This is a genomic window from Lentzea sp. HUAS12, from assembly GCF_024125735.1.
Lineage (GTDB): Bacteria > Actinomycetota > Actinomycetes > Mycobacteriales > Pseudonocardiaceae > Lentzea > Lentzea albida.
The window spans coordinates 8,053,439-8,168,532 of the sequence record NZ_CP099738.1 but is presented as its reverse complement, the minus strand read 5'-3'; the positions used below and the strand labels follow the sequence as shown (position 1 = coordinate 8,168,532).

At 69.6% G+C, this 115,094-nt stretch carries 95 protein-coding genes, 2 pseudogenes and 1 riboswitch (1 of these 98 cut by a window edge); of the genes and pseudogenes, 52 read left to right on the top strand and 45 right to left on the bottom strand.

Translation table 11 applies throughout. The features are described 5' to 3' along the window. Positions 1 to 189: 189 nt before the first annotated feature. On the top strand, positions 190 to 2,862 hold the full coding sequence (locus ND450_RS38290) for a BTAD domain-containing putative transcriptional regulator (RefSeq protein ID WP_253322994.1): 2,673 nt from the start codon (positions 190 to 192) through the stop codon (positions 2,860 to 2,862). A gap of 13 nt (positions 2,863 to 2,875) precedes the next feature. Here ND450_RS38290 and ND450_RS38285 read toward each other — a convergent pair whose 3' ends face one another. Then, positions 2,876 to 3,730, bottom strand: coding sequence for a M23 family metallopeptidase (locus ND450_RS38285; RefSeq protein WP_253322993.1), 855 nt, complete (start codon positions 3,728 to 3,730; stop codon positions 2,876 to 2,878). Between the two features lie 55 nt (positions 3,731 to 3,785). On the opposite strand from ND450_RS38285, the gene ND450_RS45800 reads away from it, so the two are divergent. Next, positions 3,786 to 3,920 (top strand): hypothetical protein, encoded by a 135-nt coding sequence (locus ND450_RS45800; protein ID WP_256557373.1) that lies wholly within the window; start codon positions 3,786 to 3,788, stop codon positions 3,918 to 3,920. A gap of 94 nt (positions 3,921 to 4,014) precedes the next feature. On the opposite strand, the gene ND450_RS38280 is transcribed toward ND450_RS45800, so the two are convergent. Both ND450_RS38280 and ND450_RS38275 read right to left on the bottom strand, forming a co-directional pair. Further along, positions 4,015 to 4,446: a hypothetical protein gene (locus tag ND450_RS38280; RefSeq protein ID WP_089921709.1), complete on the bottom strand. Its 432-nt coding sequence runs from the start codon at positions 4,444 to 4,446 to the stop codon at positions 4,015 to 4,017. 77 nt (positions 4,447 to 4,523) lie between these two features. Continuing rightward, entirely contained in the window at positions 4,524 to 4,943 is a 420-nt protein-coding gene (locus ND450_RS38275) for a DUF2690 domain-containing protein (protein ID WP_143091742.1), read from the bottom strand. A 130-nt stretch (positions 4,944 to 5,073) separates the two neighbouring features. Between ND450_RS38275 and ND450_RS38270 the strand changes: the two genes are divergently transcribed. The 3 genes from ND450_RS38270 to cobF are packed head-to-tail and all read left to right on the top strand — an operon-like array spanning position 5,074 to position 7,152. Then, positions 5,074 to 5,730: a DUF2306 domain-containing protein gene (locus ND450_RS38270; RefSeq protein WP_253322992.1), complete on the top strand. Its 657-nt coding sequence runs from the start codon at positions 5,074 to 5,076 to the stop codon at positions 5,728 to 5,730. Between the two features lie 26 nt (positions 5,731 to 5,756). Next, positions 5,757 to 6,398, top strand: coding sequence for a peptidylprolyl isomerase (locus tag ND450_RS38265; RefSeq protein WP_089921712.1), 642 nt, complete (start codon positions 5,757 to 5,759; stop codon positions 6,396 to 6,398). 10 nt (positions 6,399 to 6,408) lie between these two features. Beyond that, positions 6,409 to 7,152: a precorrin-6A synthase (deacetylating) gene (cobF, locus tag ND450_RS38260; RefSeq protein WP_253322991.1), complete on the top strand. Its 744-nt coding sequence runs from the start codon at positions 6,409 to 6,411 to the stop codon at positions 7,150 to 7,152. A 6-nt stretch (positions 7,153 to 7,158) separates the two neighbouring features. Here cobF and ND450_RS38255 read toward each other — a convergent pair whose 3' ends face one another. After that, positions 7,159 to 7,686 (bottom strand): TetR family transcriptional regulator, encoded by a 528-nt coding sequence (locus ND450_RS38255; protein WP_089921768.1) that lies wholly within the window; start codon positions 7,684 to 7,686, stop codon positions 7,159 to 7,161. A gap of 134 nt (positions 7,687 to 7,820) precedes the next feature. Between ND450_RS38255 and ND450_RS38250 the strand changes: the two genes are divergently transcribed. The 3 genes from ND450_RS38250 (at position 7,821) to ND450_RS38240 (ending at position 11,530) form a co-directional block, all read left to right on the top strand. Further along, entirely contained in the window at positions 7,821 to 8,642 is an 822-nt protein-coding gene (locus ND450_RS38250; RefSeq protein WP_253322990.1) for an oxidoreductase, read from the top strand. Between the two features lie 38 nt (positions 8,643 to 8,680). Next, positions 8,681 to 9,574 carry a helix-turn-helix transcriptional regulator gene (locus ND450_RS38245; RefSeq protein ID WP_253322989.1) on the top strand — a complete coding sequence of 298 codons (894 nt, stop codon included), beginning with the start codon at positions 8,681 to 8,683 and terminating at the stop codon, positions 9,572 to 9,574. A gap of 177 nt (positions 9,575 to 9,751) precedes the next feature. After that, positions 9,752 to 11,530 carry an alpha/beta hydrolase gene (locus tag ND450_RS38240; RefSeq protein ID WP_253322988.1) on the top strand — a complete coding sequence of 593 codons (1,779 nt, stop codon included), beginning with the start codon at positions 9,752 to 9,754 and terminating at the stop codon, positions 11,528 to 11,530. 334 nt (positions 11,531 to 11,864) lie between these two features. Here the strand turns inward: ND450_RS38240 and ND450_RS38235 are convergent, their stop codons facing one another. Beyond that, the gene (locus ND450_RS38235) at positions 11,865 to 12,560 is read right to left on the bottom strand and encodes a PP2C family serine/threonine-protein phosphatase (RefSeq protein ID WP_253322987.1); all 696 of its coding nucleotides are present in this window, start codon (positions 12,558 to 12,560) and stop codon (positions 11,865 to 11,867) included. Positions 12,561 to 12,613: 53 nt separating this feature from the next. Between ND450_RS38235 and ND450_RS38230 the strand changes: the two genes are divergently transcribed. Together ND450_RS38230 and ND450_RS38225 are read left to right on the top strand one after the other, a co-directional pair. After that, entirely contained in the window at positions 12,614 to 13,996 is a 1,383-nt protein-coding gene (locus tag ND450_RS38230; protein WP_253322986.1) for an N-6 DNA methylase, read from the top strand. 16 nt (positions 13,997 to 14,012) lie between these two features. Beyond that, positions 14,013 to 14,960: a serine/threonine-protein kinase gene (locus ND450_RS38225; RefSeq protein ID WP_253322985.1), complete on the top strand. Its 948-nt coding sequence runs from the start codon at positions 14,013 to 14,015 to the stop codon at positions 14,958 to 14,960. On the opposite strand, the gene ND450_RS38220 is transcribed toward ND450_RS38225, so the two are convergent. Together ND450_RS38220 and ND450_RS38215 are read right to left on the bottom strand one after the other, a co-directional pair. After that, positions 14,866 to 15,726: a DNA-3-methyladenine glycosylase gene (locus tag ND450_RS38220; protein WP_305885190.1), complete on the bottom strand. Its 861-nt coding sequence runs from the start codon at positions 15,724 to 15,726 to the stop codon at positions 14,866 to 14,868. The genes ND450_RS38225 and ND450_RS38220 overlap by 95 nt on opposite strands. A gap of 143 nt (positions 15,727 to 15,869) precedes the next feature. After that, positions 15,870 to 16,583 carry a response regulator transcription factor gene (locus ND450_RS38215; protein WP_253322984.1) on the bottom strand — a complete coding sequence of 238 codons (714 nt, stop codon included), beginning with the start codon at positions 16,581 to 16,583 and terminating at the stop codon, positions 15,870 to 15,872. A gap of 204 nt (positions 16,584 to 16,787) precedes the next feature. Between ND450_RS38215 and ND450_RS38210 the strand changes: the two genes are divergently transcribed. Continuing rightward, on the top strand, positions 16,788 to 19,193 hold the full coding sequence (locus tag ND450_RS38210) for a LuxR C-terminal-related transcriptional regulator (RefSeq protein ID WP_253322983.1): 2,406 nt from the start codon (positions 16,788 to 16,790) through the stop codon (positions 19,191 to 19,193). Here the strand turns inward: ND450_RS38210 and ND450_RS38205 are convergent. The 3 genes from ND450_RS38205 to ND450_RS38195 are packed head-to-tail and all read right to left on the bottom strand — an operon-like array spanning position 19,183 to position 20,892. After that, complete coding sequence (locus ND450_RS38205) at positions 19,183 to 19,830, bottom strand: HAD family phosphatase (RefSeq protein WP_253322982.1); 648 nt, start codon at positions 19,828 to 19,830, stop codon at positions 19,183 to 19,185. The two genes, ND450_RS38210 and ND450_RS38205, sit on opposite strands and share 11 nt — an antisense overlap. 42 nt (positions 19,831 to 19,872) lie before the next feature. Next, positions 19,873 to 20,052: a DUF397 domain-containing protein gene (locus ND450_RS38200; RefSeq protein ID WP_253322981.1), complete on the bottom strand. Its 180-nt coding sequence runs from the start codon at positions 20,050 to 20,052 to the stop codon at positions 19,873 to 19,875. A gap of 9 nt (positions 20,053 to 20,061) precedes the next feature. Next, positions 20,062 to 20,892: a helix-turn-helix transcriptional regulator gene (locus ND450_RS38195; protein WP_253322980.1), complete on the bottom strand. Its 831-nt coding sequence runs from the start codon at positions 20,890 to 20,892 to the stop codon at positions 20,062 to 20,064. 236 nt (positions 20,893 to 21,128) lie between these two features. On the opposite strand from ND450_RS38195, the gene ND450_RS38190 reads away from it, so the two are divergent. Next, positions 21,129 to 22,748, top strand: a complete 1,620-nt coding sequence (locus ND450_RS38190; RefSeq protein ID WP_253322979.1) for a glycosyl hydrolase family 18 protein — start codon at positions 21,129 to 21,131, stop codon at positions 22,746 to 22,748. Positions 22,749 to 22,810: 62 nt separating this feature from the next. Here ND450_RS38190 and ND450_RS38185 read toward each other — a convergent pair whose 3' ends face one another. From ND450_RS38185 to ND450_RS38170, 4 genes are all read right to left on the bottom strand, one after another. Continuing rightward, positions 22,811 to 23,908, bottom strand: a complete 1,098-nt coding sequence (locus ND450_RS38185) for a serine hydrolase (RefSeq protein WP_253322978.1) — start codon at positions 23,906 to 23,908, stop codon at positions 22,811 to 22,813. Between the two features lie 114 nt (positions 23,909 to 24,022). After that, positions 24,023 to 25,111: a serine hydrolase gene (locus ND450_RS38180; protein ID WP_253322977.1), complete on the bottom strand. Its 1,089-nt coding sequence runs from the start codon at positions 25,109 to 25,111 to the stop codon at positions 24,023 to 24,025. A 6-nt stretch (positions 25,112 to 25,117) separates the two neighbouring features. Further along, on the bottom strand, positions 25,118 to 26,398 hold the full coding sequence (locus ND450_RS38175; protein WP_253322976.1) for a M14 family zinc carboxypeptidase: 1,281 nt from the start codon (positions 26,396 to 26,398) through the stop codon (positions 25,118 to 25,120). Positions 26,399 to 26,744: 346 nt separating this feature from the next. Beyond that, a complete protein-coding gene (locus ND450_RS38170; protein WP_253322975.1) occupies positions 26,745 to 28,916 on the bottom strand; it encodes an ATP-dependent RecD-like DNA helicase in 2,172 nt (723 codons plus the stop codon). An 84-nt stretch (positions 28,917 to 29,000) separates the two neighbouring features. Between ND450_RS38170 and ND450_RS38165 the strand changes: the two genes are divergently transcribed. The 5 genes from ND450_RS38165 to ND450_RS38145 all read left to right on the top strand — a co-directional run bounded on the left by ND450_RS38165 (position 29,001) and on the right by ND450_RS38145 (position 37,688). After that, on the top strand, positions 29,001 to 29,675 hold the full coding sequence (locus ND450_RS38165) for a response regulator transcription factor (protein ID WP_253322974.1): 675 nt from the start codon (positions 29,001 to 29,003) through the stop codon (positions 29,673 to 29,675). Then, entirely contained in the window at positions 29,672 to 30,670 is a 999-nt protein-coding gene (locus ND450_RS38160; protein ID WP_253322973.1) for a HAMP domain-containing sensor histidine kinase, read from the top strand. The genes ND450_RS38165 and ND450_RS38160 overlap by 4 nt, the downstream gene beginning before the upstream one ends. Before the next feature lie 250 nt (positions 30,671 to 30,920). After that, positions 30,921 to 32,654 carry a DUF4153 domain-containing protein gene (locus tag ND450_RS38155; RefSeq protein WP_256557371.1) on the top strand — a complete coding sequence of 578 codons (1,734 nt, stop codon included), beginning with the start codon at positions 30,921 to 30,923 and terminating at the stop codon, positions 32,652 to 32,654. A gap of 100 nt (positions 32,655 to 32,754) precedes the next feature. Then, entirely contained in the window at positions 32,755 to 36,492 is a 3,738-nt protein-coding gene (locus ND450_RS38150) for a Pls/PosA family non-ribosomal peptide synthetase (protein WP_253322972.1), read from the top strand. Further along, positions 36,489 to 37,688 carry a M1 family metallopeptidase gene (locus tag ND450_RS38145; RefSeq protein ID WP_253322971.1) on the top strand — a complete coding sequence of 400 codons (1,200 nt, stop codon included), beginning with the start codon at positions 36,489 to 36,491 and terminating at the stop codon, positions 37,686 to 37,688. The genes ND450_RS38150 and ND450_RS38145 overlap by 4 nt, the downstream gene beginning before the upstream one ends. Here ND450_RS38145 and ND450_RS38140 read toward each other — a convergent pair. Genes ND450_RS38140 through ND450_RS38125 form a run of 4 tightly spaced genes read right to left on the bottom strand, consistent with a single transcriptional unit; the run spans position 37,666 to position 41,459 of the window. Then, positions 37,666 to 38,310: an NUDIX hydrolase gene (locus ND450_RS38140; RefSeq protein WP_253322970.1), complete on the bottom strand. Its 645-nt coding sequence runs from the start codon at positions 38,308 to 38,310 to the stop codon at positions 37,666 to 37,668. The genes ND450_RS38145 and ND450_RS38140 overlap by 23 nt on opposite strands. Then, complete coding sequence (locus tag ND450_RS38135; protein WP_253322969.1) at positions 38,261 to 39,475, bottom strand: adenylosuccinate synthetase; 1,215 nt, start codon at positions 39,473 to 39,475, stop codon at positions 38,261 to 38,263. Before ND450_RS38135 ends, ND450_RS38140 begins: the two co-directional genes overlap by 50 nt. After that, complete coding sequence (locus tag ND450_RS38130) at positions 39,475 to 40,455, bottom strand: hypothetical protein (RefSeq protein WP_253322968.1); 981 nt, start codon at positions 40,453 to 40,455, stop codon at positions 39,475 to 39,477. The genes ND450_RS38135 and ND450_RS38130 overlap by 1 nt, the downstream gene beginning before the upstream one ends. 2 nt (positions 40,456 to 40,457) lie before the next feature. Next, positions 40,458 to 41,459 (bottom strand): adenylate cyclase, encoded by a 1,002-nt coding sequence (locus tag ND450_RS38125; protein WP_253322967.1) that lies wholly within the window; start codon positions 41,457 to 41,459, stop codon positions 40,458 to 40,460. Between the two features lie 147 nt (positions 41,460 to 41,606). Here ND450_RS38125 and ND450_RS38120 point away from each other — a divergent pair, with 147 nt between their 5' ends. Both ND450_RS38120 and ND450_RS38115 read left to right on the top strand, forming a co-directional pair. Next, positions 41,607 to 42,689 carry a mechanosensitive ion channel family protein gene (locus ND450_RS38120; RefSeq protein WP_253322966.1) on the top strand — a complete coding sequence of 361 codons (1,083 nt, stop codon included), beginning with the start codon at positions 41,607 to 41,609 and terminating at the stop codon, positions 42,687 to 42,689. A 149-nt stretch (positions 42,690 to 42,838) separates the two neighbouring features. After that, on the top strand, positions 42,839 to 43,114 hold the full coding sequence (locus ND450_RS38115) for a hypothetical protein (RefSeq protein WP_253322965.1): 276 nt from the start codon (positions 42,839 to 42,841) through the stop codon (positions 43,112 to 43,114). 51 nt (positions 43,115 to 43,165) lie between these two features. Here ND450_RS38115 and ND450_RS38110 read toward each other — a convergent pair whose 3' ends face one another. Both ND450_RS38110 and ND450_RS38105 read right to left on the bottom strand, forming a co-directional pair. Next, the gene (locus tag ND450_RS38110) at positions 43,166 to 46,402 is read right to left on the bottom strand and encodes a S8 family serine peptidase (RefSeq protein ID WP_253322964.1); all 3,237 of its coding nucleotides are present in this window, start codon (positions 46,400 to 46,402) and stop codon (positions 43,166 to 43,168) included. A gap of 250 nt (positions 46,403 to 46,652) precedes the next feature. Beyond that, on the bottom strand, positions 46,653 to 47,195 hold the full coding sequence (locus ND450_RS38105; protein ID WP_253322963.1) for a hypothetical protein: 543 nt from the start codon (positions 47,193 to 47,195) through the stop codon (positions 46,653 to 46,655). A gap of 214 nt (positions 47,196 to 47,409) precedes the next feature. Here ND450_RS38105 and ND450_RS38100 point away from each other — a divergent pair, with 214 nt between their 5' ends. Continuing rightward, complete coding sequence (locus ND450_RS38100) at positions 47,410 to 48,786, top strand: hypothetical protein (protein ID WP_253322962.1); 1,377 nt, start codon at positions 47,410 to 47,412, stop codon at positions 48,784 to 48,786. A gap of 27 nt (positions 48,787 to 48,813) precedes the next feature. After that, a complete protein-coding gene (locus tag ND450_RS38095) occupies positions 48,814 to 49,500 on the top strand; it encodes a hypothetical protein (protein ID WP_253322961.1) in 687 nt (228 codons plus the stop codon). Here ND450_RS38095 and ND450_RS38090 read toward each other — a convergent pair. Continuing rightward, positions 49,484 to 49,927: a DUF6098 family protein gene (locus ND450_RS38090; protein WP_253322960.1), complete on the bottom strand. Its 444-nt coding sequence runs from the start codon at positions 49,925 to 49,927 to the stop codon at positions 49,484 to 49,486. The two genes, ND450_RS38095 and ND450_RS38090, sit on opposite strands and share 17 nt — an antisense overlap. A gap of 343 nt (positions 49,928 to 50,270) precedes the next feature. Here ND450_RS38090 and ND450_RS38085 point away from each other — a divergent pair, with 343 nt between their 5' ends. From ND450_RS38085 to ND450_RS38075, 3 genes are read left to right on the top strand one after another with little or no spacing between them, the layout of a single operon-like run. After that, positions 50,271 to 51,926, top strand: coding sequence for an FAD-binding dehydrogenase (locus tag ND450_RS38085; RefSeq protein ID WP_253322959.1), 1,656 nt, complete (start codon positions 50,271 to 50,273; stop codon positions 51,924 to 51,926). 21 nt (positions 51,927 to 51,947) lie between these two features. After that, positions 51,948 to 52,463 carry an NADPH-dependent FMN reductase gene (locus ND450_RS38080; protein ID WP_253322958.1) on the top strand — a complete coding sequence of 172 codons (516 nt, stop codon included), beginning with the start codon at positions 51,948 to 51,950 and terminating at the stop codon, positions 52,461 to 52,463. Further along, a complete protein-coding gene (locus tag ND450_RS38075) occupies positions 52,460 to 52,927 on the top strand; it encodes a flavin reductase family protein (RefSeq protein ID WP_253322957.1) in 468 nt (155 codons plus the stop codon). The genes ND450_RS38080 and ND450_RS38075 overlap by 4 nt, the downstream gene beginning before the upstream one ends. Here ND450_RS38075 and ND450_RS38070 read toward each other — a convergent pair. Next, positions 52,916 to 54,610, bottom strand: a complete 1,695-nt coding sequence (locus ND450_RS38070; RefSeq protein WP_253322956.1) for an FAD/NAD(P)-binding domain-containing protein — start codon at positions 54,608 to 54,610, stop codon at positions 52,916 to 52,918. The two genes, ND450_RS38075 and ND450_RS38070, sit on opposite strands and share 12 nt — an antisense overlap. A gap of 192 nt (positions 54,611 to 54,802) precedes the next feature. On the opposite strand from ND450_RS38070, the gene ND450_RS38065 reads away from it, so the two are divergent. The 4 genes from ND450_RS38065 (at position 54,803) to ND450_RS38050 (ending at position 59,462) form a co-directional block, all read left to right on the top strand. Continuing rightward, positions 54,803 to 55,903, top strand: coding sequence for an LLM class flavin-dependent oxidoreductase (locus ND450_RS38065; protein ID WP_253322955.1), 1,101 nt, complete (start codon positions 54,803 to 54,805; stop codon positions 55,901 to 55,903). Beyond that, a complete protein-coding gene (locus ND450_RS38060) occupies positions 55,900 to 56,367 on the top strand; it encodes a GNAT family N-acetyltransferase (protein ID WP_253322954.1) in 468 nt (155 codons plus the stop codon). The genes ND450_RS38065 and ND450_RS38060 overlap by 4 nt, the downstream gene beginning before the upstream one ends. 150 nt (positions 56,368 to 56,517) lie before the next feature. Continuing rightward, the gene (locus ND450_RS38055) at positions 56,518 to 58,551 is read left to right on the top strand and encodes an EAL domain-containing protein (RefSeq protein WP_253322953.1); all 2,034 of its coding nucleotides are present in this window, start codon (positions 56,518 to 56,520) and stop codon (positions 58,549 to 58,551) included. A gap of 80 nt (positions 58,552 to 58,631) precedes the next feature. Then, positions 58,632 to 59,462 (top strand): S1C family serine protease, encoded by an 831-nt coding sequence (locus ND450_RS38050; RefSeq protein WP_253322952.1) that lies wholly within the window; start codon positions 58,632 to 58,634, stop codon positions 59,460 to 59,462. Here ND450_RS38050 and ND450_RS38045 read toward each other — a convergent pair. The 3 genes from ND450_RS38045 to ND450_RS38035 form a co-directional block, all read right to left on the bottom strand. After that, complete coding sequence (locus ND450_RS38045; RefSeq protein WP_253322951.1) at positions 59,459 to 60,676, bottom strand: ATP-binding protein; 1,218 nt, start codon at positions 60,674 to 60,676, stop codon at positions 59,459 to 59,461. The genes ND450_RS38050 and ND450_RS38045 overlap by 4 nt on opposite strands. A gap of 82 nt (positions 60,677 to 60,758) precedes the next feature. Continuing rightward, entirely contained in the window at positions 60,759 to 61,991 is a 1,233-nt protein-coding gene (locus tag ND450_RS38040; protein ID WP_089921748.1) for a cyclopropane-fatty-acyl-phospholipid synthase family protein, read from the bottom strand. Beyond that, positions 61,992 to 63,341 (bottom strand): FAD-binding oxidoreductase, encoded by a 1,350-nt coding sequence (locus tag ND450_RS38035; RefSeq protein WP_371927804.1) that lies wholly within the window; start codon positions 63,339 to 63,341, stop codon positions 61,992 to 61,994. It lies immediately after the preceding gene. A gap of 71 nt (positions 63,342 to 63,412) precedes the next feature. On the opposite strand from ND450_RS38035, the gene ND450_RS38030 reads away from it, so the two are divergent. Continuing rightward, positions 63,413 to 64,948 carry an acyl-CoA dehydrogenase family protein gene (locus tag ND450_RS38030; RefSeq protein WP_253322950.1) on the top strand — a complete coding sequence of 512 codons (1,536 nt, stop codon included), beginning with the start codon at positions 63,413 to 63,415 and terminating at the stop codon, positions 64,946 to 64,948. On the opposite strand, the gene ND450_RS38025 is transcribed toward ND450_RS38030, so the two are convergent. The 6 genes from ND450_RS38025 to ND450_RS38000 all read right to left on the bottom strand — a co-directional run bounded on the left by ND450_RS38025 (position 64,945) and on the right by ND450_RS38000 (position 74,102). Next, positions 64,945 to 67,707 carry a hypothetical protein gene (locus ND450_RS38025; protein ID WP_253322949.1) on the bottom strand — a complete coding sequence of 921 codons (2,763 nt, stop codon included), beginning with the start codon at positions 67,705 to 67,707 and terminating at the stop codon, positions 64,945 to 64,947. The two genes, ND450_RS38030 and ND450_RS38025, sit on opposite strands and share 4 nt — an antisense overlap. Positions 67,708 to 67,807: 100 nt before the next feature. Beyond that, a complete protein-coding gene (locus ND450_RS38020; RefSeq protein WP_089927191.1) occupies positions 67,808 to 68,959 on the bottom strand; it encodes an acyl-CoA dehydrogenase family protein in 1,152 nt (383 codons plus the stop codon). Positions 68,960 to 68,964: 5 nt separating this feature from the next. Continuing rightward, positions 68,965 to 70,878 (bottom strand): acetyl/propionyl/methylcrotonyl-CoA carboxylase subunit alpha, encoded by a 1,914-nt coding sequence (locus ND450_RS38015; protein WP_305885189.1) that lies wholly within the window; start codon positions 70,876 to 70,878, stop codon positions 68,965 to 68,967. 2 nt (positions 70,879 to 70,880) lie between these two features. Then, the gene (locus ND450_RS38010) at positions 70,881 to 72,473 is read right to left on the bottom strand and encodes a carboxyl transferase domain-containing protein (RefSeq protein ID WP_253322947.1); all 1,593 of its coding nucleotides are present in this window, start codon (positions 72,471 to 72,473) and stop codon (positions 70,881 to 70,883) included. A 138-nt stretch (positions 72,474 to 72,611) separates the two neighbouring features. Further along, the gene (locus tag ND450_RS38005; protein WP_089927196.1) at positions 72,612 to 73,397 is read right to left on the bottom strand and encodes an SGNH/GDSL hydrolase family protein; all 786 of its coding nucleotides are present in this window, start codon (positions 73,395 to 73,397) and stop codon (positions 72,612 to 72,614) included. Between the two features lie 219 nt (positions 73,398 to 73,616). Beyond that, complete coding sequence (locus tag ND450_RS38000; RefSeq protein WP_253322946.1) at positions 73,617 to 74,102, bottom strand: hypothetical protein; 486 nt, start codon at positions 74,100 to 74,102, stop codon at positions 73,617 to 73,619. A gap of 121 nt (positions 74,103 to 74,223) precedes the next feature. Here ND450_RS38000 and ND450_RS37995 point away from each other — a divergent pair, with 121 nt between their 5' ends. After that, positions 74,224 to 74,796: a TetR/AcrR family transcriptional regulator gene (locus ND450_RS37995; protein WP_089927202.1), complete on the top strand. Its 573-nt coding sequence runs from the start codon at positions 74,224 to 74,226 to the stop codon at positions 74,794 to 74,796. An 80-nt stretch (positions 74,797 to 74,876) separates the two neighbouring features. Continuing rightward, positions 74,877 to 75,338: pseudogene (locus tag ND450_RS46160) on the top strand (hypothetical protein); the annotation flags it as partial. 1,360 nt (positions 75,339 to 76,698) lie between these two features. On the opposite strand, the gene ND450_RS46155 reads toward ND450_RS46160, so the two are convergent. Genes ND450_RS46155 through ND450_RS37970 form a run of 4 tightly spaced genes read right to left on the bottom strand, consistent with a single transcriptional unit; the run spans position 76,699 to position 80,240 of the window. Then, on the bottom strand, positions 76,699 to 77,721 hold the full coding sequence (locus ND450_RS46155) for an acyltransferase (RefSeq protein WP_371927522.1): 1,023 nt from the start codon (positions 77,719 to 77,721) through the stop codon (positions 76,699 to 76,701). Beyond that, the gene (locus ND450_RS37980; protein WP_253322944.1) at positions 77,718 to 78,419 is read right to left on the bottom strand and encodes an alpha/beta hydrolase; all 702 of its coding nucleotides are present in this window, start codon (positions 78,417 to 78,419) and stop codon (positions 77,718 to 77,720) included. Before ND450_RS37980 ends, ND450_RS46155 begins: the two co-directional genes overlap by 4 nt. Before the next feature lie 52 nt (positions 78,420 to 78,471). Beyond that, positions 78,472 to 79,125 carry a response regulator transcription factor gene (locus tag ND450_RS37975; RefSeq protein WP_089927212.1) on the bottom strand — a complete coding sequence of 218 codons (654 nt, stop codon included), beginning with the start codon at positions 79,123 to 79,125 and terminating at the stop codon, positions 78,472 to 78,474. Then, on the bottom strand, positions 79,122 to 80,240 hold the full coding sequence (locus ND450_RS37970; protein ID WP_253322943.1) for a sensor histidine kinase: 1,119 nt from the start codon (positions 80,238 to 80,240) through the stop codon (positions 79,122 to 79,124). The genes ND450_RS37975 and ND450_RS37970 overlap by 4 nt, the downstream gene beginning before the upstream one ends. 120 nt (positions 80,241 to 80,360) lie before the next feature. Between ND450_RS37970 and ND450_RS37965 the strand changes: the two genes are divergently transcribed. Then, positions 80,361 to 80,867, top strand: a complete 507-nt coding sequence (locus tag ND450_RS37965) for a hypothetical protein (RefSeq protein ID WP_089927217.1) — start codon at positions 80,361 to 80,363, stop codon at positions 80,865 to 80,867. On the opposite strand, the gene ND450_RS37960 is transcribed toward ND450_RS37965, so the two are convergent. Next, entirely contained in the window at positions 80,839 to 81,954 is a 1,116-nt protein-coding gene (locus tag ND450_RS37960) for an erythromycin esterase family protein (RefSeq protein WP_305885188.1), read from the bottom strand. The genes ND450_RS37965 and ND450_RS37960 overlap by 29 nt on opposite strands. A gap of 79 nt (positions 81,955 to 82,033) precedes the next feature. On the opposite strand from ND450_RS37960, the gene ND450_RS37955 reads away from it, so the two are divergent. After that, positions 82,034 to 82,720 carry a MerR family DNA-binding transcriptional regulator gene (locus ND450_RS37955; protein WP_253322941.1) on the top strand — a complete coding sequence of 229 codons (687 nt, stop codon included), beginning with the start codon at positions 82,034 to 82,036 and terminating at the stop codon, positions 82,718 to 82,720. On the opposite strand, the gene ND450_RS37950 is transcribed toward ND450_RS37955, so the two are convergent. Continuing rightward, on the bottom strand, positions 82,683 to 83,696 hold the full coding sequence (locus ND450_RS37950; protein WP_253322940.1) for a homoserine O-acetyltransferase: 1,014 nt from the start codon (positions 83,694 to 83,696) through the stop codon (positions 82,683 to 82,685). The two genes, ND450_RS37955 and ND450_RS37950, sit on opposite strands and share 38 nt — an antisense overlap. Beyond that, positions 83,696 to 84,982, bottom strand: coding sequence for a bifunctional o-acetylhomoserine/o-acetylserine sulfhydrylase (locus ND450_RS37945; RefSeq protein WP_253322939.1), 1,287 nt, complete (start codon positions 84,980 to 84,982; stop codon positions 83,696 to 83,698). Before ND450_RS37945 ends, ND450_RS37950 begins: the two co-directional genes overlap by 1 nt. A gap of 196 nt (positions 84,983 to 85,178) precedes the next feature. Here ND450_RS37945 and ND450_RS37940 point away from each other — a divergent pair, with 196 nt between their 5' ends. Continuing rightward, positions 85,179 to 86,186 carry a Gfo/Idh/MocA family oxidoreductase gene (locus tag ND450_RS37940; protein ID WP_253322938.1) on the top strand — a complete coding sequence of 336 codons (1,008 nt, stop codon included), beginning with the start codon at positions 85,179 to 85,181 and terminating at the stop codon, positions 86,184 to 86,186. Positions 86,187 to 86,397: 211 nt separating this feature from the next. Here the strand turns inward: ND450_RS37940 and ND450_RS37935 are convergent, their stop codons facing one another. After that, entirely contained in the window at positions 86,398 to 87,075 is a 678-nt protein-coding gene (locus ND450_RS37935; RefSeq protein ID WP_371927519.1) for an NUDIX domain-containing protein, read from the bottom strand. A gap of 58 nt (positions 87,076 to 87,133) precedes the next feature. Here ND450_RS37935 and ND450_RS37930 point away from each other — a divergent pair, with 58 nt between their 5' ends. Together ND450_RS37930 and ND450_RS37925 are read left to right on the top strand one after the other, a co-directional pair. Next, complete coding sequence (locus ND450_RS37930) at positions 87,134 to 88,081, top strand: SPFH domain-containing protein (RefSeq protein ID WP_253322936.1); 948 nt, start codon at positions 87,134 to 87,136, stop codon at positions 88,079 to 88,081. A gap of 50 nt (positions 88,082 to 88,131) precedes the next feature. Further along, a complete protein-coding gene (locus ND450_RS37925) occupies positions 88,132 to 88,929 on the top strand; it encodes a hypothetical protein (protein WP_253322935.1) in 798 nt (265 codons plus the stop codon). On the opposite strand, the gene ND450_RS37920 is transcribed toward ND450_RS37925, so the two are convergent. Then, the gene (locus tag ND450_RS37920) at positions 88,861 to 90,138 is read right to left on the bottom strand and encodes an MFS transporter (protein WP_256557368.1); all 1,278 of its coding nucleotides are present in this window, start codon (positions 90,136 to 90,138) and stop codon (positions 88,861 to 88,863) included. The two genes, ND450_RS37925 and ND450_RS37920, sit on opposite strands and share 69 nt — an antisense overlap. Before the next feature lie 99 nt (positions 90,139 to 90,237). Here ND450_RS37920 and ND450_RS37915 point away from each other — a divergent pair, with 99 nt between their 5' ends. The 3 genes from ND450_RS37915 (at position 90,238) to ND450_RS37905 (ending at position 93,547) form a co-directional block, all read left to right on the top strand. Further along, positions 90,238 to 91,095, top strand: a complete 858-nt coding sequence (locus ND450_RS37915; RefSeq protein ID WP_253322933.1) for an SGNH/GDSL hydrolase family protein — start codon at positions 90,238 to 90,240, stop codon at positions 91,093 to 91,095. A gap of 87 nt (positions 91,096 to 91,182) precedes the next feature. After that, positions 91,183 to 91,578 (top strand): SSI family serine proteinase inhibitor, encoded by a 396-nt coding sequence (locus tag ND450_RS37910; RefSeq protein WP_253322932.1) that lies wholly within the window; start codon positions 91,183 to 91,185, stop codon positions 91,576 to 91,578. Positions 91,579 to 91,669: 91 nt separating this feature from the next. Further along, positions 91,670 to 93,547, top strand: coding sequence for an AarF/ABC1/UbiB kinase family protein (locus tag ND450_RS37905; protein ID WP_253322931.1), 1,878 nt, complete (start codon positions 91,670 to 91,672; stop codon positions 93,545 to 93,547). On the opposite strand, the gene ND450_RS37900 is transcribed toward ND450_RS37905, so the two are convergent. After that, a complete protein-coding gene (locus ND450_RS37900; RefSeq protein ID WP_191305218.1) occupies positions 93,544 to 93,948 on the bottom strand; it encodes a hypothetical protein in 405 nt (134 codons plus the stop codon). The genes ND450_RS37905 and ND450_RS37900 overlap by 4 nt on opposite strands. 70 nt (positions 93,949 to 94,018) lie before the next feature. Between ND450_RS37900 and ND450_RS37895 the strand changes: the two genes are divergently transcribed. The 5 genes and pseudogenes from ND450_RS37895 to ND450_RS37875 all read left to right on the top strand — a co-directional run bounded on the left by ND450_RS37895 (position 94,019) and on the right by ND450_RS37875 (position 98,376). Continuing rightward, positions 94,019 to 94,669 carry a TVP38/TMEM64 family protein gene (locus ND450_RS37895; RefSeq protein ID WP_253322930.1) on the top strand — a complete coding sequence of 217 codons (651 nt, stop codon included), beginning with the start codon at positions 94,019 to 94,021 and terminating at the stop codon, positions 94,667 to 94,669. Positions 94,670 to 95,155: 486 nt separating this feature from the next. Then, positions 95,156 to 96,751 carry a TROVE domain-containing protein gene (locus ND450_RS37890; protein WP_253322929.1) on the top strand — a complete coding sequence of 532 codons (1,596 nt, stop codon included), beginning with the start codon at positions 95,156 to 95,158 and terminating at the stop codon, positions 96,749 to 96,751. 28 nt (positions 96,752 to 96,779) lie between these two features. Next, a pseudogene (locus tag ND450_RS45795) lies at positions 96,780 to 97,190 on the top strand (hypothetical protein); the annotation flags it as partial. Positions 97,191 to 97,364: 174 nt separating this feature from the next. Next, positions 97,365 to 97,718 (top strand): helix-turn-helix domain-containing protein, encoded by a 354-nt coding sequence (locus ND450_RS37880; protein ID WP_253328102.1) that lies wholly within the window; start codon positions 97,365 to 97,367, stop codon positions 97,716 to 97,718. A 40-nt stretch (positions 97,719 to 97,758) separates the two neighbouring features. Further along, the gene (locus ND450_RS37875; RefSeq protein ID WP_253322928.1) at positions 97,759 to 98,376 is read left to right on the top strand and encodes a hypothetical protein; all 618 of its coding nucleotides are present in this window, start codon (positions 97,759 to 97,761) and stop codon (positions 98,374 to 98,376) included. Here the strand turns inward: ND450_RS37875 and ND450_RS37870 are convergent. Both ND450_RS37870 and gcvH read right to left on the bottom strand, forming a co-directional pair. Next, a complete protein-coding gene (locus ND450_RS37870; RefSeq protein WP_089927263.1) occupies positions 98,363 to 99,727 on the bottom strand; it encodes an L-serine ammonia-lyase in 1,365 nt (454 codons plus the stop codon). The two genes, ND450_RS37875 and ND450_RS37870, sit on opposite strands and share 14 nt — an antisense overlap. Positions 99,728 to 99,770: 43 nt before the next feature. Beyond that, a complete protein-coding gene (gene gcvH, locus ND450_RS37865; RefSeq protein WP_253322927.1) occupies positions 99,771 to 100,154 on the bottom strand; it encodes a glycine cleavage system protein GcvH in 384 nt (127 codons plus the stop codon). A 64-nt stretch (positions 100,155 to 100,218) separates the two neighbouring features. Continuing rightward, positions 100,219 to 100,311, bottom strand: a riboswitch (glycine riboswitch). Positions 100,312 to 100,535: 224 nt separating this feature from the next. Between gcvH and ald the strand changes: the two genes are divergently transcribed. After that, entirely contained in the window at positions 100,536 to 101,648 is a 1,113-nt protein-coding gene (gene ald / locus ND450_RS37860; protein ID WP_089927269.1) for an alanine dehydrogenase, read from the top strand. A 55-nt stretch (positions 101,649 to 101,703) separates the two neighbouring features. On the opposite strand, the gene ND450_RS37855 is transcribed toward ald, so the two are convergent. After that, positions 101,704 to 102,384 (bottom strand): TetR/AcrR family transcriptional regulator, encoded by a 681-nt coding sequence (locus ND450_RS37855; protein ID WP_253322926.1) that lies wholly within the window; start codon positions 102,382 to 102,384, stop codon positions 101,704 to 101,706. Between the two features lie 10 nt (positions 102,385 to 102,394). Continuing rightward, positions 102,395 to 103,843: an MFS transporter gene (locus ND450_RS37850; protein WP_253322925.1), complete on the bottom strand. Its 1,449-nt coding sequence runs from the start codon at positions 103,841 to 103,843 to the stop codon at positions 102,395 to 102,397. 428 nt (positions 103,844 to 104,271) lie between these two features. Here ND450_RS37850 and ND450_RS37845 point away from each other — a divergent pair, with 428 nt between their 5' ends. The 7 genes from ND450_RS37845 to ND450_RS37815 all read left to right on the top strand — a co-directional run. Next, entirely contained in the window at positions 104,272 to 104,454 is a 183-nt protein-coding gene (locus ND450_RS37845; RefSeq protein WP_045312139.1) for a hypothetical protein, read from the top strand. Next, on the top strand, positions 104,454 to 104,891 hold the full coding sequence (locus ND450_RS37840) for a hypothetical protein (protein WP_253322924.1): 438 nt from the start codon (positions 104,454 to 104,456) through the stop codon (positions 104,889 to 104,891). Before ND450_RS37845 ends, ND450_RS37840 begins: the two co-directional genes overlap by 1 nt. Positions 104,892 to 104,913: 22 nt before the next feature. Beyond that, a complete protein-coding gene (locus ND450_RS37835) occupies positions 104,914 to 105,870 on the top strand; it encodes an ABC transporter ATP-binding protein (RefSeq protein WP_089927279.1) in 957 nt (318 codons plus the stop codon). Then, positions 105,870 to 106,742 carry an ABC transporter permease subunit gene (locus ND450_RS37830; protein ID WP_089927355.1) on the top strand — a complete coding sequence of 291 codons (873 nt, stop codon included), beginning with the start codon at positions 105,870 to 105,872 and terminating at the stop codon, positions 106,740 to 106,742. Before ND450_RS37835 ends, ND450_RS37830 begins: the two co-directional genes overlap by 1 nt. A gap of 119 nt (positions 106,743 to 106,861) precedes the next feature. Continuing rightward, entirely contained in the window at positions 106,862 to 110,602 is a 3,741-nt protein-coding gene (locus tag ND450_RS37825; RefSeq protein ID WP_253322923.1) for an ABC transporter ATP-binding protein, read from the top strand. 130 nt (positions 110,603 to 110,732) lie between these two features. Further along, positions 110,733 to 111,563 (top strand): hypothetical protein, encoded by an 831-nt coding sequence (locus ND450_RS37820; RefSeq protein WP_253322922.1) that lies wholly within the window; start codon positions 110,733 to 110,735, stop codon positions 111,561 to 111,563. 293 nt (positions 111,564 to 111,856) lie between these two features. Continuing rightward, positions 111,857 to 115,094: the 5' portion of a multifunctional oxoglutarate decarboxylase/oxoglutarate dehydrogenase thiamine pyrophosphate-binding subunit/dihydrolipoyllysine-residue succinyltransferase subunit gene (locus ND450_RS37815; protein WP_253322921.1), read on the top strand. Its footprint extends 458 nt past the window's final position; only the first 3,238 of its 3,696 coding nucleotides appear in the window; it begins with the start codon at positions 111,857 to 111,859; its stop codon lies off the right edge, out of view.

Genomic DNA, 115,094 nt, shown 5'->3' with positions numbered 1-115,094 from the left:
GGCGGTGCTCCCCGAACGATTTTGGCACGACTTTTCGCTGCTCGACGGTGATTCGCCCACCTGGCGTGCCGGACAATTCCGATCCGCCGGTCGGTAAGCGGCATCCGTGCGACCTTCGTCGTTGACAGTTGCTGGTTCACAACTTCTCGCGGGCGGTGCACGCGGTGATCAACGGACTATCGTGAGGCCGTGGACGGCGTTCGGTTCGGGGTGCTTGGGCCGCTGCTCGTCACGCACGAGGGGCGGGCCGTCCGGGTTCCCGCAGGCCAGCCGCGCCAGGTGCTCGTGCTGCTGCTCCTGCACGCCGGTCAGGCCGTCAGCGTCGACCACCTCATGTCGGTCCTGTGGGACGGTGATCCGCCCGCCAGCGCGCGCAAGGCCGTGCAGGTGCACGTCTCGCAGCTCAGGAGGGCTCTCAGGGGCCTTCCCGGGGTGTCGCTCGAGTGGTCGGGGCACGGCTACCGGCTCGACGTCCCCGACCGGTCGCTCGACCTCCAGCTCTTCCGCGAGGCGCGGGACCCCGACGAGGCGCTCGGGCACTGGCGCGGACCGGCGCTCGCCGAGCTGACGACGAACACCCAGCTCGCGCACCAGCTGGAGGAGGAACGCCTCGCGGCGATCGAGAGGCGTGCCGAGAAGGCCGTCGCGGACGGCCGGCACCACGAGGTCATCGGCGAACTGACCGGGTACGTCACCGAACACCCGACCAGGGAGCGGCTGCGGGGCGCGCTGATGGTGGCGCTGCACCGCAGCGGGCGGCAGGCGGACGCGCTGCGGACGTACGACGAGGGCCGCCGGCGGCTGGCGGAGGAGCTCGGGCTCGACCCCGGCCAGGAGCTGCGGGACCTGCACGCCGCGATCCTGCGGGGCGAGGTCCCCGCCGTGCCGCGCGAGCTGCCCGCGAGACCCGACCCGTTCGTCGGGCGCCGGGCGGAGATCGCGCTGATCAGCGGGGCTTCCGAGAGCGTGATCGCCGTGCACGGACCCGGTGGGCAGGGCAAGAGCGCGCTCGCCACCGCCGCCGCGCACGAGATGGCGGAACTCTTCCCGGACGGACAGCTGTACGTGGACCTGCACGGCGCCACGCCGGGTCGTTCGCCGCTGTCCCCCGCCGAGGTGATCAGGCGGTTCCTGCGCGCGCTCGGCACGCCGCCGCTGGCCGTTCCGACCGACGTCTCCGAGGCCGCCGCGCTCTACCGGTCGACGCTCGCGAGGCGGAAGGTGCTGGTGCTGCTGGACAACGCGGTGGACGCGGCGCAGGTCGGCCCGCTGCTGCCCGGTGAACCCGGCTCCACCGTGCTGATCACCAGCCGCCGGATGCTCGCGACGCTGAGCGCCCGGCACGTGCGGCTCGACCCGCTGCCCGAGGCCGACGCGCTGCGGTTGCTGGGCGACGACGGCGAGGCGGCCCGCGAGGTCGCGCGGGCGTGCGACCACCTGCCGCTGGCGCTGACGATCGCGGCGGCGCGACTGCGCTCGCGGCCGGACTGGACGACGGCGACGCTCGCCCGGCGGCTCGCGGACCGGCGGCACCGGCTGGACGAGCTGGACTTCGACGACCTCGGCGTCCGGTCGAGCTTCCAGCTGGGCTTCGAGGGGCTGGGGGCCGCCTCGACGCGGGCGTTCACGCTGGTGTGCAGCCTGAACGTGCCTTCGGTCAGCGAGCCCGTGGTGCGCGCGTTGCTCGGGCAGGAGGACGTGGACCGCGCGCTGGACCCGTTGGTGGACGCGAAGCTCGTGGAGCCGTGCGGCCCGGAGCGGTACCGCGTGCACGACCTGCTGCGGCTCTTCGGCGCCGAGCAGGTGACCGACGAGAGGCAGGAAGCACTCTCGCGCGCGCTCACGCACTACCGCTCGACGCTAGCCGCGGCGCTGAAAGCGTTGCGACCGCACGCTTACGGCGCGCTCACCTACTCCGCCGCCGGGCAGGCCGTCGACGAGCCGCTGCGATGGCTGACCGACGAGGCCGAGAACCTGTTGGCGGCGGCGCGTTCCACCGTGGCCGACCCGGCGCTGGCCGAACAAGGCCTCGCGATCGCGCACATGCTCTACCCGCACCTGTTCAAGCAGGACAGGGTCGCGGACCTGGTGGAACTGGGGCAGATCGCGGACCAGGCGGCGCGCACGACCGGGACGTCGGCCGCGGTGCAGACCGCGCTCCTGGTGCAGTCGGCGGCCAACCGCCGGATCGGCTCGTTCGACACCGCGCGCAGGCAGCTGGAGGAAGTGCTCGAAGCGCGCGCCGACGACCCGTTCGGGCAGGGGCGCGCGCTCGCCGGCATCGGGACGATCCAGCGCGAGCTCGGCGAACTGGAGCAGGCCGCCGCGACCCTGACGCGGGCGGTCGAACTCATGTCGGAGCACGGACCCGCTGGTGCGCAACGGGTTCCGTTGTCCGCGCTGGCGCAGGTGCACCAGGTCGCCGGGCGGTACGAGGAGGCGCTCGACGCGGCATCGGAGAGTCTCGCGCTCGCCCGTGAACACGGGGACGAGGCCGGGACGGCGTATGCGCTGGCGTCGCAGGGCCAGGCGCTGTTCAAGCTCGGCCGGCTGGACGAGGCCGAGGCGGCGTTGGGCGAGTGCATCGCGCTGTGCCGGGTGACGGGCGAGCACAACGACGAGTGGCAGGCGTTGCTGTGCCGCGCGAAGGTGTTGCTGGCAGCGGGAAAGCCCTCACCGGCCACGGAGGACGCGCAGCGCTGCCTGGAGATCACGAACGCCCGCGGCGACCGCTACGGCGAGGGCGTGGCGCACCTCGTGCTCGCCGAGGCGGGCCTGGAAACGCACGCGGACCGGGCGGCCGAACTGCTTGGCACACCCGGTCTGCGCAGGGACAACCTGTTGGACGGTCTGATCGGCTAGCTCAGCGCCAGGATCAGCCGCAGTGCTCGAAACCGCTGGTGTAGCTGGAGGAACCGACCATGCCGCCCCACTTGACGCACTTGCCGGGAGCCTTCTTCTTCACGGGACCGGCGTAGTAGCCGTACTCGTCGCGGTCGGTCGTGCGGGCCTCGCCCTGGACCTCGAGGAACGCGCCGACGTCGGAGGCCGTGCCGATCTTGGTGGTCTTGATCGCGACGACGCAGTTGTAGCCGTTGGAGGCGTTGTACAGCAGGGAGACGCGGGCACCGGTGACGTTGGCGCCGTCGATCACCTTGTAGCCGTCGCCGCAGGCCTCTTCGGGGGTGTACGGGTTGGTGGTGCCACCGCCGCCGCACTTGTTGTTCGACTTGTAGTTCTTGGTGCCGTAGTACAGGATCGTCGTCCCGGAGAACTTGATCTTCTGCGGGGTGCCGTTCAGCAGCTGCTCGAAGTGCAGGTGCGCACCGGTCGAACCGCCGGTGTTGCCGACGTTGCCGATGGTCTGGCCCTGCGAGACGCTCTGGCCGACCGACACCTTCTGCGCGGAGAGGTGGGCGTAGCGCGTGGTCCAGCCGCTGCCGTGGTCGATCTCGATCCAGCGGCCGTAGCTCGTGCTGCCCTCGTTGCGGACCTTGCTGACCGTGCCGGACGCGGACGCGACGACCGCGTCACCCTCGTCCGCGCTGCGGTTGAGGTCGATCGCGAGCTGCGGGCTGTGGTTGGTCCTGGTCTGCCCCGACCACGTCTGCCCGCACGGGAACGGCAGCTCGAAGTTGGTGGCGGCGCTGGCCTGCGGGCCGCCGAGCACCAGCACGCCCAGTCCGATCGCGAGTCCGGCGACCCCCGAGACCACTCTCTTGAAGTTCATGGTTTTCCCCTCAGTCATCCGAAGACCCGTCGGACCTTCGTGTATGGCGCTTTCCGTGGCTTTTTTGAGCTCGCTGATCTGGGTGCTGTCGCCGTCACGTGACGGCGACAGCACCCAGGTTCTTGTTGTCACCCAGATGAAGGGCGACGTGCGGGTGGGGTCGTTGTCCGGGCAGTGGTGCACGCCTTAGGACGCGCCCACCTCGCCGCCGGCTCCCCGGGAGCAGAGATGACCGTTGCCAGTTGGCGCTTGGCGCTGACAGGCAGGTCCGGGTCTACCTCAGGTCAGCAACGGATGCTGGTGCGCCCGGTGGGCGTGTTGCCGCCCCACTTGATGTTGCCGACGGCGTGGGTGCACACGCTCAGGGTGTTGGTGCCGGACGACCAGTTGTCCGCCTTGTTGCTCGCGCACTTCAGGCCCTCGAGCGAGTAGGGCGCGCTCGAGCCGGTGGCGACCGAGACGCAGACCTCCCAGTTGGAGTGCGAGGAGCGGAAGCCCTCCCACACGTAGGTGTAAGCCCAGTTCTTGTTGCAGCCCTTGAACTGCTTGACCGAACCGATGGTGGTGCCGCCGCTCGTGATGTACGCGGTGGAACCGATCTGCGTCACCGGCCCGCAGCCCGGCGCCGACTCGGCCTGCGCGGGCGCGGACAGCCCGAGCATCGCGCCGCCGACGATCACGGCCGCACCGAGCGCGCTGGCGATCTTGCTGAACATGCTTCTCCCTCAACGGTTCTACTGTGGTGCAGGTGCAGGTGGTCAGTCGGTGATGTAGCCGGTCACGGCGCGCCCCCTCAGCAAGCGCTCGACGCGAGGCGGGCGGTGCGGTGCACGCCGTTGGAGTCGACGTAGAGCACCTCGCCGCGGGCGCAGCCGGGCGCGTGGACCATGTTTCCCCAGTGGTTGCCGGGCGTTCCCGCCGCGACGAAGCCGACGTGGTCGCTGCCCGACCACACCGTGATGCGCAGAGCCGAGTCGCCGCCCGAGTAGTTCGAGACGCGCACCCAGTTCGTCCTGCAACCGGGCGACCACCGCAGCTCCGCCGTGCCGCCCGTGTACATGGGCGCGGTGTCGGCGGTGGTGGAACCACCGCTGCACCCGGCGGACACCGGGTCCTTGTCGTTGCACCCGCGCCCGCTGCAGGACGCGGCCTGTGCGTCCGGCGCCATCAGGAGCGTGAACGCGGCCGCGGCGATCAGGGCTGTCGACTTCATGACGCAGACACTGCCGACCGGCACTCACAGCGACCTGACAGCTGCACCCGGTCAGATGTCAGCGCGGTGTCAGAAGCCCATGTCAGCGATCGGTGCGCGAGCGGTCAGCGGGTTCGGTGAAGGTGTTGGCATGACGTGGTTGCGCAAGCCCTGGGTGGGCCCGTTGGCGTTCGTGGTGGTGGCTTTCGTGGCGTTCTCGCTGCCGCCGTACCTGACCGGTGATCGGCTGCAGTCGCGCGTGCAGTCGGACTGGGGACCGCACTACCCCCTGCTCGTCGTGCACGTCGTCTGTGCGTCGATCGCCATCCTCACGTGCGTGGTGCAGATCTGGCCGTGGTTCCGCGCCCGCTTCCCTTCGTGGCACCGCCGCGTCGGCCGCGTCTACGTGCTCGCGGGCGTGCTGCCCGCCGGTCTGTCGGGCCTCGTCATCGGCTGGATGACGCCGTTCGGCCCGGTCGCCCAGGTCAGCAACGTCCTGCTCGCCGTGCTGTGGCTGGCCTTCACGTGGCTGGCGTGGCGCGCGGCCCGGCAGCGGCGGTTCCGCGACCACCGCAAGTGGATGATCCGCAGCTTCGTGCTCACCGTCTCGATCATCACGAACCGCATCTGGGGCGTGCTCGCGTTCCTGGCGTTCGCCGACCGCGTGCCGGAGGCGGAACTGCCCGCGACGATCTCCGGGATCTCGACGTGGGCGGGGTGGACGATCCCGTTGCTGATCTCGCAGTGGTGGCTCGAGCGCAAGCCGCAGCGGGCTCCCGCCGAGCGGCGTGAGGCCGTTCCCGTGTGACGGCCGGGCGACTACGGTCGGCGTTCATGAGGCTACTGCTCGCTGTGCTGATGATGGTCGTGCTCGCCCCGGTCGCGTCCGCCGCACCGGCGGCCCCGCCGACCGCGAGGTGCGAGTTCATCCCGACGCCGGAGAACCCGGCCGCCCGCCCGGTCCAGCCGCCGCGCGCCGTCGTGCCCGCGCGCGGCACCGTGAAGGTCACCATCGTGACGAACTACGGCGTCGTCATCGCCGCTCTCGACCGAGCCAACGCGCCGTGCGGCGTCGAGAACTTCGCCCACCTGGCGCGGAGCTGGTTCTACACGATGACGCAGTGCTGGCGCCTGACCGACACCACGCGCCTGGGCGTGCTGCAGTGCGGTGACATCTACCGCGCCGAGGAGGGCGGCCCCGGCTACCGGTTCGCCGACGAGGTGACGGGCAAGGAGACCTACGGCCGCGGCACCATCGCGTACGGCAACCAGGGGCCGGGGACGAACGGCAGCGAGTTCTTCATCGTGCACTCGTTCGCCAACATCCAGCCCGTCTACACGGTGATGGGGCACGTCACCCACGGCATGGACACGCTGGACCGGATCGTCGCCGCGGGCATCGTGCCGCAGCCGGACGGCCTGCTCGACGGCGCTCCGAAGAAGCCGGTGAGGATCCTGCACGTCGTCGCTGGTTAGGGTGTGGCCCGTGCGGAAGATCCTGGTCATCGGTATCGGCGCGGGCAACCCAGACCACCTGACGGTGCAGGCCGTCAAGGCGTTGCAGACGGTCGACGTGTACTTCGTGCTGGACAAGGGGTCCGTGAAGCAGGAGCTCGTCGACCTGCGCGCGTCCATCCTGGCGGCGCACGTGACGCGCCCGTACCGCTGGGTCGAGGGCCGCGACCCGGACCGCGACCGCACCCCCGCCGACTACGCCGCCACCATCGAGAAGTGGCGCCGCGACCGCGCCGACGTGGTGCTGTCGCTGCTGTCGGAGCTGGGCGAGGACGAGGTCGGCGCGTTCCTGGTGTGGGGCGACCCGTCCCTGTACGACTCGACGCTGGCGATCCTCGACGACCTGCTGGGCCGCGGCTCGGAGTTCTCCGTGGAGGTGATCCCGGGCGTCACGTCGGTGGCGGCGCTGACGGCCGGCCACCGCGTGGCGCTGAACCAGGTCGGCAGGCCGGTGCAGATCACGACCGGCCGCCGCCTGGCCGAGGGGTGGCCGTCCGATGTGGACGACGTGGCCGTGATGCTGGACGCGTCGTACTCGTTCGAGGGCGTGGACCCCGACACGTGGATCTACTGGGGCGCCTATCTGGGGATGCCGGACGAGATCCTGGTGTCGGGGCGGGTCGGGGACGTGGCGGCGGAGATCCGTTCGGTGCGGTCCGCTGCTCGTGAGCGCAAGGGCTGGATCATGGACACCTACCTGCTGCGCCGGCCCTGACTTCTCCTACTCGGCGACCAGCCGCTCGACGGAGCGGACGACGAGGTCCCTGTTCGCGTTCGGCGTGCTGAACGCGAGGATCGACATGTGCACGACCAGGTCCAGCAGGTCCGTGGCGTCGAACGCGGCGGTGATCCTGCCGTCCGCCTGGGCCTGGGCGACGGCCTCGACCTTGTGCCGGTACGCCTCGGCCTCCGGCTCCGGAACGGACTCGAACCCGTTCTCGAGCCGGTGGTACGCCGCGAGCCTGAGCAGGCGCGGCTCCTCCTGGTAGGCGTCGAACAGCCTGCCCGCGTAGCCGGGGAGGTCGTCGGGCGTGATCGGCACGTCGCGGACGACCCGGTCGATCTGGATCTTCAACAGCTCGGTGAACAGCCCCTCCTTGCTGCCGAAGTAGGCGTAGATCATCGCCTTGTTGCACCCGGCCTTGGCCGCGATGCGGTCGACGCGCGCGCCGGCGATGCCGTACTCGGCGAACTCGTCGAGAGCCGCTTCGAGCAGGTTCGCCTTGGTCGCTTCCTTGTCCCTCGCCACGTCGTCCATCTTAACCAACCGGTTGGTCGAGACAACTAACCGTTTAGTTGACTGGCCGACGCGGACGTGCTTACCTAGCTCTATCAACCAAACGGTTAGTTAACTCATCCAACCGGTCAGTCAGGGAGCGGGTCATGAAGGTCGCACTGGTCACGGGCGCATCGTCCGGCATCGGCGAAGCCACGGCGGTTGAGCTGCACAAAGCCGGCTACACGGTGTACGCCGCGGCGCGGCGGGTGCAGCGGATGGAAGGGCTGGCGGCGCAGGGCGTCAAGGTGCTCGAGATGGACGTGACCGACGACGAGTCGATGGTCACGGGCGTCAAGAAGGTCATCGCGGAGTCCGGGCGGATCGACCTGCTGGTCAACAACGCCGGCTACGGGTCGTACGGGGCGTTCGAGGACGTGCCGCTGTCCGAGGGCAAGTACCAGTTCGAGGTGAACGTGTTCGGGCTCGCCCGGCTGGTGCAGCTGGTGGTCCCGCACATGCGGGCGCAGCGGAGCGGGCGGATCGTGAACGTCTCGTCCATCGGCGGCAAGATCTACGAACCGCTTGGCGGCTGGTACCACTCCACGAAGTTCGCGGTGGAGGGGCTGAGCGACTCGCTGCGGCTCGAGCTGAAGCCGTTCGGGATCGACGTCGTGGTGATCCAGCCCGGCGCGATCAAGACCGAGTGGGGCGGGATCGCCGTCGAGAACCTGCGCAAGCGGTCCGGCGAGGGCGCCTACAAGGAGCAGGTGCGGCAGCTGTCGGCGTTCTTCGGGCAGGTCGAACGCGGTTCGGAGCCCAAGGTGATCGCGGACGTGATCGTGAAGGCGGCCGAGGCGAGGAGGCCGCGCACGAGGTACGCGGCGGGGTTCGGTGCGGGGCCGATCCTGTTCGCGCGCAGGGTGTTGCCGGACCGAGGGTTCGACGCGCTGTTCCTCGGCGCGATGCGCCGCGCGGGGCGTGTCTGAGCAGGTACCTTCGGTTCAGAACCACCGAGGGGAGTCGTGTGCACGAGGGGCTGTCGCCGGAAGCCGAGAAGCTCTACCTGGCGATGCTGCGCGGGGACGCCGACGCCGGGCTCGACCCAGCACGCGAGGAGCTCGAACGGCTGGGGCTGATCAGGAACAACGACGTGCGCCCGCCCCGGTCTGCATTGGCGGCGATCGCCTCCGGCCACGAGGCCGCGGCCGCGCGGGCGCGTGAGACCGCCGAGGTCCTGGCCGCCGCCTATGCCGAGCGCGGTGCGAAGGAGGTCGACTTCGTCGAGGTGCTCAAGGGCGCGGACGAGGTGATCAGCACGTTCGAGGAGATGCAGAGCCAGGCCAAGTCGGCGATCCGGGCGCTCGACCCCGGTTCGTACCTGAGCCCGCAGCCGGAGGCGAGTCCCGCGCAGCCTCCGGCGCTGGCCCGCGGCATCGCGTACCGGGTCGTGTACGAGTCGGCGCTGCTGCAGACCGAACGCGGGCTCGCGTCGGTGCAGGAGAGCATCGCGGTGGGTGAGCAGGCGCGGACGTTCCCCGGCGTGCCGCTCAAGCTCGTGATCGCCGACTCGGACCGGGCGTTGATCGCGGTGCCGACCGTCACGGGCGGGAACGTCGTGGCACTTCTCATTCACCCGTCCGTGCTACTGAGCGCGTTGATCGAGTTGTTCGAGGCGTTCTGGCGGATGGCCGTGTCGATCACGCCCGGCAGCCAGGAGGACACGAACGCGGAGCCGACGACGGCCACCCGGCAGCTGATGGCGCTGCTCAGCGCCGGTCTGACGGACGAGTCGATCGCGCGGGAGCTCGGCATCAGCGAGCGCACGCTGCACCGCCGGGTGAGCCGGCTGCAGCAGTTGCTGGGAGCGCAGACCCGGTTCCAGCTCGGCGTGCAGGCGTCACGGCAAGGTTGGCTCTAGTCACGAATGGTAATCGAAACGCTGATCTTCATCACTCTGTGAACACGATCGGTGACGGTTTCCAGACATGGCGACTTTCTGCCATCACCCAGGAGTGTTAAACGCGGGCTTCACCCCTTCTCCTCTGATGCAAGCGCGGCCTCACCCGGCCGTGCGGGGGCAGGAAGGGATCCACCAGTGAGGAAGTACTTCAGAGGCGGCATCGCCGCGGTCACAGGGGCGTTGATCGCGACGAGCATCGTGCTCACGCCGACGGCGGGCGCGGCCGCCAAGCAGGACCCGGACACGCAGAAGCTCGCGGGCGCGCTCGCCACCCAGAAGGTCACCTGGGAGGAGTGCACCTTCCCCGGCGTCGCACCCGAGACCGTCGCGAAGTTCAAGACCGTCAAGGGCCTCGCCTGCGCGACCATCCAGGTCCCGCGCGACTGGCACAACCCCGCTGACGGCAACACGATCGGCATCCGCGTCTCCAAGACCGAGACCGCCTACAAGGGCACCAGCCGTCAGGGCATCGCGCTGGTCAACCCCGGTGGCCCCGGCGGCTCCGGCCTGCCGTGGGGCGCCGCGATGGCCCTGCGCGCGCCGGTCCTCGCCGGCCAGTACGACTTCATCGGCTTCGACCCGCGCGGTGTCGGCCTCTCCACGCCGCTCACCTGCAGCTACACCGTCCCGAACAGCACCGACGTCAACGTGCTGAACAAGGCGAAGGTCGACGGCTGCCTCGAGAACCCGCTGACGCAGTTCATCAACACCGAGCAGACCACCTACGACATGGACTTCATCCGCGTCGTGCTCGGCGAGAAGAAGATGAGCTACATCGGCTACTCCTACGGCACGTGGCTCGGCACCTGGTACGCCGCCACGTTCCCGAGCAAGGCGCACCGCTTCCTGCTCGACTCGGCCGTCGACGCCTCGCAGTCGACCCTCGAGAACACCTGGGACCTGCAGCCGCGCACCCGCGACCGCCAGTTCCAGGAGGCGCTGCTGCCGTTCATGGCGCGCAGCGACGCCAAGTACGGCCAGGGCACCGACCCGATGGAGATCCGCCGCAACTGGGAGAAGGCCGGCGGCACCCGTGAGTTCGTCGGGCAGCTGTTCGTCGCGTGGTTCGTGATCCCGGCCATGTACGACACCTCGCAGTACCACGTGGCCGCGTCCGCCGTCGCGTCCGTGATCGACGCCGCCGCCACCGAGGGCACCGCCTCGTCGTCGGAGAAGGTCGAGCAGATCGTCGCGAAGATGCTGACGATCCCGGGCCTCACCGACGAGAACAAGGCGTTCATCGCGAAGGCCAAGAACAACGCGCTCGCCGCCATCGCCAAGAAGGAGCGCGTCGCGGTGAAGACCACGACCGCCGCCGCCGAGGTCGAGACCTGGGACGCGTCGTTCGAGGCGATCCGCTGCCAGGACGGCCAGTGGAACCAGAACCTGCACTACTGGAACTACTGGCTCGCGGACCTGACCGTGAACGCGCCGTTCATCGCGCCGTTCATGAGCACGCCGCTCTGCGCCTACTGGCCGGCCAAGACCTCGATGCCGAAGCCGGACAAGAAGACGTTCCCGCGCCTGCTGATCGCGCAGTCCGAGCTCGACGCCGCCACCGCGTACGAGGGCGGCCTCGCCACCGCGAAGGCGCTGCCGGGCGCCAAGTTGATCAGCGTCGACAACGAGGGCTCGCACGGCCTGTTCCCGTACAACACGGACTGCGTCGACGACCCGATCGTCGCCTACTTCCAGACGGGCATCACCCCGCGCAAGCAGTTCACGGGCTGTCAGGCGCTGCCGCTGCCGAACGAGGACAAGACGTACGACGTCGGCGGCAAGCTCACCAACGGCAAGGTGAAGATCAAGATGATCACGCCGGCCGTCAAGGAGGCCAACAAGATCGTCAAGGACCTGCTGAGCGGGTCTTCGACGGCGGCGGCCGACGAGTCGGGCATGCCGGCCAACCTGTAGTGCTGCTGTAGAGCTGCGGCCCCCGGCGCGATGCGCCGGGGGCCGTTTCCATGCTCGGGGTGGTGGGGCGGCGGTTGTGGTGGGGGCGGGTGGTGCGGCGGACGGGCCGGCGGGGTGGTGAGGACACTGCAGAGCGGCGACGCAGGGGCATCGAAGCTGGGGCAGGCAGGGCACGGGGCAGCACGGAGCACGGCGGGACGGCGGCAGCGCGGCGGGGATGCGCGGAGCGCGGCGGCAGCGCGGCGGCACGGTGGCGCGGCGAGGCGAGGGCAGCGCGGCGGAGCAGTGCGGTGGCGCGGAGGCCGGTGGCGGGTCACGACACCCGTGCGGGCCTCTAGCGCTGCCACCACTTCTTGCGCACCACGTCCACGATCACGCACGTGATGTTGTCCGGGCCCCCGTTGCCGTTCGCCAGAGCGACCAGCTGCCAAGCCGCCTCCGTCGCGTCCTCAGTGGACAGCAGGATCTCGTGCACGTCACCGAGGTCCGTGTAGTCGGTGAGGCCGTCGCTGCACAGGAGGTACCGGTCCTCGACCTTGGCCTGGTGCCACGTCAGGTCCGGGTCGTGCGAGTTGCCGGACTGCAGGGCCCGCAGGACGTAGGCGCGGCGCGGGTGGACTAGGGCCTCCTCCGGCGTCATGCGGCCTGCGTCCACGAGGGCCTGGACCATGGTGTGGTCGTGGGAGAGCTGGCGGAGTTCGCCTTCCCGCAGCACGTACGCGCGGGAGTCGCCGATGTGGGCCAGCTGGAAGGCGAGGCCCTCCCAGCGGATGGCGGTCAAGGTTGTTCCCGCGCCGGCCGGGGTTTCGGCGTCGAGTCTGCGGGCGATCTCCGTGACCGCCGGGCCCAGGTCGCCCTGCCAGTCCGCCAGGACGTTGACCGCGAGTGCGCTCGCCACTTCGCCGTGCTCGTGGCCGCCCATGCCGTCCGCCACGGCCTGCAGGTCCTGGCGGACGTAGACCGAGTCCTCGTTGTGCTCGCGGACGAGCCCCGGATCGGTCGCCACGGCGATGCGCAGCTCGTGTGTCATGTCTTCAGTAGATCAGTTGTGAAGTGAGTTCACAAGCAATACGGTTGTGAACCATGGATGAGACTGTCAGCGCCGGGGACATCGCTCGCCTCGCCGAGGTGGGGCGGGCGGCCGTGTCGAACTGGCGGCGGCGGTTCGAGGACTTCCCCGCGCCGGTCGGCGGGACGGCCTCCAGTCCGTTGTACCTGTTGCGGGACGTCGAGTCGTGGTTGCAGCGCAACGGGAAGTCGTTCCGGGTGTCGCCGGCCGAGAGGCTGTGGACCCAGCTGCGGACCCACGACGACCTGAAGCTCGGTGAGGCGCTCGCCGCCTTGGACGCGGACGCGGAGACGTTCGAGTTCCTCCACGAGCGCTACCTCGAAGCTCATTCGCGGCTGCTGAACCCCACTCCGCCCGAGGTCGTCGATGTCGTGCTGAGCACCACCGACGGCGACACGGTGATCGACCCGGCCTGCGGCACCGGCAGTCTCCTCAAGGCCTCCAGGGCGCGGAACAAGATCGGGCAGGAGCTCGACCCGGTGTCCGCGGTCATCGCGCGCAGGAGGATGCCGAACGCGCAGATCTTCACCGGCGACTCGTTGCGGCACAACGGCGTCCAGGAGAAGGCCGACGCGGTCGTCTGCGACCCGCCGTGGCACGACCGGGCGTGGGGGCACGAGGAACTGGTCGGCGACGCCCGCTGGACCTACGGGCTTCCGCCGCGGGGCGAACCCGAGCTGGCCTGGTTGCAGCACTGCCTGTCGCTCACCAAACCGGGCGGGCTCGCCGCCGTCCTGATGCCGTCCGCGGCGGCGTCCAGGAGGCCCGGCAAGCGCATCCGCGGCAACCTCCTGCGCGCCGGCGCGGTCCGGGCGGTCGTCACCGTGCAGCCGGGACGCGACCTGTGGCTGCTGCGCAACCCGGTCGGCCGCGCGCCCGAACACATCGCGCTGCTCGAAGCACCGGGTCCGCTCGACCCCAACACGAGGGTCATCGACCTGCTGGACGACGACGTCGACCTCAGCCCGGCACGCCGCAGCGGCACCGACGCGTCCGCCTACCTCGCGGCCCAGCCGGCGTTCGCCCTCACACCGCTGCCCGAACTGCGAGAACAAGAAGCTCCGCCGCTGACGACGATCGGCGAACTGGTCAAAGCCGCCCCGGGCAGGCACGTCGTCACCTCCCCCACCGGCGCGACGTACGAGATCAACCCGCGCAGGCTCGACCCCGACTTCCTCGAAGGCGTGCTCCGTGCCGCGTTCGCCCGCACCCCCACCGGGTCGACCCGGCTCGACGTCAAGAGGACGCAGGTCCCCTCGCTGCCGATCGACGAGCAACGCCGCTACGGCCGGACGTTCAGGCAGCTCAAGGCACTGGAGGACGGGCTGGCGGAGGCCGCGCACCTGGTCGGGCTCGGGTACGCGGGCCTGCTGGGCGGACGGATCGGGCCGGCGTGAGAGTTAGGCTTCCCGCGTGCTGATCGCCGACCGCTACGAGATCGACGACCTGCCGCTGGGGCGGGGTGGCATGGGTGCCGTGCACGAGGGCCGGGACCTGCGCCTGGATCGGCGTGTCGCGGTCAAGCTGCTGCGCCTGCCCGGCAGTGATGACGAGGTGGCGGAACGGTTCGCGCGCGAGGCGCGGATCGTCGCGAAGCTCGAGCACCCCGGAGTGCCCGTCCTGTACGACTTCGGGACGTTCGAGCAGCGCCTGTTCCAGGTCATGCAGTTCGTCGACGGCGTCACGGTGGCCGACCTGGTCGGCGAGTTCGGCCCGCTGCCGGAGGCCTGGGCCGCGAACATCGCCGCGCAGACCGCCGCGGTCCTGGCCGCCGCGCACGAAGAGGGCATCTGCCACCGCGATCTCAAGCCCACCAACCTGATGCTGTGCCCGGACGGCGCGGTGAAGGTGCTCGACTTCGGCCTCGCGCTGCTCAAGGAGAGCGACGTGGCCCCGTTCAGCCGGGCTGGCCAGATCCTCGGCACACCGAGCTACATGGCGCCCGAGCAGATCCAGCGCGGGATCGCCGAACCGCGCAGCGACCTGTACGCGCTGGGGTGCGTGCTGCACGAGATGATCACAGGTGAACAGCTGTTCACCGGCCCGACGGCCTACGCGGTGTTCGACAAGCACGTCAAGGAAGCGCCACCGAGGACCGGGAGCGCGCTCGACCCCGTCGTCCAACGGCTGCTGGCCAAGGACCCCGGGGACCGCCCGGCCACGGCGCTCGACGTTTTCGGGGACCTGCAAGGGTTTGCGCAGGACCCACCGCCGTTGCCCGGCTTCGTGCGGGACGGCTCGACGGCGATGTACTCGAGCGTGCAGGTCAGGCCGGGATTCGGTTCACCTCGTGATCACCGGTCGCCCACAGGTGCTGCACCGCGTACGCCCGCCACGGCCGCCACGCCTCCGAACGCCTGAGCAGCGCGGCTGGCGTCGTCGGCAGGCCCAGCGCCTCCGCGGCCAGCCGGATGCCGAGGTCGGTCGGCAGGAACGCGTCGTCGTCCCCCAAAGCGCGCATCAGGATCGTCTCGACGGTCCACGGGCCGAAGCCGGGCAGCGACAGGAGCCACTCGCGCGCCACGGCCCGATCGGCGCCGGGAGACAGGTCCAAACCGGACTGCAATGCGCCGAGCAGGGCCGCCATCGTGCGGCGGCGCGACTCCGGCACCGCCAGCTCGCCCACGTCGAACGCCAGCGGGAACGAGAACAGATCCCCCACCGGCGTGCCGTAGGCGGCCACGAGCCGTGCGGCGTGCGTGCGCGCGGCCTTCGTCGAGACCTGCTGGCCCAGCACGGCGCGGATCGCGAACTCCGCGCCGTCCACCGTGCGCGGCACACGGCGGCCAGGTGCGGCGGAAACCAGCGGCGCCAAAAGGGGATCCGCGGACAACGCGGCATCCACCACCAATGGATCGGCGTCGAGGTCCAGCAGAAACCGGCAAAGGTCCAGAGCTGTGGCCGAATCGCGAGGATCGGACAGTTCCAGCGTGCAGGCGACGTGATCCGGGAACGGCTTCAGAGAGGCGATGCCGAAACCGCAAGGAAGTCGCAAGGTCCGCCGGTAGACACCGTCGCGCCACTCCTCCACCCCGGGAACGGCGGTGGCGATGAGGTGGCCGAACAGGTTGTCGGGACACAGAGGTGATTGAAAGGACAACCGTTCCGAGAACGTGCTCAGCCGCATACCGACCAGCATGACCGGATTCCCGCTGAGACGCTGGCGGGAAAGCGACATCATTCCGGACGGGGCCAACCGGGTGGACCTGCTTCGCCGCGTGAAAATCCGTGGCTAGGCTGGCCGCAGCGCCGTTGCAGCAGTTGTCGGTTTCAGCAGGGAAGGGCGGCGTCGCGTGCGATGAGAGCGGCCTGTACGCGGTTGTCGCACCGGAGTTTCGTCAGCAGTCGGCTGACGTGGGCCTTGATGGCCCCTTCCGAGAGGTACATGAGCCGTGCGATGCGTGCGTTCGCCATGCCCTGCGCCAGGTACACGAGCACTTCCTGCTCGCGTCGGGTCAGCAGGCTGATGCGGCTGCGTGCGGCGTCACGGCGTTCCGAGTCGGCACCGGTGAAGTGGTCGATCAACGCGCGCGTGGCGGACGGCGAGAGCATCGCCTCTCCGGCGGCGACGGCGCGCACGGCGTTCACCAGCGCGGCGGGTTCGCCGTTCTTGAAGAGGAATCCGGCCGCGCCGGCCCGCAGCGCGGGGAAGAGCAACTCCTCCGTCTCGGGCGTGCACAACATGATCACCTGTGTGCCGGGCACGTGCCTGCGCACCATCCGCACGGCCGCGAGGCCTTCCATGCCGGGCATGGACGCGTCCATCAGCAGCACCTGCGGGCGTTGCCGCCGCGCCATTTCGAGCGCGCCACCGCCGTCACCGGCTTCACCGACGACCACGACGCCGCCGGACCGTTCCAGCACACCGCGGACGCCGGTGCGGATCAGCACCTGGCCGTCGGCGATGCCCACGGTGATCGTGCGCGGTTTGTCCACCAGTTGCAGACCTGCGCTCGTCCACGAAGTGCTCGTCGTCAACGTCATGCGGACTCCCTGTCAGACCGGACCAGCTTCCAGTTTGTTCCCGAACGAGCACGGCGGGAAGGCAGGCATAACGAAGAGGTTGCGAACCGTCTCGGTCGTACCGAGCCGTAACGGCTCGCACGGGACGCTTCACCACGCACCACCTGCCACAACGCCGGACCGAGACAGGAACACCCTGCCGTTACGGCTGGAGGAAAGGGACTCATGACCAGCAACGGGCGTTGCGCGCTGTGCGACGGCACGATGCCTCCCGCCACCTCCGAGCAACGCAGGTCCTACTGCTCCAACGCGTGCCGCCAACGGGCGTATCGCCGCCGCGTCACCGTGTCCGCGACGGCCCCCGCGACCAGGCAGAACCTGCGCGTGCTGTCGAACCTGCCCGCCGCGCGCGACACGTTCGTCGGGCGCCAGCAGGAGCTGTCGAAGATCGACCAGCTGCTGCGCCGGCATCGTCTCGTTACGGTCGTCGGCAGTGCGGGTGCGGGCAAGACGAGGCTCGCGCTGGAGGCGGCGGGCCGGCTCAGGCGCGGGCGGACGGACCGGGTCCTGCTGGTCGCGCTGGGCGAGATCACCGCCTCCCGGGACGTCGTGCCGGCCCTGGCCGACGCGCTCGGAGTGGTCGCGCGGTCCGACGAACCGTTGCGCGACACCGTGGTCGAGACGCTCGTGAACATGAAGGCGCTCGTGGTCCTCGACAACTGCGAGCACCTCCTCGACACGTGCGCCGAACTCACCGACACGCTGCTGAACCGCTGCCCCGGCGTGCGCGTCCTCGCCACCTCCCGCGAGGCGCTGTGGATCACCGGCGAGGTCAGCTTCCACGTCGAGGGCCTTCCCGTCCCCTCAACTGACCGGGACCTGGTCACGACGGCGGCGCCCCGGTCCGAGGCGGTGAAGCTGTTCGTGGACAGGGCTCGCGAGCGCAAGCCCGACTTCCGGCTGACGCCGTCCAACACCGCCGCGGTCGCGTTGCTGTGCGCGCGGTTGGAGGGAATGCCACTCGCGATCGAACTCGCGGCGCGGTGGGTGCGGTTGTTGCCGGTCACGGACATCTGCGACCGCATGGACGAGCCGCTGGAGCTGCTGACGCTGGGCTGCCGCAAGTCGCCGTCGCGCCAGAGCTCGTTGCGCGAGGCCATCGACTGGAGCTACCGGCTGCTGGAGCCGGACGAGCAGTTCGCGCTGCGGCGGCTGTCGGTGTTCGACGGCGGCTTCGACCTGGCGGCGGCCAACGAGGTCTGCACGTCGGAACGCTCGGTGGAACCCGTGCTGGACGTGCTGTCCCGGCTGCAGGCGAAGTCGTTGATGACGGCCGTACCCGGCACGACCCGGTTCCGGCAGCTGGAGACGATCCGGTTGCACGCCAGGGAGAAGCTGCTGGCGGCGGGCGAGCTCGACACCGCCTACGAGGCGCTGGCCCGCTGGTTCACCGACCTGTCGGACGCGCTGCTCACCACGCCGCTGTCGATGCCCGCGGACGTGCAGCGCAAACTCGACGACCACGTCGACAGCCTGCTCGGCACGGTCGAATGGGCGGCCGACCGCGCTGACGAACGCCTGCTGCTGCTCACGGCGGCGCTGGCCGACTGCACCGCCCGGCGCGGACGGCTCGGCCAGGCGCGCGTGCTGCTGCGGGACGCGCTGCGGCGGCCGTCCACGCGCGACGACTACCGGTGCGTGGCCCTGAACCACGCGGCCCGGTTCGCGGCCGAGCAGGGCGACCACGACGAGGCCGTGGAACTGTCCGGTGAGGCGTCACGGCTCGTGCCCGCGAGCTCGACGGCACTGGCGATGAGCTGCCGCAGCACGTTAGCGGCCGTGCAGCGGTATTCGGGCGAGTGGGAGGCCTCGGACAAGAACAACACGGAGTGCTTGAGGGTCGCCGAGTTGTTGGGCGAGCCCCTCGCGCGTGCGCAGGTGCTGGTCGATTCAGCGCGTACGGCCTTGTTCCTCGGCAAGCACGAACGCGCCGAGGCGAACGTCATGTCCGCGTTGCCCATCTCCCGCGCGTCGGGCGTCCCCGCGCGCATCGCCTCTGCTCTGAACACACGCGGCGCCGTCGCGTTGGTGCAGGGCGACCTGGACGAGTCGGCGCACGCGTTCCAGGAGGCGTTGCGCATGGACGGCATCAACCCGTTGACCGCGCCCGACGCGCTGGAGGGTTTGGCCGTGGTCGCGTTGATGCGCGGTCAGGCCGAGCGCGCGCTACGGCTGGAAGCAACCGGACGGGCGATGCGCCGCTCTGTCGGTGTGGTGCCGAACCCGTTTTGGGCGGAAAAGGTCGCAGGGGCTATGCGCGCCGCACGGCTGATGCTCCCCGTTGCGCGCGCGGAGGCCGTCAGCACGCCGTTGACCGCCGCGGAGACCGAGGCGTTCATCCAGGACGAGGTGTGGCTGGACCGCACGGAGGCCGCGTTCGACGCGCTGGACGACCACGAACGGCGCGTGATCGCGCTGCTCGCGACGGGCCTGACCAACCAGCAGATCGCGAACCGCCTGAACGTCTCCGTGCGCACCGTGGCCTCGCGACTGCTGCGGCTGCGCGAGAAGCTGGGCCTGCAGAGCCGCGAGGACGTCGCCGCGTGGGGTGCGGAGCGGGCTATCGGTTGAGCGCGTAGACGTCGACCCACAGCCGGCACATCGCCTTGGCGGCCAGCTTGGCGTCCGGAACGTGCTGCGCCGCCTCGGTGTGCGCGCTCGTGATCGCGAGCACGGTCATCCCGGCCGCGTGCGCCGACCGGACGCCCGGCTCCGAGTCCTCGACCGCGAGGCACTGCCCGGGCTCCAGCCCCAGCTTGCGCGCCGCCACGAGGTAGGGATCGGGCGCGGGCTTGCCGTTCTGGACGTCCTCGCCGCTCACGATCACCTGCACGTGCCGCAGGATCCCGGACGCCGACGCGGCGGCCCGCACGTACCGGCGCGGCGCCGCCGACACCAGGCCCACCGGTCCCAGCTCCGCCGCGAGGGCGACCAGTTCCGCAGCCCCCGGCTGCAGCCCGAACGTGCCGCGCGCGATCGCGTCGACCATGCCGTCGACGCACTCCGAGACCGCTCGTTCCGGCGTCAGGCCGTCGCACCGGTCGGCGAGGTAGGCGCCCCAGGTGGTCCTGCCCTCGATAGCGGCCCAGTCGGCGCGGGTCCAGGAGCGGTCGTGGCGGGCGGCTACGGCGCTGATGACCTGGTTCCAGGTCGCGGTGCTGTCCACGAGGGTGCCGTCGAGGTTGAAGACGGTGGCGAGGAGCGTCACCTGATCATGGTTGGGGCGGCGGGGGCGGGGACGCGCGGCGGACTAGGGGGTTTGACCCGATGGTGCGAACTTGCCGGCCTTCACGAATAGAAGGAACGCGGACCACGAGCCTGGGGCGACGGCGAGGTGGGTGGCGGGAGCCTTGGTGTCACGGATGCCGACGCCACGACCGACCTCGACACAGTTGTTGAGGTTTGCGCTGTAGCTGCTCTTACGCCACATGGTGGCTCCTCAGGTCGCGATCTCGGAGATCCTCCGCTGCGATTCTCCCGCATCCAACGCGACTCGATCGAGCGCCTTCAGCACCTCTTCGTAGTCATCGACGGAGTCCTTCCTCTCGATGATGAAGTTCGCGTTCTCGCTCTCCAGGAACACGACGGGCTCGAACCTGTCGAACCTCATCAGCTCGAAGCCCCCGCTGAGGCCTGCGTGCGCGCCCACAGATGTGGGGAGGATGCGGATTTCGATGTACGGACGCACCAGCATCTGAAGCAGGTGGTGCAGTTGGGCGCGCAACACGTCCTCACCACCGATGGGCAGCAGGAGGGCCTGCTCGTGGATGTAGAAGGTGCAGGCGAGTCGCTGGCGGAAGACCTCTTGCATCGCCGCGTGTGCGGCCAGGCGCACCTCGACCTGGTCCTTGGGGAAGGTGGCGGAGGCGATGCACAGCGGCCGCCGGTACTCGGGGAGCTGGAGAAGGCCTGGAACCAGCAGCGGCATCCAGCACACGTACTCCTTGGCCTTCCACAGGTGTTCGAGGAAGGTCCGCATTTCGAACGGGCGCTGGTCGGCGTGGTTCTGCCACCAGTCCTTGGTGTCTGTCTGGCGGTGGATCCGCAGCAGGTGCTCGCGCTCGTCCGGCGGTGTGCGGCAGAAGCCGAGCAGCACGGCCAGGTCGACCTCGGAGCTGCCGCCCTTGCCGTTGACGAGGTCGGACAGCTTTCCCGGGTCCCAGTCGATCTTCTCGCAGATCTCGCGCGCGGTCATGCCCGTGGCGGAGAGCGCGGCCCGTACCGCGTCGCCGAACTCGCGGCCGCGCGCCGTGGAGAAACGCTTTGGCATGGAACGAAGTTAGGGCCGACCGTCCTCTTTGCGCAGTCACCGCGCCAGAACTCGACCCGAAGGGCTGTCGTCTCGGAACCCCTCCAATGGTTAACCAAGTAGACCGGAACCGGACATCCGAGCCCTACTAAACCGTTTTCGAACTGCTCCATTCGAGTGACGGCAGAGGTCTAGACCTTGACCTTCGAGTGGTCTAAACCACATCGTTCCGGTACCCCCTGCGACTGAGGAGACCGATGTCCAAGTTCCGATGGCATCTAGCTGCTCTCTTCGCGGCAGTCGCCGCGATGGTCCTCGGAATCGTCGTCGTGCCCGCCGCGAGCGGTGCCGGTGGCGTTTCCGCCACGTTCTCCAAGGGTTCGGACTGGGGAACGGGCTTCGAGGGCAAGTACACGATCACGAACAACAGCACGGCGGCCCTGACGTCGTGGACCGTCGAGTTCACGCTGCCGGCCAACCACCGCGTCACGTCGCTGTGGGACGGCTCGTACACGACGAGCGGCCAGACCGTCACGGTCAAGAACACCTGGAACGGCAACATCGGCGTGGGCGGGTCGGTGAGCTTCGGCTTCAACGGCGCCTACTCCGGCACGTTCGGTGCGCCGACCAACTGCAAGCTCAACGGTGGTTCGTGTGAGGCCGGCGGGACGAACCCGACGACCACCACGACGACGTCGACCACGACGTCGACCACCACCACTACGACCACCACGACGACGACCGGCCCGCCCCCGCCTCCGGGGAAGATCAACCTGGGCTACTTCGCGGAGTGGGGTGTCTACCCGGCGCGCAACTACCAGGTGAAGAACATCGACACCTCGGGTTCGGCGTCGAAGCTCACGCACATCAACTACTCGTTCGGCAACGTGGTCGGCGGCAAGTGCACCATCGGCGAGACCTTCCCCGCCATCGAGAAGTCGATGACGGCGGCGGAGAGCGTCGACGGCGTCGCCGACACGTGGGACGCGCCGGTGCGCGGCAACTTCAACCAGCTGCTCAAGCTGAAGAAGAAGTACCCGCACCTCAAGGTCCTGTACTCCTTCGGCGGCTGGACCTGGTCCGGTGGCTTCGGTGAGGCGTCGCGCAACCTGCCCGCGTTCGTCGACTCCTGCTACAACCTGCTGAAGGACCCGCGCTGGGCCGGTCTGTTCGACGGCATCGACATCGACTGGGAGTACCCGAACGCGTGTGGCCTGTCCTGCGACACGAGCGGCCCGGCCGCGTTCGCGAACATGGCTCAGGCGCTGCGCAACAAGTTCGGCCAGAACTTCCTCGTCACCGCGGCGATCACGGCTGACGGCTCCGCCGGCGGCAAGATCGACGCTGCCGACTACGGCCCCGCGTCGCAGTACCTCAACTGGTACAACGTCATGACGTACGACTACTTCGGTGCGTGGGCGGCGCAGGGCCCGACGGCTCCGCACTCCCCGCTGACGTCGTACAACGGCATCCCGACCGCCGGCTTCAACTCCGAGGCCGCGATCTCGAAGCTGCGTTCGAAGGGCGTTCCCGCCAGCAAGCTCCTGCTCGGCATCGGCTTCTACGGCCGCGGCTGGACGGGCGTGACGCAGGCGGCCCCCGGTGGCACGGCGACCGGTCCGGCTCCGGGCACGTTCGAGCAGGGCATCGAGGACTACAAGGTCCTCAAGACGAAGTGCCCCGCCACCGGCACCATCGCCGGCACGGCCTACGCGTTCTGCAACGGCCAGTGGTGGAGCTACGACACCCCGCAGACGATCACCAGCAAGATCCAGTGGGCCCGCAGCCAGGGTCTGGGTGGAGCGTTCTTCTGGGAGCTCACGGGTGACACCGCGAACGGAGAGTTGATCACCGCGATGAAGAACGCCCTCGGGTAGTTCTTCTAAACGCCGGGAGGGGAGCTGGGTCAACCCAGCTCCCCTTTCGTTTTCCCGGAAAATCAGCAGAAGACCTCGGTGAGCAGCTTGTTGAACGCTTCTCCCGGGTTGCCCTCGGTGGGTCCGCTGGTGGCGTTGAGCTCGAAGCGCTTCTTGCTGTCCGGCGTCGACAGCAGCTGCGACGAGTAGCCGGGGATGCCGCCGCCGTGGCCCCACACCTTCGTGCCGCACGGCAGGGTCTCGACCTGCAGGCCCAGGCCGTACTGCGGGCTCACGGCCGTGGTCCTGCTCATCTCGGCCTGTTGCGCGGGCTTGAGCAGCTCACCCCTCGACAACGCGGTGATGAACGTGTCGAGGTCACGGGTCGTGGAGATCATCTCGCCGGCGGCCCAGGCGACCGACGGGTTGATGCGGGTGATGTCGGACGGCTTGCCCGCCACGGTCCAGTAGCCGCGGGCGTGCGGGCCGCGGATGTTCGGGTCGTCACCGGGCACCTCGGTGTCCCTGAGCCGCAACGGCTTCAGGATCCGCTGCTCGACGGCCTTCTCGTACGGCTTGCCGGTGAGCTTCTCGACCAGCAGGCCGGCGACGACGTAGTTGGTGTTGGAGTAGTTCCACTGCGTGCCGGGTTCGAAGTCGAGCGGCTGGGCCGTGGAGAGCGCGAGGAGCTCCTGCGGCGTCCAGTGCTTGTAGCGGATCTTCTCGAACTCCTCCGGACTGAGCGGCAACGCGTTGGTGTAGTTGAAGAGCCCGCTCGTGTGCTGCAGGACCTGGCGGACGGTGATCCGCTGGTCGACCAGGCCGGGCAGGTAGCGGACGACCGGCGCGTCCAGGTCGACCTTCCCCTCCCCCGCCAGTTGCAGCAGCACCGTCGACACGAACGTCTTGGTGATGCTGCCGACGCGGAACCTGCCGTTGTCCGGCACCGGGCGGGTGCTGTTCAGGTCGGCCTTGCCGGACGTGGCGGTGAAGCGCTGCCGCCCGTCCACGACTCTCGCCTGCACACCGAGTGCGGCGCCGCTCCGCGTGATCTCGTCCAGGGCCTGCTGGACGACCGCGCGGTCCGCGCTCGACGTGTCGGCCGACGCGACGCCCCCGGTGGTCAGGACCAGCAGGCTCGCCGCGGTTGCTGTTGCTGTTGCTGCCAATCGAATCCCCATGCCCCACAGCAAATCGAGGCGGGGCACGGCTCCGCATCCACCTGGAGTCGCACGCTGTCCCTAGGGGTCTTGCCGGGAAGACGGCAGGCACCGGGGGGATGACCCCTGGTCCGATCAGCAGAAGATCTCGTTGATCAGCTTGCCGTAGGCGCTCGCCGGGTCGCCGGTGCCGACGCCCGCGGAGAGGGAGAGCTCCACGCGGCGCTGGAGGTCCGGGGTCGAGTAGGCGTAGGTCGAGAAGCCCGGCACGCCACCGGGGTGGCCGATGATCGTGGTGCCGCACGGGGCCTTCTCCACGAAGACGCCCAGGCCGTAGTCCGTGCTGACGGCGGTGGTCTTCGTGAGTTCGCTCTGCTGGGCGGGCTCGAGCAGCTTGCCGGTGAGCAGGGCGGTGTAGAAGGTGTCGAGGTCGCGGGTGGTCGTGATGACGTCACCAGCGGCCCAGAAGACGGACGGGTTCCAGCGGGTGGTGTCGATCGTGCGTCCGTTCACGATGCCGTACGAGTGGGCGTGCGGGCCGCGGATCTCCGTGTCGCCGCCCGGGAACGTGGTGTCGTTGAGGCGCAACGGCTTCAGGATGCGCTGCTCGACGACCCTCTCGTACGGCCGGCGCGTCACCTGCTCGATGAGCAGGCCGAGGACGACGTAGTTGGTGTTGGAGTAGTTCCACTTCGTGCCGGGTTCGAAGTCGAGCGGCCTGCTCGTGGAGATCTCGACGAGCTCCCGCGGCTGCCACTGCCGGTAGCGGATCTCCTCGAAGCCCTGGGGGTCGAACGCGAGCGCGTCGGTGTAGTTGTAGAGCCCCCCGGTCATCTGGAGCAGGTGGCGGACGGTGATCCGGCGGTCGACCAGGCCGGGCAGGTAGCGGTCGACGGGCGCGTCCAGCGAGATCCTCCCCTCGCCGGCCAGGTGCAGCACGGTGGTCGAGGTGAAGGACTTGGTGATGCTCCCCGCGCGGAAGCGGCCGTTCAGCGGGACCGGGCGCGGGTCGTTCCTCTCGGCGGTGCCGGACCGCGGTGAAGCGGGTCCGGCCGTCGGTGATCCGGGCCTGGGTGCCCTGGGCGACCCCGACCGCGACCAGTTCGTCGAGGCCTTCCTGGACGGTCCCGCGGTCGACTCCGGTGTCGTCGGCGACCGCGGTCCCGGTGAAGAGCAGGCTGAAGGCGGCGACGGTGGCGAGCAAGCGTTTCCCCATGCCCCCACAACGCGTCAGTACGGGCGCTTTGCTGCATTCATGGCCGAAACGAGCATGGGGCGCACTTTCGGCCAATGCACGTCCGCCTGGCACGAGAACGGCGGCAGGAAGCCACCGCACCGGCCGGAGCTCGCACCGATCTCCCAGACGAAGCTGGGCACGCCCAGGTCGTCGTACACCCAGTCGTCGGTGACACCCGACGAGTTGTAGAGCACCTCGCCCGGCTGGCCGGCGGTGAACCCGGACCGCGCGGCCATGTCGTTCGCCATCTTGCGCAACGCGGCGTCGTTGCCCGTCTTCTGCGTGCTCCAGCCCCACGGGAAGAGCACGTAGTCGCCGTAGCTGTGCATGGAGATCACGGCGCCGGTCGTGTCGGCGGAGGCCGCCGCCGTGTCGCCGGGCGCGCGGGTGTCGCGGTAGAGCTTGCGCCACAACGACTCCAGCGCCTGCACCTCGACCTCGGAGTCGGCGCGCGGGCCCTGGTAGGTCTCGGCGCACTTGTTCCTGGACGAGCCGACCTCGCCCCAGTGCGAGCCGGCGTTGCGGTTGAGGTCGACGCCGCGTGGACCCGAGCTGCAGGTGCCGTTGGCGTTCTTGCGGTGCAGGACGGGGGTGTCACCGCCGGACTCGACGATCTCGACGCCGTCCGGGTTGGCGATCGGGACGACCCAGACCTCCAGTTCAGACAGCATCGCGGTGAGGTCAGGCGAGCCGACCAGGTCGTCGACGTAGCGCCACGCCATGTCGCCTGTCGTGATCTCCCTGGCGTGCAGCTGGCCCATCACGAACAGGCGCGGCTTCGGCGCGGTGGGCGTGAGTGCGCAGTCACCTGGACTTTTCCTGGTGATGCAGATGGCTTTGAGGTCGTACCCGCCGCTGCCCTGCGTCTTGCGCCAGGAGGCGCCGTAGTCGACGACGGTCGCGAGGCCGGGGTGCGCCTTCGCCACCTCGTCGAGGTGGGCCAGGTGCGCGGTGATCGTGCGGTAGCCGCCGTAGTAGGTCGTGTCCGCGAGGGAACGCGGCTGCCGGTGCGACGGGGCCATCACCTTCTCCGCGGTGGACGCGAACCCGTCGGCGCGGAGCTCGTCCGCGGTCCGCGGGTCGCCGACCACGAACAGGTCGTCGCCGTCGCGCTGTTCCAGCACGTCGTACCCGAGGGCCAGCAACCGTTGCGCGGCATCGCCCATCGGCGCGGGGACGCGCAGCAAGTGTGTCGCTTGTGGACCTTCCGCCGGAGCCGCTGCGGGGCTGAGGAGGAGGGCCAGGCAGGCGAGCAGGGCGACGGCGGTCCGCATGATCGACGATGATGGGCCGTTCGGCCGATCGCCGCCACTCCGTTCGACCGACCGGATGATTACCGTCCGGTCCTTGAGACGCCGATCGGGTCCACTTGGCGCGATGTGACGAAAATCAATACCATTTGGGTCAGCACCGCAGCGGTTATTGCGCAGTGAAGCCGAAACCGACTCGACGGACAGCGAGGTTCGCACACACCAGACCCGGAAGAAGTGGGAGCGCAAGCCATGGACCATCTCTACAACGACGGTGTCGCTGAGATCTCCTTCCCCTGGCGCGGTTCTCTCACGGACGACGACGAGGGGCTGGAGCCGACCATCGTGCGCAGCATGGACTGACGAAACGTCAGAACGCCTGCGCGGTCCTCAGGCGGTGGGCCAGCGCCGTGTGGCGGCGGCCCGCCCCGACCGTGCGCACGGCCTGGCCGATGGCCCGCTTGCTGCCGACCAGCACGACGAGCTTCTTCGCGCGCGTGACGGCGGTGTAGAGCAGGTTGCGCTGCAGCATCATCCACGCGCTGGTCGTGATCGGGATGACCACGCACGGGTACTCGCTGCCCTGTGACCGGTGGATGGTCATGGCGTAGGCGTGGCTGAGCTCGTCCAGCTCGGAGAACTCGTAGTCGACCTCTTCGTCCTCGTCGGTGCGGACCGTCAGCTTCTGCTCGACGGTGTCGAGGGCGATGACGACGCCCAGCGTGCCGTTGAAGACGCCGTTCTTGCCCTTGTCGTAGTTGTTGCGGATCTGCGTGACCTTGTCGCCGAGCTTGAACACCCTGCCGCCGAACCGCTTCTCGGGCAGGTTGTCGCGCGACGGCGTGAGGGCTTCCTGGAGCACGGTGTTGAGCGCGCCGGCACCCGCCGGGCCGCGGTGCATCGGGGCGAGGACCTGGATGTCCTTGCGCGGGTCGAGCCGGAACTTGCGCGGGATGCGGTTCGCGACGACGTCGACGGTCAGGTTCGCCGCCTCCTCCGCCTCGTCGGTGCTGAAGAGGAAGAAGTCCGGCATGCCCTGGACGATCGGGTAGTCGCCGCTGTTGATGCGGTGGGCGTTCGTGACGACGCCGGACTCCTGGGCCTGGCGGAAGATGTGCGTGAGCCGGACGTTCGGGACCGGGCTGCCCTGCGCCAGCACGTCCCGCAGCACCTCCCCCGCGCCGACGGACGGCAGCTGGTCGACGTCGCCGACGAGCAGCAGGTGCGCGCCGGGCGGGACGGCCTTCACGAGCTTGTTGGCCAGCAGCAGGTCCAGCATCGAGGCCTCGTCCACGACCACGAGGTCGGCGTCGAGCGGGTGGTCGCGGTCGTAGGCCGCGTCGCCGCCGGGCTTGAGTTCGAGCAGGCGGTGGACCGTGCGGGCCTCGTGGCCGGTCAGCTCGGTGAGGCGCTTCGCGGCACGTCCGGTCGGGGCGGCCAGGACGATCTTGGCGCGTTTCGCCTGGGCGAGCCGCACGATCGAGCGGACCGTGAAGCTCTTGCCGCAGCCGGGGCCGCCGGTGAGCACGGCGACCTTCTGCGTGAGGGCCAGCTTGACCGCCGCGGCCTGGTGTTCCTCCAGGTCGGTGCCGAGCCAGGCGAAGGCCTTGTCCCAGTCGACGGTGGCGAAGCTCGGCATGCGGTCGGTGTCGGCGTGCAGCAGGCGTTTGAGCTGGGCCGCCATCGAGATCTCGGCGCGGTGGAACGGGACCAGGTAGATGGCGATCTCGTCGTCCGGGAGCTCCTCGCGGACCACGCCCTCCTCCTCGACGAGTTCCGCGAGGCAGTCGATGACGAGGCCCGTGTCGACCTGGAGGATCTTGATGGCGTCCGCGATGAGGGCCTGTTCGGGCAGGTAGCAGTTCCCGTCGGTGGTGGCCTCGGAGAGCGTGAACTGCAGGCCGGCCTTGACGCGCTGCGGGCTGTCGTGCGGGATGCCGACGGCCTTCGCGATGACGTCGGCGGTCTTGAAGCCGATGCCCCAGACGTCCGCGGCCAGCCGGTACGGCTCGTCCCGGACGACGTCGATGGACTTGTCCGCGTACTGCTTGTAGACGCGGACGGCGAGGCTCGTGGAGACGCCGACGCCCTGGAGGAAGACCATGACCTCCTTGATGGCCTTCTGCTCCTCCCACGCGTCGGCGATGAGCTTGGTGCGCTTCGGGCCGAGCTTGGGGACCTCGATCAGGCGCTCGGGTTCGTTCTCGATGACGTCGAGGGCGCTGACGCCGAAGTGGGTGACGATCTTGTCCGCGAGCACCGGCCCGATGCCCTTGATCAGGCCGGACCCGAGGTAGCGGCGGATGCCCTGGATCGTCGCGGGCAGGATCGTCGTGTAGTCGTCGACGTGGAACTGCTTGCCGTACTGCGGGTGCGAGCCCCACGTGCCGCGCATGCGGATGGACTCGCCCGGCTGCGCCCCGAGCAGCGCGCCGACGACCGTGACCAGGTCACCACGGCCCGTGTCGACCTTGGCGACGGTGTAGCCGTTGTCCTCGTTGGCGTAGGTGATCCTCTCCAGGACCGCTTCGAGGACGTTCATGGTGCGAACCTACCTCGCAGGTCTGCACACGATCTTCACAACTTGTCCCGGCGTCCTCCACGACATACCCATAAAGTCGCCGCCATGACAGGTCAGCGCAGGGTGCTCGTCGTGGAGGACGACATCACGATCGCCGAGTCCGTGGCCGCGCGGCTGCGGGCGGAGGGGTTCGAGGTGGCGGTCGCGCACGACGGTCCGTCCGGGGTGGCCGTGGCGGCCGCCTTCGGGCCTGACCTGGTGGTTCTCGACGTGATGCTGCCGGGGTACGACGGGCTCGAGGTGTGCCGGCGGATCCAGGCGTCGCGGTCGGTGCCCGTGCTGATGCTTACCGCGCGGGGGGACGAGACCGACCTGCTGGTCGGGCTCGCCGTGGGGGCCGACGACTACCTGACGAAGCCGTTCTCGATGCGCGAACTGGCCGCACGTGTGCACGTGCTGCTGCGCCGCGTGTCCCGTGCGGTGTCGTCGCGGTCGCTGGAGCTGGGCGACCTGCTCATCGACCTGTCGTCGCGGCGGGTGTCGCGCTCGGGCGTCGAGGCGCACCTGACGCCGACCGAGTACGACCTTCTGGTGTTCCTGGCCGAACGCCCCTCCGCCGTGCAGGCACGGGAGCGCCTGCTGGCGGAGGCGTGCGGGTGGCACGAGGGGGCGTCGTCGCGGACGGTCGACTCGCACGTGAAGGCGCTGCGCCGCAAGCTCGGCGCCGACCTCATCCGGACCGTGCACGGCGTCGGGTACGCGCTGGAGGTACCGCGATGAGACGCGTGCTCGAGCTGATCGACATGCTGCCGCGTCCGCTGGACTCGGTGCGGTCGATCAAGCTCAAGCTCGGCATCGTGATCGTGGTGTCCGGGTGCGTGTCGTTCGCGTACTTCCGCTACGTGACGGGGTGGCTGCCGCCCCGGACGACTTTGATCGCGCTGGTGCTGGGGCTGCTGACCTCGCAGCTGCTCGCGCACGGCATGACCTCGCCGTTGCGGGAGATGACCTCCGCGGCGCGGTCGATGGCCTCCGGGGACTACTCGCGCTCGGTGCGGGCCACGTCGTCCGACGAGGTCGGGCAGCTCGCGGAGGCGTTCACGGTGATGGCCGCCGACCTCGCCGCCGCCGACCAGCAGCGGCGTGAGCTGATCGCGAACGTGTCGCACGAGCTGCGGACTCCGATCTCCGCGTTGCAGGCGGTGCTGGAGAACGTGGTGGACGGGGTGGCCTCGCCGGATGCCGCGACGATGCGGACGGCCCTCGCCCAGACCGAGCGGCTGGGGCGGCTGGTCACCGAACTGCTCGACCTGTCGAAGATCGACGCCGGGGTGCTGTCCCTGAACCGGGAGACGCTGTCGGTGTCGTCGCTGGTGGCGGATGTGGTGGCGGAGGCAGCGGTGGCCGCGCCCGCCGCCTCGTTCTCGATCGACGTCCCGGGCGACCTGACCGTCCTCGCCGACGGGGAACGGCTCCACCAGGTGCTCGTGAACCTGGTGGACAACGCGGCCCGGCACGGACCCACCGGGGGGTTGGTGTCCGTGTCCGGGTACGCGTCCGGGTCGTGCGTGGTGCTGGAGGTCCGGGACGAGGGGCCGGGGATCGCGGTCGCCGACCGGTCCCGGATCTTCGAGAGGTTCACCCGAGGGGAGAGGGCGGGCGGTGGCGGGACCGGGCTCGGGCTCGCCATCGCCCGGTGGGTGGTGGATCTGCACGGCGGCACGATCGCCGTGGTGGACCCCGGGTCGTGCATCCGGGTGACGTTGCCCCGCTGACTTTTCTTGTTCGTTCTCGTCCGCACCCGTTTGTGCTGGTGTGGCGGTGAAGCGCGCCCGTTTTCGGGCTTGGGAGAGAGACATGACTGACTCTGGTGAGACGTCCGGGACGCCTGGGAAGCCTGCGCGGAAGGCGGTGGGGAAGGGGGTCGGGCGGTCGCGGTACCGGGATTTCCGGAGGGTGGGGTACCGGCCGGTGGCCTCGGGCTCGCCTGAGCCCGAGGACGCCACGGCCCCGAAGGAAGTCACGGTGGAGGGGGCCGCCACCGCCGGGGACAAGCCCCAGCCCGCGCAGCCCGAGGCAGCCGCGGAGTCCAAGCCCGCGGCTGACACGCCTGACACGGCAGAGGCCAAGCCGACCGCCGACAAGCGAGTGGCACAGGCGAAGCCCACCACCGAGGCGAAGCCCGTCGCCGAGCCCGCACCCGCTGCCCAGCCCACCCCGGCCGTCCAGCCCGCCGCGGTCGTCACCGCCACCCTCCCCCCGCCCTCCCCGTGGCAGGGCCCACCCCGCTACCCCGCCGCCACCCCCGCCATGGCCGCCCCGGGCGTCCCGTTCATGCCCTGGTGGCGCCCACCCACGACCGGCGCCCCCGGCAAGGCCCTGATCGCGGGCCTCGCCGCAGGCCTGGCCGGTGCCTTCCTCGCCGTGCCGAACAACGGCATCGGCTGGTTCCTGGCCGGGCTCGTCGGCGTCGGCGCGGTGCTGTTCTACAGCGGCAGGCCCACGGTCGAGCGGGCGTTGTGGCTGGCGGCCGCCCTGGCGTTCCTCGCGATGGCCTTCCTGCGGGCCGCGGAGTGGGTGTTCCCGCTCAGCCTGCTGGCGTCGATGCTCTGCGGGTCGATCGCGATGGCCGGCGGCAAGACGGTGCGGGGGCTCGTGTTCGGGGCGGTCGGGGTCGGGCTGGGTGCGTTCCGGTCGATCCCGTGGGTCGCCAAGGGGGTCAAGAAGCGCGGGCCGATCGGCATCAGGCCGTTCGTCTCCGTTGGTGTGGCGTTGGTGTTGTTGTTGGTCTTCGGGTCGTTGCTGGCCGGGGCGGACAAGGGGTTCAACGACTTCCTCGAGGCGTTGGTGCCTGACCTGAACCTGGACGACTGGGTGCAGCAGGCGTTCTTCGGGGTGGTGGCGGCTTTCGGGGCGCTCGGCGCCTGTTATCTGGTGGCGGCGCCGCCGGAGATCGACGAGGACGCCGAGCAGAAGCCGGGGTCGTTGCGGCTCAAGGACTACGGGTTGCCCGTGGGTGTGCTTGTGTTGCTGTTCACCGGATTCGTGGGGACGCAGCTCGCCGTGTTGTTCGGTGGCGAGGCGTACGTGATGAAGACGGCCGGGGTGACGTTCGCCGAGTACGCGCGGTCCGGGTTCTGGCAGCTGCTGTGGGTCACGATCCTGACGCTCGGCGTGATCGCCGGTGTGGCGCGGTTCGCGGTGAAGAAGACGCAGAAGGACCAGTTGTGGCTGCGGGTTCTCCTCGGTTCACTGGCTGTTCTCACACTCGTCATCGTCGCGAGTGCCTTGAGCCGCATGTGGTTCTACCAGCAGGCGTACGGGTGGACGGTGCTGCGGCTGCTCGTCGCGTCGTGCGAGGTGTGGCTGGCCGTGGTGTACGTGATGGTGATCGCGAGCGGGATCTCGTTGCGCGCCAACTGGTTGCCGAAGGCGATCGTCGCTACGGGTGCCGCGTTCTTCCTCGTTGTGGTGGCGATGAACCCCGAACGGGTGGTCGCCGACTACAACGTGTCGCGGTTCGAGGCGACGCAGAAGATCGACACGTACTACCTGTCGCAGTTGTCGGAGGACGCGGCGCCCGCGCTCGTCAGGCTTCCCGAGCACGAACGCTCGTGTGCGTTGCGGTGGCTGAAGAACCGCACGCCCGAGAAGGACTGGCGGGAGTGGAACCTCGCGCGCCACAACGCGAAGAAGTCACTCGAAAGTGTTGTGGTGACTGAGGTCACCTGTGAAGGCGCGTACTCGGGCGAGAGGTAAGCCGTTACGTGGCTGTAAAGTTGGTCGGCTACCAGTTGCCGAGAGGGTGAGAAGTGACGCACAAGTGACGATCGCGGCTGAACCCGTTGTCCTCCCATCGATGTTCACCGCAGGCGAGGCGCCTTCACCGCGCACCCTCCTGGACATCCTGCGCGCGAGTGCCGAGACGCACCCGAACGCGCTGGCCGTCGACGACGGCACCACCGCGCTGACGTACCGCGCACTGATCACGGAAGTACTGGAACTCAAGGACAAGCTCGCCGCCGAGGGCGTCGGGGTCGGCGATCGGGTCGGCATCCGCGTGCCGTCCGGGACGGTCGACCTCTACGTCTCGATCCTCGCGACCCTCGCGGCCGGCGCGGCCTACGTGCCCGTCGACTTCGAAGATCCGGACGAGCGCGCCGAGCTCGTTTTCGGTGAGGCACAGGTGGGTGCCGTGCTGGGCGAGGGCCGATCCCTTGTGCGGCACGGCTCCACGCTCGGCGTCACCGGGGAACCCGGGCTGGACGACGACGCGTGGATCATCTTCACGTCCGGTTCGACCGGCAGGCCCAAGGGCGTCGCCGTGACGCACCGCAGCGCCGCCGCGTTCGTCGACGCCGAGGCGCGGCTGTTCCTGCGGGACGAGCCGATCGGGCCCGAGGACCGCGTGCTCGCGGGTCTCTCGGTCGCGTTCGACGCCTCCTGCGAGGAGATGTGGCTCGCGTGGCGTTACGGCGCCTGCCTCGTGCCCGCGCCGCGGTCGCTGGTGCGCACGGGCATGGACCTGGGTCCGTGGCTGGTCGAGCAGGAGATCACCGTCGTCTCCACGGTGCCGACGCTGGCCGCGCTGTGGCCCGTCGAGGCACTCGACGACGTGCGGCTGCTGATCTTCGGCGGCGAGGCCTGCCCTCCCGAACTCGCCGAGCGGCTCGCCGTCCCCGGCCGCGAGGTCTGGAACACCTACGGGCCGACGGAGGCCACCGTCGTCGCCTGCGCCGCGCAGATGACCGGCCAGGGCCCCGTGCGCATCGGCCTGCCGCTCGACGGCTGGGACCTCGTCGTCGTGGACGCCCAGGGCGAGGTCGTGCCCATGGGCGAGTCCGGCGAACTGGTCATCGGCGGCGTCGGCCTGGCGCGCTACCTGGACGCCGAGAAGGACGCGCAGAAGTACGCGCCGCTGCCCTCGATGGGCTGGGACCGCGCGTACCGCAGCGGTGACGTGGTTCGCGCCGAGCCGGAAGGCCTCGTCTTCCTCGGCCGCGCGGACGAGCAGATCAAGCTCGGTGGCCGCCGCATCGAGCTCGGCGAGGTCGACGCGGCGCTCGGCGCGCTGCCCGGTGTCGCCGGAGCCGCCGCGGCCGTGCGCACGACTCGCGGCGGCAACCAGATCCTCGTCGGCTACGTCGTCACGGACGGCGAGTTCGACCAGGACGCGGCCGTCGAGCAGCTGCGCACCGAACTGCCGGCCGCCCTCGTCCCCTTGATCGCGGTGGTCGAGACGCTGCCGACGCGCACGTCCGGCAAGGTCGACCGCGCCGCCCTGCCGTGGCCGCTCGAGTCGATGGACACCGCCGGTGTGGTGTTCAGCGGGCTCGAGGGCTGGCTCGCGGAGCGGTGGGCCGAGGTGCTCGGCTCCGGCCCTGCCTCCGAGGACGCGAACTTCTTCGCGTCCGGCGGCAGTTCGCTCGGTGCCGCGCAGCTCGTGTCGATGATCCGCACGCGCTACCCGAGCACGTCGGTGCAGGACATCTATCAGAACCCCACGCTCTACAAGCTCGCGCGCAAGCTGGAGTCGTACGGCGAGACGGCCGAGGTGCGCGAGGTCGCGCCGACGCCGCGCTGGACCGGTGTCGTCCAGACGCTGCTGATGGTCCCGCTGCTCACGATCGCCGGTGCGCGCTGGGTCGTGGCGCTGACGGCGTTGTCGAACGTGCTGGGCTGGACGTCGGTGTCGTGGTGGTGGGTCGCGGCCGGGTTCGTGGTGTTCCTCAGCCCCGCCGGACGTCTCGCGATCTCCGCGGGCGGCGCGCGGTTGCTGCTGCGCGGCGTGAAGCCGGGCACGTACCCGCGCGGCGGTTCCGTCCACTTGCGACTGTGGACGGCCGAGATGCTGGCGCAGATGTCCCGCGCCACCGAGCTTTCCGGTTCCTGGGTCACGCACTACGCGCGGGCGCTGGGCGCGAAGATCGGCGAAGGCGCCGACCTGCACTCGTTGCCGCCCGTCACGGGCATGCTCAAGGTCGGGCGCGGCGCCGCCGTCGAGCCCGAGGTCGACCTGTCCGGCTGGTGGATCGACGGCGACAGGCTGCGCATCGGCCGCGTCCGGATCGGCGCGGGCGCGACCGTCGGTGCGCGCAGCACGCTGTTCCCCGGCGCGCGGATCGGCAAGAAGGCCGAGGTGGCGCCCGGTTCCGGAGTGCGCGGCTCGGTACCGACCGGCCAGCGCTGGGCGGGCGTCCCGGCGATCCGCGAGGGCAAGGCCGCGCGGTCGTTCCCGTCGCGCCGCCCGGAGCGCTCGCGCTTCTGGAACCTCATGTACGGCCTCTCGTCCGGCCTGCTGGCCGCGCTGCCGCTGCTGGCGGCCGCTCCGGCCCTGCTGTACGTGCTGCGCCGCCCCGTGACGCTGACGTCGGCGCTGTGGGACGTCCCGGTCGCCTCCGCGATCTGGTTCGGCTCGTACGCGCTGATCGTGCTGGTCGCCGTGCGCCTGCTGGGCATCGGCATGCGCGAGGGGTACTACCCCGTGCACAGCCGGGTGGCGTGGGCCGCGTGGACGACCGAGCGTCTGATGAACAACGCGCGCTCGGCCCTGTTCCCGCTGTACGCGTCGCTGTTCACGCCCGTGTGGCTGCGCCTGCTGGGCATGAAGGTCGGCCGCGGCGTCGAGGCGTCCACGGTGGTCGCGCTGCCGAAGATGACCAGAGTGGGCGACGGCGCGTTCCTGGCCGACGACACGATGGTCGCGTCCTACGAGCTCGGCGGCGGCTGGCTGCGCATCGCCACCGCGCGCGTCGGCAAGCGGGCGTTCCTGGGCAACTCGGGCATGACCGCGCCCGGTCGCGCGGTGCCGAAGGGCGGGCTCGTCGGCGTGCTGTCGGCAGCGCCGAAGCGGGCCAAGGCCGGGTCGTCGTACCTCGGCATGCCGCCGATGAAGCTGCCGCGCGCCGCCGAGGTCTCGGACCAGTCGCGCACGTTCGACCCGCCGAAGCACCTGATGTGGGCGCGGGCGCTGGTCGAGCTGTGCCGGTTCGTGCCGGTGATGCTGAACGTCGCTCTCGTCGTGGGCGTGCTGTTCGCGCTGAAGGAGTTCGGCCTCTGGGCCTCCGGCCTCGTGCTGCTGGGTGCCGGCGTGGCCGCGTGCCTGGTCGCCGTGGTCGCCAAGTGGACGCTCGTGGGCCGCTTCAAGACCCGCGAGTACCCGCTGTGGTCGGCGTTCGTGTGGCGCAACGAGCTGGCGGACACGTTCGTCGAGGTGCTCGCCGTGCCGTGGCTGATCGGGTTCTCCGGCGGCACGCCGATCATGAACCTGTGGCTGCGCTCGCTGGGCGCGTCCGTCGGCCGAGGCGTGTGGTGCGAGTCGTACTGGCTGCCCGAGGCCGACCTGGTGGAGCTCGGTGCCGGAGCGACCGTGAACCGGGGCTGCGTCGTGCAGACGCACCTGTTCCACGACCGGATCCTGCGCATGGACCGGGTGGAGCTGGGCGCCGGTTCCACTTTGGGCCCGCACGGCATCGTGCTGCCCGGCGCGTCCGTCGGCGACCACACGACGATCGGACCCGCCTCGCTGGTCATGCGCGGAGAGGATGTACCGTCGGGAACCCGTTGGCTGGGCAACCCGATCTCCGCGTGGACATGAGTTTCTCCGTACACCATTACGCGCTAGAGCTTGACTACAAGCCGCACTCCGCGCGCCTCTCGGGGCGCGCGGTGCTGCAGGCTTCCTGTCCTGCTCCCCTGACGTCGTTCTCGCTGTCCTTCGGACCGCTGCGGATCTCGAAGCTGCTGGTCAACGGCAGACCGGCCCGCTACGGGCACGCGGGTGGCGTGCTGAACGTCCGCGCCGCCGTGCGCGGCGCCTTCACCGTCGAGGTCCGGTACTCGGGCGTCCCGAAGCCGATCTCGACGCCCGAGTGGGGCGACCTCGGCTGGGACGAGCTGACGGACGGTTCGATCGTGGCCTCGCAGCCCATCGGGGCGCCGTCGTGGTTCCCGTGCCTCGACGAACCGTCGTCCAAGGCCTCGTACCACCTGGAGGTCACCGCGCCGTCGCCGTACACCGTGGTGTGCAACGGGGTGCTGGTCGACGGCAAGGTCTCCGGCAGCACCACCCGGTGGACGTACTCGATGGCCGCGCCGATGGCGACCTACCTCGCGACCGTCCAGATCGGACAGTACGTCGAGGCGCTGCCCGGCGTCTGGGCACCGTCGCGGCTCAAGCGCCTGGTGGCCCACGACTTCGGCCGGCAGAACGCGATGATAGAGCTGTTCTCGTCGCTGTTCGGGCCGTACCCGTTCGCCAGGTACGCGGTCGTGGTGACCGACGACGCGCTCGACGTTCCCGTTGAGGCGCAAGGGCTGTCGACGTTCGGCGCGAACCACGTGGACGGGCGGCGCGGGTCGGAACGGCTGGTGGCGCACGAGCTGGCGCACCAGTGGTTCGGCAACTCGGTCGGGCTCGCCTCGTGGGAGCACATCTGGCTGAACGAGGGTTTCGCCAGCTATTCGGAGTGGTTGTGGTCCGAGGCGTCCGGCGGCCGGTCGGCGGACGCGTGCGCCGCGGCGGCGCGGGACCTCCTGAGGCGCCTGCCGCAGGACATCGTGATCGGCCGGCCCACGCGGTCGCAGTGGTTCGACGACCGCGTCTACAAGCGCGGGGCGTTGACCGTGCACGCGCTGCGCCGCGAGATGGGCGACGACTCGTTCTTCGCGCTGCTGCGGGAGTGGTGTGCGCGCAACCGGCACGGCGTCGTGACGACCGAGGACTTCATCGCGCTGGCCGGGCACCGCGACCTGCTCGACCGCTGGCTGTTCAAGCCCGAACTGCCTCGCTAGACCACTTCCAGACCAGCGGCGGACGGCCGCCCTTGGGCAACGCCGACGCGTGCTCGGTGGTGCGTTCGAGACCCGGCACGCGGTCCATCGTGCGGCCCAGGTTGGCCGGGTAGGGCCGGTCGCCGGTCAGCGACTCGGTGACGTCGAGCGCCTGCGCCGTCGTGAACTCGCGTCCGAGCAGGCCCGCCGTGAACGCCACGTCGCGCCAGAGCTTGTCCGCGAGCAACGGCCGGCAGTCGGCGACGATCCGGTCGTGGTCGAACGCCAGCGCGGGCACGTCGTCGAGCCGGTGCCAGACGGCCACGTCCCCGGACGGGCCCGTCACGGTGGCCCACAGCGCGATCGACAGAGTGGGGCCGCGCGGGTCACGCGACGGCTCGTCGAACGTGGCGAGCTGGCCCGTCGCCGTCACGGACTCCTCGGCGAGGCCGAGCTTGCCCGTGACGGCCCTGGTGGTCGCGTCGCGCAGCCGTTCGCCGCGGCCCAGCAGGACGCCGGGCAGCGCCAGCTCCCCCGCGAACGGCTCCAGTGCGCGCGGTGCGACCCCCACGAGCACCGTGCGCGCGTCCGGGTCAAACCGGAGCGCTATGACGTCCACCGAGACCAACGTCGACTCGATCATGTGGTGGATTCTCCCGCACCTCGTAGTCGGACCTGGCCGGCCCCGTGCCCGTGACGAGCACGTCCACGCCGAGCAGGTCCTCCAGGTAGGCGACGGGATCGGACAGGTCCTCCAGCGAATCACCAGTGGCGACCTTCAAGCCCTGAGCGTCCAGGTGCGTCACCGCGAGGCCGTCGATACCCCCACAGCAATCGACGGAGTAGCGGAGCAGGTTCGCGTCCAGGTGCCCGGCTCGCCAGGCGCCCTGGAACTCCCCCGTGCCGTTGTGACGCTCCGGGAACCTCGCGAGCACGGCGGGGTCCTCCGTCGGCAACGGGCCCGCGCCGTGCCGCGTCTGGTAGGTCCTGGTCACGCCGATCACCCGGGCCGGACGTCCCTGGAGCAGCTCGCGGGCGTTGCGCGGCACGACCGTCGACCACGTGGTGTGCGGGTGGAAGCCGTACGTCTCGTCCAGGAGAACGCCCTGGGCGCCCTCGAAGACGACTCGGCCCGCGTCGAGCAGCCCTTCGTGGCCCGCGGTGATCCGCACGGCGTCGGCGAACGCGCGGTAGAGCCCGACCAGTTCGCCGATGCCCGGGCCTTCGCCGATCAACGGCTCGTAGAACCGGGCGAGCGCGTCGAGCTTGCGCCGCAACGTGATCGGGTTCAGGCAGTCGCCCACGGTCGGGGCGGGGCCCGGCTCGCCGAGCACCCGCTGCCCCTCCACCACGTCCCCCTCGGCCGCCCCGGCGAGCAGGCCGTACCAGACCGTCTCGCCGATCCCCTTGCCGCACGACCCGTGCCGGTCGTCGCCCCTGGCCCTCTCCCTGGCCCGGTTGGCGGCGACGTGGAACGGTGTCGTGAGCAGCGCCTGGGCGTCGATCGACATCAACGACAGCGGGTCCGTGACGCCGACGGCCTCCAGCTCGCGCGACTCGGTCGCCAGCGCGATCGGCTCGACCAGCACGAACCGCGACAGCCAGGTCGGCACGCCCGCGAGCGTGCCCGACCCGAACTGGCTGAAGGTGTGGTGCCGGCCGTCGACGACCACGTTGTGCGCGGCCTGCGCTCCCCCGTTGAACCGCACGACGGCCGACACCGACCCGTCCGCGCACAACGCGTCGACGGTGGCACCCTTGCCCTCGTCGCCGAACCCCAGCCCGACGACGATCACGTGGTCGTTCATCAGCTCAGCGCCACGTCGTCGGGACCGTCGATGCCGAGCGGGGCCGCCACGACCGCGCGCTTGCTGCCACCGACGGCGACCAGCGCCTTGCCGACGGCCTTGCTCTCGGTGACCGAGCCGATCTCGGCGAGGTCCACGAGGGCCTGGTCGAGGTCGACCACCTGCTCCTCCATGCCGATCGTCGCGGCGATCAGCTCGCACACGGCGCCGGGGTCGTCGAGCTTGAGGAAGTTCTGCCCGAGGATCGCCCGCCAGTGCTCACCGATGGCGTCGTCGTTGAAGTACGACGACTGATTGGGGAGGATGAAGTAGACGTTCCACTTGCGCGCCAGCTCGCGGTAGACCGACACGGGGTCGATGTCCTGGTGGACGTCGTCGCCGATGATCCGCCGGATGTGCTTCGCCTCCAGCCGCGGCTTGTTCAGCTCGTCACCGATGATGAACAGGTAGCCCTTGCGGCCGCGCTTCTGCCACGCGTCGGTGACGACGTGCCGCGCGACGAAGTACGCGGCCAGCTCGTACGACTCGCTCTTCTGGCCGCCGCCGTTGCCCTCGAGGAAGATGTCGCGCAGCTGCTCGTCCATGCGGTTGTCCGACTCGAACTGGCCGACCTGCAACGGCACCCGGTCGCTGTCCGCGTCCCCGATCCCGCCGAACATCAGCTGCGGGTCGGCGAGATATCCCTTGCGCTGCAACAGTCCGTGCAACTTGCCGAGCTTGCCCTGCATGATCCGCGGCACCGCGCCCATCGACCCGGTCACGTCGAACAGCACGGCGATCGGTGTCGAGTCGGCGTGGTCGGGCGAGTCGCGGCACTCGCGGTAGGCGACCTTGAACGGGTCCAGCGCCGGCGCGGCCTTCCAGCTCGACGCGGGCTGCGACCTGATCGAGGCGGTGTAGCCGAAGTCGGCGATCCCCTTGGCCGCGCGGAAGGTCTTGGCCGCGGCGTACGCGTTGTCGTCCCACTTGCCGTGTCCCATGGTCATTCTCCTTCTGGAAGGGCGAACGGGCGGAAAACCCTTGGTCCGTACAGTTCTTCGAGCAGTTCGTCGTACTCGTTCAGCAGGTCTTGCGCGTCCGGCCTGCGCGATGGCCGGTCCTGCATACAGCCGTTTGCGAACGACCGTTGGCGCTTCTCGTTTTGCGCCAACGTTTCGAGCATCAGCGCGTGTGCCATGTGGACGTCCGTCGCGGCGGTGACCGGTTCCTGCGCCGCGACCTCAGGCGGGTAGGCGATGGCCTTGCTGGTGGCAAGGAGTCGCTGGCCCTCCTCCACGGCGAAGGACCAGCCGGCCAGCACGATGCCGTGCTGCTCCGGGTGCACCAGGACGTTCTCGGCGGTGACGGCCCCGTGGACCAACCCGATCTGGTGCGCGCCGGCCAACGCCTTGAGCAGCCTGCGGTGCATCCACGCGTAGTCGCGGCCGTCCAGCCCGTGCGGGTACGCGTTCTGCACGTCCTTCAGCGTCACGAAGCCGTCTTTCAGCGGGTCCAGGACCGTGAAGGCCCTGCTGCCCTTGGCCACCTCGCCGGAGGTGTCGAGCAGGCGCGGGTAGAAGGGGCGCAGCCACTGGTTGCGGTCGGTGAAGCGTTCGAGCCTGCGCAGCGCCTGCCACTCGCCGTGCAGCAACGGGTTGAGCGCCGGGTTGCGCACCACCTTGACGACGTGCGGACCGTCGGACTCGTAGAGGTTGGCGATGCTGCCGACCGCGAACGGCTCGCCGATGCGGTAGACGCCGGTCCTCGTGCGCAGCTCGACGGTCGTGCTGTGCGTCCACTCGTGGTGCAGGCGGGTCAGGACCGCCGAGGCCGCGTGCGCCCTGGTGTCGCCCGGTCCGACCACGTCGGGGTGCAGGACCGAGGCCAGTGCGCGGTACAGGCGCTTCGCCTGCCTGCGCTTGTCCGGGTCGGTGGTGCGCGGCCCGAACAGGGCTTCGGCCGAGCCGGCCCGCTCCACCAGTTCCAGCGCCTCCGTTGTGGTCATGGTTTGAGTCTTACAAACTCAAACCCCGAACGCAAGCATGTTCTGGTCTGTGTGACTCAAACCGCTCCGGCCGACCGTCGTGAGTTGGCTCATGGTGTTCACCCGTTCGGACGTCGGGTACCCGATCCCGACACGGGAGGAGGAAACGTGCTGTTCGTCGTCATGGGCTGCTCCGTGGCCTTCGCACTGCTGGTGGTGGAGGTGGTCCACCGACTGGTCCGCCGCTTCACCCACAGCGGGAGGATGTACCGGCCGGGCCAGGTGTTCGGAGCGCTCCTGGCCGCCCAGATAAGCCTCAGCGTGTACCCGGTGGACGCGCCGGTCGTGCTGCACGTGCTGGGCATCGCGCTGATCCTCGCCGGGGCGTGGCTGCTGTCGGCGCTGATCAGCACCCTGGTGGACATATCGCTGTCGCGGATCCGCACGGACGTCACGGACAACCGGCACGCGCGGCGGGTCCACACGCAGGTCACGCTGGTGCGGCGACTGGTCCTGGTGGTCATCGGCGTGCTGGCGGTGGGCGCGATCCTGATGACCTTCCCCGGTGCGCGGGCGGTCGGGTCGACGGTGCTGGCGTCGGCCGCGGTGATCGGCGCGGTGGCGGCGTTCTCGGCGCAGTCGTTGCTGGGCAACCTGATCTCGGGGCTGCAGATCGCGTTCAGCGACGCGGTGCGGCTCGACGACGTGGTCGTCGTCGAAGGTGAGTGGGGGCGGGTCGAGGACATCACGCTGACGTACGTGGTGCTGCACCTGTGGGACGACCGGCGGCTGGTGCTGCCGACGTCGTACTTCCTGAAGACGCCGTTCGAGAACTGGACTCGCACGCAGTCGGCGTTGCTCGGGACCGTCGAGCTCGATCTCGACTGGACGGTGCCGGTCGAGGCGATGCGACAGGAGATGCGGTCCATGTTGGAGGGCAGCGACCTGTGGGACGGGCGGGTGTCCGTGTTGCAGGTGACTCAGGCGACGCAGGGGTTCGTGCGGGTGCGTGCGCTCGTGAGCGCGGCCGACGCCGGCAAGTTGTGGGACCTGCGGTGCCTGACGCGCGAGCACCTGGTGGACTGGGTGCACCGCCAGCATGCCGGTGCGTTGCCGCAGATCCGCACGAAGGCGGTCACCGGCGTCAAGAAGGCGCAACCGACCTCTGACCAGCACACGGACGCGCGGGTGTTCGGGGAGAGCGTCGACGGCGCACTGCGCGAGCAAGCGTTTGCGGGGCCCAAGCAGTAGGGCGCGGGGAAAGTCGGTGCAACCGCCCGCGCGGCCCGCTCCGTCCTCCCACCATGAGAAGACCGCTCGCCGTCGCGTTTTGCGCGCTGGCTCTCGGTAGCTGTGGTACGAACGGGTCCCCAGCCGTGCCCAACGCGGAGGTCCCCGTCGTGTCATCGGCGAAACCGGACAGGAACCGGATCGAGCAGGCGAAGCGCGACGGCCACCTCACAGTGCCACTCATGATCTCCGTGCAGCCGGGACGCGACGAGGAGGTCGAGCGGGCACTGGTGGTGCTGGGCGCGACCGTCGAGTCGCGGGATCCCAGAATCGGCTACCTGCGCGCCGAGATGCCGGTCGACAGGGTGGAAGACGCATATCTGATCACGGGTGTGTCCAAGGTGGACTTGGACGAGCCCCTGAACAACAGGCTGCCAGAACCGTAGAAAGCCCCAGGACGTCGTGGGTCCTGGGGCTTTCTACGTACTACCGGACTGCTAGCTGACCGCCTGGACGATCACCGCGCCGGTACCGACGACGGTGTTGTCGGCCGTGCGGACCTCGAGCTCACCGCGCAGCACGCGGCCGGCACCGGGCTGGCCCAGCGGCGTGATGACGCCCGTCGCGTTCCACGTCGCACCGGCGGCGCGGTCGGCGTTGGTGTCGGTCACGGTGAGCGTGCCGAGACCGGCCGAGGTGAATACGTCGAAGTAGTCGTACTCCGTGGTGCCCGCGGGCACCGCGTAGCCGTCCACCAGTGCGACCCAGTTGCCCGCGGCCGGGTTGGTGATGGTCACGGACTCCTCGGAGTCCGCGTCCGCCGACTGACCGGCGAGCACGCAGCTGCCCGACGTGCAGTTGTAGACCAGCAGGTCGAGGTCGGCGCCTTGGTCGGCGGGGTTGCCGATCGTGACGGTGAGCCTCGTCGAGCCGGGCGCGACGGTGATCGGGTACTGCTGCTGCGCGAGGTTCGCGATGCTCGGACGGGCCGTCTTGGCACTGCCGACCGCACCCGCCGCGAGCCGGCCGTTGAAGCTGGCCTGCGTGTTCGTGACGGTGTACGCGCGCTCGACCGGGGCACCCAGCGCCGCGGACGGGATGACGTCCGGGTTCGGGCTGATGGTCGTGCCGAGCACCGACGCGGTCACCGAGTACGGCGCCTCGGCGGCGTCGGAGGTGCGACGGGCCTCGATCACGATCTCCCACACACCGGCCATCGGGCTGGCCACCGTGCGGCTGGTCGGCGAGCCACCGGCGCAACCGGCACCCGCGTCGGGGTTGTAGCAGTTGGTCGACGAGTTGACGTCGAAGCCGACGCCCTGCGGGGTGTAGCGCAGGAAGCGGACCTGGCCCTTGCCGGCCTCGGCGCCGCCGCCGGTCAGGTCGACCTTCAGCGCGGTCGTGCCCTTGGGCACGTTCACGAAGAGGCTGGTCGACTGGTTGCGCGCGATCTTGCCGGACTTCGTGACCGAGAACTTGTTGGCGGCGCTGAAGTTCTCCGCCGCGAACACCGTGTTCAGGGTCTGCACGTCGACGCCGGGCGTCTCCGGGTTGTCGAGCTGCAGGACGGCGCTGTGCGCGCCCGAGTTCTTCGCCTTGACCTTGACCGGGAACTGGACCGGCGTGTTCAGCGGCAGCTTGACCTTCTTGGCCGCGGTGAACGTGCCGTCGTTGCCCTTCCAGGACACGTTGTAGGTCTCGTCCTGGTGACCCGTGGTGCGGGTCAGCGTGTAGGTGCGGGTGTACTCCTGGCCCGCGGTCACGCCTTCGCGGTCGTGGATGCCGACACCGACGCCCGGGGTGGCCAGCAGGCCGGCGAGGACGGTGTTGACCGGGACGGACGTGGTGACCTGGTCCGGCACGGCGTGCTTGTCCAGCAGCTTCCACGCGGCGTTGGTGTTGAACAGACCTGCGCCCTGCTCGTAGGCACCGAGGGTGTCCACGTAGTTCGCGCTGCGCTGGATCGCGTAGCGCAGCTCGGCGCTGGTCGGGCGCTGGCCGTTGTGCGTGGCCTTGTACGCGCTCACGAGCAGCGCGGCGGCACCGGTCGCCTGCGGGGCGGCCATCGACGTGCCGTTGAACATCGCGTAGCCGGCCGGGAGGGCGTAGGTGCCCGCCACCGGGCCACCGGCCTGCCAGCGCGGCGTGGTGGAGATCGCCGAGCCGGGCGCCACGATGTTCGGCTTGAAGCCGCCGTCCTCACGCGGGCCGCGCGACGAGAAGCCGTGCAGGTTCTGCTTCTGCGCGGTCTTCGAGCCGTAGTTGGAGAGCCAGGTCTCCTTGGTGATGTACGAGCCGACGCTCACCGCGTCCGTGGCGACCGACGGGTCACCGACGGTGTTGGCGCCCGCGCCCGAGTTGCCCGCCGAGATGAACAGCTGGACGTTGTACTCGTTGATCGTGCGGTTGTAGAGCTCCGCACGGGCGTTGTTGCCGTCGTTGAGGGCCGGGAGGCCACCGATGGAGATGTTCACGACGTCGGCGCCGTTGCGCGCGGCGTAGAGGACACCGTCGATGAGACCGGAGCTCGTGCAGGACGGCGTGGAGAGGCAGGCCTTGATGGCCATGAGCTTCGCGCCCGGCGCCGCACCGGCCATCTTGCCGTCGAACAGCTTGTGGGCGGCGGTGATGCCGGCGACGTGCGTGCCGTGCGCGGCGCCCGAGATGCCCAGGTTGACGAACGGCGTGCCCGCGTTGTCGTAGATCGAGCGGTCGGTCTGCACGACGAACGCGACGCGGTCGACGACGGGGGTCGCGGGGTTGTCGGTGCCGAAGAAGCCGACGTCCTGCTTGACCTTGTAGTCGATCATGCGCTTGTTGTTGGTGAAGTCGCCGTCACCATCGGTGTCGACGAAGACTTCCTTCGTCGTGATGTCCTGGATGACACCGAACGAGTCCGTGCGGTCGCCGTCGCGGTTGATGTCACCGCCGGTCTCGCTGTTGGAGAGGTTCAGGTCGCCCGCGGTCTCGCTGAAGAGGCCGAACGAGTAGGGACCGCCGGTGGCGGGCGCCTTGTAGGTCTTGCCGCCCTCGACGAACGTGCCGGTGCGGCCGGTCTTGGTCATCGTGACCCAGGTGCCGTCGCCGGAGTTCGTGGCGTTCGCGTTGTACCAGTCGATGATCTTGCGCTCACCGGTGCTGGTCGTCTGCAGGGCCGGCGTGTCGAGGTCGATGCCGGAGTCGATCACCGCGATGGTGGTGCCGCGGCCGTCCCACTTCGAGTGCGCGGTGGCGAACTGCGCCGCCTGCGTGTCCTGCGTCGGCATGTACGGGTTCGTGCGCGGCGTCTTCGCGTCCGGCGCCTTCTGCGGGGCCGGGTTCTCCATGCCCTCGGGGCGCGGGTTGTCGAGCGCGACGAGCCCGTCGACGTCCACGGTGCTGACCGAGGCCAGCTTGGCGGCCTTCTCCGCGTTCTCGCGCGGGATGGTCACCTTGACGTAGTCGACGTCCTTCTCGGTCTTCTGGACCGTGGCGCCGAGCGCCTTGAGGTCGTTGACCGCGGCGTCGGTCTTGCCGTCCTCGGCGGCGACCAGCAGGTCGACGGTCGGCTTGCCCTCCTGGGCGGCCTTCTCGACGAGTGCGCGGTCCTGCTTGTCCAGCTGCTTGTCAGCGGCCGGCTGCTGTTGCTGAGATGCGTTCTGCGCGATGGCAGGGGTGGCGGCGAAGCCGAACCCGGTAGTGCCCAGCACCGCGGTCAGCAAGACCGTGCCGGTGCGGCGTCTCCAGTTCTTCACGGCGCATGTGCCCTTCGTGGGGTAAAGAGTGCTCCGAAGCACATCTCTTCGCCTCGCGAGGGGCAATCGTCGGAACAGAGCAATTGTTGGTTCCACATTGGACTGTTCAGAGGCTTGAAAGGGCGCACTTTTAGTGCTGCGCGTTTCATTTACGCCGTGGAACGAGCAACCGCCCTCCAGTCAAGAGCTGATGGAGGGGAATGTCAAGGCTGCGTCAACGGTGAACGTCGTTGCCGTGTAACGAATCCCGTCAACGGACGATGGACCGGTCACCATTTCCGCCCATTAGCTCGCGTAATCTCGCGCGCAGCCGTCCGACGATCCCCTGCGGCGGCGCGAGCGCTTTGGGCTGGGTCCCGCACACCGAGCAGGTTTTGCGGTGCTTCGCGAGCGCCTGCTCGAGTTCCGTCACCTGCTGCGCGGTCCGCCGCGGCACGACGTCCTTTTTGATCGAGAGCAGGCTCAGCTCGGTCAGCACGTGCGTTCCGCGCCGCAACTGCGCCGCCGGCGTGATCGTGTGGAACAGCACCAGGTTCCGGCTGCGCTTCGGTTCGAACCCCTGGACGTCGCACCACTCGACGGTGGTCTGGTGGTCGAGCCCGTGCGACGTGAGGCCCTCGGCCGTGAGCTTCGTGCCGAGGTTGAAGGTCCGCCACGCGACCGTCGCGCCCATGAGGAACCACAGGCCGCCGAAGAGGTACGCGTACCAGGGGCCGTCCTTGGCCGCGAGCGGACCGACGGCGGCCACGGCGATGCCGAGGCCGAACAGGACCCATCTCCACCTGGTGTGCATGTCTCCCTCCTGTGTACCCGATCCGCGGGCCTAGCATTGGTTGGTGCCAAATCAACATGACGGTCCGCTGGTACGCGCGGAGTTCCGAGGCCTGCCCTCCGTTGTGACCGCCGTTCGTGCGGACCAGGTCGTCACCGGCCTGATTCCTCACGAGCCGCTCCACTTCCAAACGCCTCCCGGGCTCGCTGTGTTGCACGAACCTGGACCTGTCTGCGTGATCACCGGTCAACGCGGGGTGGGGAAAACTCAGCTGGCTGCGGCTTACGCACGTCAGCGGGTGTCCGACGGTTGGTTGGTGGCTTGGATCGGGGCCGAGAACAAGGAAGGGATCGAAGCCGGAATGGTCGAGCTGGGCGACCGGCTCAGCCTCTACCGGCCCGAGGACGGCTCCAAGCTGACCGCAGCACGCGTACGCAACCACCTACGGACGAGGCCAGGCCGGTCCTTGCTGGTGTTCGACAATGCCGTGTCGCTGGACGCAGTCCGCGAGTACCTACCGGTGGCGGGAGAGACCCAGATGGTGATCACCAGCACTGCTCGCGGATCACAGCTGGAGCATCGCGGGGTGCTGGTGGAGGCATTCGACGAGGAGATCTCGTTGCGGTTCCTTCGAGCCGCCACCGGGATCGCCCACGACGCCGGTGCCGCTGAACTCGCACGCGAGGTCGGTGGCCTGCCCTTGGCGCTGGCTCAGGCGGCGGCCCGGATTCGGACATCCGGATGGGACTACCAAACCTATCTGGCGCGTTTCCGGCAATTTCCTGCGGAGAACCACCTACGCCGGCGCGACGGTGACGATCATCCACTCAGCGCAGCGAAGGCAGTCCTGATCGCGCTTGAGCCGTTCGAGGACAGTGCAGTCCTCGAAACGCTGGCACTGCTGGCGCCAGAAGGTGTGTCGCGCGAACTGCTCGGCGAGGAGACCGACGATCATCTGGCGCTGCTCTACGAGTCTTCACTCATCGAGTACGCCGACCGTTCCTCCGTGCGAACGCATCGTCTGGTCCAGAAGATCATCCGTGACTGCCGTCAGGCGGCCGGCACTTACGACGCCGCCTTGGAGAGAGTGGCGGGCGTTCTCGAAGCCAGCCTCGACAAGGCTCCGAGCCTTCGTGAGTACCGCCTGGACTTCAACGAGATACTGGCCGGTCACTCCGCCGCGCTGGTCCGCAACACGATCGGACGAAGTGACTCCAGAGCGACGGCCGCCGTCACGAGGGCGGTGGTCTCGATCCACCTCTGGCTGACCCGCAGGGCGCTCCAGGAGGAGCTGAACCTGACCGAGATCGTGGTCACCATCAGGTCTGAGATGTCAGCCGGGGAGGTCGCGGACGCGTTCGAGCGAGTTTTCCGCCGCATGAGAGACGCGCTGGGCGCGACCGACCCGGACACGATCAAGGCGGCGATCGCGTTGGGTCGCGCGAACGACGCGGCCGGCCGGTATCAGGACGTCATCGCAGTCTTGCAGGAGGTGCACATGGCTCCGGGCTTCGGATGGAACGGCGGTGAAGCCAGTGGCGAAGCCCTACGTCTGTACACCCACGCCGAGCGCATGCTCGGAGCCGGTCATCACGACGTTCGGCAGGACTGAGGGCCGGTCAGGCGCTACCTTGCGCCCATGGACCTGAAGCCGGTCGCCGACGAGCTCTACGGGCTGCCCCCGAAGGACTTCACCGCGGCCCGCAACGCCGCGGCCAAGCAGGCCGGCGACAAGGACCTCGCGAAGGCCATCGCCGACCTCCGCAAGCCCACCGTGGGCGCCTGGGCCGTCAACAAGCTCGTCCGGGACGCCCCCGAGGGCCTGGAGGAGGCGCTGGGCCTCTCCACGGCGAAGCTGACCATGCGGGAACTCGGCCGGCGGCGCAAGGAGCTCGTGGAGGCCCTGGTCTACCGCACGCTGGAACTGACGGGGCCGTTGGCGGACGACGCCGTCACGCAGGTCCGCAACACGCTGACGGCCGCGATGGCCGACCCCGAGTCCGCCGAGCAGGTGCGCGACGGCCACCTCACGAAGGCGCTCGAGTACTCCGGGTTCGGGTTCGCGCTGCCGGAGCCCGAGCCCGCGCAGGACGGTGAGGACGCGCTCGCCCGCAAGCGGCGGGAGCGGGAGGAGCGCAAGCGGGCCGAGGCGCAGCAGGCGCTGGACGAGGCCGAACAGGCCCTCGGGGAGGCGCAGGCGGACCAGCTGGCGGCGCAACGGGCGTTCGACCGGGCCGCGGAACGGCTGGAGGACGCCAAGCGGGTCACGTCCGGCGCGGAGAAGGCCCGCAAGGCGGCGGAACGCAAGCTCAACGACCTGAGCTAGACCGGTCCAACGGCCCCCACTCGTCGGAGTGCTGGGCGCCGACCAGCTCGACGCACTCCCGCAACGCCTCGTCGTCCACCCAGGCGAGTGGTTCCCGGCACCGGACCAGCGGCTCGTTGTCGGGGCCGCGGCCCACCTCCTCGCCGCGCAGCACCCAGGCGCGGACGTCCGGGCCGCGCAGGTCGCGCAGGTGGCGGTAGTCGAACAGGCGGCGCGCCACCCACAGCTCGTGCGAGCGGTCGTCCCACCACGGCTCGATGCGCGGCGGGCTCGCCGACAGGCCCGGCAGCTCCACACCGGTCAGCGAGTCGCGCGAGGTGGAGGCGGCGTCGGCGTCCGGCCCCTTGGACCAGCGCACGTAGATGTCGTCGTCGATGAGCCCCACCAGGTCGGCGAGACTCGTGATCGTCGGCATGCGGGCTGTCACACGTGGTGAGCCACCCGGCCGAACCTGAAGGAAACCTGAAGGAATTGAGCCTGGTCACAGCGAAAGGCGACCGGAACACGACGGTCCGGTTGTACGTTCAACAAGTGGTTGGCCGCTCGCGCTGGAGCTGCACGCCGGGACTGTCCGACACCCCCAGGTCGGATCAGTCCTTCCGCAGGCGTCGCGTGCTCGCGCAGCGGTCGACCCGCCGTCGGCCGGCACTCCGGTAACCCCCCTCACCGGTAGTGGCGGTCGGCGGCACCCTCAGGGGTACGCATCCCTCCCCAAAAGTGAAATTGACTCAGGTCTCGTGCGTGACCAGGGGCCGCTCTAGACTCACCCGATGGCACATGACGCGGATGTCATCGTCGTCGGCGCGGGCCTCGCAGGTCTCGTCGCGACCGCAGAACTCGCCGACGCGGGTCGCAAGGTCATCCTCCTCGACCAGGAGCCGGAGGCGTCGATCGGCGGCCAGGCGTGGTGGTCGTTCGGCGGGCTGTTCCTGGTCGACACCCCAGAGCAGCGCAGGCTTCGGGTCAAGGACTCGCACGACCTGGCGTTGCAGGACTGGATGGGCTCGGCCGCGTTCGACCGGGACGAGGACCACTGGCCCCGGTTGTGGGCACAGGCCTATGTGGACTTCGCCGCCGGCGAGAAGCGCTCCTGGTTGCACAACATGGGGGTGCGCTGGTTCCCGCTCGTGCAGTGGGCGGAGCGCGGCGGCTACCTGGCGGACGGGCACGGCAACTCGGTGCCGCGCTTCCACGTCACGTGGGGCACCGGACCCGGCATCGTCGAGCCGTTCGAGCGCCGGGTCCGCGAGGGCGTGGCGAAGGGGCTCGTGACGCTGAAGTTCCGCCACAAGGTCACGGGCATCAACGTCACCAACGGCGTGTGCGACGGCGTGTCCGGCGAGGTGCTGGAGCCGTCCTCGGTCGCTCGCGCGGAACCGAGCTCGCGCACCGCCGTCGGCGAGTTCTCGCTGAGCGCCCAGGCCGTCGTCGTCACGTCCGGTGGCATCGGCGGGAACCACGACCTGGTGCGCAGGAACTGGCCCGAGCGGATGGGCACGCCGCCGAAGTTCATGCTCTCCGGTGTGCCGGACTTCGTGGACGGCTCGATGATGGAGATCACGCAGAAGGCCGGCGGCGCGATCATCAACGCCGACCGCATGTGGCACTACCCCGAGGGCATCGCGAACTACGCCCCGGTGTGGTCGCGGCACGGCATCCGCATCCTGCCCGGCCCGTCGCCGCTGTGGCTCGACGCGGACGGCAAGCGGCTGCCGATCCCGCTGTTCCCGGGCTTCGACGCGCTGGGTGCGTTGCAGCACATCACCACGCACGGCCACGAGCACTCGTGGTTCGTGCTGAACAAGAGGATCATCGGCAAGGAGTTCGCGCTGTCGGGCTCCGAGCAGAACCCCGACCTCACGGGCAAGGACACCAGGGCCGTGCTCAAGCGCGCGCTGCCGGGTGCGGTCGCGCCGGTCGAGGCGTTCGCCCAGAAGTCCAAGGAGTTCATCCAGGCCGGCACGGTCGCGGACCTGGCCCGCGGCATGAACGCGTTGATCGGCGACAGCAGGATCGACGCGGCGGAGCTCGAGAAGACGATCGTCGAGCGCGACCGCCAGGTCACCGCGGGGCTGAGCAAGGACATGCAGGTCAACGCGATCCGCCAGACCCGCAACTTCCTGACGGACAAGCTGATCCGCGTCGTCGAGCCGCACCGGCTGCTCGACCCGAAGGCCGGCCCGCTGATCGCGGTGCGGCTCTCGGTGATCACCCGCAAGACGCTGGGCGGTCTGCACACCGACCTGTCGTCGCGGGTGCTCGACACGTCCGGCGAGGTGCTGCCGGGCCTGTACGCGGCCGGTGAGGCCGCCGGGTTCGGCGGCGGTGGCGTGCACGGCTACCGGGCGCTCGAGGGCACGTTCCTCGGCGGCTGCCTGTTCTCCGGGCGGGTGGCCGGGCGTTCGGCGGCGGAGGCCGTCAAGTAGTTCTCGCGTGGTGGACGCGGGTTGACGGTCCCCGAGCTCGCGGCTGTGCTGGGAGGCATGACGCAGATCGGTGTTCTGGTCGGCAACCCGCGGCCCGCCTCCCGCACGCTGCAGGCGGCCCTGGCCCTGCGCGAGGCACTCGCCGCGACGCTGGGCGTGCCCGTCGAAGGGCCCGTCGTCGACGCGGCGGAACTGGCGCCCGCCGTGTTCACGGAACCGGACACGATCAAGGCGGCGCTGCAGTCGCTCGGCCAGGCCGACTTCCTGGTGGTGGCGACGCCGACGTACAAGGCCGCGTACACCGGGCTGCTCAAGGCCGTGCTGGACCAGGCACCGCCGGGCTGGCTCAAGGGCAAGGTCGTCGTGCCGCTGCAGATCGCGGCCGCCGACAAGCACGCGCTGGCCGTCGAGGTGCACCTGCGTCCGGTGCTCGCCGAGCTGGGCGCCGTGGTGCCGCAGGCGTTGTTCCTCACCGAGTCCGCGCTGCCCGCCGACGCCACGACGTTCGACCTGGAAGCGCTGAAGGTGCTGCGATGAAGGAACAGCTGCGCAACGCGCTCAAGCACCACGCCCAGGCCGTCACGATCGTCACGGCCACCGGTGCCGAAGGTCCGGTCGGCACCACGGTCTCCTCGTTCACGTCGGTGAGCTTCGAACCGCCGCTGGTCGTCGTCTGGATCGGCGAGGGCGCGTCGGTGTGGCCGGTGCTGCGGACCGCTCCCCTGTTCGCCGTGCACCTGCTCGACGCCACGCAGACCGCGCTGGCGGACCTGTTCGCCACCAAGGGCGTCGACAGGTTCGGCCCCGGCACGCGCTGGCAGTCCGATGAGGACGGTGTGCCGCGACTGCTGGACGCACCGGTCCGGTTGCGCTGCAGGACGGCCCGGCGGATCGCGGTCGGCGACCACGTCGCGCTGGTCGGCGAGCCGCTCGACATCACGCACACCGACATCGCCGCGCCCCTGGTGCGGCACCAGGGGCGCTACACCTCAGTCGCCTAGGACCTTCAGGACCTCCCTCGCCAGGAGGTCGTTCTGGCGGAACGCCGGGGCGTTCGTGTTCGGCCGCGCGAACGCCGCGTACGCCTTGCCCGTCGTGTAGGGCCCGACGGCGAACCGGACGGGGTCCTCGTCGCCGTTCTCGTTGATCAGCCTGCCGACCGGCGAGACCCGCACGAGCCCGGCGGCGTCCTCGGAGATGTCACCGACCGCGCGCAACGACCGCAGCACCGGGTCCGCCGTGCGCGACAGCGAGTGCGTCGGCAGCCGCGCCTCGATCAACCCGTTGGCGCGCACCACGTCCGGAGTCGTCGCGCTGCCGGCCACGAAGGCGTCGTCCTCCGCCTCGACCCACATGTCGGCGCCGAGGAACCGCACGATCCCCGCGCGCGACAACGCGAGCAGCTCCTCCAGCCGGTCCGGCGGCGGGCCCGACGCGAGGTAGCTGAAGTAGCCGTGCCACCAGCCGTCGAACGGCATGAGCCCGGCCAGCTGGCCGTAGACCGAGAGCAACGCGAGGAACGCCCCGAGATCGGCGCTGTAGCGGGGATCGGAGCGCCGGGCCACGTCCGCTTCGACGTACGCGCGCAGGTGTTCCTGGAACTCCTCGGCGGTCCCGAACGTCACGCCGGCCAGCGGGCGGTCGAGGCGTTCGAAGTCGACGCGGTCGGCCGGATCGGGGACCGCGAGCTCCTCCAGCTCGCGCATTTCGTCGCTGTACCAGGGCAAAGCCGTGAACGACGCGGCGAACTCCACGAACGGCATCCGCACGAGACCGGGGTGACCGGTGAACAGCTCGTGGTAGTGGCCCCACGCGATCTCCTTGGCCATCAACGGCCACACGTCGGCGCGGAAGTCGAGTTCCCGCCCCTGCAACTCGCTCGCGACGAAGAAGTGCGGCAGCGCGGGCCGCGTTCCCTGCAACCGGTATCCGGTCTTCGAGTGGTACGGCACACCACGCCGGGAACCCACGTACAGCGTCGGTTCGGCGCCGGAGGGCACGTAGGTCAGCCCCTCAGGTCCGCGCACGTACCGGCCGCCGCGGCCCTCGGTCAGCAGCACCATCAGGTCGATGAACGCGAGCCCGAACCCGCGCAGCACGACGTCCCCGTGCACCGCCGACAGGTCGGCGTCGGCCGAGTACAGCGGCGGCACGTACACCAGGCCGTGTTCCGAAGCGTGCTCGGCGAGCTTGCGGTGCTCGGGTTCGGGGTCGGCGTCGAGGTGTCCCAGCGCGAGCACCAGGACGTCGCCCTGCAACGACGTGCCGTTGTCGAGCCACACCCGGTTGCCGACGACGTTGAGCGCCGTGGCCCGATGCACGGTCACAGAGATGTTCGGGGGCAGAGATTTCCTGACGTGGTCGAAGAACCACTCGAGGTACCGGCTCTGCACCTGACGTGACGGGAACGAGACCGGGTCGACGTCGGTCCACTCCGCGAGCGACGGGCCGGGACGAATCGGGCCCTCGCCGTCGAAGGACGAGTCGGTGAAGACCGTGACGTCCTCGGCCATGGAGTTCATGCGCAGCAACGGGGACTGGGCGTGCCGCCACACCCGGCCCGCACCCGGCGGGAACGGGTCGACGACGTGCACGGCCAGCGGCAGCGCGGGCGACTGGGCGGCGATGCGTTCCAGCAGGCCGGCGGCACGGGGGCCGCCACCGATCACGACGAGTGAGCGCATGCGCGTCTTTCCCTTGGAGGGCAACGAGAACCAAGCCGCGCCCCTCAACGCGAACACCACCACGGTACCCCCGCGTGTGCAAACAAATCCCGCTCTGTGGACGTCGTTGCACCTGTCGATCCCGAGGTGTGCACTCGTTGGGCGTCTCCCTCAACGCACCCCACTCCCACTACCAGTTCTGGGGAATCGGTCATGCCAGTTGAGTTTCTCGGGATCGCCGCCACGAACGACGGGTCGGAGACGAACCCGCGGTCGTCGGGCGGAGCGTTCGACAAGGACTACACGCTCAGGCTCGCGAGGGCCCACGAGGAGCACGGGTGGGACCGCGTGCTGTTCGCGTACGGGTCGGGCGCGCCGGAGCCGTCCGCGGCGGCCGCGTACCTCGCCAGCAAGCTCGACAAGTTGCAGATCCTGCTGGCGCACCGGCCGAACGTGTCCTACCCGACGTTCGCCGCCAAGACGTTCGCGACGCTCGACCAGATCAGCGACGGCCGGCTGACCGTGCACTTCATCACCGGCGGCACCGACCACGAGCAGCAGCGCGAGGGCGACTACCTGACCAAGGACGAGCGCTACTCCCGCACCCGCGAGTACATCCAGATCGTCAAGAAGGCCTGGACCAGCAGGTCCGCGTTCGACCACGACGGCGAGCACTACCACTTCGCGGACTTCGTGAGCGACGTGTTCCCCGTGCAGCAGCCGCGCCCGAACGTGTCGTTCGGCGGCTCCTCCCCCGCGGCCTACGCGGCGGGCGGCGCCGAAGCGGACATCTTCTGCCTGTGGGGCGAGCCGCTGGCCGAGACCGCGCAGCAGATCGAGTCGGTGAAGCAGGCGGCGAAGGACGCGGGCCGCACGGACGTGCCGCGGATCCAGGTCGCGTTCCGGCCGATCATCGCGCCGACCGAGGAACTGGCCTGGGAGAAGGCGTACCGGACGGTCGAGCGGATCGAGGCGCGCAAGGCCAACGGGCCGTTGAGCCGCCGGCACTCGCTGACCGACCCGGAGAACACCGGCTCCCAGCGGCTGCTGGCGGTGGCGGAGCGCGGCGAGCGGTTCGACCGGGCCCTGTGGACGCCCACCGCGAAGGCGACGGGCGGCGCGGGCAACTCGAACGCGCTGGTCGGGACGCCGGAGACGGTCGCGCAGGCGTTGCTCGACTACTACGACCTCGGCGTCGACATCCTCTCGGCCCGCGGCTACGACCTGCTCGACGACGCGATCGACTTCGGCCGGTACGTGATCCCGATCGTGCGCGAGGAAGTGGCGAAGCGCGACCGGGCCAAGGCCGCATGACGACGCTCGAGGTGCGCCGCGTCCGGCAGTCGGATCCGGAAGCGGCGCCATTGGTCGCCGAACTCACGTACGAATACACGTCTCGCTACGGACCATTGGGCGCAGAGGAGATGCAACGACCGGCGGACGTGTTCGAACCGCCGAACGGACAGTTCCTCCTCCTGATGGAAGGCGGAGTGGCCGTCGCGGGTGGTGCGTTCATGCGTTTCGACGCGGAAACGGCCGAGATGAAGCGCATCTGGACGCATTCCCAGCACCGCCGGCGCGGATTGGCGCGGCGGGTGCTCGTCGAACTCGAGAACGAGGCCAGAACGTTTGGGTACACCAGGATCTACCTGACCACGGGGCCGCGCCAGCCGGAGGCGAAAGAGCTGTACCTGGCGACCGGTTACACCCCGTTGTTCGACGTTGGTACGGACCCCCTGACAATTGGCCCGCTGGCCTTCAGCAAGGTGATTCATTAGTTCAAACGAGTGAATTCGTGGCCGATGCGCCGATTCCTGGCCGGGAATCGCGGTTCGGTTGGACAGGCCCTGACCGGTCAGTAAGCTTGTCGGCCTGACCTGCCAGCAGATCACCCGGTCTCCACGAATGGCCACCTGAGCTGAATGAACATGGTCGACATCCGCGAGTCCGCCGTGCAGTGGGCGGCGGCGATCTCCAACACCCTAGTCGCGAACTTCACGCGCGAGAATCTCGGGCAACTGCTCGCCGGCTACGTCGAGCAGCTGCTCGGTGGTGGCGTGGCCGAGGCCCGGCAGGTGGGCCGGTCGATGGTGGAGCACGACTTCATCTCCGGGGCGACGCTGGAGCGGTCGATCACGTACCTCGGTGAGCACGCGGAGGTCACGCCGGCGCAACTGGCCGCGCTCGCCTCCGGGTACGCCGAGGGGCTGCGCGACCGCACTCTCGCCCAGCAGGAGATCAGCCGCACGGCCGGGATCAACACGATGCGCCGGGCCGAGAGCGCGGTCAGGGCGAGCGAGGCCAAGTTCCGGGCGATCTTCTCCAGCTCCGCGTTCGGAATCGTCGTGAGCGACCTCAAGGGCGAGATCATCGACGTCAACGAGGCGTTGCTCGCGATGCTCGACCACAAGCACGAGGACGTGCGCCGGATGAGCGGCCGCGACCTGGTGCACCCGGACGACCGGGAGGCCCTGCGGCAGCTGACCAGGCAGCTGATCGCGTCCGAGCACGACAACGTCCGCGTCGAGAAGCGGATGGTCCGCAGCGACGGCGAGACGATCCAGGCGCACATGGCCATCTCGGTGGTGCGCGAGGAGAACGGCACACCGCCGTACCTCGTCACGATGGTCGAGAACGTGAACGAGATGCGCGCGCTGCAGTCGCAGCTGCTGCGGCAGAGCCTCAACGACATGCACACGGGCCTGCCGAACCGCGCGCAGTTCCTCGGCTGGCTGGAGGGCGCGGCCGGGTCGAAGGGCCCGGACACGCTCGCGCTGGTCCAGGTCGACGTCGACGGGTTCCGCGGCCTGAACGACGCCTTCGGCCACGACGTGGGCAACCGGGTGCTGATGCACGTCGCGGCGCACCTGCGCGAGGTCTTCACCGAGGACGTCGGCAGGATCGCGCGCATCGGCGAGGACGAGTTCGGCGTCCTGATCAAGGACCCGCGCGACACCGCCTCGGTGATCGCCCTGGTCGACGCGTTCACCGCGCGCCTGGAGGAGCCGACGTGGATCGGCGGTCACGGCGTCGGTGTCACGACCAGCGTCGGCGTCGTAGTGCGGGCGGCCCGCGGCGGTGACGCGGTGGACCTGCTGCGCGCGGCGGACGTGACGGTCGCGTGGGCCAAGCGCGACGGCAAGGCGCAGTGGGCGTTGCACGACAAGGAACGCGACCAGCGCGACCGGGAGAGGTACGCGCTCGCCGCGTCGATCCCCGGCGCGTTGGAGGAGGGCCAGTTCCGCGTCGACTACCTGCCGCTGCGCTCGCTGGCCCAGGGGTCGGTGCTCGCCCTCGAGGCCAAGATCGTCTGGGACCACCCGGAGCAGGGCGTGCTGTGCCCGGAGGTGTTCCTGGGCGAGGCGACGAACAACGGCATGGTGGTCCGGCTCGTCCGCTGGGCGCTCGAGGAAGCCTGCGCGCAGCTCGCCGAGTGGCACGCGGAGCTGGGTGACCGGACGCCGGCGCTGACGATCGACCTGCCGCTGCGGCTGTGCCAGGAACCGGAGCTCGTCGCCGAGGTCCTGCGCATCCTCGACCGCACCGGCCTGCCGGCGTCGTTGCTGCGCTTCGAACTGCACGAGCACGTGCCGACGTTGCTGACCGAAGAGCAGCTCGACGAGCTCACGATCCTCACCGAGCGCGGCGTCGGGCTGGTGGTCGACCAGGTGAGCGGGGGCAACGTCCGCGTCAACAGGCTGCGCGTGCTGCCGTGGAGCGGCGTGAAGTTCAACAGCGCCGTCGCCCACGCCTTCGCCTCCGACGCGCTCCGGATCGAGGAAAGCGCCGCCGTCGCCCTGCTGAAGTGGGCGGCGATGCTGAGGCTCCCGCTGTACGCCGACGGCGTGCGGACCGCCGCCGAGGCGCGGCGGCTGGCGGAGCTGGGCGTGACGGGCGCGCAGGGCCCGCACTTCGGCCCGGCGCTGTCGGTCGCCGAGACCACCGAGCTGCTCCTCGGCTGATTCTTCTCAGCTGGTTCTTATCAGGGTTTTCGAGGGTTTCACCACAGGTTGCTCACAAGGTCGGGGTCCATCGTGGAGTCATGACCGAGCAGAGCTTCCCCGCGATGAGCGGGTCACTGGTGGAACCGCAGCCCGCCGTCGCCGCGCCGAAGTTCTGGCGTCGGACGGCCCCGATGCTGACGGCCGCGGCACTCGTCGCCGGCCTGTTCGGCGGCGTCACCGGAGCGGTGATCGCCTCGCCGGACGACACCCCCGTCTCGTCCTCCGTCTCCGCGTCGACGATCTCCAACACGTCCACCCTGGACTGGAGCGCCGTCGCCTCGGAAGTGCTGCCCTCGGTGGTGCAGGTGAACGTCGGCAACGGCCTCGGCTCCGGCGTCGTCCTGTCGGCCGACGGCAAGATCCTCACCAACAACCACGTCATCGCCGCGGCGGGCGGCCAGATCACGGTGAAGTTCAACGACGGCCGCGAACTCCCCGCCACCGTCGTCAACGCCGACCCCTCCTCGGACCTCGCCGTCCTCCAGGTCTCCGGCGCCTCCGGCCTCACGCCGATCAAGTGGGCGGACTCGGGCTCGGTGAAGGTCGGTGACGCGGTGATGGCCATCGGCTCGCCGTCCGGCCTGCAGGGCACCGTGACGACCGGCATCGTGTCCGCGCTGGACCGCAAGGTCACCGTGCCGGGCGAGACGCGCCGCTCGTCCTCCGTGTCGTACCAGGCGATCCAGACCGACGCGTCGATCAACCCCGGCAACTCCGGCGGTGCGCTGGTGAACGCGGCCGGTGAGCTGATCGGGATCAACTCGGCGATCTACTCGCCGGCGTCGAGCAGCGGGGAGGCCGGGAGCGTGGGCATCGGGTTCGCGATCCCGTCCAACACCGCGAAGCAGATCGTGGGCCAGTTGAGCTAGCAGGTCCAGAGCGCGGAGATCGGCAGGCAGGTCATACCGTCACCGAAGCTCCCCGAGAACTCACCGCTGTAGAGCACGAACCCGGCGAGGAACCTGTCGCCGAGCCGCCGTTGCAACAACCGCAGGCCGCGGAAGTCGTCAGTTCTGACGGATTCCGCGGCCTTGACCTCGATGCCGATCACTCGACCGAGATGATCCTCCAGGACCGCGTCGACCTCGTACTGGTCGCGATCGCGGTAGTGGTGCAGCGTTGCGCGCGTCTCCGACCACGTCAGCTGACGAGCGAGTTCACCCAGCACGAAGTTCTCCAGCAGCGCACCGTCGTCAGCGCCGAGGTGCGCAGCGATCCCGGAGTCGACGAAGAAGACCTTCGGGGTCGTCACCGCCCGGGTCGTGGCGTTGGCCGACCACGCGGGCACCGTCCGCACCAGGTAAATCGTGTCGAGGATCTCCACATAACGCTTCACCGTGTGTGCGCTGAGCCCGAGTTCCCCGGCGAGCCGGTTGAGGCTCAGCATGCCCGCTGTCTGGGCGGCGAGAAGCGACATCAGTTTGCGCATGTCACTCGCCTTGCCGATGTCCGCGACCTGTTTGATGTCGCGGGCCATCAGATCAGCCAGATAACCCTCGAAGAACTTGGTGCGACGGCGGGGGCTGTCCCGGACCAACGCTTCCGGATAGCCCCCGCGCCGCGCGCGTACCAGGTAGTCCTTCTTGCGCAGCTCACGCCACTCAGCACGCAGTCCTGGGCCCCGCTCGAAGGCCGAGTCGACGAAGCCATCCGTCGTGCCGTCGATCTCGCCCTGCGAAAGCGGCCACAGCTCCACCGTCTCGGAACGACCGGGCAAGGCGTCCGGCAGTTCACGCAAAGCCAGCAAGCGCGCCGACCCGGTGAGGAGGAACCGCCCAGGCCGCGGGTCGCGGTCCACCACGTGCTTGATCTCCAACCACAGATCCGGCACGCGCTGCACCTCGTCGATCAACAGCAGACCCTCGTGCCTGACGAAAGCCCCGGGATCAGCCTCAGCGAGCGCGCGAGCAGCCCCGTTGTCGAGATAACGAGCAGCTCCGCCGTTCTGACGAAGCATCCTCTCGGCCAGGGTGCTCTTGCCGACCTGGCGTGCACCGTTCAACACCACCACACGGGTGTCCAACAATGCCTCGTCCACCAGGTCGGCCGCACGTCGAGGAACGTAGTCAACAGCTTCGCGCACCACCTCATCACTGATCGAATGCACACCTGCCGAAGCCGGTAGTGCACATCTGCCGAACGGTTGACTTCAGATCTGCCGAAGATCAGGACAGCCAGTCCGGGCGCAACGGCATGTGCGACGTCGTCCCGTCCAGCTTCACCCCGAGGATCTGGTGCAGCTGGATGTTGTTGCGGTCGAACCCGAGCCGCGACGCCGCCAGGTACAGCCGCCACACGCGGGCGCGTGCCTCCCCGACCTCCTCCACGGCCTCGTCCCAGTGGGCCTCGAGGTTGCGGCCCCACGCGGCCAGGGTCAGGGCGTAGTGCTCGCGGATGTTCTCCTCGTGCCGCACCTCGAACCCGGCGTCGTGCATCTGCGAGACCAGGTGTCCCGGCCCGACCAGTTCGCCGTCCGGGAACACGTACCGGTTGATGAACGGGCCGGACAGCGCCTTCTGCTTGTTGTCCGGCCGGGTGATGCAGTGGTTGAGCAGCCGGCCGCCGGGCTTGAGCTTGCGGTACAGCGACGAGAAGTACGCCGGGAGTTGCGCCTTGCCGATGTGCTCGGTGAGGCCGATGGACGACACCGCGTCGAAGCCCGTCTCCCGCACGTCGCGGTAGTCGAGGTGGCGCACCTCGGCCAGGTCCGAGAGCCCGGCCTCGACGATGGCCTTCTGGGCGTACTCGGCCTGGTTGCGCGACAACGTGACGCCGATGGCCCGCACGCCGTACTCGCGGGCGGCGTGCATGACCATGCCGCCCCAGCCGCAGCCGACGTCCAGCAGCTTCATGCCGGACTTCAGCCCCAGCTTGCGGGCGACGAGGTCGTGCTTCTCGAACTGGGCTTCCTCCAAAGTGGACTCCGCCGTCGGGTACACCGCGCAGGTGTAGGCCATCGACGGGCCGAGGACCCATTCGTAGAACTGGTTCGAGACGTCGTAGTGGTGGGCGATCGCCTGCGAGTCGCGGGCCTTCGAGTGGCGCAGGCCGTGCAGTCGCGTCTCCTGCGGCGGAGGGACGACCTTGTGCGCCAGGCGGATCCGGCCGAGGAACCGGAGCAGCTCGACCCGTTGCAGCACGGGCAGTGCGCGCAGGGAGAAGTCGGAGAGCTGGGAGAGACCGGCGTGCACGTCGCCGAGTATCTCGAGATGACCGGTCACGTAGGCACGGGCGAGCCCGAGCTCGCCCGGAGCGGAAGCCAGGTAGGACAAGGCTTCCGGGGTCCTGATGTCGATCGAGACCGGAGCGGAGTCAGGCCCGGCGGCACTGCCGTCGTAGGCCTTGAAGTTGACGTCGTTGCCACCCGTGATGCGCTGGAAAATGGAGGCCAACCGCATTCATCGTCCCCTGACACACTTGGCGTACAGATCAGGCAGGCGGTTCGTCTGGTCGTACCGGGCCTTCACGGACCGGTAGTGCGAACCGTTGTAGTGCCGCCAGAACTCTTCCTCGGTGTAGTACGAGTCCGAGTACAGCGACTTGTGGCCGCCCAGCCGCGCCACCTCGCGCTCGATCAGCCGGTTGCGGTCACCCAACTTCTCTCCCGGCCGGACCGGGACCTCCGACCAGAAGCCGACGTTCACGTACAACGTGTCCGCGTCCATCGGGTACAGCGGCCAGCCCGTGGTGTCCCGCAGGCGGACCGGGCAGAGCCAGACCGGCGCGATGCCGATCTCCCGGTCGAAGAAGTCGAGGAAGTCGGCGAGGCCGGCGACCGGGATCTCCACGTCCTGGATCACCGGTTCGACGTCCACGCGCGGCCTCAACTGCCGGTGCTTCGCGACCAAACGCCGGTACACGTCCGAACGCAGGTAGCGCTTCGGCCACAGGCGGCGGACGACCGGGTTCTGCGCGCCGAACGCCCGCGAGCACCAGAACCAGTCGGTGTCCCAGCGCCACAGGTAGTCGTGGATCGTGAGGTGGTCCGTGCGGCGCTTCTGGATGGACCGGTAGTAGATGTCGTTGCCGGTGTAGTCCGACGTGTAGGGCGCGATGTCGACGTAGTGCCCCAGCGTCAGGTACATCTCACCCCGCGAGAAGACCGTGCCGTCGACGAAGTCCGCCGACCCGTCCTCGCAGACCTCCTCGATGACGGCGGCGCACTCCTCGAAGGATCCGAACGGGACGTGCCGCAGCCGGACGTACTGGCGCACCGGCTCCAGCTCGATCTCCAGTCGCAGCGCGTACCCGAGCGTGCCGTAGGAGTTGGGGAACGCGCGGAACAGGTCGTCGTCCGGCTTGGCGACGACGACCTCGCCGTCGCCGGTGAGGATCTCCAGCTCCCGCACGGACTCGTGCGGCAGTCCGTTGCGGAAGGACGTGGACTCGATGCCGAGCCCTGCCACCGCACCGCCGAGGGTGATGGTCTTGAGCTGCGGCACCACCAACGGCATGAGGCCGTGGGGAAGTGTCGCGGCTACGAGGTTCTCGTAGGTGGTCATGCCCTGCACCTGTGCGGTGCGCCCGACCGGGTCCACGGAGAGGACCTGGTCGAACCTGCCGACGTCGAGCCCGCCCGTCTGGTCCGCCCGGAAGCGGAAGAGGTTCGACGTCTTCTTCGCGAGCCGCACCGGCGCACCTTCGCGCATCGCGGCGTACTGCGCGCTCAGCGCAGCCACGGCCGAGTTGTGCCCATGGTCACTCACAAGAACGACGTTATTCCTCGTCACCGCCGTTGTCGCGCCCAAAAGCCCGAATGGGCGAGCGATCTTCTGCCGCACCCTGCCGAAAGTTACTTGCGAGTAGTAACGTGCGGGGCATGGCTACGCACGAGGTGACCAACCAGGTCCCGCCACTGAGCGGTCACGACGTCGCGGACGACCCCGCCCTGCTCAGCTGGGTCGACGACAGTGAGTTGCACTCCCTCGGCAGGCTCGCCGGGAGCCACGAGTGGCAGGAGCACGGCCGCCTCGCAAACGCTTTCCCGCCGGTGCTGCACACGCACGACCGGTATGGGAACCGGATCGACGAGGTCGAGTTCCACCCTGCCTGGCACGACCTGATGAACGTTGCCGTTACGCACGGTTTGCACGCCTATGTCGACGGTGCGCATTTGCAGCGCGCCGCCAGGTTCTACGTGTGGTCCCAGGTCGAGGCCGGCCACGGATGCCCGATTTCGATGACTTACGCGTCGGTGCCCGCTTTGCGCGTCGCGCCGGAACTGGCCGGAAGTTACGAACCTCTTCTCACTGCTCGGAACTACGACTTCGGGCTGCGGGCGCCGCTGTCCAAGAGCGGCCTGATCGCCGGCATGTCGATGACCGAGAAGCAGGGCGGCTCGGACGTCCGCGCGAACACGACGGTCGCCAGGCCGGTCGCCGACGGGTACGTGCTCACGGGGCACAAGTGGTTCACGTCGGCGCCGATGTCGGACGTGTTCCTGACCCTCGCGCAGGCCCCCGGCGGACTGACGTGCTTCCTGGTGCCGAGGGTCCTGCCGGACGGCACGCGCAACCGGTTCTTCCTGCAGCGCCTGAAGGACAAGCTCGGCAACAAGTCGAACGCGTCCGCCGAGATCGAGTACGACGAGGCGTTCGCCCACCGCGTCGGCGACGAGGGCCGGGGTGTGCGGACCATCATCGAGATGGTCAACATGACCCGCCTCGACTGCATCCTCGGCACCGCGGCGGGCATGCGGCTCGGGCTGCGGCAGGCCGCCCACCACGCCGCGCACCGCAAGGCGTTCGGCAGCTACCTGGTCGACCAGCCCGCCATGCGCAACGTGCTGGCGGACCTCGCGATCGAGTCCGAGGCGGCCACCACCAGCGCGATGTGGCTGGCCGAGCACCGGCCCCGGCTCGGCCTGGCGGTCACCAAGTACTGGGTCTGCAAGCGCGGCCCGGCGCATGCCGCTGAGGCGTTGGAGTGCCTGGGCGGCAACGGGTACATCGAGGACAGCGGCATGCCGAGGCTGTTCCGGGAGTCGCCGCTGATGTCGATCTGGGAGGGTTCGGGCAACGTCGCCGCGCTGGACGTGCTGCGCGCGATGAAGAAGGAACCCGAGTCGGTGCAGGAGTTCCTCTCCGTCGTCACCGGGGTGGACCGGCGCATCGACAAGGCCCTGAACGAGCTCGGCGCCGCGCTGTCCGATGTGGACGAGTCGCAGGCGCGCCGGGTCGTCGAGAAGATGGCGCTGGTCCTGCAGGGTGCCCTGCTGGTGAAGCACGGGCACCCCGCCGTGGCCGACGCGTTCCTCGCGTCACGGCTCGGCGGGGACTGGGGAGTCGCGTTCGGCACGCTCCCCAGGTCCACCGACTTCGCCTCGATCATCGACCGGGCTGTTCCCAAGGTCTAGGCCGGGCAGCCGTTCGGCAACCTCGGCGAGTCCGGCCCGTACAGGTCACCGGTCAGGAACACGCACGTCGGCTGCTGGTCGAACTGGTAGATGTCGGCGATCTCCAGGATCGTGAAGTTCCGCGTCTCGCCGACCCGCGACTCCTTGAAGTTCGTGCGCCCGGTGGCGCCGAAGAACTCCAGTTCGCGCAGCTCACCGCCGATCGCACCGCGGTGCGGGGTGTGCCCTGCCAGCCTCGCCTGGGCGTTGCGCACGGCGTCGAGGAAGAGCCCGGCCGCGTCGTAGGCGACGGCCATGTGCTCACCGGGCCACGGCTTGGCGGGCTTGTCCTCCCTCGGCAGCGCGGAGTCCTGGACCTCGCCCGCCAGCTTCTTGTACCCGGCGCAGAAGGCGTCGAGGGGCAGGCCGCCGCGCACCTTGTCGTCCGGCTTGCCGTCCACACAGGACTTGCCGGCGAGCACCACCAGCCCGGCCATGCTCACGTACGACACGCGCATGCCGGCCAACGCGTCGCGCTTGCGGCTGGCCTCCTGCGCGATGAACCGGATGATCGCGTCGTCCGCGAGGATGCGCGGCAGGCGGTTCTTGTCGTAGCAGTTGCGGCCGACCGCCTGCAGGAACTCCCCGAAGTGCTCCTCGCGGCCCGCGAAGAACACGAGCTCGGTCGAGTGGTCCTCGACGCACTGCGACGGCACCTCCTGCGGGCCGCCCGACCACTCCCGGGCCTCGAACGGGACGCCCGACCTCGCGAGCTCCTGCCCGAGCACGGCGACGAGGTTGTCCAGGTAGACGTCGTCCTGCCGCAGCTTCGGGTGGTGGATCGTCACCTTGGTCGCGGCGACGTGCTGCGCGTACCGCCGCACGAGGTCGGCCTGCCGGACGTTGCCGGGGATCAGCTGGAAGTACATCGTCGAGAGCTTCGGCAGCGACGCCTCGGTGAGCGTGGTGCCGATGGTCGGCACGCCGAGCGACCCGAGCGAGGTGATGACCATCTTGGTCTGCTCGACGCTGCGGTCGAGCCCGATCACCCCGATGATGCTCGGGTCCTTCTCCAGCAACGGGTTCAGCATGTCCGTCAGCACGTCGTGGGCGCGGATCATCTTCGCGCCGCCGTTGGCGATCACGATCCGCAGCAGCGGTCCCGAGCTCGACCTGTCGTTCTGCTGCCGTTGCTTGAGCAGCATGCCCTCCAGCTCCTCGGCCCGGGAGTGGTCGGCGTCGGGGTTGCTGTCCTTGTGGGTGAGGCTCGAGAAGTAGAGCAGCGACACCAGCGGCCGGGCGGGATCGGCGGCGTAGAGCCGTTCCGCCTCCTCGTTCTGCGCGAACACGGCCTGCTGGGTCCACCTCAGCCGTTCGTTCGAACCGAACACCTGGCTGCTGTTGTCGCTGTAGCCCAGGCACTCGACGTTGCCCTCGACGTCCATCAGCCGCGTCGAGATGCCCGGTGAGATCGCGGAGCCGAGGATCGAGCAGTTCGCCTCGACGTGGTTCTGCGCGGTGACGAACCCCGGGATGAGCAGCACCACGACGACCGCGGCGATGATCGCCTCCAGCCGCCGCGACTTCGCGAGCCAGCGCACCGGCGCCGCGCGGAAGGCGGGCGCGGCCTTCCACTTGTTCTTCACCGGGTCGGGGAACGGCAGCCTGATCATCAGGTAGCGGGCGTCCGGCGCGAGCATCTGCCGTTTGCGCGGCAGCTCCTCGCGCCACGTCGTGAGCGCCTCCGCGGTCTCGTCCGGCGCGACCGGTGTCGTCCCGAGCCGCTGCGAGAGCGCCGGCTGCACCGAGCTGGCGGCGATCACCAGCAACGGGTCCAGCTCGCCCGTCTCGTTGCGGACGTCGTTGATCAGCTCCAGCAGCTCCCAGCCGCCGTTGTCCTTCGTCACGCCGTCCAGCAGCACGGGGATGTACGCGGTGCGCCGCCAGCCCGCCCTGCGCGGCAGGAAGCGCGAGCGCCGCCGGTACGCGATCCGCAGGTCCTCCAGGAACGCGTGCACGAGCAGCAGCTTGACCTGCTCCTCGTTCTCCGACTCGCGCCTGCCCAGCGTGAGCCGCTCGGCGAACCCGAGGAACTCGATGGAGTGGTTGGGCAGCGCGAAGTTCTGCCCGCGCATGAACCACTTCGACTCCCGCGCGAGCCCCGGTACCCGTTTGCCGAGCCACCGGAACCCCGCCTTGCTGCCGACCCAGGCGACCAGCCCGAGCCCCAGCCGCGTCACGAGGTTCGGGATGAACGCGTCGACGGCCCGGTTGAGCTCCTCCCCGCTCCCGCCGGTCTTGCCGGTCCACTGCCGCAGCAGCTCGATGACGCTCGCCCGGTCGTCGCGCCCCGGTTTGCGCGGCAGCCGCTTGCTCGTGAGCCAGTCGACGAGCCGGTAGTGGTCGAACCGGGTGAGCCGCTCGGTGCCGACGTGGACCTCCGCGAGCCGATGGCTCAGCACGTCCAGCAACGGCAGCAGAGGCGGCGTTTCCCGCGCTTCCGGAGGCCATCTCTTGTCGACTTCCGCGCCGACCGCGGCGACGTCGACGTAGGCGTGCGGAATCGCCGGGCGGCCCTCGTCGAGCTTGTGCTCCAGCGCGTGCAGGAACGCCGTCGGACTGGCTTCGCTCTCCAGGTAGAGGATCGGCAGCGGCTGGTCGCCGACCACTTCCTCGGTCTTGCTCCGGTAGAAGAAGCCGGGCCGGTCGCAAAGGCCGTGGACGACCTCGAGCAGAACGTTCGAACCGGGGAAGACGGGCTCTGTCCGGCTACCTGTCATCTGCACCCTCACACTCGTGCGGAAGGCAGACGACGCTAGCCGGACAGACCGTCGGGAACTGGCGGTTTGAAGATTTTCAGCCGGAACGGACCAGTGCTTCCTACAGACCCAGCTCGCGGGCGATCAGCATCTTCTGCACCTCGGAGGTGCCCTCGCCGATCTCCAGGATCTTCGCGTCGCGGTAGAACCGGCCGACCGGGTACTCGTTCATGAAGCCGTAGCCGCCGAAGATCTGCGTGGCGTCGCGGGCGTTGTCCATCGCGGCCTCGGACGACACGAGCTTCGCGATGGCGGCCTGCTTCTTGAACGGCTCGCCGCGCAGCATCCGCGACGCCGCCTCGTAGTAGGCGAGGCGCGCGGTGTGGACGCGGGCCTCCATCTCGGCGATCTTGAACTGGATCGCCTGGTACGTGCCGATCTTCCGGCCGAACGTCTCGCGCTCGTGGGCGTAGCGGACCGACTCGTCCACGCAGCCCTGGGCGAGGCCGACTGACAGCGCCGCGATGGCGACGCGGCCCTCGTCCAGCGTGCGCAGGAACTGGGCGAAGCCGCGGCCGCGGGTGCCGAGCAGGTTCGCGGCCGGCACGCGGCAGTCGGAGAAGGACAGCTCACGGGTGTCCGAGGCGTTCCAGCCGACCTTCGAGTACTTCTTCGACACCGTGAAGCCCGGGGTGCCGGACGGGACGATGATCGAGGAGATCTCCTTGCGGCCGTCCGGGAGGGTGCCCGTGACGGCGGCGACGGTGACGAGGCCGGTGATGTCCGTGCCGGAGTTCGTGATGAACGCCTTGGTGCCGTTGATGACCCACTCGTCGCCGTCGAGGCGCGCGGTGGTGGTCAGGCCGCCCGCGTCGGAGCCGGAGCCCGGCTCGGTGAGGCCGAACGCGCCGAGCTTCTCACCGGAGGTCAGGGAGGGCAGCCACTGCGCCTTCTGCTCGTCGGTGCCGAAGCGGTAGATCGGCATCGCGCCCAGCGAGGTCGCCGCCTCGACCGTGATCGCGACGGACGAGTCGACGCGCGCGAGCTCCTCCAGCGTGACGCACAGGGCGAAGTAGTCGCCGCCCATGCCGCCGTGCTCCTCGGGGAACGGCAGGCCGAGCAGGCCCATCTGCCCCATCTTCGCGACGATCTCGTACGGGAACTCGCACCGCTCGTAGAAGTCGCCGATGACCGGGGCGACCTCGTCGCGGGCGAACTCCTCGACCGTCTTGCGCAGGTCCTCGTACTCGCTCGGGAGCCTGAAGTCCAACATTGCGGTCACTCCTCGTGAGAGACGACGAGGGCCAGCACCTGGTCGAGTGCGACCTGCTGGCCTGCTTGCACGTTCACTTCGGCGAGCACGCCGTCGACCGGTGCGGTCACGGTGTGCTCCATCTTCATGGCCTCGACCACGAACAACGCCTGACCGGCGGTCACCTCGTCGCCCTGCTGCGCGCGGACGACCAGCACGGTGCCGGGCATCGGCGACTTCACCGGGCCACCCGAGGCCGCGGCACCGCCGGCGGCACCGACCAGGAACTCGGCCTCCACCAACGCCCAGGAGGCGCCGTCGTGGCCCAGCCACAGCACGTCCCCGTCGCGGGCCATCGAGTACCGGCGGGAGCCGACGAGCAGGTCGGTGCCTTCCCGGCGAGCCTTCGCGCGGACCGGTTCTCCCGCGCCCACAACGACTTCCTCGCCGCGCACGCGCACGTCGACGTCGTTGATCCGCCACGTCGTCCAGGCGTGCTCACCGACGCGCCAGCCGGAGAGCTGGTCCCACGGGTCATCGCCGTGCGGCTGCAACGAACGTTCCAGGCCGGCCGCCACGTACACGTCGTCCGGGATCTCGGCGGACGTCAGCGCGTCCAGCTTCCGTTCGACCAGACCGGTGTCCAGAGCGCCCGAACGCACGTCCTCATCGCGCAGGAGCGCGCGCAGGAACGGGATGTTCGTCGTGACGCCGAGCAGCACCATCTTGCCGAGCGCGTGGTCGAGGCGGCGCAACGCCTCTTCGCGGGTGCGGCCGTGCGCGATCACCTTGGCGAGCATGGGGTCGTAGTCAGAGCCGACGACGAGTCCCTCGTACAGACCGGAATCGACGCGGACGTCAGACGGCTCGCTCAGCGCCAGCACCCGCCCGCCGGTCGGCAGGAAGCCGCGTGCCGGGTCCTCGGCGTAGACGCGGGCCTCGACCGAGTGGCCGGTCAGCTCGACGTCGAGGTCCAGGGCCTCCCCGGACGCCACGCGGAGCTGCCACTCGACGAGGTCGACGCCCGTGACCATCTCGGTCACCGGGTGCTCGACCTGCAGCCGGGTGTTCATCTCCATGAAGAAGTAGTCGCCGGAGGCACCGTCCACGATGAACTCGACCGTGCCCGCGCCGACGTAGCCGACGGACTTCGCCGCGTCGACGGCGGCCGACCCCATGGCCTCGCGCATCTCCGGGGTGAGGAACGGCGACGGCGCTTCCTCGATGATCTTCTGGTGCCGCCGCTGGAGGCTGCACTCGCGCTCACCGAGGTGGATCACGGTGCCGTGCGCGTCACCCAGGACCTGGATCTCGATGTGGCGCGGGTTCGTGATGAACCGCTCGATCAGCAGCGTGTCGTCACCGAACGAGCCGCGCGCCTCACGCCGTGCCGACTCGATGGCCTCGCGCAGTGCCGATTCTTCGTGCACCAGCCGCATGCCCTTGCCGCCACCGCCCGCGGAAGGCTTGAGCAGCACCGGAAAACCGATCTCCAGTGCGGCGTCGACGATCTCGTCGTCGGACATGCCCGAGCGGGTGCGGCCCGGCACGACCGGCACACCCGCCGCCGACACCGTCAGCTTCGCGCGGATCTTGTCGCCCATCGCGTCGATCGCCGACGCGGGCGGGCCGACGAACACGATCCCGGCCTCGTCGCAGGCCGCGGCGAACGCCGTGTTCTCCGCGAGGAAGCCGTACCCGGGGTGGATCGCCTGCGCGCCGGTGGACACGGCGGCCGCGACGATCTTCTCGATGGACAGGTAGCTCTCGCGGGCGGCCGCGGGGCCGATCCGCACGGCCTCGTCGGCCAGCTTGACGTGCAACGCCTCGGCGTCCGCGTCGGAGTACACGGCGACGGACCGGATCCCGAGCGACCGCAGCGCGCGGATCACCCTGACCGCGATCTCCCCGCGGTTCGCCACCAGAACGCTGTCGAACATGATCACATCCGGAAGACGCCGTAGGAAACATCGTCGATGGGGGCGTTGGCCGCGCTGGACAACGCGAGGCCGAGCACCGTGCGCGTGTCACGCGGGTCGATCACGCCGTCGTCCCAGAGCCGCGCGGTCGAGTAGTACGGGTTGCCCTGGTCCTCGTACTGCTGGCGGATCGGCGCCTTGAACGCCTCTTCGTCCTCTGTGGACCACTCGTCGCCGAGCTGGTCGCGGCGGACCGTCGCCAGCACGGACGCGGCCTGCTCGCCGCCCATCACGGAGATGCGGGCGTTGGGCCACATCCACAGGAACCGCGGCGAGTAGGCCCGGCCGCACATCGAGTAGTTGCCGGCGCCGAACGAGCCACCGATGATCACGGTGAACTTCGGGACGCGCGCGCACGCCACGGCGGTCACCATCTTGGCGCCGTGCTTGGCGATGCCGCCCGCCTCGTACTCGCGGCCGACCATGAAGCCGGTGATGTTCTGCAGGAACACCAGCGGGATGGACCGCTTGTCGCACAGCTGGATGAAGTGCGCGCCCTTCACGGCGGACTCGCCGAACAGGATGCCGTTGTTCGCGACGATCCCGACCGGGTGGCCGTGGATGCGCGCGAAGCCCGTGACGAGCGTCTGCCCGTACTCCTTCTTGAACTCCTGGAACTTCGAGCCGTCGACGACCCGCGCGATCACCTCGCGCACGTCGTAGGGCGTCCGGGAGTCCGTGGGCACGACGCCGTAGAGGTCGTCGGGGTCGACCTTCGGCGCCTCTGGAGTCGTGACGTCCCAAGGCCTCTGCGCGCGTGGGCCGAGCGTGGAGATGATCGAGCGGACCATCCTGAGCGCGTGGGCGTCGTTCTCCGCCAGGTGGTCGGTGACGCCGGACGTCCGCGAGTGCAGGTCGCCGCCGCCGAGGTCCTCCGCGCTGACGACCTCCCCGGTCGCGGCCTTCACCAGCGGCGGGCCGCCGAGGAAGATCGTGCCCTGGTTGCGGACGATGATCGCCTCGTCGGACATCGCCGGCACGTACGCGCCACCCGCGGTGCACGAGCCCAGCACGGCGGCGATCTGCGGGATGCCCTTCGCGGACATGGTGGCCTGGTTGTAGAAGATCCGGCCGAAGTGCTCGCGGTCCGGGAACACGTCGTCCTGCTTCGGCAGGAACGCGCCGCCGCTGTCGACCAGGTAGATGCACGGCAAGTTGTTCTGCAGCGCCACTTCCTGCGCGCGCAGGTGCTTCTTGACCGTGACGGGGTAGTAGGTGCCGCCCTTGACCGTGGCGTCGTTCGCGACGATCACGCACTCACGGCCGGACACCCGCCCGACGCCGGTGATGATGCCCGCGGCCGGCGCGTCGTCGCCGTACATGCCGTTGGCGGCCAACGGCGACAGTTCGAGGAAAGGCGAACCGGGGTCGACCAGCGTGTCGACGCGCTCGCGCGGCAGCAACTTGCCGCGGTCGACGTGGCGCTGGCGTGCCTTCTCGGGACCGCCGCGCGCGGCGACGGCGAGCTTGCTCCGCAGCTCGTCGACGAGCGCGGCGTGCTCCTTGGCGTAGCGGTCCGACGGCTCGGCGGCGCTGCGCAGGACAGGTGCGTCCATGCTCCCCAGACCTCAGGTTAGCGGGCGTTAACAAAGCCATGTTAGCGCCCGCTAACCCAGCGGTCCACCAGAGCGGCTCGAGAGTGACCCGAACGCAGGTCAAGGCCCCTTTCGAGCACTCTCACGTTCCGGAAGACGTCAGCCGATCACCGACCGCAGGGCGGGCAGGTAACCGCTGGCGTGACCGGCGCGGTTCGGGTGGTACGACTCCTCGACCGGCCAGCTCAGGCTGTTGAGCCACCAGCTCGACGAGCAGATCTCGTGCCCGGTGAACGCCCCGCGCACGTCGACGTACCCGAACCCGGCCGCCGCCGCCCGCGCCGCGATGGTGGTGTGCAGCGCGTCGCTGCCCGAGTTGATCGCGGCCCGCTTGGTGTCGCTCAGGCCGACGTTGCAGGAGCCCGGCACCTTGTAGATGCGCGGGTAGCCGAGCACGACGACGCGCGCCGACGGGGCCTTCGACTTGATCGCGGCGTAGACGTTGTTGAGCAGCCCGGGAAGCGTGTTCGCGGCGTAGGCCTTGGCCGTGTTCACCCGGTTGGTGCAGTCCTGGTCGGACCCGAACGTGCAGGTGGTGATGACGTCGGTGAAGCCGGCGTCGTTGCCGCCGACCTGCACGGTGACCAGGTTCGTGGCCGCGGTCAGGTTGCCGGTCTGCGTGATGACGTCGCCTGTTCGCGCACCGGAGCAGGCGACGGACTTGAAGCTCGCGGGCGCTGTCGCCGCCGCGTACAGGGCCGGGTACGCGAGCGGTCCGCGCTTGCAGCTCCCGCTCGACCCGTCGTAGCTGCCGGTGCCGAGCCCGGAGGCGTACGAGTCGCCGAGCGCGACGTAGTTGATCGGTGCCGCGCTCGCGGGGTTGGCGAGGGCGATGACGGCCGCGGCGGCGGTGACCACCGAGGCGAGGAAGTGAGCAGGACGCATCGAAGACTCCCGAAGGGGCCGCAGGGTGTGATGCAAGGCATGCCAATCGTTACTCACGGGTAAGGCTCGTGTGAAGTATTGGTCAATAGTCAACATTTGGGCCCTGTACCTGCGGAAATTCCACCCATCGGAGGATCGCGCGGACAGACCGGTTTGAGGCATGAAAAAAGCAGGAGCCCCCGGAGGGGACCCCTGCTTCGTCGTTCGCCGGCGAACCGGTCAGGTGCTGGTGTCGTTCTTGTAGTGCACGCCTTCGTGCGACGCCTCGTAGTCGCCCGTCGTGGCGTAGACGTCGATCGAGTCGACGATGTACTGCTGGTTCGGGTCGGCGCGGGAGTACAACTCCGGCCACGCCTCACCCGGCACGACGAGATCGGGGTGGTGGCAGTCGATTCCACCCTCGGTGTCCTCGCACGTCCAGCCGTCGCCCCACGACTGGACGTCCAGTTCGTCCGGCACGGAGAGGAACACGGTCACGCCCTGTTCGTCCTCGTCTCCCACATCGGTGAGCAGCACCGTGAAGTCGAACGGCGTCCTGCTGACCCAGTACGTCCTGCCCTCGAAGACGTGCGCGACGGCCCGGGACCCGTCCACCGACATCCGGATGTCGATCGGCGCCGGCTCGCCCTCGGTGGCGTTCGCGGCGGATCCGCCCGCGCAGGCGACCAACGCGGCGACAGCGGCGCACGACAAAGCCTTGATCATGGAACTCCCCCAGAGTCCGACATGGTCCAACCACTCTCAGGACGCCTGGCGGTCCACCGGGTTGCCCGAGTCCCCGATTCGCGGGACACGACGCCAGGTAAACGCCTGCTAACCTCCTTCCGTGGTCGACAAACCCTCACGTCGGGACCAGATCCTCAACGCCGCGGCGGAGCTCTTCGCGCGCCACGGCTTCCACGGCGTGGGCATCGACGACATCGGCGCCGCGGTCGGCATCTCGGGCCCCGCGCTCTACCGGCACTTCCGCAGCAAGGACGCGATGCTCGGCGAGATGCTGACGTCGATCTCCGAACGCCTGCTCGACGGCGGCCAGTCCCGCGTCGACGCCGCCTCGAACGCCGACGAGGCCCTGCGCGAACTGATCGGCTGGCACGTCGACTTCGCGCTGGACGACCCGGCGCTCATCACCGTGCAGATGCGCAACCTCGCCAACCTCACCGACCCGGACCGCAGGCGCGTGCGCGCTTTGCAACGGCGGTACGTCGAGGTGTGGGTCGAGACGATCCGGCGGACCGTGCCGGACTTCGACGAACCGACCGCGCGTGCCGCGGCGCACGCGGTGTTCGGGCTGATCAACTCGACGCCGCACAGCGCGCACCTGGACCGGGACCAGATGGCGGCGCTGCTGTCGCGCATGGCGCTGGCGTCGCTGACGCCCGCCGTCGTGGTCTCCTGACCGGCCGGAACCGCCTGCGGCGTGCGGCTGACCTGGCGAACTGGCGATCAGCCGAGACCCTTCCGTAACCTGACGCGACAATGGGCGCGCGCAAACTCCTCCTCCGGCTGCCGGCCTGGTTCCGGTTCACGGTCATCACGCTCGCGGTGTTCGTGTGCGGGGTGATCGCCTCCAGACCGGCCACCGGTGACAACGGGGTCCCACCGAGCGCCGACGTGGTCGCCGCGGCGAACGCCGTCACCGCGTTCGTGGAGCCGTCCGCGACGCACGACCCGTACTTCAACCTGCCGTCGGACTTCGCGCGCGAGATGGGCCGCGATCCCAAGACCGTCACGGCGCCGGACGGGACGCTGCGGGTGGTCGACGCGAGCGGTGGGTGCTCGGGGCCGGCCGGGGACACGGAGTGGGACTTCAGCACCGCGTGCCGCGCGCACGACCTCGGCTACGACCTGTTGCGCTACGCCGACCACAAGGGCGACCCGCTCGGACCGCAGGCGCGCAAGGCGCTGGACGACAGGCTCACGACCGACCTGCACGCCCAGTGCCGGCTGAACCCGCGCGGCGCCGAGCAGACCTGTCACGCCGTGGCCGAGACCTACGCGCTGGGCCTGAAGTTCAACTCGTGGCGGCAGCGGTGGAGCGCGCCGGGCCACGAACCCGTCGTCGCGTGGGCGTTCGGCAGCGCGGTCGTGGTGTTCCTGCTGCTGGCGCGGCTGCACGGCCGCCGCCGCGAGGACCCGTCCGCGAACTCGCTGCCGCTGGTGCTGGCCCACGCCGAACAGGACAGGTACGCGACGTTCCTGCGGCTCTTCAGCCTCGCGCTGCTCGTGGTCGGCGAGACCGTGGCGATGCTCGCGCACCTCAGGGGGTTCGGCACGTCGTGGTTGTGGGCGCTGCAGGCGGTGCCGTTGTTCTTCTTCGCCGGCGGGCACGCGAACCTGCGCAGCTGGCAGGCGCACCAGGGCGGCTTCGGCTGCTGGGTGTCGAGCCGCACGTCGTGGCTGCTGCGGCCGGTGCTCGCGTTCGTGCTGCTGTGGGTGGTGCTGTTCGCGGCGCTGAACCTGCTGGACGTGAAGGTCGACGCGTACAGCCGGCTGATCACGCACCCGCTGTGGTTCCTCGGGGTGTACCTGCTGGCGGTGGCCGCGACTCCGGCGGCCGCGTGGCTGCACGAGCACTTCCGCCGCACCGCGCCGTTCGTGCTGGTGCTGGTGACGCTGGGCGTGGAGGTCGCGCGCACGTCGACGGACTGGAAGACCGGCGGGTACGTGAACCTGGTCGTCGGCGCGTTGCTGATGCAGCAGATCGGGTTCTTCTACGCGGACGGCACCCTGGCGACCCTCTCCCGCAGGCTGCTGGCCGCGCTCGGCGCCGTCACGCTGCCCGCGCTGGTGTTCTTCAGCAGCTACCCGCGGTCGATGATGGTGCTCGGCGTCGCGCAGATCTGCCTGGCGTTGCTGGCCCGCGGCCGGCTCACGGCGTGGCTCGACGGCCGGTTCTGGCACGTCGTGGACTTCACCCGCCGTTCGCCGATGACGGTGTACCTCGCGTACCTCGCCGGGGTCGGCGCGCTGGTCGGGCTGCTCGGGCTGACGCAGGCGCCGATCTGGCTGGTGCTCGGGCTGGTGCCGCTGATCCTGCTGTTCCACCGGTTCGAGCGGCGCCTGGTCAAGTCCACGAAGCTCGCGCACGAGTCGCACCGCACGCGCCTCGCGACGGCGATGGGCGTGTCGTTCGGGACGCTCGGCGTGCTCGGGTTCGTGGTCAGCGGGTTCCTCGGTGACGGGGTGCTGGTGCTGCTGCCGGTCGACCCGCTGCAGAACCTCATCCACCTGCTGCTCGGCTGGTACCTGATCCACACCGCCCGCCACGGCAGCTGCGACACCAGGTTGCCGTGGCTGCTCACGGCGCTGGCGTGCGTTCCGCCGATGCTGGCGCTGGACCCGACTCCCCCGGTGGTGGTGCTGCACGCCGTGGCGATCGGCCTCGCAGTGCTCGGAGCCATCCCCAGGTCACGACCGCGCACACCGGCAGCCACAGCAGGCGCTGCCACACCCAGTCCGGATGATCTGGTGGCTGCTGGAGCCCCGGCAACGGCCCCCACGCGCTGAAAGCCAGCGTCACGGTCACGAGCGCGCTCTGGTGCGCGAGGAAGATGCCCAGCGCGCGCTTGTTCAGCCACACCACGGGTTTCGCCGTGCCGATCCTGCTCAGCAGCGGCGCGACCGTGAGCACCAGCCCGATCTGGGCGAACGCCAGCGCGAGCGTGGCGTAGTTCGGCGGGTTGAGGTTCGAGACCGCCTCACCCGGAATGCCCACCGCCGACACCGGATACCCGCCGACCGTCGTCAGCAACGCGTACCCGAGCACGCCCGCCACCAGCAGCGGCGGACCGGGGATCCGCCTGCGCGCCAGCGAGTGCCCGAGCTGCCAGGCCGCCCACCACACCGCGTACGGCACGACCAGCACCAGCACGACCGGGACCAGCACACCCCACGAGTGCTCGTCCAGCCTGCGCACCAACGGTTTCATCGCCAGCAGCACCAGGTAGACGCCGAAGAACCACAGCGGTGTCGTGACCAGGAACCCGATGTTCCAGGCCGTCCCCTGGTCGACGCCGCGCAGCACCAGTCCGAAGAGGACGGCCGCCCAGCAGCCGAGCATCAGCAGCGTGGGCACGGCGAGTTGTTTGAGCCGCAGGAGGAACGGCGTCTTCGAGTGAGCCGCCGCGTAGCCGCCGACGAAGAAGAACAGCCCGAGCGTTTGCAGCACCCACGAGACCGGGGTGAGCGAGGTCAGGTGCTTGAGCGGGCTGTCGATGTACATGCCGGTCGGGGTGTCGACCAACGCGGTGACCAGCCAATGGCCGAGGACGACGGTGATTACGGCAAGTGCGCGCACGGCGTCGATGAACGGGTTCCTCACAGCTCGTCACCCGCGATCCGCACAAGTGCCTTCAGCGTCTCCGTACCCGGTTCGTAGTACGTGTCGTGCTTGCCGCCCTCGAACCGCAGCACCGTCGCCCCGAACCCGTCCGAAGCCGGATCGGTCCCGTGCCCGAGGTCGAAGAGCCGTGCGTTCGGCACGAACCGCATCCAGTCCCCGCCGGACCGCAACGCCCACACGCGCGCCCGAGTCCCCAGCTCGGCCACCGATTCCGCCCGCACCCCGGGACTCCCGGTGAACACGATGTCGGCGACGTCCAGCGATGGTGCGGCCAGCCCGACCACCACCGACCCGTAGCTGTGGCCGAAGACGTGGACGCGTCCGGGCGTCCGCAACGCCCGCACGAAGTCGACCAGCGCGGCAGCGCCCTGACGGGCGAGCGACCCGGTCATCGCGTCCACCCCGAGCCCCTGCGGCGTCCGGTACCCGAGCCACGCCACCACGGCGAGGTCGTCGCGGTGCGCCTGCTCGTACAGGTTGGACGCCATCCGCCCGAGCGTGCGGTCGAACCGGTCGACGTCCACGTCGGAACCGGGCACCACGACCACCACGTCACGGGCGGTCGCGAGGTCACCGACGACCGCGACCCGGCGGGCGACGTCGGAACGCCACTGCGCGATCGACGGCGCGACCGACGGCAGGGCGATCAGCAGGAGGAACAGGACGGCTCGGCGCATGTCCCCGAAGCTAGGAAGACGACGGGCCCCGGATCGTCACCCCGCAGCGCCATTACCCCGGTACCACGAGCCCGCTCTCGTAGGCGGCGATGACGGCCTGCGCGCGGTCGCGGAGGCCGAGTTTCATCAGCACGCGGCTCACGTGCGTCTTCACGGTCTGCTCGGCCAGCACCAGGTGCGCGGCGATCTCGGCGTTCGACATGCCCTGCGCGATCAGAACGAGGATCTCGGTCTCGCGTTCGGTGAGGACGCCCAGCTGCGCGGGCCTGACCCGTTCGGAACGGCGTGACCGCACGAAGTCCTCGATCAGGCGCTTGGTGATCGACGGCGCGAGCAACGCCTCGCCGGCCGCCACCACGCGCACGGCGTTGAGCAGCTCACGGGCGGGCGCGTGCTTCAGCAGGAACCCGCTCGCACCGGCCTGCAGCGCCTCGTAGACGTAGTCGTCGAGATCGAACGTCGTCAGCACCAGCACCTTCGGGCCGTCGGTGCCGTCGAGCAGCAGCCGGGTGGCGGTGAGTCCGTCCATCTCCGGCATGCGGATGTCCATCAGCACGACGTCCGGTCTGACCGTACGCGCCAACGCGACGCCCTGCACGCCGTTGCCCGCCGCCCCGACGACCTCGATGTCGTCCTGCGCGTCGAGCAGCGCGGAGAAGCCCTCGCGCACCATCTCCTGGTCGTCGACCACGACCACCCTGATCACTTGTCCCCCAACGGAATCCTAGCCCTGACCGCGAACCCGCCGTCCTCGGTCGACTCCACGGTCAGCGTGCCACCGTGCACCGCGACGCGTTCGCGCATCCCCACCAGTCCCTGCCCGCTGCCCCCGCCCCGGGACGGCCCGCCCGCGGTGTTGCGCACCAGCACGTCCAGCCGGTCGCCGTCGCGGCGCACGTGGACGGACGCCTTCGAGCCGGGCGCGTGCCTGGTGGCGTTCGTGAGCGCCTCCTGCACGATCCGGTAGGCGGTGAGGCCGACCGCCTCCGGCACGTCGTCCACGTCGATCTCAGCGGAGTCCCCCGGCCTCGTCAGCTCCGGGATGCGGCTGATGCCGGGCTGCGGTTCGCGTTGCGGGGTCTCGCCGTTGGTCCGCAGCACGCCCAGCAGGCGTTGCATGTCGGTGATCGCCTCCCGCGCCGCCTCACCGACCTCCGCGAACTCCTTCTCCGCCTCCTCGTTGAGGCCTTTGAGGCGGTAGGGCGCGGTTTCGCACCTCACGACCACCAACGACATGTGGTGCGCCACGACGTCGTGCATCTCGCGCGCGATGCGGGCCCGTTCCTCGAGCGCGGCCTTGGCGTCCCGTTCGTGCTCGAGCTCCCGTTCCGCCCTGCCGCGGGCACCGAGCAGGTAGACCACCGCGCTCACGATGGGCACGAAGAGCGCCATGTCCGCGGCCTGCGGTTCGGAGACGATGACCAGCGCCATGGTGATCAACGTCGCCGTGATGACGATCGCACGCGAGTAGAACGCGACGACCACGACGAACAGCGGTGCGGCGGTCCAGTACTGCATGGCCGCGGCGCCTTCGCCCGCTATGAGGATGCTCACGACGTAGAACCCCGGCACGGCCAGCCGCCAGGCGTAGAGCGGCGACCGGATCAGCAGGACGTACGGCCCGACCGTGGCCAGGAAGATGACGACCCACCAGCCGTCCGAGTCCGCCTGGCGCACGTAGCCGGCGCTCGCGACGATCCCCCACACCAGGGCGTAGATGATCAGCGCGGCGTGCACGGGGACGCGCAACCGGCCGAGCGGCCTCGCGAGCACTCGGGTGCGGTCGGGACCGAGAACGGTTCGGTACAGCGCGCGGAACACCAGCCGATGCTAGGTGGATTCGCCGATCCGCACATTGACCTGCGGAGTGACGTACCGCGGTATGACTCTGATCAAGATGGGGCATTGCGAATGCGTGACGCCGCGCGGTAGGCAGTACCTGTGAAACCACCACAGGATCCAGATCGCTGGTCACGGCTCACCGCCGTGGCCGGTGAGGCGCTGGCTGCCGCCAGGGCCGGGGAAGACGCTGTGGCGGTGGACCTCGTGACCGGGTACCTCAGCGGGTCGCCCGAGGGCAACGAGGAGATCCGTGAGCTGGTGCTGCTGCTGTTCGCCGAGTGCAGCAGCATGGTCAGCGCGCTCGGGTCCGGCGGCGCCACGCCGGTGAAGATGCAGGTCTTCGACGAGGACGGCAACGAGGTCCAGATCGACGACGCGGACCCGCCCGTCCGCACCGCGATCCGCGCGTTGCTGGCCGAGGTGCACGGCGACCAGGACGCGGCCTCGGAGCAGATCGAGATCGCCCTGGCCAACGGCCAGCCGCAGGAGCTCGCGACCGTGGTCCTGCAAGCCCTGCGGTGGACGTTGAAGCTGGCCATAGAGTGCGAGACGCGCGACCTGCCCGTCGCGCCGTGGATCACCGCGTCACTGGACGACCAGCCCTGACGTGCAGCAGCGCGTCCACACCGTCCATGAGGTGCTGGTCGAGCGGGAAGTACCCCATCTCGGGCCTGGTGTCGGTGCGGGACGGTCCCCACGGCTTGTCCTCCGTGATGCCCCAGGTCGTGAACCGGCTCTGCAGCTGCCCTTCCGGAGTCGCCCTGTCCGGTTCGCCCAGTCCGAACGAGTCGTTGCGGCCGAGCGTGCCGCCGATGACGGTGTAGCGGTCACCGAGGATCGGAGCCACCAGCGCGCCCGCGGAGAACCACTCGACCCGTTCGCCGCCCATCTCCATCGAGGAGTTGGTGCGCTGCAGGTGGGCGTTGTGCGCGAACACGAACGTCGGGCCGTTCGCGGTCTCGGCGCGCCGGATCTCCAGCAGGTTCCGCGCCATCACGCCGTCGCGCATCTGGCACAGGCGGTTGAGGCGCACGCCCAGCGGGTTCGGCTCCGCGCACTCCCGGTGGTACTGGAGCAGGCTGAGGCCCGCCTGGAGGTGCGTCTCCGCGCGGGCCCACGCCTCGTCGGTGCCGCGGCGCTCGTAGAGCCGCCTGAGCATGCCCGTGCCGATCTCGCGGAGCCGGACGGCCTCCTCGGACCGCCCCGGTGACTGCTCGGCGTGCAGGACCGCCTCGTCGCGGCTCCAGGTCTCGTCGTCGATCGTGAGGTCCACGTCCTCGCCCAAGTGGTCGCGGGCGTGTTCCAGGTACGGGCGAGGACTGGGCGCGCTGGTCGTCTCGGTCTGGAAGTCGAAGCCGTGGAACGACAAGCGGTCCCGCGGCGCTTGGTCCGCGTTGTACTCGCGCATCCACTGCACGAGCTCGCGGTTGGCGGGCCAGTGCTCACCGAACGAGTGGGAGAAACCCTCCTTCACCACCTCGTCCAGGTCGCCGGGCCCGCCGTGCACGTAGTCGTTGACGAGGAGCCCCCTGATCCGGCAGCTCTCCAGGGCGATCGAGCGGTACCCCAGGCCCGCCAGCTGCTCGAACAGCTCGTTGCGGATCCAGGTGTGGGCGTGTTCGAGGTGGGTCGGCTCCCCGAACGCCAAGAGCTCGGTGAAGGGGCTGATGAACTCGCGGATGTCCTGGCTCATGTGGTTCAACCGTAACATTGAAGGTTCGGTTGAGACTTTGACGCGATCGGTGCTGCTGGAGGTCGCTAAAGTCTCAACCGTGCGACCAGCTGACCTCGCCCGTGAACACGGCCTCTCGGCCCAGGCCGTGCGCAACTACGAGGAGGCCGGGTTCCTCCCGCCGGCCGGGCGCACGCCGTCCGGGTACCGCGTCTTCACCGAGGTCCACGCCGCCGCGCTGCGCACGTTCCTCGCGCTGGTCCCGGCCTTCGGGCACGCCCGCGCCGGCCAGATCATGAACGCGGTCCACGCCGGATCGCTCGACGACGCGCTGGAGTGGATCGACCGCGGCCACGAGCGACTGCTGCGCGACCGCTCGACGCTCGACTCGGTCAGCCGCGCGGTGCAGGACCTGACCGACGTCGAACCGGTGCTGGAGCCGCGCACGATCGGTGAGCTGGCCCGCCGTCTCGGCGTGACGCCGGCGACGCTGCGCGCGTGGGAGGAGGCCGGAATCCTCGTGCCGGCGAGGGAGAAGACCGGTTACCGCGTGTTCCGGGCGGAGGACGTCCGCGACGCCGAGCTGGCGCACCTGCTGCGCCGCGGCGGCTATCCGTTGGCGCGCATAGCCCTGGTGGTCGAGCAGGTCCGCACGGTGGGCGGCACCGACACGCTGGGTGCCGCCCTCGCCGACTGGCGCCGCCGCCTCACCGCGCAGGGACTCGCGATGCTGGCCGCGGCCGCGCGGCTCAACGAGTACCTGAACGCACGGGCACCAGTTCCGTGACGAGCGCGCCGACCTGCTCGCTCTCGATCAGGAACGCGTCGTGCCCGTACGGCGACTCGATCACCCGCAGCCCGTCCGCTCCGGGGATGCCCGCCGCCAGTTCTTCCTGCTGTGCCAACGGGTACAGCCGGTCGGAGTCGACGCCCGCCACGATCGTGCGCGCGGTGACCTTCCGCAACGCGGCCCTGATCCCGCCGCGCCGGTACCCGACGTCGTGCGAGTTCATCGCCTCGGTCAGCGTGACGTAGCTGGCCGCGTCGAACCTCCGCGTCAGCTTCGCCGCGTGGTGGTCCAAATAGGACTCGACCTCGAACCGCCCGTCGTCCTGCCTCGCCCGTCCGAACCGGGCCTGCAGCTCCTGCTCGCTGCGGTAGCTGATGTGCGCGATCCGCCGCGCGATCCCCAGTCCCTCCGCGGGATCGGCCCTGATCGCGTGCAGCTGCGCGGACGCCAGCGCGATCTGCTCGGCGGACGCCGCGGCCGTCGTCGCCAGCAGCAGCAACGATTCCACGCGTCCGGGCTCGCTCACCGCCCACTCGACGGCGCGCATGCCGCCCATGGACCCGCCGAGCACCGCGGCCCACCGCTCGATCCCGAGGTGGTCCGCGAGGTGCACCTCGGCCGCGACCTGGTCCCGGATGGTGATCGCGGGAAAACCGGGGTGCTGCCAGGGACCGGTGCTGCCCTGGCAGCCGCCCAGCACGTTCGGCGCCACCACGAAGAACCCGTCGAGCGGCTTTCCCTTGCCCACCAGGGAGTCCCACCAGCCCGGCGTGGGGTGGCCCGGCTCCACGCCCCCGGCGACATGGCTGTCCCCGGTGAGGGCGTGGAGCACGAGCACCGCGTTGGAGGCCTCTGCGTTCAAGGTCCCCCACGTCTCGTACGCGAGCTGGAAACCCGGCAGGTCCCCGAACGGCGCGGCGTGGCTGAACCACTGCCGCCGCCCGTTCGGATCGCCGAACCGCCAGCCGCCCACTACAACTCGGACTTCGCCGCGGTGAAGCCCGCCTCCAGGTCCGCCTTCAGGTCCTCGAGGCCTTCGAGGCCGACCGACAGCCGCACCAGGCCGGGCGCGACACCCGTGACGAGCTGCTCCTCGGGCGTCAGCTGGCTGTGCGTGGTCGAGGCGGGGTGCACGATCAGCGACCGCACGTCACCGATGTTCACCAACTGGCTGAACAGGCTCGTCCCGTCGACGAACGCCCGTCCGGCCTCGACACCGCCGCGCAGCTCGAAGCTCACGACCGCACCGGCGCCCTTGGGCAGGTACTTCTGCGCGTTGGCGTGGAACGGCGACGACGGCAGGCCCGCGTAGTGGACCTTCTCGACCTCGTCGCGCTGCTCCAGCCACTCGGCCAGCGCCTGCGCGTTCTGCACGTGCCGCTCGATGCGCAGCGACAACGTCTCGATGCCCTGGATCACCAGGAAGCTCGTCAGCGGCGCGATGGACGCACCCGTGTCCCGCAGTCCCTGCACGCGCAGCTTCGCCGCGAACGCCCCGTGCCCGAGCACCGGCCAGTACTGCAGGCCGTTGTAGCTGGGGTCGGGCTCGTGGAAGTCGGGGAACTTCTCGGCGCCGTACTCGAACTTGCCGCCGTCCACGACCACACCGGCGATGGCCGTGCCGTGACCGCCGAGGTACTTCGTCGCGGAGTGGATGACGATGTCCGCACCGTGCTCCAACGGCCGCAGCAGGTACGGCGTGGGCACCGTGTTGTCGACGAGCAGCGGCACGTCGTTGGCGTGCGCGACCCCGGCGACACCCTCGATGTCGAGCACGTGCGACCGCGGGTTGGCCAGCGTCTCCGCGAAGAACAGCTTGGTGTTGGGCCGCACGGCCGCCTGCCACGCGTCGAGGTCGTCGGGGTCGTCCACGAAGGACACCTCGATGCCGAGCTTCGGCAGCGTGTAGTGGAACAGGTTGTACGTGCCGCCGTAGAGCGACGCGCTCGAGACCAGGTGGTCACCGGACCGCGCGAGGTTGAGGATCGCGGCAGTCTCCGCGGCGGACCCGGATGCGAAGGCGACGGCCGCCACGCCCCCTTCGAGCGCGGCGACGCGCTGCTCCAGCACGTCCTGCGTGGGGTTGTTGATGCGGGTGTAGATGTTCCCGGGCTCGGCCAGCGAGAACAGGTCGGCACCGTGCTGCGTGTCCCGGAAGACGTAGGAGGTGGTCTGGTAGATCGGTGTGGCGCGAGCGCCGGTGGCCGGGTCGGGCGCGGCACCCGCGTGGATCTGAGCAGTCTCGAAGGACCAGGACATGGCTGTGCTCCAGAACGTTCGTTGATGCGAGAGGGGGTTTGGGATCAACGAGAGCAACGACAGGCCATGCTGGTGACGCGCACGTAATCGACGTGGCGTCGGCTAACCAGCGGCATGGTCATAGTTCACGAATGTAAGGGGCCACACGGTCCCGTGGACACCCCGTCCACCAGGTGAGACCGCTTAGGCTGATCGCATGCGCACAGCTCTGGTCGGCTACGGACTAGGTGGGGCGGCCTTCCACGCCCCGTTCATCGAGGCAACCCCGGGCCTGGACCTCTCCGCCGTGGTCACCTCGAACCCGAAGCGCCGGGCAGAGGTGGCCGAACGCTACCCGGCAGCCCGTCTCCTGTCCTCTCTGGACGAAGTCTGGGCAGGCGACTTCGACCTGGTCGTCATCACCACCCCGAACCGCTTCCACGCGACCCACGCCCGCCAGGTCCTGGAACACGGCCTCGACGTCGTCGTCGACAAGCCCTTCGCGGGCTCCGCCATGGAGGCAAGAGCCCTGGCCTCCATCGCCTCCTCCCGAGGCCTCAGGCTCGTCCCGTTCCACAACCGCCGCTGGGACGGCGACTTCCTGACCGTCCAGCGCCTCCTGGCCTCGAACGCCCTGGGCAAGGTCCACAGATTCGAGTCCCGCTTCGAGCGCTACCGCCCCGAGATCAAGTCGTCGTGGAAGGAATCAGGCGACCCGGCAGACCTCGGCAGCATCCTCTTCGACCTGGGCACGCACCTCATCGACCAGTCAGTGGCCCTCTTCGGCCGCCCTGTGACGGTGCACGCCGAGATCGCCACCGTCCGCCCCGGCGCCCGAGCGGACGACGACGTCTTCCTCTCCCTGACCCACGAGGACGGCGTCCGCTCCCACCTCTGGATGAGCGCGCTGGCAGCAGACCTGGGCCCGCGCTTCCGCGTGCTGGGCCACGACGCCGCGTACGTGAAGCACGGCATGGACCCGCAGGAGGACCGCCTCAAGGCAGGCGACACCCCGGCAGGCCCGGGCTGGGGCGAGGACCCCGAATCCGCCTGGGGCACCCTCGCCGGCGAGCCCCTGCGCACCGAGCCGGGCGCCTACCAGGACTTCTACGCGGCGGTGGCCGCAGGCGAGGTGCCGGTGTCGCCGCAGGACGCGGTGACGGGCCTGGAGGTGATCGAGGCGGCGAAGCAGTCGGCGGCATCGGGAGGCGCGGTCCGGCTCTGACCGCACAGGCAGCGCGGGACGGGAGCAGGCAGGGCAGGCACGCCTGATCGCCCGCGATGCCACAGGCGTGCCATCAGCCCCCAGGCGGCGCTACCCCCTTGGCCAGATCGCCGGGGCCCGGGGTAGCGCCTCAGGGGAAGCACGCAACCGCAACAGGCCGCACGCGAAACAACCACCCGCAAAGCCGCCCCCGCGCAAGCCCCCCGCGCACCTACGGCCGCACCAACGGCGGATACAGCACCTCAGCCGCCCCCCGCCGAAACAACGCGGCCGGCCGCCCCCCGTCCCGCGAGGTCGTCTCCCCGGTGGCCACCAACAACCCAGCCACCCCCGTGACCTTCCGGTGAAAGTTCCGGGGATCCAACGAAACCCCCCACACGATCTCGTAAACCCGCCTCAACTCGGCCACCGTGAACTCAGCACCACAAAACGCGGTCCCCAAAGCCGAGTACTCCAACTTGGCCCGAGCCCGCTCCACCCCGTCCCCCAAGATCCGCGCGTGGTCGAACGCCAAAGACGACACCTCCCCCACCGGCACCCAGGAAGCGGCGGCGGCATCGGTCCCGGCGACAGGCACCGGCAGATCAGGCGCCAACGCCAGATAGGCAACGGACACGACCCGCATCCGAGGGTCCCGCCGGGGCTCCCCGTACGTCCCCAACTGCTCGAGATGCAGCCCGGACACCCCGGTCTCCTCGGCCAGCTCCCGCACGGCCGCGGCATCCACCGACTCGGTGACCTGCACGAACCCACCAGGCAACGCCCACCGCCCCCGATAGGGCGCCTCCCCGCGACGAACCAGCAGCGCGCACAGCTCATCACCCCGCACGGTCAGCACCACGAGGTCGACCGTGACCGCGAAGGGAGGGAAATCACTTGGCGAGTACACCACCGCAGTATAGGCTTATCGTCAGATCGACGACAAGCCACCGAAGGAGCACGACCCCATGGCCGACATCAGCACCTACCCCGGACTCCGCCACCTCCGCGGAGCCCCGACCGTCCACATCCGACACGTCAAGAACGGCAAGATCGCCCACGAGGGCACCGGCCTGAGCTTCTGGTTCCGCCCCAGAACCGCGGTCCTGAGCGAGGTCCCGGTGGACGACCGGGAGCTCCCGATGCTCTTCCACGCGAGAACGCAGGACTACCAGGACGTCACGGTCCAGCTCACGGTCACCTACCGCTGCACCAACCCGGAGACGGCGACGACCAGGATCGACTTCTCGATCGACCCCGACACCGGCACCTGGCGCCAGGACCCGCTGAGCCAGATCGCGAACACCCTCACCGAGAGCACCCAGCAGCACGCGCTGAAGATCCTCGGCACCCTCGACCTGGAGACCGCCATCCGAACCGGCGTCGAGAAGGTCAAGACCGCGGTCGCGACCAACCTCCAGGCCGACCACATCGGCCTGGAGATCATCGACGTGAGGGTCGTCGCGATCCGCCCGGACGCCGACATGGAGAAGGCCCTCCAGACCACCATCCGCGAGAAGGTCCAGCAGGAGGCCGACAAGGCGACCTACGAGCGCCGCGCCATCGCGGTCGAGCGCGAGCGCGCGATCAGCGAGAACGAACTGCAGAACCAGATCGAGCTCGCCAAACGAGAAGAGCTCCTGGTCGTGCAGCGCGGTGCGAACGCCCTCAAGAAGGCCGAGGACCACGCGAGGGCCAGCCGCGTCGCCGACGACGCCAAGGCCGACGGCATCCGCAAGCTCGCGGAAGCCGAGGCCGCCGGTGAGAAGGCGCGACTGGACGCCTACAAGGAGGTCCCGCAGGCGACGCTGCTCGCTCTGGCGGCGAAGGAACTCGCCGGCAACCTCCCGGAGATCGGCAGCATCACGCTCACGCCGGACGTCATCCAGCCGATCCTGCAGCGGCTCGCGCGATGAGCCTCGCGCCGAGAATCGTGCTGGTGCACCGGCGCACCGAGTTGACAGAGTTGTTGGCACGACACGGGACGAGGGGTCAGGTCGAGTTCTTCCTCAAGTCCCGCAACCGAACCCTGGACGAGGTGGTGGACCGTGACCAGCAGACCCGCAAGGCGCTGGGAGACGTCGGCGCCGCGATCCCGCTCGACTGGCGCCGCGGCGTCGTCGAGCGGGAAGACCTGTCGCGGTTCCTGTTCGCGCCCGAGGACGTGGTCGTCATCGTCGGGCAGGACGGGTTGGTCGCCAACGTCGCCAAGTACCTCGACGGCCAGCCCGTGATCGGCATCAACCCGGAGCGGGGCGTGCTCGCCCGGCACGCCCCGCAGGACGCCGCGGAACTCCTGCACAGCACGAACGACACCGAGGACCGCACGATGGTCGAGGCCAGGGCGGACGACGGCCAGACCCTCTGCGCGCTCAACGAGATCTACGTCGGTCACCCGAGCCACCAGACCAGCCGCTACCGCATCGCGGACGAGCGCCAGGCGTCGTCCGGCGTCCTCGTCGGCAGCGGCACGGGCGCGACGGGCTGGTGCAGTTCGGCGCACCGCGAGCGGAGGAGCCCGCTCACCCTCCCCACCCCGACCGAACGCAGGCTCGTCTGGTTCGTCCGGGAGGCCTGGCCGTCGCCGAGCACCGGCATCGAGCACACCGAGGGCGAGATCACCGGCGAACCTCTGCAGATCGACGTCGAGTCGGACGGCCTCGTGGCGTTCGGCGACGGCATCGAGAGCGACGCGCTAAGGCTGGGCTGGGGCCAGCGGCTGAGCATCGGACTCGCCGCCCGCAGGCTCCGCCTCGTGCGCTGACCCGATCACCAGCAGGCACACGCCGGACAGCACCGCGCCGGCGATCAGGTACAGCGCGATGGCCCAGGTTCCGGTGCGCAGCAACGACTGCGCGACCAGCGGGGCGAGCCCGCCGCCCAGCACCGCGCCCAGCTGGAAGCTCAACGCCACCCCGCTGTACCGCACGCGGGTCCGGAACAGCTCGGCGAAGTAGGCGGCCGACGGGCCGAACAACGCGGCCGAGCCGACGAAGCCGAGCACCATCGCGAACGTGAACCAGCCCGAGTCCGTCAGCCAGAACAGCGGGAACGCGAACGCGGCCTGGAAGATCGCGCCGCCGAACATCACCGGCAACCGGCCGATGCGGTCCGACAGGAGCCCGAAGGCGGGCACCGCAACGACCTGCGCCAGCGATCCGACGACGGTCGCGACCAGCAGGTCGTCCGCGGAGATCTTCAGCGCCGTGCGCCCGTAGCCGATCATGAACACGCTCAGCACGTAGATGAAGATCGTGAACCCGAGGTTGACGCCGGCGCCCAGCAGCACCACGCGCCACCGGTCGCGCAGCACCTCCGCGATCGGCAGCCGCGCCTTCTCGACGCGCGCGAACTGCGGCGACTCCGCCACGCGCAGCCGGATGTAGAGGCCGATGCCGACCAGCACGACCGAGAACAGGAACGGCAACCGCCAGCCCCAGCTCAGGAAGTCCGGCCCGGACGCGCGCGACGACACGTACATCGCGAGGTTCGCGAGCACGAGCCCGACCGGCGACCCGATGAACACCCAGCTGCCGTACCAGCCCCACCGCCCCGGCGGCGCGTGCTCGACGGCCATCAGCGACGCGCCGCCCTGCTCTCCGCCCATGAAGAAGCCCTGGACGAGCCGCAGCAACACGAGCGACAACGGCGCGAGGATGCCGACCTGGGCGTAGGTCGGCAGCAGACCGATCAACGCCGTCGACGCGCCCGTCACCGAAAGGGTGATCACCAGCATCGGCCGCCGCCCGATCCGGTCACCGAGGTGCCCGATGACCGCGCCGCCCAGCGGCCGGGCGAAGAAACCCGCACCGAACGTGGCGAACGCGAGCAGCACGCCGACGCGCGAGTCGAACTGCGGGAAGAAGATCTTGTCGAACACGAGCGCCGAGGCCGTGCCGTAGAGCAGGAAGTCGTACAACTCGATCGTGTTACCGACCGCCGAAGCCGTCGCTACTTTGCGTGCCCCCGTCATCGTTCCAGCCTGGTGGAGGGATTGACACTGCGCAATGGTCCGGTCACCCTTCGTCCTACGTTCCTACTCTTCAGTAACGAGGTAGCAATGACGCGCCGAGTGACTGTCGTTTCCCTGCTCACAGCCCTGTTCGCGGCCTTGCTGGCACCGCACGCCGGCGCCGCACCGACCTACCGGAACTACGTCTCGCTCGGAGATTCGTTCGTCTCGGGACCGTTCATCCCCCTGCAGCGGCTCGACCCGCTGAGCTGCTTCAAGTCCACGCAGAACTACCCGTCGGTCCTCGCGAGGAAGCTCGGCATCGCCAACTTCACCGACATCTCCTGCGGTGGCGCGCAGACCAAGGACATGGCGGGCGTCCAGTCCGGCGTCCCCGGCCAGTCGGTGACGCAGTTCTCCGCGCTGAAAGCCGACACGGACCTCGTCACGGTGTCCATCGGCGGCAACGACATCGGCTTCTCCGACATCATCCTGACCTGCGCCGGCAAGAGCATCACCGACCCGAACGGCGCTCCCTGCAAGGCGAACTACGGCGACTCGCTCGGTCAGCGCGTCGACGCCACCGCCGCCAAGGTGGCCGCCGTCCTGCAGGGCATCAGGCAGCGCAGCCCGAAGGCGAAGGTCGTCGTGGTCGGCTACCTGCGGATCCTGCCGCCGTCCGGTGGCTGCTGGCCCGTCGTGCCGATCTCCAAGGGCGACGTGCCGTACCTCGACAACGTGCAGCAGCAGCTCAACGGAATGCTGGGCGCACAGGCGAAAGCGGCCGGTGCCACGTTCGTGAACCCCTACGACATCAGCCTCGGTCGCGACACGTGCGCGGCGCCGTGGGACAAGTGGGTCGAGGGCATCATCCCGACGAGCCTCGCGTTCCCCGTTCACCCGAACGCCAAGGGCATGGCTGCGGTGGGTGACCAGGTGGCGAAGGCGCTCGCCAGGACGGAGTCCACGCGCGTCTAGTTGCACGCAGTTAAGGCGGATTACACGATCTGGTGTTACCGCCCGGTTGAATGGAATCTCGGGTCTTTGCCGCGCCAGAGTGATGGCATGGCAAGGACCCGACTTCTGTTTGCCTGTCTCGCGCTCGCCGCACCGCTCGTCCCCGCGACGGCCCAGGCGGCACCCCTGACAGAGGCCCTCTTCCCCGCAGCCGGCGTGACGCTGTCGGTGCAGCCGGAGATGGGCACGTTCAGCACCACGCAGCTGACCTGCGAACCCACGGGTGGAGTGCACCGCAACGCCCAGCAGGCGTGCGACCAGCTCACGCCCGTCGAGGGCGACTTCCGCAGACTGGACGCGGCGGAGGTGATGTGCACGATGGAGCTGAACCCGACCAAGGCGACGTTGCGCGGCAAGTGGCGCAACAAGAAGATCGATTTCCAGCAGGTGTACTCGAACCCGTGCGTGCTGCGCGCACACACGGGCAAGGTCTTCGACTTCTGACCCCCTGATCGCGCCACCGGTTGTTCCAGCACACCGCCGTCGTGCTGGAACAACCGGTGGCCTTCAGCTCGCACGGCCTAGCATGCCGGGCATGGGGGACTTCCTGGTCTACACGATCGGCTTCCCGATCACGTTCCTGCTGCTCGTGCTGGGCATGGCCCTGGCCGCGCGGCGAATCCTCGGCCTGCGCATCGGCCTGATCCGCACCGCGCTGGCGTGCGCGCTGGCGATGTCGGTCGCACAAAGCGCTTTCGGCGAAACGACGGCCGAACCGTCCGCGGGTCTCGTGACGCTCCAACTCGGACTGTCCATCCTCGCCGTGATCGCGGTGCTGGCGCTCGCGGAGATCATCGTCCCGACCGGCTCGATCCCGCCGCCCACCGAGTGGTGGGGCATGGCGCGGCGCCGGATCGCGCGGACCCGGCGGTACTCGCGGATCACCGCGATCGCGTTCCGCCACGGCCTCGGGCCCTACCTGCGCGGCCGCGAACGCACCTCCACCGGACTCTCGCGGTCGCTGCGGCTCGCGTTGCAGGACGCCGGCGTGACGTTCGTGAAGCTCGGGCAGGTGCTGTCGACGCGCGCCGACCTGCTGCCGCAGGACTTCGTCGACGAGCTGAGCCTGTTGCAGGACAAGGTGCCCGCGGCGAAGTGGGACCAGGTGCGCGAGGTGCTCGACGCCGAGGTCGGGCTCGACGCCTTCCGCGAGGTGGACCCCGAACCGCTGGCGGCGGCCTCGATCGCGCAGGTGCATCGAGCCGTGTTGCGCTCCGGCGCCGAGGTCGTCGTGAAGGTGCAACGGCCGGACGTGCGGGCAACGGCCGAGGGGGATCTCGACATCGTCTCGCGCCTCGCCGAGACGCTGCAGCGCACCCGCTGGGGCTCCGCGCTGGGCATCCGGGACCTCGCGGCCGGGTTCGCGGCGGCGTTGCGCGAGGAACTCGACTTCCGGATCGAGGCGCGCAACATCACGGCCGTGGCGGCGGCGTCGGACTCGTCGGTCGGCCTGCCGCACGTCCACCTGTCGACATCGCGCGTCCTCGTCATGGACCGGCTCGACGGCGTGCCGGTGCGGGGCGCGTCCGGGGACGAGGGGCTTGCACGGACGTTGCTGCGGTTCGTGCTGCGTCAGGTCATGCTCGATGGCGTCTTCCACGCGGACCCGCACCCCGGCAACGTGCTGCTGCTGACCGACGGCCGCCTCGGCCTGCTCGACTTCGGCTCGGTCGGGCGGATCGACTCCGCGCTGCGCTCGGCGCTGCAACGGCTGCTGCTCGCGATCGACCGCAGCGACCCGGCGGGCCTCACCGACGCGCTGCTGGAGCTGACGTCCCGCCCCGAGGACATCGACGAGCAACGGCTCGAGCGCGCGCTCGGCCAGTTCATGGCCCGCCACCTCGGCGCGGGCATGCGTCCGGACGTGGAGATGTTCGGCGACCTGTTCCTGATCGTGTCCCGGTTCGGCCTGAGCATCCCGCCGGAGGTCGCGGCGGTCTTCCGGGCCCTCGCGACGCTGGAGGGCACGCTCGCGGAGCTGGCACCGGGCTTCAACATCGTGGTCGAGTCGCGGGCCTTCGCCGCCGAACAGATCTCCGAACGGCTCACGGCCGAGTCGGTGAAGCGCACGCTGGCCGAGGAGCTGCAGGCCGTGCTGCCCATGCTGCGCCGGTTGCCGCGGCGGATCGACCGGATCACCGGGGCGGTGGAGCAGGGCCGCCTGAGCATGTCGGTGCGGCTGTTCGCGGACGAACGCGACAGGTCGTTCGTCACGGGCCTGCTGCACCAGGTGATGCTGACGGCCCTGGGCGCCACGGCGGGCGTGATGTCGGTCCTGCTGCTCGGCTCGTCCGGCGGGCCGCGGATCTCGCCGGACGTGGGTCTGCACCAGGTGTTCGGCTACAACCTGATGATCATCTCGGTGCTGCTGGGCCTGCGGGTCGTCGTCGCGGTGTTCCGGCCACGCTCCTAGAACTGCCTGCGGTACACCGAAACGTCGTCGCGCCACACGCCGAACTGGTCCGGCGCCGACTGGACGACCGTCATCTCGTTGAGGTGCCCGAGCACCCGCCACGCCCGCGCAACCGCTTGCGCACCCGCGTAGGCGATGGTGCAGAACCGGCGCGGCTCGACGACCGTGCGCACGCGGTCGACGTGGCCGACGCTCATCGGCGTGTCGTGCCAGAGGTCCAATGTGTACCCGGTGCGGATGGGGTCGCCGGACCCGAGGACGCCCTCGATGCTGACCACCAGGCGGTCGTTCTCGAGCCTCAGGTCGTAGTGGCCGCTGCGCGGAGGGGTGCCGCCGGTGTATGCGGAGCGTGCCGGGTCGAGCACCCAGTGCCCCAGAAAAGGCACGAGATCGTCACTCATGTGTGTCCCTTCGCGGAACCTGCGCCACTGGCGGATTGTCCGGCGGATCGACGTGGGCGACCATCACCCGATGAGTTATGAGACGGGCGTCCGGTGGAAGTGGATACCGGCCGTCGTGCTCGGCTTCGTGTTGCTGAGCTGGATCGTGTTCGAGGCACTCGACCTCATCGACTTCGACGGTGTCGTGACGTGGGTGCGCGGCATCGACCCGGCGTGGGCGGCGGCGGCGATCTTCGCCCTGCTCGTCGTGGACGTGCTGCTGCCCGTGCCGTCCACGCCGCTCATCGTGCTGGCGGGAACGGCACTCGGCCTGCCCCTCGGGCTGGCACTCGCGGTCGTCGGATCCCTGGGTTCCTCTGCCGCAGGGTACGCCCTGGGGCGGTTCGCGGGCCCGGTCCTGGTGCGGCGGGTGGTGACCATCGAGGAGCTGACCGAGATGCGGCGCTGGGGCCGCCAGTTCGGGCCGTGGTTCTTCGGCGTGGCCCGCGGCATCCCGATGATGGCGGAGACCGTGTCCGTGTCCGCCGGGGTGTCCAGGGTGTCGTTCCGGACCTTCATGTCGTACACGCTCATCGGAACCCTGCCGATCTGCGCCGCCTACGTGTTCGCCGGGTCGAAGGCCGAGACCGTCGAGCAGATCGTGATGATCAGCGCGGCCGGATTCCTGTTGACGGTCGGCCTCTTCTACCTCCTGCGCCGGCTCGTGAAGGCGGCGCCTTAAAACCCTTTGCACGGCGTGGTTGTATTGGTGAGCGCCCGGTGCGCAGCGGAGGGTTACTTCCGGTGATTCTCAGGTTCGATTCCTGAGGCCGGCTCCGGCCGGTCTCTGCTCACCTCGGTGAGCACGTCACCTTCCGTGATTTGATCTCGGGCGTCCAAACTCCACATCGGCTTCGAATTAATTCGCTGGCGCGGTGTGGTTGCATGTAAATAGCACCCGGTGCGAAAGTTCGCGGTTACTTCATTGGAGATGAAAACCCAACCGCGAGCGTGTTTGATCTCGGGAGCGCACAACTCCACACGTGTCCGGTGCGAAGCAGAGGGTTACTTCCACTCCTAATGGGCGGGTTGCGGGTTCGAGTCCCGTCAGTCGTTCGGCGGCTGTAGCTCAACTGGCAGAGCAGCACGTACCTTCCGCGACCTCGACCTCGGACACGTGTGGAGTTCGTGAGCTCCCTTTTGTCTGCCCAAAAGGGGGAAAGAGCCGATGGCGAAGTTCAACATCTTCCGCGCGCGTCCGGCGGGCACCAGCCCTGTCGCCACGGCGCCGGAACCGACGGGCCTCACCCACGAACGCGGCGACGGCTACGCGCGCGACACGAAGTCCGAGCTGTTCCTGCTCGCCGTGTCGAACATGGGCGGCGAGGACACGTTCTACGAGTCCGGCCGCAAGCGCGACAACCGCTTCGCAGCGCTCGTGCACGCCGCGGCACTCGCGGATCCCGAATGGACCGCGCGCCTGCTCAAGTGGCTGCGCAGCGAGGCGAACATGCGCACGGCGTCCCTCGTGGGCGCGGCGGAGTTCGTGCTCGCCCGCCTGGTCGCCGAGTCCGACGCGGGCGTCACCAACCGCGCCGTCGTCGACTCCGTCCTCCAGCGGGCGGACGAGCCGGGCGAACTCCTCGCCTACTGGACCGCCCAGAACGGCCGGCGCGTCCCGAAGCCGATCAAGCGCGGCATCTCCGACGCCGTCCGGCGCCTGTACGACGAGCGCGCGGTCCTCAAGTGGGACAGCGACGCCCGCGGCTACCGGATGGCCGACGTGCTGAACCTCGCGCACCCGTCGCCCGCCGCACCGTGGCAGGGCGAGCTCTTCCAGTACGTGCTGGACCGCCGCCGCTCCCCCGACACCGAGGTGCCGGAGGCGCTGCGCGTGGTCGCGGCACGGCGTGAGCTGATGGCGTGGCCGGTGGAACAGCGCCGTGCGCTCTTCTCGCGTCCCGACGCGGCCGACGTGCTGCGGCGGGCCGGGATGACGTGGGAGGCCGTGGCGGGATGGCTGCAGGGACCGCTCACCCGTGAGGTGTGGGAGGCGCTGGCGCCGTCGATGGGGTACATGAGTCTCCTCAGGAACCTCAGGAACTTCGACGAGGCCGGCCTGTCCGACGAGGCGGCGGCGCTGGTCGCGGCACGTCTGGCCGACCCCGGCCAGGTAGCGCGCTCGCGCCAGTTCCCGTTCCGCTTCCTGTCCGCGTACGAGGCGGCGCCGAGCCTGCGCTGGGGCCACGCCCTGGACCAGGCGCTGCAGGCGTCGCTCGCGAACCTGCCCGCACTGCCGGGCCGGTCGCTCGTCCTCATCGACACCTCGGCGTCGATGTCGGGCGGCGCGATCTCGGCCCGTTCGAAGGTCACCCCGGCCAAGGCCGCGGCGGTCTTCGGCGTCGCGCTCGGCGCGAAGGGCGAGCAGGTCGACGTGGTCGGGTTCGCGGACGGCACGTTCCGCCACGACGTTCCGCGAGGGGCATCGGTGATCCGCGAGGTCGACCGGTTCCTCCGGCGGATCGGCGAGGTCGGGCACGGCACCGACATCGTCGGGTCGCTGCGGCGCTCGTACCGGCGGCACGACCGCGTGTTCATCATCTCGGACATGCAGACGATGTCCGGGTACTACGGCAAGGGCGTCTCGGACGTCGTGCCGGCACACGTGCCGATCTACGGGTTCAACCTGGGCGGGTACGAGCACGCGGCGTACGCGACCGGAAAGGCCAACAGGCACGAATTCGGTGGCCTCACGGACGCAACGTTTAAGGCGATTCCCTTGCTGGAAGCGGGCATGTTCGCGCAATGGCCCTGGGAGCCGTAGGCAAACAGGTGTTCGATAGTGTTCCCGAATGGCGGAGCACAAGTGTGCCATCGAAGGGTGCCACAGAGCCCACAAAGCACGGGGATGGTGCGCGACGCACTACCGACGCTGGAGCCTGCACGGCGATCCGACAACACTGCTGAGGGAGTGGCGGCCGCGCACCACCTCGTGCGCCGACGAGGACTGCACCAAGTCGACGCTCGGCGGCGCGAAGGGGTGGTGTCGCACGCACTACGAGCGACATCGGCAGAATCGACCCCGCAAAGGTCGCCCCGCGAGCAAAGGGCACATTCGCGACGGCTACCGGTTCAAATACCTGGGCAAGGGCGTCTGGTCGTCCGAGCATCGCCTGGTGATGGAGGAGATTCTCGGACGACCGTTGACCCCCACCGAGACCGTTCACCACAAGAACGGAATCAGGGACGACAACAGACCTGAGAACCTGGAACTCTGGGCGAGCAAGCATCCTCGCGGCCAACGAGTCACCGATCTCGTGGCGTTCGCCCGCGACGTCATGCGCGAGTACGGCGAAATGGTCACGACACCGGACGACGTGCGATCTGACGGTAAGCGCACACTGGGAGTTAGCGTTCTCACCAGCTATGATGCTGGCATGGAGTACAACGTGTTCGCGAAGGCGTGCCCGTCACGTCCCTTGCTGGAGCACGTCACCGGCAGGTGGGGCGGCCTGACGATGGGCGTGCTCGTGGACGGACCGCTGCGGTTCAACGAACTGCGCCGCCGCGTCGACGGGGTCAGCGAGAAGATGCTGTCCCAGACGCTGCAGGCGCTGGAGCGCGACGGGTTCGTGCACCGCGACGCGCAGCCCACGAACCCGCCGCGCGTCGACTACAGCCTCACGCCGCTCGGGCGCGAGACGGCGGAGCGGCTGCTCTCGTTGATCCACCTGCTGGAGGCGCGGATGCCCGAGGTGCTGGACGCGCAGAAGGCTTACGACGCCCGCTGATCTGGTAAATCCGCTTGGTGTGGCTGATTGGGCTGATCGTGTGAACGGATGCGGACGGTGCTGGCGGCAGGACGAGCTGGATCTGCTCGACGGCGATCCCGAGCTGCTGTCCGACAAGCTCGTGCACAAGTTCGCCTGGGAGAGCACGGACCACTTCGAGCGCGACGAGTACGAGCCGGCGTGGCGCCGGCTCGGGTACCGGGTGGTCGGGGTGCTGGAGAACGATCCGGACGGCAAGCTCACCGCGGGGCTGGCGTGGGCCCGGTTCGAGAGCTGGCCGGAGAGCGAGCAGGCCGCGCTGCGCGCGCTGGTCACCGATGTCGTCGTGCGTGCGGCGGCAGACCCGGAGCGCTGGTGGCGACTGGACGAACTGCTCCACGCGGCCGCTCAGCTGGACCAGGACATGGCTCCCTGGCTGCGGCTCGTCGACACCTTCGAGGACGACGTCGTCGCCCATGTCGCGCACGACTACTCGTGGCACTACGGACGCGACACCGGCCCGTTGCTCACCTGGATGATGTGGGACGACCCCGGAAAGCCGATCCGCGACTGGCTGCACTCCCCCGCGCTGCGCGCCCGGCTGTCCAGGATCGACAGCCGGGACGCTCAGCAAGCGCTGGAGAACGTCGACCTGATGGCCGAGTTCAGCATTCGATGACGTTCACGGCGAGGCCGCCGCGTGCCGTCTCCTTGTACTTCACGGACATGTCCTTGCCGGTGTCCCGCATGGTCTTGATGACCTTGTCGAGCGACACGAAGTGCGAGCCGTCGCCCCGCAACGCCATGCGCACGGCCGTGATGGCCTTGATGGACGCGACGGCGTTGCGTTCGATGCACGGGATCTGCACGAGGCCGCCGATCGGGTCGCAGGTCAGCCCGAGGTTGTGCTCCATCGCGATCTCGGCGGCGTTCTCGACCTGTTCGGGGGTGCCGCCGAGCACCTCGGCGAGCCCGCCCGCGGCCATCGAGCAGGCCGAGCCGACCTCGCCCTGGCAGCCGACCTCGGCGCCGGAGATCGACGCGTTCTCCTTGAACAGGACGCCGATCGCGCCCGCGGTCAGCAGGAAGCGGACGACGCCGTCGTCGGAGGCTCCCGGCACGAACTTCGTGTAGTAGTGCAGGACCGCCGGGACGATGCCGGCCGCGCCGTTGGTCGGTGCGGTGACGACGCGGCCGCCCGCCGCGTTCTCCTCGTTGACGGCGAGCGCGAAGAGCGTCACCCAGTCCATGACCCGCAGCGGGTCGGTGACGAAGTGCTCGCCCTCCAGGCGTTTGCGCATCTCGGCTGCGCGGCGGCGGACTTTGAGGCCGCCAGGCAGGACGCCGTGTTCGGTGCAGCCGCGTTCGACGCACTCCTGCATGACGTGCCAGATGTGCAGAAGTCCTTCGCGGACTTCGGTTTCCGTGCGCCACGACAGCTCGTTGGCCATCATGATCTCGCTGATCGACAGGCCGGTCTCGCGGCAGCGCGCGAGGAGTTGGTCGCCGGTCAGGAACGGGTGCGGCAGCGGCGTGGTGTCCGGCTTGATCCGGTCGGTGCCGCTCGCGTTCTCGTCGACGACGAAGCCGCCGCCGATCGAGTAGTAGACGGCGTGCTCGACCGACTTGCCGTCCGCGAACGCCTCGAAGCTCATCCCGTTGGGGTGCAACGGGAGTGACTTGCGGCGGTGCATGACGAGGTCGCGGTCGTGCACGAAGCCGATCTCGTGCGTGCCGCCGAGCTTGAGCCGTCCGCCGGAGATGATCTCCTCGACGCGGCCGGCCGCGACCGCGGGGTCGACCTCCTCGGGAAGGTTGCCCTCGAGGCCGAGGAACACGGCCTTCGGGCTGCCGTGGCCGTGCCCGGTCGCGCCGAGCGAGCCGAACAGCTCGACGTGCACGCGGTCCACTGTGGATGCGCGTTCACCGAGCTTGTCGACGAACATGGCCGCCGCGCGCATCGGGCCGACCGTGTGGGAGCTGGACGGGCCGATGCCGACGGAGAACAGGTCGAAAACGCTGATCGCCACTGATCAGTCCTTCGTGGTGGTGGAGCGGTCAATCAGGCCCATGTCAGTCGGTCTTGGTGAGCTCGGCGTACTTCGCCGCCGTGAGCAGGTTCTCGGCCGATTCGACGCGGACCTTGAACAGCCAGCCGGCGCCGTACGGGTCGTTGTTCACGATGGCCGGGTCTTCGACGACGGCGCTGTTGACCTCGATGACCTCGCCGGTGACGGGCGAGAACAGGTCGCTGACGGACTTGGTGGACTCGAGCTCGCCGCAGACCTCGTTGGTGATGACCTTCGCACCGACCTCGGGGAGCTGCACGTAGACGATGTCGCCCAGCGCGTCGGCCGCGTACTCGGTGATTCCGCAGGTCAGCGGGTCCTGGGTGCCCGGCGTCCAGTCGACCCACTCGTGCTCGACGGTGTAGAGCAGGTTCTCGGGGAACTCCACGGCGCGACTCCTCTGGCTGTGACGGGTCAGGACTGCTTGCGCCCCCTCCGCCGTGCAGAGTTGCCTACCCCGAGCGGTCTTGCTGCCTGAGAGTGTGCGGGAGCTTGCCCCTTCGGCGCCCCGACTCGGTCGTCGAGGTCTCTCCCACTCGGGTTGTGGCGCTTGCGCGCCGCGGCCGGTGTTCAGTTCTCGGCGCGCACGCTATGTGCGGTCCCGGTCGAGTGTCAACGCGGGGACGTCGACTGGAACGCGAGCCACGTTCAGGTCGCTCTGTCCCAAGTGAACAATCCAGCAGGTGCCGGATAGTGCGATCTGCACAGTGACATGACCTTGCGAGTGGCTCACATTGTGAGATGTCGGCCACCGAACGGAGGAGTCATCGTGCGGATCGCAGTTCCCCGCGAGATCAAGAACCACGAGTACCGCGTCGCTCTCACCCCTGCCGGTGCGCACGAGCTGACGAGCCGCGGGCACGACGTGTTCGTCGAGCAGGGCGCCGGTCTGGGCTCCGCGATCACCGACGAGGAGTACCTCGCCGCCGGTGCCAAGGTCCTCGCGACCGCCGACGACGTCTGGTCCGAGGGCGACCTGGTCCTGAAGGTCAAGGAGCCCATCGCCGAGGAGTACCCGCGCCTGCGCGCCGGCCAGACCCTCTTCACGTACCTGCACCTCGCCGCCGACAAGCCGCTGACCGAGGCGCTGCTGGCGTCCGGCACCACGGCCATCGCCTACGAGACCGTGCAGCTGCCGAACCGCGCGCTGCCGCTGCTCGCCCCGATGTCCGAGGTCGCGGGCCGGCTGGCCCCGCAGGTCGGCGCGTTCAGCCTGATGAAGCCCTCCGGTGGCCGTGGCGTGCTGCCCGGTGGCGTCCCCGGTGTCGCCCCGGCCCGCGTGGTCGTGATCGGCGGCGGCGTGGCCGGCATCAACGCCGCCACCATCGCCGTGGGCATGGGCGCGGACGTGCAGATCCTCGACACCAACGTCGACCGCCTGCGCCAGATCGACGCCCAGTTCCAGGGCCGCCTGCGCACGCTCGCCTCGAACTCGTTCGCCATCGAGCAGGCCGTCCGGGAGGCCGACCTGGTCATCGGCGCCGTGCTGGTCCCCGGTGCCGCCGCACCCAAGCTCGTGTCGAACGCGCTGGTCGCCGACATGAAGCCGGGTTCGGTGCTCGTCGACATCGCCATCGACCAGGGCGGTTGCTTCGAGGACTCGCGCGCCACCACGCACGCCGAGCCGACCTACGAGGTCCACAACTCGGTGTTCTACTGCGTCGCGAACATGCCGGGCGCCGTCCCGCGCACCTCGACCTACGCGCTGACCAACGTGACGCTGCCGTACGCGGTCGCGCTGGCCGACAAGGGCTGGGAGAAGGCGCTCAAGGACGACCGTTCGCTGGCCCTGGGCCTGAACGCCCACGCCGGCAAGCTGACCAACGGCCCGGTGGCCGAGGCGACCGGTCTGCCGCACACGGCGCTGGAGAGCGTCGTCTGAAGACCAACTGAATGAATGAGGCCCCCGCACGCGTGAACCGCTGCGGGGGTTTCGCCTATCGGAGGGCGGCGACGCGCGCCTTGATGCCGTCGATCACGCAGTCCAGCCCGAACTCGAACTGGCCCTCGAGCGACCAGATCTCCTGTTCGTCCAGCATCCTGACGTAGTTCGGGTGCTTGTCCCGGTACAGGTCGGCGATCTTGGTCAGATCCGGCGGCGGGGAGTCCATCCCGCCGCGGGCGATGAAGTTGACCTCGGCGATCACGTACCCGGTGGCGAAGCTCGAGACGGTGGAGACCGACTGGGCCGCGGCGCCCAGTGGCAGGCCCGCCCGGAGCATGGGTTCGAACATCGCGTCGGACATCGCGACCGCCTTCGGGCCGATGCTGTTGAACTCGCCGATGTTCTTGACCCACCAGGGGTGGCGGTGCGCGATCTGACGCATCGCGTGCATCATCCCGCGCACCGCGGTCTCCCAGTCGTCGTCGGGGCCCGGCATCGGGAACTCGCCGTAGACCTCGTCGAGGCACAGCTCGATCAGCGCGTCCTTCGTGGGCACGTGCCAGTAGAGCGACATGGGGGCCGCGCCGAGCTCCGCGGCGAGCTTGCGCATGGACAGCTTCTGCAGGCCGTGTTCGTCCAGCATCTCCATCGCCTTGCGGACGATGGCCTCACGGCTCAGGCCGAGGGGCTGGTTGCTGCTGGGCCTGGGCTTGCTGAACCACACGCTCTCCACGTGGACGATCCTAAGCACGCCGCAGCAACACGCTGGCCACAACACCTCCCAGGAACACGGCGATCGCGCCGATCACCAGGCTGACGCTCATGCCGTTGGAGAACGCCTCGCGCACGACGGTGATGTCCGCACCGCTGTGCAGTGCCTCCGACAGCGACCGCCCCGGTACGCCGTCGGGCAGCGAGGCCGCGAACCGCGCCGACAGCAGTGCGCCCAGCACCGCGATGCCGAAGGAGGAGCCCAGCTCCGACAACGTGCCCGACAGCCCGGAGGCGACTCCGGCGCGTTCCGGCGGGATCGAGCCCATCAGCGCGTTGACGGCGACCGGTTGCGACACACCGACTCCGACGCCGATCAGGACCAGTCCGGCCAGCGTCGGCGGGTAGGTGGTGCCGATCGACAGCAACGCCACGCCGGCCGCGACGATCGTCATGCCGAGCAGCATCGCCCGGCCCGCGCCGAGCCTGATCACGAGCTGTCCCAACGTGTTGCTGGTGACGAGCAGCGCGATCGCCATGGGCGCCACGCGCACGCCGGCCTCCAGCGGGCTGTAGCCGAGCACGCCCTGGAGGTGTTGCGTCAGCAGGAAGAGCGAGCCCGCCATGCCGAACGCCGCCAGCACGCCCGACGCCACGGCACCGGTGAAGCGGCGGTTCCGGAAGAACGTCAGGTCGAGCATCGGATCGGCGGTGTGCCGTTCCCACAGGGCGAATCCGGTCATGGTCACGAGACCGACCGCGATCGGCACGCCGAACTCGGCGGAGCCGAACCCGTGTTGCGGCACCTCGATCACCGCGTACACGACCGACACCATGCCGACGATCGACAGGATCGAGCCGATCACGTCCGGCCTGCGCACGGTCGGGTCCTTGGACTCCGGCACCAGGAACGCGACGGCCGCGAGCGCGAGGACCGCGACCGGCACGTTGATCAGGAACACCGAGCCCCACCAGAAGTGCTTGATCAGCGCGCCGCCGATCACCGGTCCGGCCGCGAAGCCGAGGCTCGTGACGGCGGCCCAGATGCCGATGGCCTTCGGGCGTTCCTTGTCGTCGAACAACTGCGTGAGCACGGCGAGCGTGCCCGGCATCAGCACCGCGGCACCGATGCCCATGAAGCCGCGGGCGGCGATCAACGCCTCGGACGTGCTCGCGTAGGCGGCGACCGCGCTCCCCGTGCCGAACAGGACGAGCCCCGTCAGCAGTGCGCGCTTGCGGCCGAACCTGTCGCTCAGCGAACCGGTCGTGAGCAGCAGGCCCGCCAGTGCGAGCGAGTAGGCGTTGATCATCCACTGGATGTCCGCGGTGCTCGCGCCGAGGCTCGTCGAGATCGACGGGATGGCCACGTTGAGGACGGTGTTGTCCAGCACCACCACCATCACGGACAGGCACAGCACGCCGAGCACGGCCCAGCGTTGCGGGTGCGGGCGCACCCCGATCTCTTCGGTCGTCGAAGTCATCTCCGGTCCCCCTTACGGTGTACGGGGACCTTACAGCGTACGAGGGCGTCGGGCGCAACGGATTTACGGACAGGACGTGCCGGAAAAGTGGGAAAACCCGGGGGCGCGGGGGTGTCCCCCGACAAACACTGCGGGCCCCGGCGAAATCGGTCGAAGACCAATGTGCGCCGGAGCCCGCCACGTAAAGGGCGGCCGCGCTCAACCAGCCTGGGGGTCACTGGGAGCGGGGCCGCCGTGTCCAAATATAGCGGGCTCTGTGGCGGCGCGCCCAGCACCCCCGCCGAAACGCGACCCGAAAGTTTCCCCGAGTGGACCACTGCACGTGTCCGGCCGGTCCAGCAAACGAGTGAATTCCCCGGTTCGCGGTGCGGCGAGCAGGGGGTTCGGCCGATGAAGACCAAGTCGGGTGTCCCTCGAAGGGAGATTCCATGGCTGAACCACAGGGATGGATCCACTGCCACGACCCGTTCGGTCGCGACAGGTCGATGACCGTTCTGGTGGAGAACGACCGCGTCCTGCTGGTCACGCCTCCTGGCGAGACCGCTGTGATGTCCGCCACCCAGACGCGCAGGTTGGGTTCGCTGCTCGACCAGGCCACGGCGAAGATGTGATGGACGCGAGCCTGCGCGACGCGGTGCTGCAACGCCTGGCACTGCTGGACAAGGTCGCCGAGCACGGAGAGGCGGAGGCGCTGGTCCCGTTGGCCCGCGCGGAGATCCACCGCCTCGCGGACGGCTGGCGCCTGCTGCTGACGGTGCACCAGCCGGACGAGGACGGCCGGTGCCGGGCGTGTCCCGGATGGCTGCGCCGGCGCCGGTGGCCCTGCCAGGTCTGGAACATGGCGCACCAGCACCTCATCGGAGAAGGGCTGCCGCACCGCGAACGGCGCAGGCCGTTGCGCAACCCCTTCACTCGATCAGGTGTTATCGAGATGCCGGAGGAAACCCCGGCCGAGATGACCACCGAGCTGCCGGTCCTGACCGACGCACCACCGGTGGTGCACCGCGCGCCCGTCGTGTCTCGTCCCAAGCACGCCTTGCCGGAGTGACCTTTCAGGCAGGATGGGCCGCATGCATGACGGCAGCGGCCTCATCGCGGTCCAGAACCTGACCAAGCAGTTCGGTCCGGTGACCGCGGTGCAGAACCTGAGCTTCACCGTGTCACCCGGCAGCGTGACGGGCTTCCTCGGCCCGAACGGCGCGGGCAAGACGACGACCCTGCGGATGTTGCTGGGTCTCGTCAAACCCACGGGCGGCACGGCGACGATCAACGGACGACCGTTCCACCAGCTCGGCCAGCCCGGCCGCGTGGTGGGCGCGGTGCTGGAGGCGCAGGGGTTCCACCCCGCCCGCTCCGCCCGCAACCACCTGCGCGTGTACGCGTCGGCCATCGGCGTGCCGGACGCGCAGGCCGACCAGGTCCTCGGCCTGGTCGGCCTGGGCAGCGCCGCCGACCGCAAGGTGGGCGGGTTCTCGCTCGGCATGAAGCAGAGACTCGCGCTCGCCACCGCGTTGCTCGGCGACCCCCAGGTGCTCGTGCTGGACGAGCCGGCGAACGGCCTCGACCCCGAGGGCATCGCCTGGCTGCGCACGTTCCTGCAGTCGTACGCGCGCATGGGCCGCACGGTGCTGATCTCCAGCCACCTGCTGGCCGAGGTCGAGCAGACCGTCGACCAGGTCGTGATCATCTCGCGCGGCCAGACGATGTTCTACGGGCCGTTGGACCAGTTGCGGCAGTCGCAGCAGCGGCGCGTTCTCGTGCAGCCGTCGGACATCAACGCCCTCGCGAACGCCCTGCGCGCCGCCGGCGTGCAGATGATCGAGCAGCTGCCGGACGGCAGGCTCGCGGTGTCCGGTGTGGACTCGCGGCAGGTCGCCGACCTCGCGCTGCAGGCCGGTGTGTCGATCTACGGCATCCAGGAGGAGCAGATCGACCTCGAGCGGCTGTTCTTCCAGCTCACCAGTGGCCAGTACGCCGGGTACGCGCCCGCGCAGGCCCCGTTCAAGCAGCAGGGTGGGTGGGCCTGATGGGCAACCTCGTAGGAGCGGAGCTCCGCAAGACCACGACGACCGGCCTGTGGTGGGGCCTGTTGATCCCGACCGCGGTGCTGGCGCTCGGCTGGGGCCTCGCGACCGGCCTGCTGGGCCAGTTCTTCGTGGACTTCGCGTCGAGCGGTGACGTCGACGAGGTGTCGGACTTCCTCGGGGTCACGCCGGACCAGTGGAAGGTCTCGCTGTTCGGCATGGCACGGGCGATCAACATCTCGACGATCTTCCCGATGATCTTCGGCGCGATGGCGATCTCCGGCGAGATCAGCCGGCGCACGATCACGACGACGTTCCTGACGGCGCCGTCGCGGATGCACGCCCTGCTGGCGAAGATGCTGGTCTACGTGCTGTGGGGCGCGATCTACGGCCTCGCGATCATGCTGTTCCTCGGCATCGGCGTGGTCATCACCAGCGACTCGGGCCAGCTGCCGGACGCCGGCGGCTGGGCGATGCTGACGCTGGTCTGCGTGCTGTCGTCGATCCTGATGACGATGTTCGGCGTCGGCGTCGGCGCGCTGGTCCCGAACGTGGCCGGGGCGATCGTGCTCCTGCTGATCTACTTCGTCGTGATCGAGAACGTGGTGCACGGCGTGCTGGCGTACCTCCAGGTGCCGGCGGTGATCGGCTTCCTGCCGAACGGCTCCATCAACGGGCTCACCGGGTCGGTCGCGGTCGACCTGTTCCTGTCGTCGGCGGGTGTCGTGCCGACGGAGATCGAGGACGTGCTGCGGGCGATCGCGGGTGCGGCCGGGGCGCAGGACTGGTGGCTGTCGGGGATCGTGTTCCTCGGGTGGGCCGGGGTCGTGTTCGCGGGCGGATGGGCGGTCACGCAGTCCAAGGACATCACCTGACCTGACCTGCGGCCGGGACGCGTGGGTGGTCTTGCCGGGCCAGGTGGCGGGTGCGTTCGTGTGAGGCTCGTGCGGCCCGCACCACCCGCCTGACCTGCGGTCTTCGACGTCACAATTTTATGTCGGACCCCGAACGTACTGTGGGTCCCGTGACGAAGGGCTGGATCCGCCGACTTGCCGCGGCGTGCTGGCAGCACCCCCGCCTGGTGGTGCTGTCGGTGCTCGCCGCCGTCGTCGGCGTGGGGCTGCAGGCGGCGGGCCCGTTGCTGCTCAAGACCGCGATCGACGACTCGACGGGCGGCCGCACCGACAGGTTGTGGCCGCTGATGGTGGCGTTGGTCGTGCTGGAGCTGCTGACGTTCGGGTCGGCCTTCTTGCGCCGCTACCTGGGCGGGCGGCTGGCGCTGGGGGTGCAGCACGATCTGCGGCTCGGCGTGTTCTCCGCGGTGCAGCGCCTCGACGGTGCGAAGCAGGACGAGCTGCGGACCGGGCAGATCGTGTCGCGTTCGATCACCGACCTGCAGCTCGTGCAGTCGTTGCTGATGATGGCGCCACTGGCCATCGGCACGGTGGTGTTCGCGCTGGCCGCGCTGGCCGCGATGATCTACCTGTCGGTACCCCTGACGATCATCGCGGTGATCGTGCTGCCGCTGGTGGCGTGGCTCGCCGGGCGCACCCGGCTGACGTTGTTCCCGGCCACGTGGTCGGCGCAGCAGCGGGCGGCCGACCTGGCGCAGCACGTCGAGGAGACCGTCACCGGCGTCCGCGTCGTGAAGGGCTTCGGTCAGGAGGCGCGCGAGGTCGCGCGGCTGGAGAAGCACGCACGGTCGTTGTTCGCGGAACGCATGCGGGCGGCGCGGCTGTCGTCCAAACCGCTCGCGACGGTGACGGCGCTGCCGTTGCTCGGGCAGGTCGCGGTGCTGGGGCTGGGCGGCTGGCTCGCGCTGCACGGCCAGGTCACGCTGGGCACGTTCCTGGCGTTCACGACGTACGTGGCGAACCTCGTGGGGCCGACGCGGCTGCTGTCGAGCCTGATGGTGTCCGCCCAGCTGGCGCGCGCCGGTGTGGAGAGGGTCTACGAGCTGATCGACTCGCAGCCGGACGTGACGGACGGCCCCGGTGAGGTGCCGGACGGGCCGCTCGGGGTGTCGTTCTCCGGCGTGACGTTCGGGTACGCCCGCAGCGAGCCCGTCCTGCAGGACTTCTCGATCTCCGTCGCGCCGGGCGAGACGCTGGCGCTGGTGGGTACCGCGGGGTCCGGCAAGTCGACGGTGTCGTTGCTGCTGCCCCGGTTCTACGACGTGCACGAGGGCTCGGTCCGGGTCGGCGGTGCCGACGTGCGGACGGTGACGCTCGAGTCGTTGCGCGGCTCGGTGGGCGTGGTGTTCGAGGAGGCGTTCCTCTTCTCCGACACGGTGTTCTCGAACATCGCGTACGGGCGTCCCGACGCCTCGCGCGAGGAGGTCGAGCGCGCCGCGAAGGCCGCCGAGGCCCACGACTTCATCAACGCGCTGCCGCTCGGCTACGACACGGTGGTCGGCGAGCGCGGCCTCACCCTGTCCGGCGGTCAGCGCCAGCGCGTGGCACTGGCCCGCGCGCTGCTCTCCGACCCGCGGATCCTGGTGCTGGACGACGCGACGTCCGCCGTCGACAACGCGACCGAGGCCGCCATCCACGCGACGCTGGCGTCGGTCACGGCCCACCGCACCACTCTCCTGGTGGCGCACCGGCGGTCCACGCTGTCGCTGGCCGACCGCATCGCCGTCCTGGACGCGGGCCGCGTGGTCGACGTCGGCACGCACGCCGAGCTGATGTCCCGCTGCGCCCTCTACCGCGACCTGCTGGCAGGCCCTGGTGAGGCGATCGAGTCGGCCGCGCCCGTCCAGACCGGCGAGCTGTGGCCGACGCTGTCGCAGGAGGCCCTGGACGAGCGCCTGATCGCCGAGGCCAAGCCCTCGGCGCCCGCCGCGTCCAGCAGGCGCGGAGGAGGGGGCGGAGGCCCCGGTGGCGGCGGCATGGCGGCCCTGGCGGGCGGCCCGCCCACCCCCGAACTGCTGGCCCAGGTCCGTTCCCTTCCGCCCGCGACCGAGGTCCCGGTCCTGCACGGGGAAGACCCGCGCGCGCCCGACCCGGCGTTCCGCCTGGCCCGTCTCCTGCGCCCGGTCCGCTGGGCCCTGGGCGGCGTGGCGGCCCTGGTGGTGCTGGACGCGCTGGTGGGCGTGGGCATGCCCTCGCTGGTGCGCCTGGGCATCGACGGCGGTGTGGTCGGCGGCGCCGAGTCGTCGCTGTGGCGGGCCGTGGCCCTGGGCGTCGGCCTGGTCGTGATCGGCTGGCTGACGACGGCGGGCAGCACGGTCTTCGCGGCCCGGCTGGGCGAGCGCCTGCTCTACCTCCTGCGCGTCCGCAGCTACGCCCACCTGCAGCGCCTCGGCCTCGACTACTACGAGCGCGAGATGGCCGGCCGCATCATGACGAGGATGACGACGGACGTCGACGCCCTCTCGACGTTCCTGCAGACGGGCCTGGTCACCGCCGTGATCAGCCTGGTCACCGTCGTCGGCATCACCGCGGCCCTGGTCGTCACCGACACCTCGCTGGCGCTGATCGCCCTCTCGGTGCTCCCGTTCCTGATCGCGGCGACGGTGGTCTTCCAACGCCTCTCCTCGACCGCCTACGCGGAAGCCAGGGAACGGGTCAGCGCGGTCAACGCCGACCTCCAGGAGAACGTCTCGGGCCTGCGCACCTCCCAGGCCTACACGAGGGAACGCCGCTCGGCCGAGGCCTTCGCGGAACGCAGCGACGCCTACCGGCGCACCCGGCTGCGGGCCCAGCGCTACATCGCCACGTACTTCCCGTTCGTGGCCATGCTCTCCGGCGTGGCCCAAGCGGTGGTCCTCGCCGTAGGTGCCCACCGGGTGGCGACGGGGAGCCTGACGCCGGGCGTCCTGCTGGCGTTCCTGCTGTACCTGGGCCTGTTCTTCAGCCCGATCCAGCAACTCTCCGGCGTCTTCGACGGCTACCAGCAGGCGAGGGTCGGCCTCCGCCGCATCGGCGACCTGCTCCGCACCCCGAGCACCGTCGAACCCCCGGCCGAGCCCGTCGCGGTCCCGCCCCGCCTCCGCGGCGAGGTGGAGCTCCGCAACGTCACCTTCACCTACGCGGGCGCGGAAACGCCGGCCCTGGACGACGTGAGCCTCCACGTGTTCCCGGGCGAAACAGTCGCGCTGGTAGGCGAAACGGGCGCGGGCAAGTCCACCCTCGTCAAACTGGTGGCCCGCTTCTACGACGCCACCGAGGGCACGGTCCTGGTGGACGGCACGGACATCCGCACCTACGACCTCTCCCAGTACCGCCAACGCCTCGGCGTGGTCCCCCAGGAAGCCCACCTCTTCGGTGGCGACATAGCCGGCAACGTCGCCTACGGCCGCCCGGAAGCCACACAAGAGGAGATCGAGAAGGCGACAGCAGCAGTGGGTGCCCTCCCCACGATCGCCACCCTCCACAACGGCTTCCGCCAACCGGTGGGCGAACGGGGCGCCAACCTCTCCGCGGGCCAGCGCCAACTGGTGGCCCTGGCCAGAGCGGAACTGGTCAACCCGGACCTGCTGCTCCTCGACGAGGCCACCGCGGCCCTCGACCCGGCCACGGAATCAGCGGTCCTGGCGGCGAGCGACCACCTGACAGGCGCCAGAACCACCTTCGTCGTGGCCCACCGCCTGGCCACGGCGGCAAAAGCAGATCGAATAGTCGTCCTGGCCAACGGCCGAATAATCGAACAGGGAACGCACGCCGACCTCTTGGGGGCCAACGGCACCTACGCCCGCCTGTGGCGTCACGGCGACACCCCGGAAGCCGCCTGACAACAGTGGAAGGCGCGGCGACGAGCAGCACGCTCGGCGCCGGTCCACCCGCGCCCGCACTCCGATGCTCCAGGGGCCGAGCCGGCCTGGCCACAACCCGACTCCCCGAACCGACCCCAGAGGTGCCCCCATGCCGCCCCGCCCCACCGTCCTCTACGTCTCCGACCTCTCCTACCAGGCCAGGGGGCGCCGCTACTGCGACGAGGACATCTACCTGACCTCACAGCTCAGACAGTCCTTCGACCTGGCCGTCTGCCACCCGCAGGACGTCACCGCCCTCATGGCGGGCTTCGACACGGTCGTCGTCCGCAACAGCGGCCCGGTGATCGAGTACCCCACCGCCTACGCCCGTTTCCGCGACCAGGCCGCGGCCACGAACCAGCGCGTCTACAACCCGCTGACCGGCAAGGCCGACATGGCCGGCAAGCAGTACCTGATCGACCTGACCGCCCTGGGCCACCCGGTCATCCCGACGGCCGGCCAGAACGACCTGGCCGGACTCCCCCAGGCCGACACCTACGTCGTGAAGCCCAAAGCCGGCGCCGATTCGCACGGCCTGGAGTTCGTCGGAGCGGGCGATCTCCAGAACCACCTCGCGCGGAAAGCCGGAACCGAGGTCCTGGTCCAGCCGAAGATCGATTTTCGGTACGAGGTGTCGTTCTACTTCGTGGACCACGACTTCCAGTACGCGTTGAACGCACCGGACCCGGCCCGGCGCTGGGAGCTCGCGAATTACACGCCGAGCCGGGAAGACCTGGAGTTCGCGCGGGGGTTCGTCGAGTGGAACGACCTCGGCCACGGCGTCCAGCGCGTCGACGCGTGCCGCACGCGCAGCGGTGAGCTGCTGCTCGTCGAACTGGAGGACCTGAACCCGTACCTGTCGCTGGACCGGACGAGCGACGCCACCAGGGCCCGCTTCGTCGAGGCGATGACGGCCTCGATCCGCGGTTCACTGACCTGAACAAGATCAATCCACGAAGCGGCCTGCTTGTACCTATCGTGAACTGATCACTGCACTCGGTGCGTAAGCCCGTCCAACGGCACAGCGCGCAATACCCGAAAGGAGGTGACGTGGTGAGACGCACCTCAAGAATTGCTCAACTGCGGGTGACGGCAGGCCCGTCCTGATCGATCCTGTGACAGAGCACTCCTTGCCAGGTGCCTCCAGCGTGTGAAGGCCCTCGCTGGGGGGACTAACCTGACTACCGCATGAGTCACCACCAAGAGCGAGATGGATAGAGGCGAGCGCCAGCCGTGTCCAGCAGCAGTCCTGCGTCACAATTCGGGCCGAACGAGTGGCTCGTCGAGGAGATGTACGAGCAGTTCCTCGCGGACCCGTCATCCGTAGACCCGGCATGGCATGACTTCTTTGCCGACTACAAGCGTGCGGGCGGCAACGGCAGTGCCGCCACGGCCAGCGCGGGTGGCTCCACGGCCACCACGACCGCGACCGTGACGCCGCCGGCCGCCGAGAGCAAGCCCGCGCCCGCCGCCGCACCCAAGCCTGCCGCGCAGCCGCAGCCGAAGCCGGCGGCCTCGTCGCTGCCCTCCACCGGCAAGCCCGCGCCGCAGCAGGCCGCCAAGGCCAAGCCGGTCACGCAGAGCGCGCAGCCCGAGCAGAAGCAGCTGCGCGGTGCCTCCGCCGCGATCGCGAAGAACATGGAGCTGTCGCTCACCGTTCCGACCGCGACCAGCGTGCGCGCCGTGCCCGCCAAGCTGCTGGCCGACAACCGCATCGTCATCAACAACCACCTGAAGCGGACGCGCGGCGGGAAGGTCTCCTTCACGCACGTCATCGGCTACGCGGTCGTCCGGGCGCTGCAGGCGTACCCGAACATGAACCGCCACTACGCCGAGGTCGACGGCAAGCCGTTCGTCGTCACGCCGGAGCACGTGAACTTCGGCCTCGCGATCGACCTGCCCGGCAAGGACGGCAGCCGCACGCTGGTCGTCGCGTCGGTCAAGGGCTGCGAGAACATGACGTTCACGCAGTTCTGGCAGGCCTACGAGGACCTGATCCGCAAGGCCCGCGCCGGGTCGCTGACGGCGGACGACTTCTCCGGCACCACGATCTCGCTGACCAACCCGGGCACGATCGGCACCAACCACTCGGTGCCGCGCCTGCAGGCCGGTCAGGGCGCGATCATCGGCGTCGGCGCGATGGAGTACCCCGCGCACTTCCAGGGCACCAGCGAGCAGGCGCTCACCGACATGGGCGTCAGCAAGATCATCACGCTGACCAGCACGTACGACCACCGCATCATCCAGGGTGCGGAGTCGGGCGAGTTCCTCAAGCGCGTGCACCAGCTGCTGCTCGGCGAGGACGGCTTCTACGACGACATCTTCGCGTCGCTGCGCCTGCCCTACGAGCCGATCCGCTGGGTCGCCGACATCCCCGAGGGCGCCGTCGACAAGACGGCCCGCGTCATCGAGCTGATCGACGCGTTCCGCACCCGCGGCCACCTGATGGCCGACACGGACCCGCTGAACTACCGCCAGCGCTCCCACGCCGACCTGGACGTGCTGAGCCACGGCCTGACGCTGTGGGACCTGGACCGCGAGTTCCCGGTCGGGGGTTTCGCCGGCAAGGAGCGGATGAAGCTCCGCGACATCCTGGGCGTGCTGCGCAACTCGTACTGCCGCACCGTCGGCGTCGAGTACATGCACATCCTCGAGCCCGAAGAGCGCCAGTGGATCCAGGAGCGCGTCGAGGTCCCGCACGAGAAGCCGCCGGCCACCGTGCAGAAGTACATCCTCAGCAAGCTCAACGCCGCTGAGGCCTTCGAGACGTTCCTGCAGACGAAGTACGTCGGCCAGAAGCGCTTCTCGCTCGAGGGCGGCGAGACCGTCATCCCGCTGCTCGACGCGGTGCTCGACAAGGCCGCCGAGCACGAGCTCGACGAGGTCGTCATCGGCATGCCGCACCGCGGCCGCCTGAACGTGCTCGCGAACATCGTCGGCAAGCCGATCTCGCAGATCTTCCGCGAGTTCGAGGGCAACCTCGACCCGGGCCAGGCGCACGGCTCCGGCGACGTGAAGTACCACCTCGGCGCCGAGGGCAAGTACTTCCGCATGTTCGGCGACGGCGAGACCAAGGTGTCGCTGACCGCCAACCCGTCGCACCTCGAAGCGGTCGACCCGGTGCTCGAGGGCATCGTGCGCGCCAAGCAGGACCTGCTCGACAAGGGCGGCGACTTCTTCCCGGTGCTGCCGGTCGCCATGCACGGTGACGCGGCGTTCGCCGGTCAGGGTGTCGTGGCCGAGACGCTGAACCTGGCGCTCGTGCGCGGTTACCGCACCGGTGGCACGGTCCACATCGTCGTGAACAACCAGGTCGGCTTCACCACCGCGCCGGAGAACTCGCGGTCCTCGAAGTACTCGACCGACGTCGCGAAGATGATCGGCTCGCCGGTCTTCCACGTGAACGGCGACGACCCCGAGGCCTGCTACTGGGTCGCGAAGCTGGCCGTCGAGTACCGCCAGGCGTTCGCCAAGGACGTCGTGATCGACATGGTCTGCTACCGCCGCCGCGGCCACAACGAGGGCGACGACCCCTCGATGACGCAGCCGGCGATGTACGACGTGATCGACCAGAAGCGCTCGGTGCGCAAGACCTACACCGAGTCCCTGATCGGCCGCGGCGACATCACGGTCGAAGAGGCCGAGAAGGCGCTGCAGGACTTCTCGAGCCAGCTGGAGCACGTCTTCAACGAGGTGCGCGAGCTCGAGAAGCACCCGGTGAAGGCCAGCCCGTCCGTCGAGGCCGAGCAGCAGATCCCGGCCAAGCTCCCCACGGGCATCAGCCGCGAGACGCTGGAGCACATCGCGGACGCCCACGTGAACCTGCCGGAGGGCTTCACGCCGCACGCGCGCGTCAAGCCGGTGCTCGACCGCCGCGCCAAGATGGCGCGCGAGGGCGGCATCGACTGGGCGTTCGCCGAGCTGCTCGCCTTCGGTTCGCTCGCGCTGGAGGGCCGCAACGTCCGCCTGGCGGGCCAGGACTCGCGCCGCGGCACGTTCGTGCAGCGCCACGCGACCCTGATCGACCGCAAGACGGGCGACGACTACACGCCGCTGCAGAACCTGTCGCCGGACCAGGGCAAGTTCATGGTCTACGACTCGGTGCTGTCGGAGTTCGCCGCGCTCGGCTTCGAGTACGGCTACTCGGTCGCGAACCCGCAGGCGCTGGTCCTGTGGGAGGCGCAGTTCGGTGACTTCGTCAACGGCGCGCAGCCGATCATCGACGAGTTCATCTCGTCCGGTGAGGCGAAGTGGGGTCAGCGTTCCGACGTCGTGATCCTGCTGCCGCACGGCCACGAGGGCCAGGGCCCCGACCACACGTCGGGCCGCATCGAGCGCTGGCTCCAGCTGTGCGCCGAGGGCTCCATGACCGTCGCGGTCCCGTCGACCCCGGCGAACTACTTCCACCTGCTCCGCCGCCACGCCCTCGACGGCGTCGACCGGCCGCTCGTGGTGTTCACGCCGAAGTCGA

Coding starts and splice junctions, on each gene's coding strand:
- ND450_RS38285 (WP_253322993.1), bottom strand. CDS start 3,730: ATGAACTTCAAGAGAGTGGTCTCGGGGGTCGCCGGACTCGCGATCGGA.
- ND450_RS38280 (WP_089921709.1), bottom strand. CDS start 4,446: ATGTTCAGCAAGATCGCCAGCGCGCTCGGTGCGGCCGTGATCGTCGGC.
- ND450_RS38275 (WP_143091742.1), bottom strand. CDS start 4,943: ATGAAGTCGACAGCCCTGATCGCCGCGGCCGCGTTCACGCTCCTGATG.
- ND450_RS38270 (WP_253322992.1), top strand. CDS start 5,074: ATGACGTGGTTGCGCAAGCCCTGGGTGGGCCCGTTGGCGTTCGTGGTG.
- ND450_RS38265 (WP_089921712.1), top strand. CDS start 5,757: ATGAGGCTACTGCTCGCTGTGCTGATGATGGTCGTGCTCGCCCCGGTC.
- ND450_RS38250 (WP_253322990.1), top strand. CDS start 7,821: ATGAAGGTCGCACTGGTCACGGGCGCATCGTCCGGCATCGGCGAAGCC.
- ND450_RS38235 (WP_253322987.1), bottom strand. CDS start 12,560: ATGACACACGAGCTGCGCATCGCCGTGGCGACCGATCCGGGGCTCGTC.
- ND450_RS38230 (WP_253322986.1), top strand. CDS start 12,614: ATGGATGAGACTGTCAGCGCCGGGGACATCGCTCGCCTCGCCGAGGTG.
- ND450_RS38220 (WP_305885190.1), bottom strand. CDS start 15,726: ATGCGGCTGAGCACGTTCTCGGAACGGTTGTCCTTTCAATCACCTCTG.
- ND450_RS38215 (WP_253322984.1), bottom strand. CDS start 16,583: ATGACGTTGACGACGAGCACTTCGTGGACGAGCGCAGGTCTGCAACTG.
- ND450_RS38210 (WP_253322983.1), top strand. CDS start 16,788: ATGACCAGCAACGGGCGTTGCGCGCTGTGCGACGGCACGATGCCTCCC.
- ND450_RS38200 (WP_253322981.1), bottom strand. CDS start 20,052: ATGTGGCGTAAGAGCAGCTACAGCGCAAACCTCAACAACTGTGTCGAG.
- ND450_RS38195 (WP_253322980.1), bottom strand. CDS start 20,892: ATGCCAAAGCGTTTCTCCACGGCGCGCGGCCGCGAGTTCGGCGACGCG.
- ND450_RS38190 (WP_253322979.1), top strand. CDS start 21,129: ATGTCCAAGTTCCGATGGCATCTAGCTGCTCTCTTCGCGGCAGTCGCC.
- ND450_RS38185 (WP_253322978.1), bottom strand. CDS start 23,908: ATGGGGATTCGATTGGCAGCAACAGCAACAGCAACCGCGGCGAGCCTG.
- ND450_RS38175 (WP_253322976.1), bottom strand. CDS start 26,398: ATGCGGACCGCCGTCGCCCTGCTCGCCTGCCTGGCCCTCCTCCTCAGC.
- ND450_RS38170 (WP_253322975.1), bottom strand. CDS start 28,916: ATGAACGTCCTCGAAGCGGTCCTGGAGAGGATCACCTACGCCAACGAG.
- ND450_RS38165 (WP_253322974.1), top strand. CDS start 29,001: ATGACAGGTCAGCGCAGGGTGCTCGTCGTGGAGGACGACATCACGATC.
- ND450_RS38160 (WP_253322973.1), top strand. CDS start 29,672: ATGAGACGCGTGCTCGAGCTGATCGACATGCTGCCGCGTCCGCTGGAC.
- ND450_RS38150 (WP_253322972.1), top strand. CDS start 32,755: ATGTTCACCGCAGGCGAGGCGCCTTCACCGCGCACCCTCCTGGACATC.
- ND450_RS38145 (WP_253322971.1), top strand. CDS start 36,489: ATGAGTTTCTCCGTACACCATTACGCGCTAGAGCTTGACTACAAGCCG.
- ND450_RS38140 (WP_253322970.1), bottom strand. CDS start 38,310: ATGATCGAGTCGACGTTGGTCTCGGTGGACGTCATAGCGCTCCGGTTT.
- ND450_RS38135 (WP_253322969.1), bottom strand. CDS start 39,475: ATGAACGACCACGTGATCGTCGTCGGGCTGGGGTTCGGCGACGAGGGC.
- ND450_RS38130 (WP_253322968.1), bottom strand. CDS start 40,455: ATGGGACACGGCAAGTGGGACGACAACGCGTACGCCGCGGCCAAGACC.
- ND450_RS38125 (WP_253322967.1), bottom strand. CDS start 41,459: ATGACCACAACGGAGGCGCTGGAACTGGTGGAGCGGGCCGGCTCGGCC.
- ND450_RS38105 (WP_253322963.1), bottom strand. CDS start 47,195: ATGCACACCAGGTGGAGATGGGTCCTGTTCGGCCTCGGCATCGCCGTG.
- ND450_RS38095 (WP_253322961.1), top strand. CDS start 48,814: ATGGACCTGAAGCCGGTCGCCGACGAGCTCTACGGGCTGCCCCCGAAG.
- ND450_RS38085 (WP_253322959.1), top strand. CDS start 50,271: ATGGCACATGACGCGGATGTCATCGTCGTCGGCGCGGGCCTCGCAGGT.
- ND450_RS38075 (WP_253322957.1), top strand. CDS start 52,460: ATGAAGGAACAGCTGCGCAACGCGCTCAAGCACCACGCCCAGGCCGTC.
- ND450_RS38070 (WP_253322956.1), bottom strand. CDS start 54,610: ATGCGCTCACTCGTCGTGATCGGTGGCGGCCCCCGTGCCGCCGGCCTG.
- ND450_RS38065 (WP_253322955.1), top strand. CDS start 54,803: ATGCCAGTTGAGTTTCTCGGGATCGCCGCCACGAACGACGGGTCGGAG.
- ND450_RS38060 (WP_253322954.1), top strand. CDS start 55,900: ATGACGACGCTCGAGGTGCGCCGCGTCCGGCAGTCGGATCCGGAAGCG.
- ND450_RS38055 (WP_253322953.1), top strand. CDS start 56,518: ATGGTCGACATCCGCGAGTCCGCCGTGCAGTGGGCGGCGGCGATCTCC.
- ND450_RS38050 (WP_253322952.1), top strand. CDS start 58,632: ATGACCGAGCAGAGCTTCCCCGCGATGAGCGGGTCACTGGTGGAACCG.
- ND450_RS38040 (WP_089921748.1), bottom strand. CDS start 61,991: ATGCGGTTGGCCTCCATTTTCCAGCGCATCACGGGTGGCAACGACGTC.
- ND450_RS38030 (WP_253322950.1), top strand. CDS start 63,413: ATGGCTACGCACGAGGTGACCAACCAGGTCCCGCCACTGAGCGGTCAC.
- ND450_RS38025 (WP_253322949.1), bottom strand. CDS start 67,707: ATGACAGGTAGCCGGACAGAGCCCGTCTTCCCCGGTTCGAACGTTCTG.
- ND450_RS38020 (WP_089927191.1), bottom strand. CDS start 68,959: ATGTTGGACTTCAGGCTCCCGAGCGAGTACGAGGACCTGCGCAAGACG.
- ND450_RS38015 (WP_305885189.1), bottom strand. CDS start 70,878: ATGTTCGACAGCGTTCTGGTGGCGAACCGCGGGGAGATCGCGGTCAGG.
- ND450_RS38010 (WP_253322947.1), bottom strand. CDS start 72,473: ATGGACGCACCTGTCCTGCGCAGCGCCGCCGAGCCGTCGGACCGCTAC.
- ND450_RS38005 (WP_089927196.1), bottom strand. CDS start 73,397: ATGCGTCCTGCTCACTTCCTCGCCTCGGTGGTCACCGCCGCCGCGGCC.
- ND450_RS38000 (WP_253322946.1), bottom strand. CDS start 74,102: ATGATCAAGGCTTTGTCGTGCGCCGCTGTCGCCGCGTTGGTCGCCTGC.
- ND450_RS37980 (WP_253322944.1), bottom strand. CDS start 78,419: ATGCGCCGAGCCGTCCTGTTCCTCCTGCTGATCGCCCTGCCGTCGGTC.
- ND450_RS37960 (WP_305885188.1), bottom strand. CDS start 81,954: ATGAGCCAGGACATCCGCGAGTTCATCAGCCCCTTCACCGAGCTCTTG.
- ND450_RS37945 (WP_253322939.1), bottom strand. CDS start 84,982: ATGTCCTGGTCCTTCGAGACTGCTCAGATCCACGCGGGTGCCGCGCCC.
- ND450_RS37940 (WP_253322938.1), top strand. CDS start 85,179: ATGCGCACAGCTCTGGTCGGCTACGGACTAGGTGGGGCGGCCTTCCAC.
- ND450_RS37930 (WP_253322936.1), top strand. CDS start 87,134: ATGGCCGACATCAGCACCTACCCCGGACTCCGCCACCTCCGCGGAGCC.
- ND450_RS37920 (WP_256557368.1), bottom strand. CDS start 90,138: ATGACGGGGGCACGCAAAGTAGCGACGGCTTCGGCGGTCGGTAACACG.
- ND450_RS37910 (WP_253322932.1), top strand. CDS start 91,183: ATGGCAAGGACCCGACTTCTGTTTGCCTGTCTCGCGCTCGCCGCACCG.
- ND450_RS37905 (WP_253322931.1), top strand. CDS start 91,670: ATGGGGGACTTCCTGGTCTACACGATCGGCTTCCCGATCACGTTCCTG.
- ND450_RS37900 (WP_191305218.1), bottom strand. CDS start 93,948: ATGAGTGACGATCTCGTGCCTTTTCTGGGGCACTGGGTGCTCGACCCG.
- ND450_RS37895 (WP_253322930.1), top strand. CDS start 94,019: ATGAGTTATGAGACGGGCGTCCGGTGGAAGTGGATACCGGCCGTCGTG.
- ND450_RS37890 (WP_253322929.1), top strand. CDS start 95,156: ATGGCGAAGTTCAACATCTTCCGCGCGCGTCCGGCGGGCACCAGCCCT.
- ND450_RS37880 (WP_253328102.1), top strand. CDS start 97,365: ATGGAGTACAACGTGTTCGCGAAGGCGTGCCCGTCACGTCCCTTGCTG.
- ND450_RS37850 (WP_253322925.1), bottom strand. CDS start 103,843: ATGACTTCGACGACCGAAGAGATCGGGGTGCGCCCGCACCCGCAACGC.
- ND450_RS37845 (WP_045312139.1), top strand. CDS start 104,272: ATGGCTGAACCACAGGGATGGATCCACTGCCACGACCCGTTCGGTCGC.
- ND450_RS37840 (WP_253322924.1), top strand. CDS start 104,454: ATGGACGCGAGCCTGCGCGACGCGGTGCTGCAACGCCTGGCACTGCTG.
- ND450_RS37835 (WP_089927279.1), top strand. CDS start 104,914: ATGCATGACGGCAGCGGCCTCATCGCGGTCCAGAACCTGACCAAGCAG.
- ND450_RS37830 (WP_089927355.1), top strand. CDS start 105,870: ATGGGCAACCTCGTAGGAGCGGAGCTCCGCAAGACCACGACGACCGGC.
- ND450_RS37825 (WP_253322923.1), top strand. CDS start 106,862: ATGTCGGACCCCGAACGTACTGTGGGTCCCGTGACGAAGGGCTGGATC.
- ND450_RS37820 (WP_253322922.1), top strand. CDS start 110,733: ATGCCGCCCCGCCCCACCGTCCTCTACGTCTCCGACCTCTCCTACCAG.